Here is a 114,451-nt window from a genome sequence, read left to right on the forward strand (position 1 = left end):
GGTGCAAGCCGGGCCCATTGGCCGTTCGTCAGATCACCACGTCCCACAGGACGTGATCATCCACGATCAAGATCCACTTTCACAACAGACCCTAGTTCTTCTGCAGGGCGCGGCTCACGCCCGCGATGACGGCCGTCGTCAGCACCCAGCCGAAGGCGATCAGCAGATAGGACAGCCACTGGAGGGTGCCGCTCGTCCAGTACCAGTTGGTGCGCTGGCCCAGACCGCCGATCGGGATCAACAGGTCGAGTGTGTAGACGAGGGGCTGGAACCGGGGCCCCTCCCCAGCCTGCACACGTGTGGGGCTGTGAGTGCCGAACGTCACGGTGCCCAGCAGGGTCAGCACGAGCAGCCAGACGCCCGCCAGCCAGGGGCGGTAGCCGTAGCCGACGGTCACGTCCAGCAACTGCCCCCAGGCGCGGGCCGCCGGCCGCAGCGTGCGGCGCCGTTGCCGCTGCTTGGCGAGCAGCACCCGGCGGGCGTCGTCGTCGTGGCCGGCCGTGCGGTACCAGCTCGCCAACTGCTCGTACGGCTGAGGGCTGTAGCCGGGGCTGCGCCGTATCCACCGCATGCGGTGCGCCACGGAGTCCGGCCGCCCCACCGCCTCCCTCCGCTCGCCCGCCACGGCCACCTTGATGGAGCCGTAGACGAAGCCGTCCAGCTCCACCGTCGGAGGCCAGCTGTGCTCGTTGTCATGGAGATACGACACCTGCGCGCCCCGCAGGTCCACCGCCTGGGACGGCGGGCGGGCGAGGGTGAGGTCGAAGTCGACGGCCTGCATGAGCATGCACAGCAGGGCCGGGCCAACGCCGTCGGCCGGCCCGTTCAGGACGGCTCCCTCGAAGGTCACGATGTCCGAGACCCGGGTACCGCGCAGCCGCACGGTGCCGTTCGCGGTGAACCCCCGGGAGAATTCGAGCGTCGAGGCCACGGCGTTGTCCAGGGCGAGGGCCACCCCGCGGGGGCCGGGGCGCTCCAGCCGCGCGCCCCGCATGAACAGCCCGCCCGGCAACTGCGCGCCCAGCAGCCGCACTTCACCGTGCGCGACGAAGCCGCCCCCGCAGAAGACACCTCCGTCCGTGACCAGGCCACCGGCCGACAGGGCCCACCCCTCGGGTGCGAGCAGTCGGGCCTTGTTGAGGTTCACTCCGCCGGTCACATGGGCGTGGGTGAGGGACAGGGCGCTGATCTCGCGGTGGAGGCCGGAGACGGGGCCGGTCTCCACCGTCGACCCCAGCAGGTCGAGACGTCCCTCGACACGCGCCGACCCCGCTTCGAGGCCGGGCACCCGGCTGCCGGTGATCGCGACGGTCCGGGTCTCGGCCCCGAAGAGGCTGACGTCCTGCTCGAACCAGCAGTCCTCGATCCAGAGGGGGTGCTCGATCCGCGCTCCGGCCAGGTTGATCCGGCCGGTTATCCGCGCGCCCGCGAGCGCCAGAGCGCCCACCGCGCCGGGCTGCACGGAGTGCGCACCGAGCAGCAGAGCGACGATCACTTCGGCCCGGACGGTCCGCCCGGGCCCCCACTGCCCACCGCCGGCCACACGGTCGTCCTCGGCCACACCGGACCGCAGATCCACGCGGCGCCCTTCGGGGAACGCGTCCCACAACTCACGTTCCGGTGGAGTCAGTTCGTCGTATGACAGCACACGGACAGAGTAGTGATCTTTCCACCCCGCGGGTCTGCTCCTTCGTGCTCCCGGCCGGGGCCGCCGAGGACTGCCGCTTGCTCGCCGTACCGGGTGAGATGGGCGCGGCGGGCGACGCCGGGAGGGCCGGCTGTCCGAGCAACTGCGGTCCGCGGGGGTGCCCGCACTCGTCGGTGCCCCGGCCGCCGGTCGCTCGGCATCCTTCTCGCCCTGCGCGCCGCCCCGCCGTGGCGGCCCACGGTCGAGTGGCTGAGCCGCACCGCGTTCGCCCTCGCCCCGGAGGCGGTGGTGAGCGTCGGCTCCGAGGTCACGCAACCCTCCGACGCCGCCCGCCCGTTCTGCGAGGCCGGCCGCGCGGCGGAGGCGGCCCTGCCCGGGCTGCCGCTGCCCGAAGGCTGTTGCTTCCACGAACTGTCCGACATCGGGCGGCACGGCACGGGACCCGCTGGTGACCTGGCACCACTGCCTCGACGCGGCCGGCAACAAGACCACGGCGGCCCGCCGCGGCGACCTCTCCCGGGACACCGTCTACCAGCGCACCGAACCGCATGTGGCGCTCGCCGCCTTTGGACGTCATGCGGGCACGATGCCTGCCCCTTCGGCGACCTTGCCGTCGGTGGACGCGCCGGAGGCGATGCCGTACGTCGGCTCCGGCACCGACGTCGGCTCCAGGAGTATCGAGCGGCGGCCGTCCACGCCGACCGGCACGTCGCCGTCGATGGTGACGCGGCGCAGGGTGCGCGCGTGGTCGCCGGAGTCGTCGACGCCGTAGTGCTGGGTGGCCCGGTTGTCCCAGACGGCGACGTCGCCGGAGCGCCACTGCCAGCGGACGGTGTTCTCCGGGCGCTCGACGTGCGACTGGAGGACGCCGATGATCGCCCGGGAGTCGGGGCCGCGCAGGCCGACCAGGCGCTGGACGAAGCTGCCCAGGAGCAGGGCGCGCTCACCGGTCTCCGGGTGCACGCGCACCACCGGGTGGTCGGTGCGGAACTTCGTGGAGGTGAACACCTTGCGGTGCTGCTCCAGTTCGACGGCGCGGGCCTCGGGGCGCGCCTCCGCGTAGTCGTAGTCGTTGGTGTGCTCGGCACGCAGGTTGTCCGCCAACAGCTTGAGGGGGTCCGGGAGTTCGGCGTAGGCGGCGGCCGTGTTGCCCCACAGGGTGTTGCCGCCGTACGGCGGGACGACCTCGGCGCGCAGGATCGAGAAGGCAGGGTAGGCGGGCACGAACGTCACGTCGGAGTGCCACTGGTTGGCGCGGCCGCCGTGGTCGTTGTCGACGCCGAAGGCGTACTTGCCGTCGACGGAAGGGACGGTGGGGTGGGCGACGGGCTCGCCGAGGAGCCAGCCGAACGCCTCGTGGCTGTCGGCGTCGAGGTGGTGCTGGTCGCGGAAGAAGACGACCTTGTGCTCCAGGATCGCGGCCCGGATCGTCGCCACGACGGCCTCGGGGAGATCACCGCCGAGGCGGACACCGGAGACGACGGCGCCGATCCGGCCGCCGACCTTCTCGACGGTGAGGGTCGCGGCGGGGGCGGAGGAGGTCATGGGAGGGCCCTTCGCGAGGTGACGGCGGTAGGTTGCCAAGACCTTGGGCGGCTCTCCGCCCGCGGGTCAACACTCCCCCGGCCCGTTTCACGACCCCGCAACACGCCCGCCATGTCGGCCGTGGCCCCGGCCCTCCCCCTGCGTACCGCGATCGCGCTCGCCGTGACGACGAGCGCGCTCGCGGACCGAACCCCGCTGACGGATCGTGGTCAGAGGTGGGTCACGTCGTGCCGCGAACCTTCAGGCTCGGTGTCAGGACGATGGGGGGTGGCACTTCGCCTGCGAGGAGTTGGTCGACCTGGTGGATGGCCAGTTCCCCCAGCCGTCGCTTGTCGAGGTGGAGGGTGGTCAGCGGCGGGTCGATCAGATCCACGACGCTCAGCCCGTCGTAGCCGAGCAGTGCGCAGTCGTCCGGTACTTGGACCCCGAGTCGACGGGCGGCCCGGAGTGCGCCGATCGCGACCAGGTCGTTGAACGCGACCACAGCGGTGAGGTCCGGGCGCGCGGCGTACAGCGTCTCGAACGCGGCGGCACCCCCGGCCGGGGACTGCTCTCCCATGACGATCCAGCCCTCGTCGACGGGCAGCGCATGTTCGCCGACGAGTTCGAGGAAGGTGTTGCGCCGGACCAGCGGGGCGCTCAGGCACTCGCAGTCGATCAGGCCGATCCGGCGGTGCCCCTGGTCGATGAGGTGCTGCATCCCGGCCCGGATTCCGGCCGCGGTGTCGATGTGGACCAAAGCGTGGTTCGACGAGTCCAGCTCGCGATCGACCAGTACCAGCGGCGTGGTGCCCACGTACGGTTCGAGCTGCGCGTCCGGATGGCTGATGTAGCCGACGAGAGCGTCGACCTGCCGGCCGAGTGAGCGGACCAGGGCCAGCTCCCGGGCCCGATCGTTCTCGCTGCTGGCCACGAGCACCTGCCAGTCGCGTTCGTCGGCGGCCGCGATCACTCCCGCCACGAACTCCGGGAAGAAGGGGTTGACCACGTCGGGGACGATGAGCCCGACGGATACGACGTCAGGGCGGACCAGCCCCCGGCCGAACCGGCTGGGCCGGTACCGCAGCTGCTTCGCGACGTCGAGCACGCGTTGCTGAGTTGCCGGGTCGATCTCCCCCTTGCCGTTGATCGCCCGGGAGACGGTCTGATGGGACACGCCTGCCGCCTGGGCGACGTCCCGGAGCGTGACGCGCTTGACGGTTCTCGCACCCCGTGCCCGCTGGTCTTCCGTTTCCCGCTGTCCGGCCACGCTGCCCACTCACTTCTGTTCCTGTGCCGCCCTGTGTCCAAGTCAATCAGGTTCACCCGCCTGCCGTGCCATCGCCGGTCCGGAGGCGGGCGTTGACGGAGTCCGCTCCCCTGGGCAAGAATCTCGTTAACGGTCACGTTAACGGTAACGGACTGAGTGAAGGAGAGCGCAGTGGCTTCATTGAGGGGCCCTCTACCGCACGAGCCCCACCCGATGTTCCGTGGCGTGTTCCGCGGCTGGCAGGCACAGGCCGGCGTCTTTTCGGCACTGCCGGACGCACCTGTGGAACCGGATGATCCGCAGCCCTGGTGGCACCGGCTGACAATTCGGCGGCAGAAGCCGAGCAGCGATGGTTCTTCGCTCAGCCGGTCCACGGTGCGGCCCCGGGGCTGCCCTGCTCCGAGCGGGGATGCTCGGAGCTGACCAGGATTCCCAGGATCGGTGCTGCAAGTCCAAGGCCGGCAATCGGCAGACCCGGCCCGGCGGCATCGCCGCCGACGGCGTCCACGTGGTCAAAGGCCGGCAGGAGTTCGACGTCGTCCGGTCGGCGCCTTCGGCGATACGCCCCCAGCCGCCGTCGACCTGGCACCTCTCCCCGCGGGCGCCTCACCGGTGGCCCGTACGTACCGCGCCCGCGCTCGCCGTGACCACCAGCGCGATCGCGACGCACTGCGGCATCGACAGCCCCTGGGAACGTCTGCTGCAGCACGTCCAGGCCGCGGCCGATGCCGCGGGAGAGATCGACTGGGACATCGCGGTGGACTCCACCGTCGTGCGCGCCCATCAGCACGCGGCCGGTGCCCGCGCCGAACCACCGCCGGCGCCCGCTCCAAAGGGGGCCGAAGTAGTGGAACATCGGTGCGAAACATCGTGGCGGAGTCTGCTCGCCCGGCTGATGGAGGTGGTGCAGGAGGTGAGGGCCTGGGCCGCTCGCGCGGCGGGTTCACCTGCACACTCCACCTGAGCGCGGATGGCCGCTGCCGCCCGCTGTCCCTGGTCGTCACCGGCGGACAACGAGCGGACTGCACCCAGTTCAAGGCCGTGCTCGAAAAGATCCCGCGTTCCGCGCATCGGGCCGGGCCGAGCCGGCAACGCACGAAACCCGACAGTCCCGCGGCCGACAAGGGATACAGCAACAGTCCGTGCCGCACCTACCTGCGGCGCCGGGGCATCCGGCACATCACCCCGGAGAAGGCCGACAGTCAGGCCGCCCGCGTGCGCAGAGGCTCACGCGGCGGACAGCCACCCGGCTTCGACGAAGAGCGGTACAAGAAGCGGAACACGGTGGAGCGGGCGATCAACAGGCTCAAGCAGTCCCGGGCCGTGGCTGCCCACTATGACAAGCGCGGCTACGTCTTCCTCGGCACTGCCACTGCGGCGGCCCTGGTCATGTGGCTCCGTACATGATCGGCCGAACCTAGTCACGGGGTTCTGCGAGAAGGTCGTCCACCACATGACATCGAATTGTGGGGAGGTGCTCAGCGATCGCCTCACTCATCATGGCTTCCCCTTCGGAGTCCACGTCCGGGCACCCCTCGCGAGTGGCGGCATCCGGCCACCGTGCGTACGCCACCCAGGTGCCGTCATCGGCCTGATGCAGACGTGATCCGTAGCTGCCGCAGTGCTTGTGCATCGCTTGTGTCACGCGGTGCCAACCAGCTGCGAACTGCTGCTCCTTGCCTTCGTGCAAACGCCACCGGTAGATCACCGCGAACATGACACGACCTCCCCCTTTGACCTCCGCGCCTCCGGAATCCGGTGGGCGTGCCCTGCCTACCCACCACACTCCAGATCGGAACTGTACATGTCAGCCTGTTGGGTGGGGGCGGTCTCTGACGATCGCAACAAGGCCACCGCCGCAACCGGCGGATCCGGCTCTGGACATGATCGGCCGGACAAGTCCCAGCTAGGCGTTGCGGGGTACCGACACGCCCCGAGCGGCCGGTCAGCGGGCCGGTTCGCGGACCGTGCCGCCGGTGGAGTAATTGCCGTTCGCCCTGGTCGGCCGTGCGACGCTGGTGTGGGGACAGGCTCAGGAGGCTGCCATGACGGGAGACAGGGAAGGGAGACAGCCGAAGCCGCCGGACCTTCGCGACCTGCAGTTGCGCCTGCGTTCCGAGGTGGGCCGGATCGACGAGCAGTTGCGCGCTTTGCTGTCCACCATGGACCGGCTGCAGGGCCTGCTGGACGCGGTGATGGCCATCAGCCGCGAGGTGGAACTCCCCGCGGTGCTGCACCGCATCGTGACCACCGCCATGGACCTGGTCGGCGCCCGCTACGGGGCACTGGGCGTTCTGAACGAGTCCGGGGAGGGCCTGGAGCAGTTCATCTCGGCCGGTCTGTCCGAGCAGGAACGCAACGCTCTGGCCGAGACCGGTCTGCCCCGGGGCCTGGGCGTCCTCGGCCACCTGATCCGCTACCCCGAGCCCCTGCGGGTCGACGACATCCCGGCCCATCCGTCCTCCGCCGGGTTCCCGCCCGCCCACCCGCGCCTGCACACCCTGCTCGGCGTCGCCGTCAGCGTGCGCGGCGAGATCTACGGCGACCTCTACCTGTCCGAGCGGCACGACGGGCAGCCCTTCGACGTGCACGACGAGAACGTCGTCGTCGCCCTGGCCGGCGCCGCCGGCATCGCGATCGAGAACGTACGCCTCTTCGAACGGATCCGGGTCGGAGCCGAGCAGTTCCAGCGGCTGCTGTTGCCCACCCTGCCCGACCTGCGGCCGTTCACCGCCGCCGCCATCTACCGGCCCGCCGCCGAGCCCAGCCAGCTCGGCGGGGACTGGTACGACGCCATCCCCCTGCCCGACAACGTGGTGGCCGTCGTCATCGGCGACGTGGTCGGCCACGATCTGCAGGCCGCGGCCGCCATGGCCTCCACCCGCAACATGCTGCGTGCGCTGCTGTTCGACCAGCGCAATTCGCCCGGTGCGATCCTCGCCCAGCTCGACCGGACGCTGGAGGCCCTCACGAACAACCCGGTCACGACCACGACCCTGGCCCGTATCGAACCGGAGGGCCCGGGCCGGCGGCTGCGCTGGAGCACCGCGGGCCATGTCCCGCCCCTGCTGATCACCCCGGAGGGCCGCGTGGAGTTCCTGCTCGTCGAACCCGGGCTGCCGCTCGGCGTCGACACCGCACAGCCCCGGCCCGACCACTCCCGCCTCCTACCGCCGGCCGCCACCGTGGTCTTCTTCACCGACGGGCTGGTCGAACATCCCGAGCATCCCATCGACGAGAGCCTGAACAAGCTCGCCGAGCTCGCCTCCGCCCAGGTCGCCCTGCCCCTGCCGGAGTTCGTGCAGGCACTGGCCGATCACCATCCCAGCGACGGTCACGACGACATGGCCATCCTCGCCCTGCGCGCCCCGGACGCCTGACACGGCCGCGCAGCCGCGTGACCCGCACCGTGGAGGATCCGCGAGATCGGGCGGATGATGAGGTGCGGGCCGATGTCGACACGGAGGTCGTCCGATGGCTGTCGTGCGGCATGAACGGCTCCGACGCAGCGGCTCGGCCGCTCTGGAGATCTGTGTCATCGCCGTGCTGTATTTCGGTTCGGCCAAGGTAGGTCTGCTCCAGCAGCTGGTGCGCGGCCAGGTCACCCCGCTGTGGCCGCCCAGCGGTATCGCGGTGGCGAGCCTGCTCCTGCGCGGCCCGCGGGTCTGGCCCGGGATCGCCCTCGGCGCGTTCCTGGTCAACGTGTCGCTGGGGCCGTCTCTCCCGGCCGTGCTCGCCATCGTGGCGGGCAACACCCTCGCGCCCGTCTGCTCCTACGTGCTGCTGCGCCGCGTGGGCTTCCGCAACGCTCTGGACCGGTTGCGGGACGCACTGGCCCTGATCTTTCTCGGGGCGTTCACCGGCATGCTGGTCAGCTCGACGACCGGCACCACGACCCTGGTCCTCGCGGGAGTGCTGGGCACGGGTGACTTCTGGCCGACGTGGTCGGTCTGGTGGACCGGTGACGCGATGGGCGTCATGTTGGTGACGCCGGTACTGCTCGTCCTGCGCTCGGTACAGAGGCCGAAGGACGCGCCGCCGTCCCGCTGGGCGGAGGGGCTGCTGCTGGTGGTCGCCACGGTCGGCGTCGGTTTCCTGGAGATCAGCCGTGCGTCGCTGCTGTTCCTCGGCATCCCGCTGTTGATCTGGGCGGCCTTCCGCTTCCAGTTGGCGGGGGTCGCGCCCTGCGCGCTGGCCGTGTCGACCTTCGCGATCATCGCCGCCGCCAGGGAATCGGGGCCGTTCCACGGTCACGACCTGCTCACCAACATGATCACCCTGCAGGCGTTCAACGGCTCCGCCACACTGACCGCGCTGCTGCTGGGTGCGGTCGTCAGCGAGCGGAACCAGACCCAGCAGGAGATCGCCCGGGCCTGCGGGCAGCTCGCCGACATGGTGACCAGGATGGCCACCGGAGACCTCCGCCCCACCCTTCCCCACCGGCAGAACGAGAGGGATGAGCAGGGCGGGCAGGCCCCGAGACGGGTGTGATCCGCCGGTCAGTGCAGATCGGCGCGAGCGGGACCACCTTCCAGGGCAGTGTCTTCCACGGCACTGCCAGCGACGGCGATGTCGTCGACGGCACTGTCGTCGAGGAACCCGCCCGACTGGTGCTGCCAGAGCTTGGCGTAGGCACCTTGCGCCGCGAGCAGTTCCTGGTGCGTGCCCTGCTCGACGATCCGTCCGCGGTCGAGGACCACGAGCCGGTCCATGCCGGCGACCGTGCTCAGCCGGTGCGCCACCACGAGCGCCGTCCGCCCCTCCATGAGCCGCCACAGCGCCTCCTGCACAAGGACCTCGCTCTCGGAGTCCAGGGCGCTGGTCGCCTCGTCGAGCAGCAGGATCGGCGCGTCCCGCAGGATCGCCCGGGCCAGGGCGACCCGCTGGCGCTGTCCGCCGGACAGCTTGACGCCGCGCTCGCCCACCATGGTGTCGAAGCCGTCCGGCAGCGCGTCGGCGAACTCGGTGACATGTGCCGCCTCGGCCGCCCGGCGGATCTCGGCGTCGGTGGCGTCCGGCCGGGCGAAGGCGATGTTCTCCTTCAGCGTGCGGTGGAACATCGCCGGGTCCTGCGGCACATAAGCGATCAGGCCCCGCAGGTCGGCCTGGCGCATCCTGCTGATGTCCTGTCCTCCGATCAGGATCCGACCGGCGTCGATGTCCGTCATCCGCAGCAGCAGCCGGGTCAGTGTGGTCTTGCCCCCACCGGACCGGCCGACGAGACCGATCTTCGTGCCGTTCGACACGGCCAGGTCCAGGCCCTGGAAGAGCGGGTCCCCACCACCGTGGGCGAAGGTCACCCGCTCGAAGCGCACGTCGGCGGGCGCCGGCAGCAGCGGCTCAGGCGTTGCCGGGTCGAGCACGGTCGGCGGAACCAGCAGCAGCTCGGTGAACTGTGCCGCCTCCGTCATCGAGCTCTCCAGGCGCCGGTAGATCTGGTTGAACTCGAACATGATCTTCGTGGCGTTGCTGTAGTACGTGAAGGCGACGACGACCGCCTCCACCCCGTGCTCGCCTCCGCCGAGCGCGACCGCGAGCAGCAGGCCCAGCACATTGGTCAGTACGGACATCGGCGCGACCAGCGTGTCGATGCGCAGGTTGCCGTAGTCCCACGACCTCAGCGTGAGCCGCCGCGAGTGGGCGACGCGGGTACGGTGCTCGGCGGCCTCACGGCGCTCCGCGGCGAACGCCCGGACCGTGTCCATGTTCATCAGACTGTCGGCGACATGCCCCGACACCCGGGCGATGGCCTCCTCCCGCTGGTCGACGAGGCGCTGGCGGCGCCGGATGAGCGGCGCCACACACAGTGCGGTCACCGTGATCATCACCAACAGCCCGACGACGAGCAGCGGTTCGTAGCGCCACAGCACCACCGATCCGAACACCAGCGGTACGAGGCTGCCCATGATGTTGAACGTCAGTGTGTCGGCGAACTCCTCGAAGCGGGAGGCGAAGCTCAGCACCCGCTTGGTGAGCGCCCCGGCGAAGTTGTCGTGGAAGAAGGCGGCGTCCTTGGCGAACAGTTCGTCCATGCCGAGCACGTACAGGTGCTCGATACCGAGGGCGTCGAGGCGGTTCAGACAGTGCAGACCGATCCGCCACAGCGTCTCCGCCAGCAGCAGGACACCGGCGAAGGCGAGGACGTACGGCAGTGTCGAACCGATCCCGATACCGGTGTCCCCGGCGATACGGCCGACGAGCTTCGCGACGACCAGCGGCGCGATGTAGTTGATGCCGATGTTGCCGAGTGCCGGGAGCAGCATGCCGGGCAGGGCCCACTGCCGCAGCCGGGCCAACTCCCGTCCGTAGTAACGAAGTGCGAGGAGCACGGAGCCCCTGCGCGGGGGCACCTTGCTTGCTTGAGGTAATCCCATTCCGATCCCGTGTGTTGTGCGGCGGGATGGGAGTGTCCCGCGACGGCACCCACGGCGTCCAAGCGTTTTTTGGGCTGATGAGGCCTTCGCCCCATGTGTCACTCGGGACCGGTGCGGCTGCTACCCGGCGGCCTCCATGCCCACCTGGTAGCAGCGTCACCGACGGGCGTCATCCTCCAACTCGGGGTTCGATGGCGCCCGTTGGCGTCATCCGGAGCCATGCGTTCGGCCAGCCGGACATCGTTCGACACCTCTGACGTTGTGCCACACCCCGACTGACACTCTCGCCACACGTCGTCCCACAGCCCTGACGACCATGTGCCCTTGGCTGAGGCACCCGTTGTCGGGGCGTTCCTCCATGCCCTCTTGCCCCGCCGTCACCCCACACGACGGCTCACCCCCCACACAGGAGGCCCCCACATGAGTCCGCGACACGCCCACGAGCGAACTGACCGATCACCCCTCTCCCGGCGCGGCAAACTGGCCGCCGCCGCCCTGCTGACGGGACCCGGCACAGCCCAGGCGGCTCCGCAGCAGCCGGCACCGGTCGCCGCGACCGCCCCGCCCTTGTCCTCCGGCCACGCCCCGATCGTCTCGACGACCTGAACGGCACGGAGTTTGGCGGCCGGAGTGACCACGGCCGAGGAGGGTGCCAGGGCGTGGTGCGCGGCAGGGCGACGGCCTGCGTCGCGGAAGGGCACGCCGGGACCGATCCGGAGGCGGCGGCCGCCCCGGATCGGGCTGCGCCCGACTGCGACGGGCCGGTGCAAGGTCACCGCAGCCGGATACGGCCGGTCGAACCACCTCCAGGAAGGGTCTTCGCGGGCGGCAGCCTGCGAAGACCCTTCACACTGCGGCCGCCCGGAAAACCCGGCGGCCGCAGGCTGACCGGCCGGAGCAGTGAACGGGTCACCCGTGGAACAGGCCGTCAGGTATGGAACTGGTTCGCCGGGACCGGCAGCCCGTAGTGCTCGCGCAGGGTCGTGCCCTCGTACTCCTCCCGGAACAGGCCCTTGCCGCGCAGGATCGGCAGCACGTGTTCGGCGAAGGCCGCGAGGCCCGACGGCAGGGCGGGGGCCATGATGTTGAACCCGTCCGCCGCGCCGCCCTCGAACCAGGAGATGATCGTGTCCGCGATCTGCTCGGGCGTGCCGACGAACTCGAAGTGGCCGCGTCCGCCGCCGAGCCGGGAGATGATCTGCCGGACCGTCAGCTGCTCACGCACCGCGAGGTCGATGATCAGGTCGGATCGACTCTGCGAGCCTTCCAGCGTCGGCCTGGCGAGGATGAAGTCCGGCAGCGGATCGTCGAGTCGGAAGACCGACGGCTCGGTCTCGAACACGGCGGCCAGCTGGCGCAGCCCGTACTCCGGGACCCGCAGCTCGTCGAACTGCCGGGCCAGCGCCCGGGCTTCCGCCTCGGTCGACCCGATGTACGGGACAATGCCCGGCAGCACGATCACACCGTCCGGGTCGCGTCCCGCGGCCCTGGTCCGGGCCTTGATGTCGGCGTAGAAGGCGGCCGCTCGCTCGTAGGTCGTGTGGGCGGTGAAGATGGCCTCGGCGTGGCGGGCCGCGAAGTCCTTGCCGTCCTCGGAGGAGCCGGCCTGGACGAGCAACGGGTAACCCTGCGGCGGCCGTTCGACGTTGAGCGGGCCGGCCACCTTGAAGTACCTGCCCTGGTGGCCGAGCCGGTGGAGTCGGTCGGGGTCGGCGTAGCGTCCCGTGCTTCGGTCCGCGACGACGGCCTCGGACTCCCAGCTGTCCCACAGTGCCTTGGCGACCTTCAGGAACTCGTCGGCGCGGGCATAGCGTTCGGCGTGGTCGGGGCGGTCGTCGAGGCCGAAGTTGGCGGCTTCGTCGGCCCCTGCCGAGGTGACGATGTTCCAGCCGGCGCGGCCACCGCTGACGTGGTCGACGGAGGCGAGCCGGCGGGCGAGGTTGTACGGCTCGTTGTACGTCGACGACACGGTGGCGATGAGGCCGATCCTGCTGGTCGCCTGGGAGAGCGCGGTCAGCAGGGTCAGTGGTTCGAGCTGGCCCGGCGGCCGGAACTCGCCGGTGCCGATGAGGGCGGGGCCGTCGGCGAGAAAGAGCGAGTCGAACTTGGCGCTCTCGGCCAACTGGGCGAGCCTGATCCAGTGCTGGAGGTCGAAGTCGGCCCGCGGGTTGCTCTCCGGCAGCCGCCACGCCGCCTCGTGGTGACCCGCCTCCATGAGGAAGGCGTTGAGGTGGAGCCTGCGTCTCTCGCTCACGACTCGACCTTCAGCTTCGAGCTGTCGTAGCCCGCCGGGAGAAGATTGTCGGTGATCGACGAGACGTCGACCTTCTTGGTGATCTGGCCCGCCTCCAGGAAGGCGTCGGCGAGCTTCTGCTCCGCCGCGATGTCCGACTTCTCCACCGGGGTCACCCGGGTCTCGAAGGCCTTCAGGGACGTCTTGGCGTCGGCCAGGGGGATGCCCTCCTCCTTGGAGATGGCCTCCGCGTACTTGTCCTCGTGCTTGATGGCCCAGGCGAACTCCTGGGCCAGCCGCTTGAGTACGTCCGTGAGGGCGGCCCGCTTGGTCTTGTCGTTCAGCGACTTCTCACTGGCGACGTAGTAGCTGCTCGTCTGGTCGATGGGCGGGAGGCCCTTGGCCAGGATCCGCGCGCCGTTCTTGACCGCGATCGCCGACTGGGGGTTCCAGATGGACCAGGCGTCCACCTTGCCGGTGTTGAAGGCGGTGGCGCCGGCCGCCGGGTCGAGGAAGACCAGCTTCACGTCCTTGGGGGTGAGGCCGACGCTCTTCAGCGCGTTCAGGGCCAGGCCGTGGGCCGAACTGCCCTGCGGGACGGCGAGCTTCTTGCCCTTCAGATCCTTGAGCGTCTTCAGCTTCGAGCCCTTGGGCACGATGATGTTCTCGCTGGACTGGGTGGGCGTGAGCGACCGGTTGACGGCGACGACCTTGAAGCCGTACTCCTTCGCGGCCCCGGTGATCGGCGGTACGTCGCCGACGCTGCCCAGGTCGATGTCGCCCGACGCGGCCGCCTGCACGAGCGGCGGACCGTAGGTGAACCGGGCGAACCTCACCTTGTACGGGGCGTTGTCGAAGACACCGGTCAGCTTCGCCAGGGCCTCGCTGCCGTCACCGCCGTTATCGCCGACGGTGAAGGTGTACTTGCTCCACTCGGGGTGCTTGGCGTCGCTCGCGTCGCCGGCGTTCTTCAGCGGCGCGGTGGTGTCGGACGACGATCCGCAGGCGGTGAGAGTGCCCGCCAGGGCGAGCGCTCCGACGGCGCCGATGACTCTGCTGGTTCTCGTACGCATAGGACGTATGGAATGTATGGGACGCATGGTATGTCGTGTGCTTTCTGTGCTGGGTGAGGGTGTGGGGGAGGTCAGAACCGGCCTGCGAGGCCGAGGTCTTCCAGGAGCCGGGCGCGGAGTTCCTCGCGGGCGACGCTCGCTTCGCGGTCCGCGGCGGAGAGCCGGACCTCGTGCGAGGTGCCGATACGGCCGTTGCTCATGACGACGATGCGGTCCGCCAGGGCGATCGCCTCGTCGACGTCGTGGGTGACGAGCAGCATGGCGGCGTGATGTCTGGTGCGCAGGGCCCGTACGAGGTCGTGCATGCGCAGCCGGGTGATGGCGTCGAGGGCCGCGAACGGCTCGTCGAGCAGCACGAGTTCGGGCTCCGAGACCAGGGCCCGCGCAAGGGACACCCGCTGGGCCTCGCCGCCGGAGAGCTCCTTGGGCCATGCCTTCTCCCGGCCCGCGAGTCCGACCTCGGCGAGCACGTCGCGGGCGCGTTGTTCCGCGCCGGGTCCGTGCAGGCCGAGCGTGACGTTGCGCAGGACGCGTTGCCACGGCAGCAGCCGGTCGGCCTGGAAGACGATCGCCCGCCGTGCCGGAACCTCCACGCGGCCTCCGTCGGGCCGGTCGAGTCCGGCGAGCAGGCGCAGCAGGGTGCTCTTGCCGCAGCCCGAGGGGCCGAGGAGGATCACCAACTCCTCGTCGCCGACGGCGAGATCGAGGTGGTCGAGCACCACCCGGTCACCGAAGCGACGGACCACCTGCTCGACGACGACCCCGGTCTGCCGACGGGGCTCGGTCGCGGCTGTGCTGCTCATGACGCCTCATAACCGGGTCGCCACCGCAGCAGCACCCGCTCTAGAGCCCGGACGAACTGATCGGCGAGCAGACCGAGGAGCGAGTAGATCACCAGCCCCACGAAGACCTGGTTGGTCTGGAGATACGTCTGCCCCTGGGTGATGAGGAAGCCGAGTCCCTTGTCCGCGTTGACGGTTTCGGCGGCGACGAGGCCCAGGACGCTGTACGCGAGGGAGAACCGCAGACCGACCAGGAACCCCGGCAGCGCACCCGGCACCAGCACGCGCGTCACCAGGCGCAGGCGGCCCGCGCCCGCCGTGCGCGCCATCTCGATCAGCCTCTGGTCGACGCCGCGGATCGCGGCGAACAGGTTGAGATACATCGGGACACCGGCCCCGAAGGAGATCAGCAGCACCTTCGTGAGCTCGTCGATGCCGAACCACACGATCATCAGCGGAAGCACCGCGAGGAGGGGGATCGTGTTGAGGACCTGCACGACGCCGTTGAACAGGAACTCACCGCTGCGCAGCAGCCCGCCGAGCACGCCGGTGACGACGCCGACCGTCAGACCGATCGCGAGACCGATGCCGGCCCGCTGCAGCGAGATGGCCAAGTCCGGCCCGAGAACGCCCTGTTGCCACAGGTCGGCGGCGGACTTCACGATCGAGGTCGGCGCCGGGGCGTATGTCTTCGCGAGCACTCCGGCGCGGGCGAGGGCCTCCCAGGCGATGAGGATCACGACCGGGGTCGTGTAGATGCCCAGTGGCCAGCGCAGCCGCTCGCGGAGTGCGGTGAGCGGTGTCCGGCGGCGGGCGTCGCGCGGCAGGAACACCTCGCGTTGCCGCGCGCTGGTCGGCTCGGCGTCCGGGACCGGCTTGGCGAGAGCCGCGGCCGGGATGCGGACCTCGGTCATGGCGCTACCGCCGGCACGTCTTCGGTGACCGCAGCGATGCGGCCGGTGAGCTTACGGATGGACACAGGCATGAGGAGGTCCCTCTCGGAGGAAACGGGCGCACCGCTGGGTGCTGAGGGGTGAAGAGCGGGAGTGGACGAGCGACTGGAGGCGGCCGAACGGGCACTTGGCAGCCGGTGCGGTGACGGCGCGGGGACAGCCGGCGACTACAGCAGGAGCGCGCCCGGGCAGATCAAGCCGACGGGGCGTGAGGTGAGGGTGGAGAAGCCGTCGCTCAGGACGCGGATACGAGGATCCCCCAGGACGGCATCACCGGCTGATGCCGGGGACCACTTACCGGGTCAGCGACAACAAAACGCGCTGGAGACGTGCGCCAGATCGATGTGGCGCCGCCGGGTCAGGTCCACGCGCGGGTTCATGGAACGGGAGTTGAGCAGAGCTCCACCAGGTTGGTCAATGACTTCTCGGACAGGTCTTGCATGGCGGACACATCGCCGCATGACTGACATGAAGCTGTCACACACGGAGCGGAATGCGGGTTCGCCGGGCATCCGTTCTGACTGACATGACTGTGGGAGTAGCACTCGACGCATCCGACGCTCAGAACCAGGTCGACACCACCGTGCGGCTGGCCCAGGAGGCCGCGGCCGCCGGGCTGCGGTCGGCCTGGTTCGGTCAGACCTTCGGCGCGGACTCACCGCAACTCGCTGCGATCGTCGGACGCGAGGTGCCGGGACTGCAGGTGGGCACCTCCGCGATCCCCGTCTTCGGCCGCCACCCGCTGCTGGTCTCCAGCCAGGCCCAGACCGCCCAGGCCGCGACGCACGGCCGCTACCACCTCGGTCTGGCCCTGGGCACGAAACTGCTGACGGAGTCCGGCTTCGGCCTGCCCTTCGAACGCCCCATCGCCCGGCTGCGTGAATTCCTCACCGCGCTACGGCAGTTGACCGAGACCGGCACGGCCGACTTCCACGGCGAACTGCTCACCGCCACCACCCCGATCCCGGCGCGCGTCCCGGGCGCCGAGAGCGGCGTGCCCCTGCTGGTCGCCGCGATGGGGCCGCAGGCGCTGCGGGTCAGCGGTGAGCTGGCGGACGGGATCCTGCCCTATCTGGCGGGACCGCGCGCCCTGGCAAAGCACATCGTTCCCGCCCTGACCGCGGCGGCCGAGGCCGCCGGCCGTCCCGCGCCCCGGATCGTGGCCCTGGTTCCCGGCGTGGTCACGGACGACGTGGACGCGGTGCGGGCGAAGGCCACCGAGAACCTCGCGTTCTACGAGCAGATCCCGTCCTACGCACGGGTCATCGAACTCTCCGGCGGCCGACGTGCCGCCGACCTGGCCGTGATCGGCGACGAGAAGACGGTCGAGGCCGAGGTACGGCGTTATCGCGACGCCGGCGCCACCGAGGTGGTGTTCTCGGGCACCGAGATCGCCGGAGAGGCGGACCGCCGGCGCACCTGGACCCTCCTCGGCGCACTGGCCGACTGAACAAGCCCCCCGACCCGCCCGAACCCCCAGCCCCTGCACCCCCGCGAGGCGCAACCTCGCGGGACGAAGGAGAACATATGACCACCGAGGCCACCTCAACGGACCTCCAGGCCTTCACCGAGAACTGGCTGGACTGGTACCGAGCCCACGAGACCCGGCTCGCCGACCCGCACGGGTTCCTGGCGATCACCGGCCAGCACTGGCTCGACGACCGGCCGCAGCGCTTCCCCGACGCACCCGGCGCCTGGCACACCGGCCCCGACGGGGTCGTCGTGGTCCTCGACGACGACGAGGAGCTGGTCGTCGACGGAACGCAGGTGCGCGGTGAACACCGCTTCGGCGTGCTGCCCGAGCGCGGCGGCGTCAACGCGGTCTGGGGAGACGCCGTGATCGAGGTCGCCAGGCGCGGCGGCAACGACATCGTGCGCCCCCGGCATCCGGACGCACCGCTGCGCACCGCCTTCACCGGAACACCCGCCTACGCGCCCGACCCGCGCTGGGCCGTCACCGGCCGGTACGTCCCCTTCGACGAGCCGCGGCCGACCACCGTGGGCGCCGCGGTCGAGGGCCTCGAACATGTCTACGACGCTCCGGGCAGGGTCGAGTTCGAACTGGACGGCCGTCAGCTGTCCCTGACCGCGTTCCCGGGACACGGTGAGGGCCGGCTGATGGTGCTGTTCACCGACGCGACCTCCGGAGTCACCACCTATGCCGCCAACCGGTCCCTGACCGTCGGCCCACCCTCTGCCGACGGCACGGTCGTCCTGGACTTCAACCGTGCCGCCAACCTGCCCTGCGCCTACACGGACCTGGCCACCTGCCCGCTGCCCCCGGCCGAGAACCGGCTGCCGGTGGCCATCGAGGCGGGCCAGAAGATCCCCCTCGAACGCGGCGGTTCCTGAGCACCACGGGCGGCGGCCGACCGGAGCGACGGCGGCCGGCCGATGCCCGCTCCGACTGGGACAGCCGTCGCCCGTGGTCGGCACGGGCGACGGCCGCCGGGCGCGAGAAGTCGCATCTCCCCTGGTACGACATCCCGCGCGGGGTCGTCCTAGCGGCCTGGGACGTGCGGGAGCTCGCCCCAGCTCGAAGCCGCCGCGAGGACGAGGGCCGGGTCTGCGGATCGTGCTCCGGACCAGCGGCCCTCGGCACCGCCGGGCGGGTAACCGAATTTCCGGTCCGGAATCCTGCAGTGGCGAGGCGAGCGCCACCCCCCTGACCGACCCATCGGCTCTACGACCGTGATCCGACATGCACATGCCCTGCCGGTGCCACCCGTGGCCGGTCGTCCCCACCCGAGCGCCCGGACCCGCTGGACCGTAGCGTGAGAGAGGGGCGGCGGGAGGTGGTTGCGTTGCCGGAGATGGATTACGCGGCGTTGTTCGCCGCCACGCCGAGCCCCTACCTGGTGCTGGGCCCGGACCTGGTCATCGCGGAGGTCAATCAGGCGTACCTGGACGCGACCGGCCGTATGCGTGAGGAACTGCTCGGCAAGCACGTCTTCGAGGCGTTCCCCGACAACCCCGCAGACCCCGAGGCGGACGGCGTCCGCAACCTCAACGCGTCCCTGCAGCGAGTGCTCGCCCTGCGGAAGCCGGACACCATGGCGCTGCAGAAGTACGACATCCCGGTCATGCGAGAGCCCGGAGCCTTCGAGGAGCGCTGGTGGTCCCCGATCAACACGCCGATCCTCGCCCCGGACGGAGGCGTGCGGTGGATCATCCACCGGGTGGAGGACGTCACCGCCTTCGTCGAGGCCCGCGTGGCCGGCAACCAGCCGCCCGTACAGCAGCTGACCAAGCGCGACGCGCTGGAGGCGGAGCTGTACGCACGGGCCCGTGAGCTGCAGCGGCTGAACGAGGAACTGCGCATGGCGCACACCCGCGAACGCCAGGTGGCCCTCACCCTGCAGGAAGCCATGCTCCAGGTGCCCGACCTGGCCCGGCATTCGGACGTCGCGGTGCGCTATCTGCCCGCGACCGGGTCACTGAACGTGTGCGGCGACTGGTACGACATGGTCAACCTGTCCGACGGCCGGTTCGCGGTGGCGGTCGGCGACGTGGTCGGCCACGGCCTGGAGGCAGCCGCCGTGATGGGCATGCTGCGCAGTGCCCTCAGCGCCGCGATCCGGGCACTGGAGTCGCCCGCCCGGGCACTGGAGGTGCTGGGCCTGTACGCACGGTCCGTCGACGGCGCGCTGAACACCACCGCCGTGAAGGCACTCGTCGACCCCCGCAGCGAGTTGATCATCTACAGCAACGCGGGACACCCGCCGCCCGTCCTGATGCACCCGGACGGCACCTGCGACCTGCTGGACAAGGCCACCGACCCGCCGCTGGGAGCCCGGCCCCAGCACGTGCCCCGCCCGCAGGCCGGTCAGGCCTACAGCCCCGGAGCCAGACTCGTGCTGTACACCGACGGGCTGATCGAACGACGCGGCGACGACATCGAGAAAGGGATCGCACGGCTGGTCGACGTCCTGCGCCTGCACCGCACCCTCGGCCCGGAACGCCTGGCCGACACCCTCCTGGCCCAGCTCGGCGTGGCAGGCGGGGCCCACGACGACATCGCCCTCGTCATCGTCCGGCTGTGATCTTCCGGCGCCTCGTGACCTCGAAGCCGCGCCCCACACAGAAGAAGGGCCCTCACAGGCTCTCGCCTGCGAAGACCCTTCACACCGTCGGGACGACAGGATTTGAACCTGCGACCCCTTGACCCCCAGTCAAGTGCGCTACCAAGCTGCGCCACGTCCCGGTTGTGCCTCCCGCGGTGAACCGCGGGATCACGCAGGTCAACCTTACCGTACGTACACCGGTGTTCTCGCCGGGGCCGGTGGCCGGCCCGGCGGTCCGGGTCGGCCACCTGCGTCAGCCGCGGGTGCCGGACACGGCCGCTTCCGGCTCGGCGGGTGCCTGGCCGACGGCGCGGGCGGGACCGGTGAGGCGGGCCGTGCGGGCCGCCGGGACCAGCAGGGCCGCCAGTGCCGCGGCCAGGCACAGCACCGCCAGCAGGGCGAAGCCGTGGGTGTAGCCGGAGGCGTACGGCAGGCCCGAGGGCTGGAGGTGGCCGGTGACCAGGACGCTGGTGACGGCGGCGCCGATGGAGCCGCCGATGGTGCGGATATTGGCGTTCATGCCGGTCGCGGCGCCGGTCTGGGAGGCCGGGACGCTGCCGACGATCAGGTTGGCCATGGAGGCGAAGGCCAGTCCGATACCGAGGCCGAACACGCCCGAGACCAGGCCGACTTGCCACTGCGCGGAGTGCCAGAGAGCGAGGATGCCCAGGGCGAGGGCGCCGAGTGCGGCACCAGCGGTCAGCAGCGCCTTAGCGCCGACCACGGGTTCCAGACGGCCGCTCAGGATCCCCGCGAAGAACATCGCCACCAGCATCGGCAGCATCAGGAGCCCGGAGGCCGTGACGCTCGCGCCGAAGCCGTACCCCGCGGAGGAGGGCGTCTGGACGAAGGCCGGCAGGAAGGACCACAGCGCGTACATGCCCGCGCCGAACAGCAGGGCCGCGGTGTTGGTGGTCCACACGGCCGGCAGCCGCATGACGCGCAGGTCGATCAGCGGGGTGCGGGAGCGGGCCTCGGACAGCAGCCACAGGGTGAACAGGGCGACGGCCGCGGCGAACAGGCCGATCACCTTCGCCGAGCCCCAGCCCCACTTGCTCGCCTGGCTCAGCGGCAGCAGCAGGGCCACCAGCCAGGCCGAGAGCAGGCCGGCGCCCAGCCAACTGACCTTGCCCTCGGCCCGGTTGGGCGACTCGGGCACGTAGCGCAGGGCGATCAGCACGTTGACCGCGACGACGGCGACCGGGATCCAGAACAGCCAGCGGTGGTCGAGCGCGGACACGATGGGCCCGGCCGCGACGATGCCGACGCCACCGCCCGCGGCGATCACCGCGGACAGGTTGCTGATGCTGCCGCTGACCCGGGACGGGGCGAACTCGTCGCGGATGATGCCGAAGGAGAGCGGGAAGAGCGCGCCGCCGACGCCCTGGACGACCCGGGCGACGATCAGGACGCCGATGTTCGGGGCGAGCGCGGCGAGCAGACAGCCGAGCAGCACGACGAACAGGACGGCGACCAGGGTGCGCTTCTTGCCGATCAGGTCGCCGACGCGGCCGAGGATCGGGGTGAAGACCGAGGCGGACAGCAGATAGGCCGTCATCACCCAGGTCGCGGTGGACTGGGAGGTGTGCAGCGCGTGCTGGACGGTCGGCAGGGCCGGCGCGATCAGCGACTGCAGCATGGCGAACACACCGGCGCCGGTCGCGAGGACCGCGAAGGTGAGACGGGTGGACTTGCGGGGCATGAAGGGCCTCTCCGAACGAGCGGGGTGCGGCCGAGGTTCTCGGGCCACGGTCGTGCGGACCCGGAGCGCCGGTGGGCGGATCCGGGCACGCCGACGGCCGCGGTGAGCGGTCGCGGAAAGGTGGTGGACGTACCCTCCACTGGTAAAGTGGAGGAGTACCTCCACTCTAGCGGAGGCACACCTCCGGTTCAAGTACCGGAGGATTCCCTCCGTATCGAACCAGCTCTGGAGGCCCCCGTGACGTTCCCCGTCGGCGAGATCGTGGCGTCCCGGCGACCGCACCGTAAGGACGCCGCACGCAATTACGACGCCCTGTTGGACGCGGCCCGCGAGGCGTTCGCAGAGCACGGCGCCGATGCCTCCCTGGAGGACATCGCGCGTCGCGCGGGCGTCGGCATCGGCACGCTCTACCGCAATTTCCCGACCCGCCGCGACCTGTTCGAAAGCGTCTACGCGAGCGACGTCAACGAGCTGTGCCGGGTCGCGCAGGAGGTCGCCGGGCTGGAGCCCTGGGAGGCACTGACGGCCTGGCTGCGCCGGTTCACGGGATACATGGTGACCAAGCGTGCCGTCCGTGAGGCCCTCAACGACGAGTCCGAGATCTTCCAGGCCTGCCGGGAGTCGATGTACGCGGCGGGCGGGCCGCTGTTCGAGCGGGCCCAGGAGGCGGGCGAGGCACGCAGGGACATGGACTTCGTCGACCTGCTGCGGATGGTGGCCGGCATCACGGCCACGGCCTTCGACGACGACGTCCAGCGCGATCGCGTCCTGGCGATCGCCCTGGACGGGGTGCGTGCCGCCGTCCGCTGATGCCACGTCCGGTCGTCGGAGCAGCGGCGCGTCACACCCGCCCCCCTGGCAGAACCGCATGGATGGCAGCCACCTGCCACCAACGTCCGCGGCCGTCGCTCGCTGGACCGCGCGCGGTATCGACGTCGGTCATCTGCTGCTCACCCGCGGCGAGGCGGGCATGCCGAACCCTCCCGAGGAGACGCCACGCCTGCGCGTCGCCGAGCAGCAGGCCGCCTGCGCCGTCGCCGGCGTCAAGCACCTGACCGTTCTCGAACATCCGGACGGCGTGCTCGTCCACGGACTCGATCTGCGCCGGGACATCCGCCGGGAGATCCGCCGGTTCAGGCCCGACGTCGTATTCGGCGGAGGTTACGAGATCGAGACGCCCTACGGCTTCGACCAGGCCGACCACCGCGCGGCCGGGCTCGCGACGCTCGACGCGGTGCGCGACGCGGGCAACCGGTGGGTCTTCCCGGAGCAGGTTGACGACGAGGGCCTCGAAGCGCACTCCGTGCGCCGGCTCATCGCCCCCACGCTCCCGGGCTCCGGCGCGACCCACGGCGTCGAGATCACGGGTGAGCCGCTGCGCCGCGGCGTCGCCTCCCTTGAGGCACACGCCGCGTACCTGGCCGCGCTCCCGGACCACCCCGCCCCCAGGACTTCATTCCGAAGTCCACCGCGATGAGCGGCAAGGCCATGGGCGTCGAGCACGCCGTCCTGTTCCGCGCCCACGACCTGCAGGCGCCACCGGAGTTATGAGCCGGCGTCAGTCCTGCGGGATCTCACGCTCGGCCGGGGACGCGACCCGGGCGTGAGCGGTGAACCGACGGCCGCCGACCTGCACCCCGAAGCTCGGGTCCGCCCGAAGGTTCCTGAACCACGCCCGGATCGTCGTCGGCACCACCTTCGGAGGCGACCACGACGAAGCCCTCACCTGGGGTGCCGTAGATCAGGCACGTGCGGCGCGGAATACCGGCGCGGTCAAGGTCATCGGCGACGGCCATGACGGACGGTCCTTTCCGGAACGGAAGTCTCGTGCCCCTGGGAGGAACCGGCGCCATGCTCTCGACACGCCCCGAGGCCGGATCGGTGACGGCAGCGCGTCGGTGTCAGCGGGCGGAGCCTCTGCGCAGGACCTTGTCGACGGCGACCGTGACGACGACGAGGGTCCCGGTGGCGACGTCCTGGTACAGGCTGTCGATGCCCGCCTGGGTGAGGCCGGAGCGGAGCACGGTGACGATGAGTGTTCCGATGAGCGTGCCGACGACGCTTCCACGGCCACCGAAGAGGCTGGTCCCGCCGATGACGACGGCCGTGATGCTCTCCAGATTGGCCGTCTGGTAGGAGTTCGGGTCGGCATTGGGGATACGGCCCAGGGACTGCCAGGCGGCGATGCCGTAGAGGAGACCGGCGGTGACGTAGACCGACAGGACCGTGCGCTGCACGTTGATGCCGGTCAGCCGGGCGGACTCGGGGGCGTTGCCGACGGCGTAGAGGTGCCGGCCCCAGGCGGTCTTGGCGAGCCCGTACCAGAAGAACGCATACAGACCCACGAGCAGGAACGTCCCCCAGGTCACGAGGACGCTGCCGACGTGGACGCCGTTGCCCCAGAAGACGAGCAGATCGTCGGTGACCGGGTAGCTGCGGGAGTCGGAGTAGAGCCTGCCCACGGCGTAGATGACGGTCAGCGCACCCAGCGTCACGATGAAGGGCGGCAGGCCCAGCCGGGCCACGAGCAGGCCGTTGACCAGCCCGAGCAAGGTCGCCGTGATCAGGCCGAGCAGCAGTGCCGCCGCGGAGCCGTGCCCCTGGAAGGCGAGCTTGGCCATGACCAGCGTGCCGAGCACCGCGATCGCCCCGTTCGCCAGGTCGATGCCCGCGGTGAGGATGATCAGGGTCTGGCCCAGCGCCAGCGTGCCGATCACGATGGACTGTTGCAGCACCAGGGCGAGGTTCTCGGGCGTCAGGAACGTGTCGGTGGTGAGCGAGAACACCAGTACGGCGACGGCCAGGGCCGCGAGGGGGCCGACGGTCGGTGTGCGCAGGGCGTACCGCAGCGCGTCCCACAGCGCGGTGCCCGGCTCGCCGTCGGCGGCGGCACTGGTCGTCACGGGAGATCTCATGATCCGTTACTGATCCCTTCGCCCGGTCGGCGCCCGGAGGTCACCCCCAGCAGTGCCGGAGTCCCCAGCCGGTGTCGCGGGACGCCAGCCCCTGCACCGGCTTGTCGGTGATGAGTTGCGTGCCCGTGTCCGTGAAGCCGGACGGTTTCTTCCCGTGCCTGGCGAAGTCGGTGACCGCGGCCACGCCCAGGTCGGCCATCCTGACCGGGAACTGCATGACGGTGGCCGCGTACTTGCCGGCCCTGACGTCGCGTACGCCCTCGCATCCGCCGTCGATGGAGCCGACGGTCACCCGTCGGTCGAGACCGCGTGCCGCGAGGGCCGTGTAGGCGCCGTCGGCCACCGGTTCGTTGATGGTGTACACCGAGTTCACGTCGCTCGTGCGCTGCAGCAGGTTCTCCATCGCGGCCTGCCCTCGGTTGCGGTCGCCGTTGGTGATCGCCCGTCCGCGGATCACCGGTGAGTCCTCCTTGATCCCGAAGCCGCTGAGGAAGCCGTCGTGGCGCTGTTGGCTGACCGTGGAGCCTTCCGTGCCGTCGAGCATGAACAGCTTCGGAGCCCGGCGGCCGAGCACAGCCCTGACATAGGCGCCCTGGAGGCGCCCGGCCTTGAAGTTGTCGGTCGCGTACGTGGCCGCCGCCGCGTCCTCCGGGTCCGTCGCGGTGTCCAGCGCGATCACCAGGATGCCCTGCCGACGGGCCTCGGCGATGGCGCCCAGGATCCCGGTCGTGTTCGACGGGGTGATCAAGATTCCCCGCACATGGCGGGCGATGAGGCTCTCCACCGCGTCGACCTGGCCCTCGTTGTCGCCGTCGAACTTGCCGGACAGGGCGATGAGCTCGGCGCCGTTCTTCTTCGCCGCGTCCTGGGCGGCCTCACGCAGGGCCACGAAGAAGGGATTGGTCTCGGTCTTGGTCACCAGACCGATCGTGACCTTCTGCGTCCCGTGGTCACCCGTGGAGGCCTGATTTCCGCCGCAGGCCGCGGCGGAGAGCAGCAGTGTTCCCACCAGGAGGAGCGTCGGCCCCGGTCGGGAACGCGGTGGCCGACCGCGCCTGCGGACGGTGTAGTGGTGTGCCATCGGTGACACCCTCCTCCGGCCGGGTCCACCGTCGTGGCAGCCCCAGCGATCTACACCACGAGTCCAGTTTGTTCATACATATCGCACTGTGTCGCTTCAGTCTCCTCTGCATTGCGTACGTCCGAACGGGGACGAAAGATGGTGATCGGAACAGGGAGCCCGCGCCACCCTGTCGAGGGGTGGTCCGCGCGGAGAAGGTGAGGTTCGGGTGACTGAGCCACCGCTGCTCACGCTGCGCGGGATCTCCAAGCGCTTCGGGGCCGTCCAAGCCCTCAAAGACGTCGACCTGGAAGTCCACAAGGGCCAGGTCGTCGCGCTTCTGGGTGACAACGGTGCCGGCAAGTCCACCCTGATCAAGGTCATCTCGGGGGTGGATCCGCCCGACAAGGGCGTCATCGAGTGGGAGGGACGGCCCGTCCAGATCAGGACTCCCCGGATCGCCCAGCGCCTCGGCATCGCGACGGTGTACCAGGACCTGGCACTGTGCGACGACCTCGATGTCGCCGCGAACCTCTTCCTGGGGCGGGAGCGGCGCTGCTCCGGTGCACGGGGCCGCCTGTTCCGGTCGATGGACGACGCCGGGATGCGCAGGGAGGCACGCGGACAGCTCGACACGCTGGGCATCCGCGTCCCGGACCTGCGCGCTCCGGTCGCCTCACTGTCCGCGGGCCAGCGGCAGACCGTCGCGATCTCCCGTGCGCTCCTCGGCCGGCCCAAGGCCGTCCTCCTGGACGAGCCCACCGCGGCACTCGGCATCTCACAGGCCGGCCACGTCCTCGACCTCGTCGAGGAGCTCCGCGAGCAGGGCATCGGAGTGATCCTCATCAGTCACAACCTCGGAGACGTCAAGGCGGTGGCGGACGAGGCGGCGGTGCTGCGGCTCGGCTGCAACAACGGCTTCTTCCATGTGCCGACGTCCCCGCAGGACCGGATCTTCTCCGCCATTGTCGGCGCCACGAGCAACTCTTGACGCTCTCTCAGCGCGTCGCTCGCTTCTGGTGCGAGGTGTGGGGGCACGTCGTTCCGCCACCCGAGGTTTTCGCCACTTGGGACGATTTCGAACGCTCGCTGCCGCCTGAGCGTCAGGGTGCGTCGTTGCCTGCATGGATCCCATCGGTGTCGGCCCGCGGTTGTACTTCCAGCGCGTTCCCGAGGACAAGGTCGTCAAGAACCCGGTGCACCTCTGCGTGCGAGCCGGTACCGGGCTCGACCTCTGCCGGGTGGTGGCTGCTAGTCGGTCCCGCTCTGCAGGACGCGACGGGCCGCTTCGGCCTCTGCTGCGGGCGGTGACAGTTCGTCGAGGGTGTCGAGCTCGTCATCCGCTTCGAGTTCCTGTTCCCAGGCCGCCGCAAGCCGTTCTTGCTCCTGGCGCGACCTGGCTCCGACGGCCTTGCGCTGCTCCGGGTCCAGGGCTGCCAGGAATCGTCCGACCGCGTCCGTGTCCATACGGTTCTCCTTGCCGCAAGAAGAGGTGCCACCCTGCCCCAGCATGACTGAACGCTCCGCCGTCGGCCGCCCGACACCGGTGGCCGGCACCCCGTCGAGCCTCTTCACGTCATGATGATGCCGGGCACCCGCCCAGGTCGTCCCACCCGTCCTTCTGCTCGGCGAATTCCTGTCCCCACCGGAGCAGCGACTCATCCGGCACCACCAGATCGTGACCGAGTTTCGGTCCCTGGCATGTCTCGAATGCGCCGTCACCGGTCGTATGGCGGCCCAGCGGCCCCCAGCGCACTTCGTGCAGGCTCGCCGAGTCGACCGGGTCGTCGCCCTTGGGGGGTGCGGTGTATGTGACAGGCATGTCCACGCAGCCGTCGTGGTCGAAGTCTCCGAACGCCGCGCGAAATCCCTGCTCGGGCGATGCGTGGGCCTTCAGGCGCCCTCTCGCCGTGGTGGCGATCGACCACACGGGTTCCGGGCCTGCCTGTTGCCGGGTCCCACGAACGTGACGACCCTGCGCCCGTCACGGTCCTCGCTGTCGTGCACCTCGGTCGCCACACCATCGCCGTCCACGTCCGCGTACAGCGTCCGCCCGTCCGGCGAGGCACAGATCGGCTGTTGCCTGCCCGGGTGGCGCACATGGGGGTCCGCGCTCGTGTCCCGGCCCGTGCGCCACGCGTACCAGCCCACCCTCACCGCTGCGATCACGGCGATCGAACCGGTCCCCAGCCATCTGCGACGCCGCGCTGCCCCGGCGCCGGGCGCGCCTGCGAACGCGTTCTTGCGCTCGGACATGTCGTCACCGCGCATGTGAAGACCCTGGCCGAAGGGTTTCCGCTGCGGCTCAGCCGTGAGGATCACGATCTGCAGTGCCATCATCAGGCGTCCGCAACCCGTACGACCGCCAGCGTGATGTTGTCGGGCCCGCCCGCCGCGATGGCGGCCTTCCACAGCTCGAAGGCCGCCCGGCCGTCGTCGTGGTCTCTCAGCAGTTCCTCGATGACGTCGGTCGTCAGCGGGTCGGTCAGGCCGTCCGTGCAGACGAGGTAGCGGTCGCCGGGTGAAAGGGAGGCCGCCGTCACATGGGGGCTGATGGTCCGGTAGCCGGGGCTGCCGCCCAGGCACTGGGTGACCAGGGACGTGGTGCGCTGGCCGGGGGCGAGCGGTGGACTGTCGTCGACGCTCACCTGGCGCAGGCCGGCCGGGGAGGCGGCGAGGACCCGACTGTCGCCCACGTTGAAGATCAGCAGCGAACCGGGGCGTACGACGATGCCGGCCACCGTCGTTCCCATGGCGGTGAGCTCGGTGCCCTCTGCTGCGGCCTGGTACACGGCACGGTTGCAGGCGTTCAGGACGGCGCCGACGGCCTCCTTGTCGTCCAGGGCAGGGCCGATGGAGGCGATGCGGCGGGCGACCAGGGCGCTGGCCACGTCGCCGCCGGGATGCCCGCCGAGCCCGTCGGCGACGGCGACGACCAGGGGCGTCCCGAGCGGGAAGACCAGGGTCTGCGGGCTCTCGGTCACGGTGGCGCACAGAGTCCACGGTCCGACCACGAGGCTGTCCTCGTTCCGCTCGCGCAGCAGCCCGGGATGGCTCAGCGCACTCACCGCGACGTACTGCATGGAGCGCCACCGCTTTCCGCATCGGACGCGTCAGGACCCACTGGGCCCCGCCACTGGAGGGCTCACTTCCGCTGCAAGTCTAGGAGCGGTTTGTCGTTTCTGCTGGTCAGCAGCCCTCTCCAGGCGTCAGCCGCTCATGCCCCCAGGTAGCGCAGCACCGCAAGCACCCGCCGGTTCGCGTCCTCCGAGGCGGCCAGACCCAGCTTGCCGAAGACGGCGGCCACATGTTTCTCCACCGTGCCGGCCGACACGACCAGGGTCTGCGCGATCGCAGCGTTGGACCTGCCCTGAGCCATCAGCGCCAGCACCTCGCGCTCGCGTGCCGTCAGTGTTTCGAGGTCCTCGCTCCGGCGGCCGGCGCCGGCGAGCTGGGTGACGACCTCGGGGTCGAGGGCCGTCCCGCCGGCCGCCACCCGGGTCAGGGCGTCGGTGAACTCCGCCACGTTCGCGACCCGGTCCTTGAGCAGGTAGCCGATGCCGGCCGACCCCTCCGCCAGCAGCCTCCTCGCGTACTTCGTCTCGATGTACTGGGAGAACAGCAGCACCCCGGTCCCGGGATACTCCCGCCGGACGTCGATGGCGGCGCGCAGGCCCTCGTCGGTGTGGGTGGGCGGCATACGGATGTCGACGACACCGACGTCCGGCCGGTGCTCGGCGACGGCCGCCCGCAGCCCGTCGGCGTCACCCACGGCCGCGCACACCTGGTGGCCGCGCTCGGTGAGCATCTGGGCCAGCAACTCCCGCAGTACGGCGGCGTCCTCGGCGATCACGACACGCATACCGGAATGCTCCCTCACCTCTCGCCGTCGCTCACGCGTGCAACGGCAACGCCACCGTCACCGCCGTCGGCCCGCCCTCCGGGCTGCTGATGTGCAAGGTGCCGTCGACCGTACGTACGCGCTGCAGCAGACCCGTGAGACCACTGCTCGCGGCGGGCGCCGCGCCTCCGCACCCGTCGTCGGTCACACACAGCCGCAGCAGGCCCGACTCCTGGGTGACGCGCAGGACCGCACGTCGGGCGCCGCTGTGCTTGATGACGTTGGTGAGCAGTTCGGCGGCGCAGAAGTACGCGATGGTCTCGATCGCCGGAGTGGGCCGCTCCGGGATGTCGACCGCCAGCTCCACGGGTACGGTGCTGCGCGCCGCCAGCGTGGTGAGTGCGTCGGGCAGGCCGTCGTCCAGTACGGGCGGATGGATGCCGCGGGCCAGGTCGCGCAGCTCGCTGAGGGCTTCGGTGGCGTTGGTGTGGGCGGTCTCGATCAGTCGGCGCAGCCGCCCGGGGTCGGCGACCGGCTCGCCTTCCGCACCCAGCCCCTCCCTCGCCATGTCGAGGCACATGGCCAGCGCGACGAGCCGTACCTGCGCGCCGTCGTGCAGGTCCCGCTCCAGCCGGCGCAGCAGTGCCGCGGAGTCGTCGACGGCGAGGGCGCGGGTCTCCTCCAAGTTCCTCACACGCTGGGCGAGTTCGCCTGGCCCCAGCAGGGCACGCACCAGCCAGCGGTCCACGGCGACGATGCCGCGGGTGACCCATGGCGCCGCGAGCAGCGTGGCCGCACCGATCGCCGCGGCCACGAAGGTCCCCGCGAAGGTGGTGCTGTGCGGGGCACCGCCGCCGGCCGGGACGGGCGTGATGGTCGGCATGCCTTCCCCGCCGGGGTGCGGACGCTGCCCGAAGGCGGCCCAGCGCAGCGGAGCGGACAGATCGAGCAGGCCGGTGAGCCACCACCCCACGGCATACAACTGCAGGGCGGCGACGGGCAGTTTGACCAACACATACGCCACCGAGCGCCATCCGGCGGCGTCCCGCAACCGCGCGTCGAGCCGCGCGAACGCCTTGCCCGTGGGCCGCAGCGCCGGCGGCGACGACACCCGCTCCCCCACCAGCCCGGCCGCCAGCCGACGATGCACACCGGCGAAGCCCCGGGCAAGCCAGGCCGAAGCGACGACGAGCAGCAGCCCGAGCACGGCACCGACGAGGGAGACGGTGAACCCGGCACCGATGACAAGCCCGATGAGCACGAGCACGAAGCCGACGAGGGCGATCGGAAACGCGACCAGACAGTAGGCGGCCTCGGCTCGGGCACGACGAGAGATCGGTGCCCGCAGCACAGCCCATAGGAGCACCGCCCCCGTATGTGTGTCGCGCATGGTCCAAGTGTCCCCGTCCTCAAGCGTTGTTCACCGCGGTTCCGACAGCCCCCTGCAGGAGCGTGGGGCTGTATCGACATGCGGCTCCGCCGCGTGGGCCCAACCAGCTACAGCGGTGCCGCAGACGCCCCACATCTACGCGTCACGACCTACGAGCGGTCACTCACGGCGAAAGACATCCGGAAACCGGCTTGCTCACGGCCAGTGAATTCGCGGCGATCACGGTCGGGAAGAGCTTCGCGACCGTGAGCTCACCTGGGGTTTCCTCCAGCCGGAGCGACTTTCAGCGCATCGCGTCGGCCGCGTCCATGATCACGTCCGCGACCTGTGCGGGCTGTTCGACCGGTACGGCGTGCCCGGCATCGGGCACCGTGACCATCCGGACCTGCGGGCAGGCCTCCAGGCCGCGACGCTCGACGTCCGTCAGGCCGATCTCGTCGTGGTCGCCGCGCACCACCCAGGCCGGGACTGCGGCCTCGCACAGCCGTGGGACCAGTGCCGGATACCGGTCGAGGTATTCGTAGTAGCGCCGTACGATGCGGCGGCAGGTGGCCGGGTCGTTGGCGGCCATGTCCGCGGCCAGCGCTTCGGCGCGGTGCGCGGGCAGTTCGCGTTTCATGGCCTTGGGCAGCATCTTCAGCATGCCGGTCCAGGCCGCGATGCCGAGGCCGGGCACCCGCCCGAGGGCGTTCATCACGGCCAGGAACCTCGCCTCGTCGCGGCGCGAGAAGGTCGGCGACAGCAGCACCAGCGGCCCGTGGAACAGGCCCGCCGCCGCCATCTCGATCACCACGTTCGCGCCGAGGCTGTGCCCGACGGCCATGTCGCAGCCCGATTCGGCGGCGAAGTCCGCCATCAGCCGGGCGTAGTGCTCCATGCTCACGTCCTCGGGAGCCGTGGTTCCGCCGAATCCGGGCATGGTGACGGCGACGAGTCCCAGATCCGCCAGCGCCGGTTCGGCCATCACATCGGCGTAGAACTCGGTCGAGCACAGACCACCCGGAATCATCAGCACCCGGTGCGGGGCCTGCTCCGGCCCCGCACGGCGGACATCCCACCGCTCGCTCATACTCCGAGCGTGACGCCGGACGTCGGCCCCCGCATCCGCTGCGGCGGCCGGACCGACGCCCGCCGGGATCCGGCCGAGGCCGAAGACCCCGACGCTGCCGGAGATCGCGCAGATGCCGGAGGCCGGCGAGAACAGCGCCACACGGGCCACCATCAGCTTCTTGCGGCCGATCCGGTCCGCGACCGTGCCCGCGGTCAGGGCGCCGACGGGGCGGCAGGCCTGTCAGGCGACCGGCGGCGTCCCGTGCGTGTGGAACGACTCGATGGTCTTCAGGCCCCAGGCCTGCCCCTTCTTCCGCTCCTTCTCGGTCCAGGTGATCAGCGGCCAGTCCGGCGCGAGCACCAGGCGGGTGAGCGGGTTGCACAGCTCGATGCGGTTGCCGCCGGGCTCGTAGACGTACAGGAAGAACGTCTGCTGGATGGCGTGCTTGTGCGGGCCCGTCTCGATGAACACACCGGTGTCGATGGCGAGATCGGCGGCGCGCAGGATGTCCTCGCGGGTGTCGGTCGCGAAGGCGATGTGGTGCAGCCGCCCGGTGGATCCGGTCCAGTCCTCGGTGTAGACGACGTCGTACGACTTGTTCGTGTACGTCAGCCAACGCGCCGCGATCCGGCCGGAGTCGAGCCGGATCTGCTCGGTCGGCCGCGCACCCAGCACGTGTTCCTGGAACTCGGCGCTCGCGAGCACGTCGGCGGCGAGGAAGTTGATGTGGTCCAGTCGCCGCACGCCGACGCCCCGGTTGGGCTTGGCCTGCGGCTGGTTCTTCAGGGCGGGCCTGAGATCGTCGGGCGCCTGGTAGTGCTCGCTCTCCCAGTACAGGGCGTGTTCGTGGCCGTCCGGGTCGGTCGTCGAGTACAGCCTGCCGAGGCCGGGCTCGTCCTCCACCCACTTGCCGCTGCCGCCCGCCTCCTCGATCGCCTCGACACGGCGGTGCAGGGCCTCCTCGCTGGAGGTGCGCAGGGCGAGTCGCCCGAGGCCGGGCTGTTCGCGGGCGGTGAGGACCAGGCTGTGGTGCTCGTAGTCGTCGAAGGTCCGCAGATAGACCGTGTCGCCGTCCTGACCGTTGACCGTGAGGCCCAGGTAGTCGGTGAAGAAGCCGACGCTGGCGTCCAGGTCCGGGGTGAAGAGCTGGGCGTGGCCGATGTGGGCGATGGCGCCGAGCGGCGGGGTCATCGGTGACCTCCTCGGGGGTGCGGGGGGATGGGTGCCGTCCCGGCGGACCGCGGGAAGACGGTGCCGTCGAAGATCTTGCGGGCCGTGCGCACCACGGCGGTGCGACGGGCGGCGGGCAGGCCGTCGGGACCGGTGGCGAGGCTGCTTTCGATGTCCAGGAATCCGGTGGGGTGTTCGATACGGATACGGTCGCTGCCGGCGTCGAGCCGTGCGAGTTCCGCGCCCACCCCGCCCTCGATCCGCAGGCCGGCTGCCACGCCGGCCGCGCCGAGCACACCGATCGACGTGTGGCAGCGCACCGGGATGAAGGTGCGGGTGGAGATCGCGCCACCCTCCCGGGGCGGGGCGAGCAGGGTGAGCTTGGGCACGGTGGTGTCCGAGACATCGCCGAGGCCCATCAGCCGGCCTGCCTCCAGGCGGATCTCGCGCAGCCGCTCGGTGAGCGCGAGGTCCTGCTCCAGGTCCTCGGGCGACTCGTAGCCGGTGGCCTTGAGGGACGAGGCCGCGATGAGCACCGTCGGCATGCCGTTGTCCACGCAGGTCACGGGGGTGCCGTCGATGTCGTCCCGGACCTTGCCGGTGGGCAGCAACCTCCCTGCCCCTGCCGGGAATTCCATGACCACGGGCGCGGCCGTCCCCGGCACGCCCGAGATCTCGGCGTGCCCCGTGTAGTCGACGCGGCCGCGGGGGGTCGGGAAGGTGGCCGTGGCGAAGTCGCCGGTGTTGACCATGCGGATGCGGACGGAGGTCTCCTTCTCCCCCGCCACCACCAGGCCGCGCTCGACGGCGAACGGGCCGACACCGGCGAGGATGTTCCCGCAGTTCTGACGGTCGGTCACTTCAGGCCGGTCGACGGCGACTTGGAGGAAGAGGTAGTCGACGTCGGCGCGTGGATCGGCCGAGACGGACACCACGGCCACCTTGCTGGTGAGCGGGTGAGCGCCGCCGAGCCCGTCGATCTGCCGCTTGTCGGGGCTGCCCATGATGCGCAGCAACAGTGCGTCGCGCAGGGCCGGTTCGGCCGGGAGGTCGTGGGCAAGGAAGTAGGCGCCCTTGGAGGTGCCGCCCCGCATCAGCAGACAGCGGACCTCCTCGGGTCCGCCGGTCACGGCAGCTCCCCCGTGTACTCCTCGTACGTCCGGTACTCGACGCCGAGCCGCTTGAGGGTGTCCCTCAACCCATAGCGGTCCAGTCCGAGTTGGCCGTCGAGGAAGGCGGCGCGGGTGGCGGCCTCCTTGGTCTCGCGGGCCTGTGCCTTCTCCGCGGTCTCGCGGGCGCGTTCCCGGGGTACGACCACGACGCCGTCGTCGTCGGCGAGGATCACGTCGCCGGGGTGGATCACCTGGCCGTCGATGGCGATCGGCACGTTGACCGAACCGCCGGTGGCCTTCACCGTGCCCTGCGAGGAGACGGCCCGGGACCAGGCGGCGAAGCCCATGTCCCGTAGTTCCTGGGTGTCACGGATGCCCGTGCTGAGGACAACGCCGCGCACGCCGCGCTGCTTCAGAGCGGTCGCGAACAGCTCGCCGAACAGACCGTCGGTGCAGGGCGAGGTGGTGGTGACGACCAGGATGTCGCCCTCGCCGCACTGCTCGACGGCGGCGTGGATCATGAGGTTGTCGCCGGGCCAGCCGATCACGGTGACGGCGGTACCCACCACTCGTACGCCCTGCTGGATCGGGCGGATGTCCGGGCCCAGCAGGCCGGTTCGGCCCATCGCCTCGCTGACGGTGGCCACGCCGAAGCCTGCCAGCGCCTCGACGTCCTTCGCAGCCGCCTTCGGCGGGTCGGTGACGATCACGCCGGTCATGCCAGCTCCTTCGCAATCTGCGGGAACGGCCGCATGTACGCCTCGGCCATGGTGTTGTGCGCAAGACCGAGGTTCGGGCCGGCGTTCCGCTTGAGCTGGACGCCGCGGCGGACGGCGAGGTCGGTGTAGTACGCCCACAGGTGCTGCTGGGCGCCCAGGCACTCCATGGCCTTGCGCTTGGTGTCCCACACCTCGGTGATGTCGAGGAGGACCTCGGGCCTGAAGCCGCTCATCTCGGGCTGGTGCGGTTCGAAGTAGAAGACGGGCGGGGCACCGATGATGTCGCCCTCGCCCGGGTATCCGATCGCCTGGGCGAGGATGCGGGCCTGAAGCGCCATGCGGTTGGCGGCCGGGTGGTCGCCGTTGTACGGGTCCTCGACAGGGTGGGTGAGCACCACATCCGGCTGGGTCTCGCGGTAGACGGCGACGAGTTGGTCGGTCAGCCCGGCGGTGGGGATGAGCGGGTAGTCGCCGGCGTCGAAGAAGCGGACCTCGGCGCCGAGGGTGGCGGCGGCACGCTCCGCCTCGTCCCTGCGTATCGCCTTGATCTCGTCGAGCTTCCTGCCCTCGCGCCAAGCCTTGGCGGACTCACCGCGCTCACCGAAGGTCAGACAGGCGATGGTGACCTTCTCCCCGCGGGCGGCGGCCAGGGCGATGGCGCCGCCCGCCCGCCACACGAAGTCCCCGGCATGCGCCGTGACGACGAGGGTGGAGCGTGGGGAGGCGGGCGGGTTGGCCTGGGTCATGCTGGCATCTCCCTTTTCCTGGGCGGCTCACCTCCGTGGTGCTCCAGCCGCACCCCTTCGGCTCGCTCGCCTCGGTGACAGGTGGGCGCCCGCCCGTCAGCGGCTCTCGGCCGCGCGGCTGTCAGTCGCGCAAGGCCTCGATCACGCTGGTGAGGTGGGCACGGACGGCCGTCTCGGCCGCCTGCGGGTCCCTGGACCTGATCGCCTCGATCATCTCCAGGTGCTCCTTCAGGGAGTGCTGGGGACGCCCCGGCCGGAGCGCCAACTGGAAGCGGTGGCGCACCAGTTGGGCGTTGAGCCGGTCCAGCAGATCCACGGCCGTCTGCTGGCCGGAGAACTCACGCACCTTGGCGTGCAGCTCCTGGTTGAGCTCGGAGTAGGTCACCGGCTCACCGTCGGCCACGGCCTTGGTCATCGCCGTACCCAGCTCCGTCAGCTCGGCGAGCTGCTCGTCACTGGCGGCGACGGCAGCCTTCGCCGCGCACAGCCCTTCCAGGACCATCCGGCACTCGGTGATGGCGACCGCTTCCTCCACGGTCACCACCCGCACCCGCGAGCCGCGGTTGCGGATCCGCTCGACGAGGCCCTGGGCCTCCAGATCGATGAGTGCCGCGCGGATGCTGGCCCGTGTCACACCGAACTGCTCGGCGAGCTCGTTCTCCACCAGCCGCTGCGCCGGTGCCATCTCGCCATGCAGGATCGCCTGCCGCAGCTGCGCGAGCGCATGCTGCTTGGCCTGCTCCCCGGTGCTCGGACGGGCTTCTTTCGGCATCGCTGCCCTCCCTGACTGAGTGCCTGTCGAACGTAGATCTAGCCAGACAACATTGTCAACAATTTTGTCAGAGAAGATCGGGCGCCAGGAAGCCACGGCAGCGGGTCCTCGGTGTGGGCGACGAAGTGGTCCACCAACCGGTGGAAGAGGGCGGCAAGTTGCTCGCCTTCCTGGTCGCCACCTTCATTCCGCGCAGGCTTGGGCCACGGCCTTCCGGCAGACGGCCGTCGTCCCGCTCCGGCGGGGCGGCGGCCCTTCCCCGTCAGGCGGCGGGGAACTGCGGTGCCGCGCCCTCGTAGGCCGCCCGCAGCACGGCGAGCGCCCCGTCGGCCGTGACCTCGCGGGGGTTGGCATAGGCCTGGCCCGCGGTCTGCGCCGCCGCGACCGCCAAGTCGGCTTCTTTCAGGCCGAGTTCGGCAAGGGAGCGGGGTGCACCGAGGCGTCCGGCCAGTTCCCGCAGGGCGTGCGGGGCGTCGTCCGTGTCGAGGGCGCGGGCGACGGCGGCTGCCGCATCCGGGGCCGCGGGCTCGTTGTACGCGAGGGCGTACGGCAGGACCACCGTGTGGGTCTCGGCGTGGGGCAGGCCGAAGGTGCCGCCGAGGACGTGGCACAGCTTGTGGTGCAGGCCCATGGTGGTGGCACCGAGGCAGGAGCCGCACAGCCAGGCGCCGTACAGGGCGCTGCTGCGGGCCTCCAGGGAGTCCGGGTCGGCGGCCACCTCGGGCAGGGCGCCCGCCAAGGCCCGTACGCCCTCCTGGGCCATCAGTGCGATCAGGGGTGAGGTGTCGGGGGCGTACAGCGCCTCGACGGCGTGGGCGATCGCGTTGATACCGCTGGTGACGGAGAGCGGTACGGGCAGGGAGAGGGTGAGTTCGGGGTCGTAGACGACGCTGCGCGGCAGGACGACGGGGTCGCGGCCGGTGCGTTTGGCGCCGTGTTCGGTCAGGCCCCAGACCGGGGTCATCTCCGATCCGGAGTAGGTGGAGGGCACGGCGATCAGCGGCAGCCCGGTGCGCAGGGCGATCGCCTTGCCGAGGCCGATCGAGGAGCCGCCGCCGACGGCCACGCAGCCGTCCGCGCCCGCCGCCCGAGCCGCCTCGACGCCCCGGTCGGCGACCTCGACGGGCACATGCATCCGGGCTCCGTCGTGCAGGCCCGCGCAGGCGGGGCCCAGCGAGTCGGCGACCGCGCGTGCCGTGTCGGCGCCGTGGCTGCCGCACACCACCAGCAGCCGGCGCAGGCCGAGCGCCGCGGCCTCGCCTGCGGTCGCGCTGGTGGCGGCGCCGGGCCGGAAGACGACCCGCATGGGCCGGGATTCGTAGGAAAAGTCGAGCTGGTGCTTCACACCTGCTCCAGTACGAGGTCGAAGCGGGCGTGGCGGAAGGGGTTCGGGACGCCGAACTCCCGAGCCAGGGAAGGTTCGTCCGTTCGGGTGAACTCCTGGACCAGGCTCGGCTTGACGGCGAACACCGCGTCCGAGTCGAGGTAGTCGCTGCCCGCGACGAAGATGTGTGTGGTCACCGGTACATGATCCTCGGCCGAGGCGATGAAGTGGATGTGCGCGGGCCGGTAGGGGTGGCGGGCGGTCGCGCGCAGGAGGTCGCCGACCGGGCCGTCCGTGGGGATCGGGTAGGGGCTCGGCACACAGGTGCGGAACCAGAAGCGGCCCTCCGCGTCCGCGGTGAACAGCCCGCGGCCGTTGCCCGGCGGCTGTACGTCCGGGCGCTGGACGTCGTAGAAGCCGTTCCCGTCGGCCTGCCAGACGTCGACGACCGCGCCCGGCAGCGGAGTGCCGTCCCGGGACAGTACCCGGCCGCTGACCACGCACGGTTCGCCGCCGCCCACCAGGTCGATGTCCGCGCCGAGTTCGCGGGCGGGGGACTCGGTCATGTGGAAGGGGCCGAGGACCGTGGACTCGGTGGCTCCGGCGGCGCGGTCTGCGTTGATCGTCTCGACGAGCATCGACAGGCCGAGCACGTCCGACAGGAGGATGAACTCCTGCCGGGTGTCCGTGCAGGTCTGCCCGGTCGCCGTGAGGAAGCCGATCGCCCGCTCCCACTCCTGCTGCGTCAGCCGGGTCTCGCGGGCGAAGGCGTGGAGGTGGCGGATCAGGCCGGTCAGCAGTTCGCGCAGGCGGGGGTCGGTGGTGGCGTGCAGACTTCGTACCGCTTCGTCCGTGACCGATGTGCCGGTGGCGGCTGTGGCGTCGGTGGTCATGTCGGCTCCCTTCACCGGTGCGCGGGTCAGCTGAACCAGACGACGAGCCGTACGTGCTCGTCGCCGTACCTGGCCGCCAGGTCCCGCATGGCCCTCCATACCTGCGCCCAGCATCCCTCGTCCGGCGGGGCGAGCATGCGCGCCGTGAGGATCACGGGGCGGTGCGCCACGTCGGCCAGGCGCACCTCGACGCCGGGAGGCCACTCCGGCGGCGCCAGCAGCAGGTTTCCGCCGAACGTGTCGGCGGCCGCCGCGCGCAGCCCCGGAGTCACCCGCACGAGTTCGTCACCGTCCGGCAGGGACCGCACCGCCCAGTTCCAGGCCGGGCCGTGGGCGAGCGGGGCGTCCCAGTCGACCGCCTCGACCTCGGCCCAGGTGGCGTAGGTGTGGTCGTGTTGGTATTCCCCGACGCCCGACTCCCGTACCGCGTCGGAGATCCCGTCCGGCAGCCCGCGGCCGGCGAAGAGCGGACGTTCCACGTCCCCCGCCCCGCGCACGCCGAAGAGACACTCCCAGGCGACGTAGTCCCGGGGCGGCTGGAAGTCCAGCAGATCGGCCGTGAACCGCCAGTGCCCATCGGGCGAGCGGCTTTCGATGACACCGTCGATGTCCGTACCCACGAGGGATGACCATACGGCAGGACGGGCTCCAATTGGCCCCCGGGAGCCGTTACTTGATGACGGCGTTCGCGACGGCCACGACGACACCGAGCAGTGCGTCGACCGGACCGATGCCCACGGCGACGGCCGGGGCGCGGCCCGACCGTCGTGCCGTGACCAGGCCCGGCCCGAACAGCAGCAGGCCCTGGGGCGTAGCCGTGGGCGAGGGCGGAGGCACACGCGGTCACCACCAGCCAGACGGCGTCGTAGCGGCGGCTGACGATCGCTCCGCGGGATGGGCCGTCGATCGTCTGCAGCACCGTCGTGGCTGGTCGCGCCCGCGCGGCGGAGCCGCATACGATCACAGCCCCGCGCCCCTTCAGGGCGGGGCCCGGCCGCCGGTCGCCACGAGACGAAGTGTCCTCCCACCTGGGGCGATGCCGCACACAATGTCCATGCACGGGCTCGGGGCGGTCTCGCTAGGGTCGGTTCATGACCCACAGCTTCGTTGTGCACATTCCCGACGCCGAGCTCGAGCCCGAGCCTCTCGACCCGGAGCAGATCGTCTCCGGGACGCCGGAGGTGACCGGGAAGGTGGTGTGGGAGTCGGCGGACGGCCGCCAGGTGCGCGGGGTCTGGCAGATCACGCCTGGTGTCGTCACCGACACCGAGGCGGACGAACTGTTCGTCGTGATCAGCGGGTCGGCGACCATCGAGGTCGAGGGCGGGCCGACGCTGACCGTGGGGCCCGGCGACATGGCCGTCCTGCGCGAGGGCGACCGCACGACGTGGACGGTGCACGAGACGCTGCGGAAGGCCTACGCGATCAATCTGTGACCGGGGGCGCCGTGGTGCCGCGGATCTCCAACGTCGGTGCGGTCAGGTGCAGTCGACCCGCTCCCCCGGCGTGTTCGAAGCGGTCCAGGAGACAGCGGGCGGCACGGCGGCCGACCTCGTGGCTGCCGTTGTCGACCGTGGTCAGCCAGACGTGGCGCAGCCGGGCGATGCTCGTGTTGTCGTAGCCGACCACGGACACGTCCTGTGGGACGCGCAGGCCCAGTTCCTCGGCCGCCGAGAGGGCGCCGACGGAGGTGATGTCGTTGACGGCGAAGAGCGCGGTGGGCCGCTGCGGGCGGCTGAGCAGCCGGACGGTGCTGCGGTAGCCGCCCTCCTCGGTCATGTCGCCGGCCTCCACCAGGGCCTGGTCCGCGAGACCGTGTGCCCGCATCGTGGCCTCGAAGCTGCGGCGGCGCAGTTCGCCGACGGCGCCGTAGCCCGCGATGTGCGCGATGCGGCGGTGGCCGAGGCCGATGAGGTGTTCGGTGACCAGCCGGGCGCCCCGCTCGTCGTCGCCCGCCACCACGTCCACGCCCGCCGGGGCCGGTTCGCGGGCGCCCGCGACGACGACCGGGATCCGCTCGGCGGCCGTGCCGAGCGCGGCCGGGTCGGGCAGGGTGCCCACGACGACCAGGCCGTCCACCCGCAGGTCGAGGAGCGGGTCGGCGGGATCCTGGCCGGTGCGGCGGTTGAGGCGGGCGTCCGCGAGGAGCATGCGCAGGCCGTTGTCGTGCAGCAGTGAGTTGAGGCCGTCGAGCAGGTCGACGAACCAGGGGTTGCGCAGATCGTTGAGGAGCACGCCCACCGTGCGGGTGCGCTGTTCGCTGAGGCTGCGCGCGGCGGCGTTGGGCCGGTAGCCGAGTTCTTGCACCGCCCGCAGCACGGCCTCCCGCTTCTCGGGCCGCACCTGCTCGGAGCCGCGCAGCACCAGCGAGACCAGCGACTTGGACACCCCGGCCTGCTCGGCCACGTCGCGGATCGTCGGCGGTTTCATGGTGTGGACCGTTCCATGGGCCGACGCGGCTTGTCAAAGGGGCCGAGGAGGGTTGACAGCCGTTGAGCGTGGGCTTCAGGGTGGCCTGGACAGATTGTGGACCGGTCCAAAGAGGGGCTGTCATGGTGGATTCGCTCGGTGTCGCCGTCGTCGGGTTCGGCTGGATGGGCCGGGTGCACACCCAGGCGTACGCCCGCGTCCTGCACCACTACCCGCAGCTGGGGCTGCGCCCGCAGCTGATCACCGTCGCCGAGGAGGTGCCGGGCCGGGCCGAGGAGGCGGCCGCGCAGTTCGGGTTCGCCTCGACGACCCGGGACTGGCGTGATGTCGTCAAGGATCCGCGGATCCAGGCGGTCAGCATCACCGCCCCGAACTTCCTGCACCGCGAGATCGGCGTCGCGATGGCGGAGGCCGGCAAGCACATCTGGATCGAGAAGCCGGTCGGCCTGAGCGCGGCGGACGCCCGAGCGGTCGCCGATGCGGTGGCCACCGCAGGGGTCCAGGGCGCCGTCGGCTTCAACTACCGCAACGCGCCCGCCGTCGAGGCCGCCCGCGAGCTGATCGCCTCCGGCGGCATCGGCACCGTCACCCATGTCCGCGTCCGCCTGTTCAGCGACTACGCCGCCCACCCCGAGGGCGCTCTGACCTGGCGTTACGAGAAGGAACGCGGCGGCAGCGGCGTCCTGGGCGACCTCGCCTCGCACGGCGCCGACCTGGCCCGCCACCTGCTGGGCGACATCGAGGCGCTGACCGCCGACACGGCCGTGTTCATCCCCGAGCGGGCCCGGCCGACCGGGGCCACCGCCGGCCACACCCGCGCCACCGGCGGCGAGCTCGGCCCCGTCGAGAACGAGGACTACGTCAACTGCTTGCTGCGCTTCGCCTCCGGCGCCCGCGGGGTGCTGGAGGCCTGCCGGGTGTCGGTCGGCGAGCAGAACAACTACGGCTTCGAGGTGCACGGCACGAAGGGCGCGGTCTTCTGGGACTTCCGCCGCATGAACGAGCTCGGGGTCAGCCGCGGTACGACCTACCAGGACCAGCCCGTCAGCACGGTGTACGTCGGCCCGGGCGACGGCGAGTTCGGGGCGTTCCAGCCGGGCGCGGCGAACGCCATGGGCATGGACGACCTGAAGGTGATCGAGGCCCACCGCTTCCTGCGCTCCATCGCGGAGGGCAAGCCGTACGGGGCGACGCTCCCGGACGCCGTGCACAGTGCCGCCGTGCTGGAGGCGATGGTGCGGTCCGTCGAGAGCGGCTCGTGGGTCAGTCCCCGGGCATAGCGGAGGTCAGCGCCTCCACACCCTTGGCCAGGGCGTCGACGACCGACCGCGGGGGTGTGTCCGGCACTCCCGGGGCCCATCGCCTGCGCTCGGTCCTGGCCGCGAGCGGGAGCTCCACCTGGACGCCGCCCCGGCGGGTCAGATTCACCGGGTTCCTGGCGTGCAGGCCGCGCAGCTTCACAGGGATCTCGTCGAGGTCGGTGACCGGGTCGAACTCCGGCCGCAGCGCTTCGAGTTCGCCGGCGATGAGACGGGCGGCCTGCCGGTTGCCGCCGCCGAGGAAGATGGCCCGGGGTGTCGCGGTCCTGTTGTGGCCGTGCAGGGAGATCGTGAGCGCCACCCGGGACAGGAAGTCCCGCAGCAGCGTGCAGTGTCCGACCGCCATGCGCGGGGAGGGGATGTGCACCGGATCGGGCACGCCCGGCTGGGTGAAGACCAGGCAGGTGGCGCCGCACCGCTCGGCCACCGCCTGCGCCATCTCGGCCGTACCGCCCTCGTTGCTGCCGTGCAGCGCCAGCAGTCCCAGCTCGCCGCCCGTGGTGAGCGTGGCGAGCAGTCGGACGCCCTCGATCTCCACGTACTCGCTGCTCGTCGTCACCCGGCTCCTCGGTTCGTCGCCTGCGGGGGCATGTTGTACGGCGTCACGACCTGGATCGCCGACGGCAGCGTAGGCCCCGCCGGCGGCAGGGCGCCGTGGGCACGCATCACGATGTGGCAGGCCTCGCGCATGTCCTGGCGCAGGTCGTGGTGGAGGACTGCGGACAGGCGGTGCTCGCGCAGCAGACGGGTGTTGTCGTGGTCGAGGTCGTGCGCGACGAACACCGCGCACTCGCGACCCAGGTCCTCGAAGGCGCGCAGGGTGGCGTTGTTGCCACCGCCGATGGAGTAGACGGCGCGGATGTCCGGGTCGCGTTCGAGGGCGGCGCGGACCAGGTCGTACTGGGTGGCGTCCAGGCCGTGTCCCTCGGCGATCTCGACCAGGGTGCGGTCCGGGTGACGGCTGCGCATGGCGCTGCGGAAGCCCATCTCGCGCTCCTCCTCGTTGCGGAAGAAGCCGCTGCTCAGGCTGGTGAGCACATTGCCGGGGCGCTCACCCAGCCACTGGCCCATGAGGTACGCGGCGGTCGCGCCGGCGGCCCGGTTGTCGATGCCGACATAGGCGAGGCGGGCGGTGGCGGGCAGGTCGGTGACCAGGGTGACGACGGGGATGCCGGCCTCGGCGAGACGGCCGACTGCGGCCGTGACCTCGGGGACGTCCGGGGCCTTGAGGATCACTCCCTGCGAGCCGCGGCGGGCGATCCGGTCCAGCGTCCTCGTCAGCTCCGCCACCGGGCCTGTCTCGCGGAAGTGGAAGCGCGAGCGGACGACGGCCGGGTGCAGGGAGGGCAGCTCCGCCTCCAGGGCGGCGCGTACGGCGGTGGAGAACCGCTCCGGCGTCTGCATCACTATGTCGATCATGAAGGTGCGGCCGACCAGCCGGACCTGGGTGCGCTGCCGGTCCAGGTCGGCAATGGCCTGCTGGACCTCCCGTGCGGTGCTTTCGCGGACGCCGCCCCTGCCGTTGAGGACCCGGTCGACGGTGGCCTCGCTCAGGCCCGCCTGACGTGCGATCTCCCGGATGGGGAAGGGATGGCCCACCGCGGGCTCCTCTCGCCGGCTTGAGGGGTTTTTGATGGCCGCCTGCTGGTTGTTCGACGGGTTTGTACTGACAAGAATGACAGGGCTGAGTCGCCCCTGTCACCGAGAGGACACCGATGTCCTTCACCGCCGTACACCACCGTGCCTGGCTCTCCGAGCAGGACTGCGACCTCGACTCGTTCCGCGCGCTCGTCGAGCGGACGGCCGACCCCGCCGACTACCCGCACGCCTCCGCGGTGGAGCGCAACGTCCTGCTGTACGACGCCGAAAGCGTCCGTGCCGCGAAGGACCGCCGGGGCCTCATGGAGGAGCTCGTCAGGGCGCTCACCGATGGACCCGGAGTGGTGGTCTTCCGGGGCGCCTTCCCCGACCACGCGGTGGTCGACCGGGCCACCGAGGTGTTCGACGCGCTGATCCGCGAGCAGGACGCGGCGGGCACGACGGCCGGCGACCACTTCGCCAAGCCCGGCGCGAACGAGCGGGTGTGGAACGCACTGGAGAAGGCGGCCCTCTACGACCCGGCGGCGTTCGTCGACTACTACGCCAACCCGGTCCTCGCACTGGTCTGCGAGGCCTGGCTCGGCCCCGGCTACCAGGTCACCTCCCAGGTCAACGTGGTCAACCCGGGCGGTCTCGCGCAGACCGCGCACCGCGACTACCACCTCGGCTTCCTCTCCGACGAGAGAGCCGCGGCCTATCCGGCGCACGTCCACCGCCTCTCCCCCGTGCTCACCCTGCAGGGCGCGGTCGCGCACTGCGACATGCCGGTGGAGTCGGGGCCGACGCTGTACCTGCCGTTCTCGCAGGCGTACGAGCCGGGCTATCTGGCATGGCGGCGGCCCGAGTTCCAGGCGTACTTCAAGGAGCACCACGTCCAGCTCCCGCTCGCCAAGGGCGACGCCGCCTTCTTCAACCCGGCGCTGTTCCATGCCGCCGGGACCAACCGCACCACGGACGTGCGGCGCATGGCCAATCTGCTCCAGGTGTCCTCCGCCTTCGGCCGGGCGATGGAGACCGTGGACCGGGAGGCGGTGGCGAACGCGGTCTATCCCGTGCTGCTGCGCCGCAAGGCGGACGGTGCGGACGAGGCCTGGCTGGAGAACGTGATCGCCGCGAGCGCCGAGGGCTACCCCTTCCCCACCAACCTCGACAGCGATCCGCCGGTCGACGGACTGGCCCCGCCCTCGCAGGCGGACCTCGTGCGCCGGGCGCTGCGCGAAGGCCGACTCCCTCGGGTGCTGCGGGACGAGCTGCGGGCGAGCACCGAACGCCGCGCCAGCTGACGCACGCCGAAAGGACAACGAAGATCCATGGGACTTCTCGACGACAAGGTCGTCCTCGTCAACGGCGGAAGCCAAGGAGTCGGGGCCGCCGTCGCCCGCGCCGCCGTGCGTGAGGGGGCGGCCGTGGCCGTCACCGGCCGGCGGGCGGAAACCGGCGAGACACTGGTGACCGAACTGACGGCCGCGGGCGGCAAGGCAAGGTTCGTGCGCGCCGACCTGTCCGACGCCGAGCAGGCGAAGGCGGCGGTGGGCGAGGTGGTCGCCGAGTACGGGCGGATCGACTGTCTGGTCAACTCCGCGGGCCTGACCTCCAGGGGCACGCTCCTTGACACCACGCCCGAGCTGTTCGACCAGCACATCGCGATCAACCTCAAGGCACCGTTCTTCGCGATGCAGGCCGCCGTCGCCGACATGGTCTCCCGCAAGGCCCCCGGCACGATCGTCAACATCATCACGTCCTCGGCGCACGGCGGGCAGCCGTTCCTGGCGCCGTACGTGGCCGCGAAGGCGGGCCTCGTCGGCCTGACCCGCAACGCCGCGCACGCGCACCGCTTCGACCGGGTGCGCATCAACGGCCTCAACATCGGCTGGACGGCGACCGAGGGCGAGGACGTCACCCAGAAGACGTTCCACGGGGCCGACGACAGCTGGCGAGAGGATGCCGCCGCCAGGCTGCCGATGGGCAAGCTGGGCCAGCCGGACGAGATCGCGGACTTCGTGGTCTTCCTGCTGTCGGAGCGGTCGGGCGTGGTGACCGGGTCGGTGATCGACTGGGACCAGAACGTGTTGGGCGGCCTGGACTGACATCAGCCGAACTCAGCCCGTCCGGCGTTTGAGGACGAGCCCGAAGGGCGATCGGGGTCCGGGGCGGAGCCCCGGCAGCGGACAGCAACCACACACCAAGAAACAGGAAAGCAGCGGAGCTCATGCGTATCGGAATCCTCGGCCTCGGCCGCATCGGCGCCTTCCACGCCGAAACCCTCTCCGGGCTCGACGTGGTCGAGTCGCTCGTCCTGACCGACCCGTTCGCGGACGCCGCCAAGTCCGCGGCGGAGCGGTTCGGCGGCGAGGTCGTGGACTCGCCTCAGGCCCTGCTGGCGGCCGGTGTGGACGGCATCGTGGTCGCGGCCGCCACGGACGCCCACCCCGGGCTGATCCTGGCCGGGGTCGAGGCCGGCATCCCGGTCTTCTGCGAGAAGCCCGTCGCCAAGACGATGGCCGAGGGCGTCCAGGTCCTCAGGGCCGTCGAGGGCAGCGACGTGCCGATCCAGATCGGCTACAACCGCCGCTTCGACACCGGTTTCGTGAACGCTCGCGCGGCCGTGCAGAGCGGTGAGCTGGGCAAGCTGCACACCGTACGGTCGACCACGCTGGACCCGGCGCCCCCGCCGGCCGCGTACATCGCCGCCTCGGGCGGTATCTTCCGCGACTGCTCGGTGCACGACTTCGACATCATCCGCTGGGTGACCGGCCGTGAGGTCGTCGAGGTGTACGCCGTCGGCGGCAACCGGGGCGCCGAGTACATCAAGGACGCGGGCGACGCCGACACCACCGGCGCGATCCTCACCCTGGACGACGGCACCATCGCGGTGGTCTCCAACTCCCGCCACAACGCCCGGGGTTACGACGTCCGCATGGAGATCCACGGCTTTACGGACTCCATCGCGGTGGGTCTGGAGGACAAGCTGCCGCTGCGCTCCGTCGAACCCGGCGTGACCTTCCCGGCCGGCACCCCGCACGACTTCTTCATGGACCGCTTCACCGCGGCCTACCGTGCCGAACTCACCGCGTTCACCGAGGTCGTGGCCGGCAGCCGGCCCTCGCCCTGCACGATCGCGGACGCCCTGGAGGCCGGCTGGATCGCCGACGCGTGCACGCTGTCGCTGCACGAGCACCGCCCGGTGACCATCGCCGAGGTCCGCACCGCCTGAGCGGGGCTCAAGTCTCTCGTGCTCCGGGCGCCGGCCCGGCCTCCTGCGCCCGGAGCACGAGTGTGCGAATCGCCACGTTGTCCTCGTCGGTCACGACCACGGGATCTCCCGTACAACCATGAGATCCACGCACGTCGGACCGAACGAGGAGCAACGACCATGAGCACCGGCGAGATGTCCCGGCCCCACGCCGACCCCCGTCGATCCGCCCCGTCCGGCGGGCAGTTACGCAGTGAGCGGCGCCTGGTCGTCATCGGCGCCGGACCGAGCGGCCTCACGGCCGCCCGTGAACTGGAGCGTGCCGGGCACCGGGTGACCGTCCTGGAGGAGCAGGAGACGGTGGCGGGGAAGTGTCAGAGCGTGCACGTGGACGGCCGGCCCCACGACCTGGGCGGCCACATCTGCACCAACCAGTACGAGCGGACGGCCGAGTTGCTGACGGAACTGGACGTGGAGACGGAGCGCACCACCCGCTACCGCGTCCTCGACGTCGAGGAGCGCACCGCGACCCGCCAGACCATGTCCTTCCTTCTCGACGGAGCCTTCGAACGCTACCGGGCGCTGCGCGAGCGCGAGTTCCCGCGCATCGCGGAACCCGGGCTCGCCCACTCGGCGCGGGCCCTGGCCGCCCCGGTCACCGACTGGCTCGCCGAGCACGGCCTGGAGTCCATGGCCGAGTCGTTCGGCACCGGATACACCGCGGCCGGGTACGGCTATCTCGACGACCGGCTGCCCGCGCTGTACTTCGTCAAGTACGCCGAGATGACCGGCCTGCTGTCCCGCAGGCCCGAACTGCTGGGCCACGGCGGCGCGTTCACCGTCACGGGCGGGTTCGCCACGCTGTGGCAGCGGGTCGCCGAGGAGCTGAAGGACGTACGGTGCGCGGTGCGGGTGGTGTCGGTCGAGCGGCACGAGGGCGGGGTGCGGGTGCACACGGACTCGGGCCCCGTGGAGGCCGACGACCTGGTGCTCGCCGTCCCCCTCGACCGCATCCTGCCGGCCCTGGACGCCACCGCCGAGGAGCTCGACCTCGCCGGGCGGATCCGCAGCAACGCCTACCACACCACCCTCGCCACCGCCTCCGGCCTGCCCGAGAGCGCCTTCTACTTCCTGGACCGCCACACCGCGAGCCGCGAGGCGGCCGGCCACTGCGTCTCGTACCACCACCGCTACCCGGGCAGCGACGTACGGACCTTCTACTCCTACGGCCGCCCCGAGGACGTCAGCGCGCTGCTGCGGGACGACGTGGCGAAGCTCGGCGGGCGGCTGGAGACGGTACATCTGCACCGCCAGTGGGACTTCATGCCGCACTTCGGCAGCGACGACCTCGCAGACGGCGCCCTGGACCGGCTCGACGCGCTGCAGGGCCGCGACCACACCTACTACGTCGGCGGCCTGCCCGCCTTCGAACTCATCGAGTGCGCCATCGCCCACGCCCAGGACCTGGCCCGCCGCCATTTCCCGCCCGCCGACGGCACACTGCCCCTGCACGAACGGACAGAGAAGGAAACGACCTCATGAGCGAACCGGTCCTCGAACCCCTGCGCATCGGCGTCCTGGGCGCCGCCCGCATCACCGAACGATCCCTGATCGACCCGGCCCGCACCACCGGCCACCGCGTGGTCGCGGTGGCCGCCCGCGACCGCTCCCGCGCCGAGGCCTTCGCCGCCGAGCACGGTGTGGAGCGGGTCGCGGACTCCTACGCCGCCCTGCTCGCCGACCCCGAGGTCGACGTCGTCTACAACCCCCTCGCCAACGGCCTGCACGGCCCGTGGAACCTGGCCGCCCTCGCGGCCGGCAAGCACGTCCTGAGCGAGAAGCCGTCGGCGAGCAACGCCGAGGAGGCCGCCGAGGTACGGGAGGCGGCGGCCAAGGCCGGCACGGTCTTCATGGAGGCCTTCCACTACCTCTTCCACCCGGTCACCCGCCGCCTGCACGAGCTGCTGGAGAGCGGTGAACTGGGCGAGCTGCAGCGGGTGGAGACCATGGTCGCCATCCCGGCCCCGGAGGACGCAGACCCGCGCTGGTCCCTGCCGCTGGCCGGCGGCGCCGTGATGGACCTGGGCTGCTACAGCCTGCACGCCGTGCGGATGCTGGCGCCCTGGGCGGGCGGCGCACCCCGGCTCGTCTCCGCGCGCGGCGGGGAGCGTTCGGGCGCGCCGGGGGTCGACGAATGGCTGGACGCCGACCTGGCCTTCCCGAACGGCGCCACCGCCTCGGCACGCTGCCACATGGCGTACGACAAGCTGGAGATGAGCTGCCGGATCATCGGCAGCCGCGGCGAGGCACTGGCCCCGAACTTCGTCCTCCCCCAGATGGACGACCGGATCATCGTCCGCACCGCGGACGGCGAGCGCACGGAGCGACTCGGCACCCGCTCCTCGTACACCTACCAACTGGAGGCGTTCGCGGCGCGGGTACGGCAGGGCACTCCGCTGCCACTGGACCCGGACGACGCGCTGGCGACGATGACGCTGATCGACGAGAACTATCGGGCGGCGGGGTTCGAGCCGCGGCCCCGGACGCGGGTGTAGGGCGAAGCCACGGTACGGCCATGGCTCTGGGATGATCGCCGCCATGGCCGCACGCATCGCACCCGCCCAAGTCACCGACATCCAGCAGGTCCTGGCCGATCACCCCCGTTACTGGGGCGACCGGGATCTGCGGGACCTGCATCTCCTGGCCCTGGTGCAGGAGTTCGGCGAGACCTGTCTGGTCGCTCGTTCCGACGACGGCATTCTCGGCTATCTGATCGGCTTCGTCACGCCCGGCGGCACCGGATATGTGCACCTGATCGCGACGCGGGACGACGCTCGGGGCAGCGGTCTGGGGCGGGAGCTGTGGGGCGCCTTCACCGAGGCCGCGCGGCGGCAGGGGGCGGTGCGACTGAAGGCCATCACGAGCCTCGGCAACAAGGGGTCCATCGCCTTCCACCGCAGTCTCGGGTTCGAGGTACGGGTGGAGGAGGACTACAACGGGCCCGGCGAGGACCGGGTCGTGTTCAGCCGGGCTGTCGGGTGACCTCGTACAGCGCCGGCCGCTCCACCAGTTCCACCGGCACCCGGGTGCCTTCCTCCAGCGCCTTCACGCCCGCCTCGCACACCGCCGCGACGGCGTAGCCGTCCCACACGCTCGGGCCGACGACCTCGCCGCGGCGGGTGGCGTCGACCCAGGCCTGGACCTCGCGGTCGTAGGCGTCGGCGAAGCGTTCGATGTAGTCCTGGGCGATGGTGCCGCCCCAGCGGCCTGCCATGTTGGTGACCAGGGCGTGGCCGTCGCCGATGCGGGCGGTGCCGCGTTCGCAGACCACCTCGGCCTGGACCTGGTAGCCGAAGCCGCAGTTGACGAAGATCTCGACGTCGACGATCGCGCCGCCGTCGGTCTCGAAGACGACGAACTGCGGGTCCTGTATCCCGTCCGGTGCGTTCGCGGACGGGGTGGGGCGCAGCACCGTGACGGTGGTGATCTCCTGGCCGAGCAGCCAGCGCGTCACGTCCATCTCGTGCACGACGGAGTCGTTGATGAGCATCTCGCTGCGCCAGCCGGGCGGGGAGGCGAGGTTGCGATGCCGGTTGTGCAGCATCAGCGGGCGTCCCAACTGGCCTGTGTTCAGGAGGGACTTGAGCTTCATGTATTCGGCGTCGTAGCGCCGCATGAAGCCGACCTGGACCCGGCGGCGGCCCAGCTTCAGCTCCGCTTCCAGCACGCGCAGTGCGGAGGCCGCGTCCGGGGTGAGCGGCTTCTCGCACAGCACGGGCAGATCGTGCTCGAACGCCGTGAGCAGGGCCGCCTCGTGGGCGGGCCCCGGGGAGGCGATCAGCACGGCGTCGACATCGGCTGCCGCCATGGCCGCGGCCGGGTCGGAGTAGGCGGTGCAGCCGTCGATGCGGGCCGCGACGTCCTTGGCGCGTTCCGCATCGACGTCCACGACGGCAGTCACCCTGGCCCCGCTGATGACCTCCTGGACACGGCGGACATGGTCGGCGCCCATCTTGCCGGTGCCGACGACCGCGACCTGCAGTGTTCCTTGCCGAGCCATGGTCGTTCGTCCCCCTTCGGAGGTCAGGCGCCGCAGGACCTCAGGAACTTGCGGGTGCGCACCGCGATCGGCAGCGGCTTGTCCGGCTCGCACGGGTACATGTCCTGCTCGACGATGGCGAACAGCTCCACGCCGAGCTTCTGTGCGGCCTCCATCACCGGCCCCAGCTCCGGGACTCCGGCGGGCGGTTCGCACATCACGCCCTGCGCCACGGCAGGCCCGAACGGGGTGCCCTTGGCCTGTACGTCGGCGAGGATCTGCGGGTCGACCTGCTTGAGGTGCAGATAGCCGATGCGTTCGCCGTAGGTCTCGATCAGCTTGACGCTGTCGCCGCCGCAGTAGGCGTAGTGCCCGGTGTCCAGGCACAGGTTGACCAGTTCGGAGTCGGTCGAGTCGAGGAAGCGCTCGACGTGGTCCTCGGTGTCGATGTGGGTGTCGGCGTGCGGGTGCACGACGATGTCGAGGCCGTACGCCTCCTTCACCTCGTGCCCGAGCCGCTCCATGCCCTTGGTGAGATACGCCCACTGCTCGCCGGTCAGCTCCTGCGGCTCCAGGATCTCGGCGGTCTTGTCGTCCCGCCAGAACGACGGGATGACGACGAGATGCTTGGCGCCCATCGCCTGGGTGAGCGCCGCGACCTGGCTGACGTGCTCCCAGGTGGACTCCCAGACGGAGGGGCCGCGGTGCAGGCCGGTGAAGACCGTGCCCGCCGAGACCTTCAGGTCACGCCGGTTGATCTCGTCGGTGAGGCGGGCCGGGTCGGTCGGCAGATAGCCGTACGGGCCCAGCTCGATCCATGAGTACCCGGCCTCGGCGACCTCGTCGAGGAAGCGTTCCCAGGGCACCTGCCGGGGGTCGTCCGGGAACCAGACGCCCCAGGAGTCGGGGGCCGATCCGACCCGGATGCGGTCCAGAGCGCCTGCCATGTCAGGAGGTTCCTTCCGGGCTTGCCGCCACGGGTGCGGTGAGGTCTTCCTTCTCCGGGAGTTCTTCGACGTCGACGCCGCTGACCTGGGACAGTTCGTGCTTGAGCGCGGCGAGTTCGGCGCCACCGGCCATGTGGTTGGTCAGCTCTTCCAGGGTGATCTGGCTGCGTTCGGCGGACAGCTCCATGGTGCCCAGGCGCAGCACGCTGAAGTGGTCGCCGACCATGTAGGCGTGGTGCGGGTTGTGGGTGATGAAGATGACGCCCAGGCCGCGCTCACGGGCCGCGGCGATGTACTTCAGCACCACACCGGACTGCTTGACGCCCAGCGCGGCGGTGGGCTCGTCCAGGATCAGCACGCGGGCGCCGAAGTAGACCGCGCGGGCGATCGCCACGCACTGGCGCTGGCCGCCGGAGAGGGTGCCGATGGGCTGTTCCAGGTTGTCGAGGACGATGCCCATCTCGCGCAGCTCGTGATCGGCGGTCTTCTTCATCTTCTCGATGTCGAGGCGCCGGATCGGCCAGGGGCCCTTGGTCATCTCGGAGCCGAGGAAGAAGTTGCGCCATACCGGCATCAGCGGGACGGTCGCCAGGTCCTGGTAGACGGTGGCGATCCCCCTGTCGAGCGCGTCGCGGGGGGTGGTGAAGCGCACCGGCTGCCCGTCGACGAGGAACTCGCCCTCGGTGTGCTGGTGCAGCCCGGAGATGATTTTGATCAACGTGGACTTGCCGGCGCCGTTGTCGCCCAGCACACAGGTCACCTGCCCGGGGTGGACCTTCAGGCTCACCCCGTGCAGGGCGCGGACGTTGCCGTAGGCCTTGCCCGCGTTGCGCAGTTCGACGATCGCCCCGTCCTTCGCCGCGGGGGCGGTGTCGGCGATGATCTCGCCGTGCGTACCGGCCTTGTTCTTGTCTGTCATCGGTTTCACCTTCGGGTCATGGTGCGCTGGACCCACAGATTGATCAGGACGGCGCCCAGCAGCATGACGCCGAGGAAGGCCTTGAACCAGTCGGGGTTCCAGCCGGCGTAGACGATGCCCTGCTGCACCATGCCGAACATGAACGCGCCGAAGACCGGGCCGATCGCCGTGCCGTAACCGCCGGTCAGCAGGCATCCGCCGATCACCGCACCGGAGATGTAGATCAGCTCGATGCCCACGCCCTCACCGGACTGGACCGTGTTGAAGGAGAACAGCTGGTGCATGCCCACGAACCAGGCACCGAAGCCGACCAGCATGAACAGACTGATCTTCGTGAAGGCCACCGGCACACCGACCGCGCGGGCGGAGTCCTTGTTGCCGCCCACCGCGAAGGTCCAGTTGCCGTAGCGGGTGCGCAGCAGCACCCAGGTGGCGATCCCGGCGAACAGCAGCCACCAGAACACGGTGATCTTCACCTGCACGCCGCCGATGTCGAAGGACGACGCGAAGACCTTCTTGGCCTGGTCGAAGCCGTCCATGTTGCTGATGTCGTCGGTGGCCACGTTCCCGGTGACCAGCTTGGTCACCGCGAGGTTGACGCCCTGCAGGATCAGGAAGGTGCCCAGGGTGACCAGGAAGCTGGGCAGCCCGGTCTTGACCACCATCCAGCCGTTGAAGAACCCGATCGCCAGCGACACCACCAGGGCGGCGATCACACCGACCCACACGTTCATGGTGAGCTGATAGCTGATCATCGCCGCGGTCAGCGCCGAGGTGATCACCCCGACACCGGCCGACAGGTCGAACTCCCCGCCGATCATCAGCAGCGCCACCGGGATCGTCACGATGCCCAGCGTGGAGGACTGGTAGAGGATGTTCGCCATCGAACTGGCGTCGCGCACCGGCGGCGCCGAGATCAGGAAGAACACGTACACCGCGACGGCACCGAGGAAGACACCCACCTCGGGGCGGGCCAACAGCCGCACGACCAGAGGCCGTTCAGCGGTACGCCCGTCGGTCTCCTTGGGGCCGGGGACCGGCGGTGAGGTCACCGCCGGCTCGGCATGCTGGGTCATGCTCATCACCGGGTTCCGTTGGCGGCATACTTGGAGACCGCCTCGACATTGGACTTGTCGACGAAGGCCGGGCCGGTCAGCACCGGCTGCTCACCGCCGCCCATGTAGTTGCCGTTGTTCTTGTACAGCCACAGCGAGTCGATCGCCAGGTAGCCCTGGAGCCAGGGCTGCTGGTCCACCGCGAACTGGATCGTGCCCTTGCTGATGGCGGTCGTCAGGTCCTTGTTGAGGTCGAAGGTGGCGACCTTCGCCTTGCTGCCGGCGTCCGAGACCGACTGCACCGCGGTCAGCGCGTACGGAGCGCCGAGGGCGGTGACGTAGTCGATGGAGGAGTCCTGCTTGAGCTTCGCGGTGATCGTCGACTTCACGGACGGCATGTCGGTGCCGTTGACGTAAAGAACGTCGGTCTTGCCGGAGAAGGTCTTCTTCACGCCGTCGCAGCGCTGGGTCAGGCCGACGTTGCCCTGCTCCTGGATGACGCAGACGGTGTGCTTGGCGCCGAGGTCGTTGAGCTTCTTGCCGAACGCCTCGCCGGACACGGACTCGTCCTGGCCGAAGAACTCCAACAGGCCGAGCTTCTTCCAGTCACTGAGACCGGAGTTGAGGCCCACCACGGGTATGTTGGCCGACTTCGCCTTGCCGACGACGTTCTTGAGGGCGTCCGGCTTGGCCAGGGTGATGGCGATGCCGTCGACCTTCTGGTCGATCGCGTTCTGCACCAGGTTGGACTGGTTGCCCGCGTTCGGGTCGTGCGAGTAGATGAGCTTGATGTTGTCCTTGGCCGCGGCGGCCTCGGCGCCCTTGCGGACGATGTCCCAGAAGGTGTCACCGGGCGACTGGTGCGTGACCAGCGCGACCGTCATGCGAGGCGTGGTGGCCTTGCCGGCCGATGCGTTGGCGCCACCCTCCTCGGACTTCTTGCCCCCGGAGCTGCTGGAGCAGCCGGCGAGGGTCAGGGCAGCCGCCGCGGCCACCGCGACAACGGGGGCGATTCTGCGGGAGCGGGGGTGAGAAGAGCGGTCCATCTTTCCTGGCACCTCACTGTGCGTTGCGGGGGAAAGGGAGAGGGGGATCACGAAGATCCAGGGCCCGGGATCTTGGCATGCCCGGGTCGTCTGCCGCAAACGCGGCGGTCGGCCTGGGACGGGATCAAACCCCTGGCCGCGCCCGCTGTCAATACTTTGTTAAGACATCATTTCACGAGCTAGTCCGAATGTAAGTACAAACTATTGACAGTGTCGCCCTTCGAGGCCTACACCTGGGAGGCGGCAGGCCCTCTGGGACCCGCATCCCCAGACCAGCTCGAGGAGCGTCGCACATGGCCGAGTCAGACCAGTCCTTCGACTTGATCACTATGGGCCGTATCGGAGTCGATCTCTACCCGCTGCAGCCGGGGGTTCCCCTGGCCCGGGTCGAGACCTTCGGCAAGTTCCTCGGCGGTTCGGCCGCCAACGTGGCGGTCGCCGCCGCCCGGCTCGGCCGCAACACCGCAGTGATCACCCGCACCGGGGACGACCCCTTCGGCTCCTATCTGCACGAGGCGCTGAAGGAGTTCGGCGTCGACGACCGCTGGGTTACGCCCGTCGCCGCGTACCCGACACCGGTGACCTTCTGCGAGATCTTCCCTCCGGATGACTTCCCTCTGTACTTCTACCGGCAGCCTAAGGCTCCTGACCTGGAGATACATTCCGAGGAGCTGGACTACTTCGCCATCCGGGCGAGCCGGGTCTTCTGGATCACCGGTACCGGCCTGAGCGAGGAGCCCAGCCGCTCCGCCACCCTCGCCGCCCTCAAAGCACGCGACAAGACGGGTACGACGGTCTTCGACCTCGACTGGCGCTCGATGTTCTGGGGTGACCCCGAGGAGGCTCGCCCGTACTACGCGGAGGCGCTGCGGCACGCCACGGTCGCTGTCGGCAACCTCGACGAGTGCGAGGTGGCCACCGGCGTCCGCGAGCCGCGGGCCTGCGCCGAGGCGCTGCTGGAGGCCGGTGTGGAGCTGGCGGTCGTCAAGCAGGGCCCCAAGGGCGTCCTCGCGGTGCACCGCGACGGCACCAGCGCCGAGGTGCCGCCGGTGCCGGTCGAGGTGGCCAACGGTCTCGGCGCCGGCGACGCCTTCGGCGGCTCGCTCGTGCACGGCCTGCTGGCCGGCTGGGAGTTGGCCGAAATCATGCGGTACGCCAACGCGGCCGGCGCCCTCGTCGCCTCCCGTCTCGCCTGTTCCTCCGCGATGCCCACCGAGGCAGAGGTCGAGGACCTCCTCGCGCGGGCCACTGTCTGAACCCCCGCGCGGACCACCCTGAAACGGAGCTTTCCCTTGTCCCTCAGCATCCCGGACCTCGTCTCGGTCAGGGCCCGCCATCCCGAGGCGATCGCCGAGGCGGCCGCCCGGCGCACGCGCCGCCCGCTCATCGGCGACAGCGGCCGCCTGATGATCGTGGCAGCCGACCACCCGGCCCGCGGCGCCCTCGGCGTCGGCGACCGGCGGCTCGCCATGGCAAGCCGCGCCGATCTGCTGGAGCGCCTGTGCGTCGCGCTGTCGCGGCCGGGCGTCGACGGGGTGCTGGCCACCGCCGACATCCTGGAGGACCTCCTCCTGCTCGGGGTGCTGGAGAACAAGGTCGTCATGGGTTCGATGAACCGCGGGGGCCTGGCGGGCGCCGTCTTCGAGATGGACGACCGCTTCACCGGCCACCGCGCCGAGGACATCGCCCGGCTCCGCTTCGACGCGGGCAAGCTGCTGCTGCGTATCGATTACGACGACCCGGGCTCGCTCACCACGCTGGAGTCCACCGCCCGCGCGATCGACGACATGGCTGCACACCGGCTGCCCCTGTTCGTCGAGCCGTTCCTCTCCCGCCGGATCGACGGCAGGGTCAGCAACGACCTGTCCGCCGAGGCCGTCACGAAGTCCATCGCGATCGCCGCGGGCCTCGGCGGCACCTCCGCCTACACCTGGCTGAAGCTGCCCGTCACCGACGACCCGGACGACATGGGCGAGGTTTTGGAGACCTCCACGCTGCCTGCCGTACTGCTCGGCGGCGAGGTCGGCGACGACCAGGACGGCGCGTACGAGAAGTGGCGCAAGGCCCTCAGACTGCCGACCGTGCAGGGCATGGTCGTCGGGCGGTCGCTGCTCTACCCGGCGGAGGGCAGTGTGGAGACGGCGGTCGACACCGCCGTAGGCCTGCTGTGACGTGGCTCGTGATACGGAGGAGTGCCCCATGACCTACCACCTGCCCGCCGGAAAGGCCCTCGGCGGCCCCTACGTCGTGGACGTCACCCCGGAGAAGGCCGGCTGGGGCTACTCCAGCCTGCGCGTGCTGGAGCTCCCGCCGGGCGGCGCGCACACCTTCGACACCGGCGACAGTGAGTGGATCGTGCTGCCTCTCAGCGGCGGCTGCACGGTCGCGGCGGCCGACGACTTCGGCCACGACACCTTCGAACTCACCGGCCGCGACAGCGTGTTCAGCGCCGTCAGCGACTTCGCGTATGTGCCGAGGGACGCCCGTACGACGGTCACGTCCGCCGGTGGCGGACGGTTCGCGCTCACCGGGGCGCGCTGCACCCGGCGGCTGCCCGCCCGCTACGGCCCGGCCTCGTCGGTGCCGGTGGAGCTGCGGGGTACCGGGAACTCCTCCCGCCAGGTCAACAACTTCGGTGCCGCGGCCCGCGCCGGAGGTGCTGATGGACAGGGTTTCGAGTGCGACAAGCTGATCGCGGTCGAGGTGATCACGCCGGGCGGCAACTGGTCGTCGTTCCCGCCGCACAAGCACGACGAGCACCGGCCGGGCGAGGAATCGGTCCTTGAAGAGATCTACTACTTCGAGTTCGCCGCCCACGAAGGCATCCCCGGCCTCGGCTACCAGCGGGTCTCCCCCTCCGGGCAGGGCCGCAACACCGACGTCCTGGCCGAGGTGCGCGGCGGTGACGTCGTGCTGATCCCCGACGGCTGGCACGGACCCTCCATGGCGGTGCCCGGCCACCACATGTACTACCTCAACGTCATGGCGGGCCCCGAGCCCGAGCGTGCCTGGCTGATCTGCGACCACCCCGATCACGCCTGGGTCCGCTCCACCTGGCCCGAGCAGCCCGTCGACCCCCGCCTCCCCCTCTACACGGCCCCGGAGAAGTCCTGATGAGCACCCCCACCCGCCGCCTGACCGTCGCCCAGGCCCTGGTGCAGTTCCTGTCCGTCCAGTACACCGAGCGCGACGGCGTGCGCCGGCGGCTGATCGCGGGCACCTGGGGAATCTTCGGCCATGGCAACGTTGCCGGGATCGGCCAAGCCCTCCTGGAGGCGGGCGAGGGCACGATGCCGTACCACCAGGGCCGCAACGAGCAGGCCATGGTGCACGCCGCCGTCGGCTACGCCCGCCAGCTCGACCGCCTCTCCGCGCAGGCCGTGACGACGTCCATCGGCCCCGGCGCCACCAACCTGGTCACCGGCGCCGCGCTCGCCACCATCAACCGTCTGCCGGTCCTGCTCCTGCCCGGCGACTACTTCGCCACCCGGGTCGCCGACCCGCTGCTGCAGCAGTTGGAGCACCCGACCGAGGCCGATGTGTCGGTCAACGACACCCTGCGCCCGGTGTCGCGCTACTTCGACCGCATCACCCGCCCCGAGGCCCTGATCCCCTCCGCCCTGGGCGCGATGCGGGTCCTCGCCGACCCCGCCGAGACCGGGGCTGTCACCCTGGCCCTCCCGCAGGACGTGCAGGCCGAGGCGTACGACTGGCCGGAGGAGTTCTTCGCCGAGCGCGTGTGGCACGTACGGCGGCCCGCGCCCGATCCGTACGAGATCGCGGAGGCGGTGGCGGCGATCCGCGCGGCCGAGCGTCCGCTGATCGTCGCGGGCGGCGGCATCCACCACAGCCAGGCCGAGGAGGCGCTGAAGGCGCTGGTGGACGCCACCGGTATCCCGGTCGCCTCGACCCAGGCAGGCAAGGGTTCGCTGCGGTACGACCACCCCGCCGACCTCGGCGGCATCGGCCACACCGGCACGGCGGTCTGCGACGACATCGCGCGCACGGCGGACCTGATCATCGGTGTCGGCACCCGCTACACGGACTTCACCACCGCCTCCAACACGCTCTTCCAGCGGCCGGAGGTCCGGTTCGTCAACCTCAACATCGCCGCGTTCGACGCTCACAAGCTGGCGGCGCGGACGGTGGTCTGCGACGCGCGTGCGGGGCTCACAGCGTTGACGGAGGCGCTGTCCGATCACCGTGTGAGCTCGGTTTACGAGGCCGAGTACCGCACCGGCAAGGAACGCTGGGAGCAGGTTGTTGACACCGCTTTCACCGCCGCCGACGAGAACGCCGTACCCACCCAGACCCAGGTGCTCGGCGCCCTGGACGCGGTGGTCGGCGACGAGGACGTGGTGATCAACGCGGCGGGCTCGCTCCCCGGCGACCTGCACAAGCTCTGGCGGGCCCGCAGCCCCCGTCAGTACCACCTGGAGTACGGCTACTCCTGCATGGGCTACGAGATCCCGGCCGGCATCGGCGTCCAGCAGGCCGCCCCCGGCACCCCGGTCTGGTCCCTGGTCGGCGACGGCACCTACCTGATGATGCCGACCGAGATCGTCACCGCCGTCCAGGAGGGCCTGCCCGTCAACCTCGTCCTCATCCAGAACCACGGCTACGCCTCCATCGGCGGCCTCTCCGAGTCGGTCGGCGGCGAGCGCTTCGGCACCGCCTACCGCTACCGGGCCGCCGACGGCACCTTCTCCGGAGCCCCGCTCCCCGTCGACCTGGCCGCCAACGCCGGCAGCCTCGGCATGGACGTCCTGCGCGCCAAGACCGTGCGCGAACTGCGCGAGGCGCTCGCCGCGGCCCGCGCCTCCGACCGCCCGACCTGTGTCTACGTCGAGACCGACACCGCCGGCCCGACCGCTCCCCCGGCCGAGGCTTGGTGGGACGTGCCGGTCGCCGAGACCGCCTCCCGCGAGGCCGCCGTACAGGCCCGCGAGGAGTACGACCGCCAGGTCGCCGGACAGCGCCGCCACCTCTGAACTCCCGTAACTCGAAAGGCCCTTGCACCATGAAGACCATCACCCACTGGATCGACGGCAAGCCCGTCGAGTCCGTCTCCGGCCGCCACGGCGCCGTGTACAACCCGGCGACCGGCGCGCAGGAGAAGCAGGTCGGTTTCGCCACCGTCGACGAGGTGGACGCCGCCGTCGCCTCCGCGAAGGCCGCCTTCGAGACCTGGGGTTCCTCCTCGCTGGCCAAGCGCACCGCGATCCTGTTCAAGTACCGCGAGCTGCTGGACGCCCACCGCGACGAGATCGCCGAGCTGATCACCGCCGAGCACGGCAAGGTGCACTCCGACGCACTCGGCGAGGTCGCGCGCGGCATGGAGATCGTCGAGCTGGCCTGCGGGATCAGCGTGCAGCTGAAGGGCGAGCTGTCCACGCAGGTCTCCACCCGGGTGGACGTGGCCTCGATCCGGCAGCCGCTGGGCGTGGTCGCGGGCATCACGCCGTTCAACTTCCCGGCCATGGTGCCGATGTGGATGTTCCCGCTGGCCATCGCGTGCGGCAACACCTTCGTGCTCAAGCCGAGCGAGAAGGACCCCTCGGCGTCGTACCGGCTCGCCGAGCTGGCCGCCGAGGCGGGCCTGCCCGACGGCGTGCTGAACATCGTGCAGGGCGACAAGGTGGCCGTGGACCGTCTGCTGGAGCACCCGGACGTCGAGGCGGTGTCGTTCGTCGGCTCGACGCCGATCGCCAAGTACATCCAACTCAAGGCGGTCGAGCACGGCAAGCGCGTGCAGGCCCTCGGCGGCGCCAAGAACCACATGCTGGTGCTGCCGGACGCCGACCTGGACTTCGCCGCCGACCAGGCGATCAACGCGGCGTACGGCTCGGCGGGCGAGCGCTGCATGGCCGTGTCCGTCGTGGTCGCGGTCGGCGACACGGGCGACGAGCTGGTCGCCAAGATCGCCGAGCGCGCGAAGAGCCTCAAGATCGGCCCCGGCAACGACCCGACGTCCGAGATGGGCCCGCTGATCACCCGCGAGCACCGCGACAAGGTGGCGTCGTACGTGACGAGCGCCGCCGAGCAGGGCGCGGAGGTCGTGGTCGACGGCACGGGCTACACGGTCGAGGGCCACGAGGACGGCTTCTTCCTCGGCGTATCGCTGCTGGACAAGGTGCCGCTGACGGCGGACGCATACCGGGACGAGATCTTCGGCCCGGTGCTGGCCGTGGTCCGTGCCGAGTCGTACGACGAGGCCATCAAGCTGATCAACGACTCCCGCTGGGGCAACGGCACCGCGATCTTCACCCGGGACGGCGGCGCCGCCCGCCGCTTCCAGCTGGAGGTCAAGGCGGGCATGGTCGGGGTCAACGTGCCGATCCCGGTGCCCGTCGGCTACCACTCCTTCGGCGGCTGGAAGGACTCCCTCTTCGGCGATCTGCACATCTACGGCAACGACGGCATCGCCTTCTACACGCAGGGCAAGGTGATCACCACGCGCTGGCCGGACCCGGCCGACGCGGGCATCAACCTCGGTTTCCCCAGCCACTCCTGACGCCACGTCAGCTTTCAGAGGGAGGTACGCCCATGGCGAAGACCGGCGGCACCGCACGTGCCGCGACGGCCGCTGTCGACTCGCTGGACTTCGCCCTGGACCGGGGCAGTCCGGTGCCGCTGTACTACCAGCTGGCCCAGCAGCTGGAAGCGGCGATCGAGCACGGAGCCCTCGCCCCGGGCAACCTCCTGGGCAACGAGATCGACCTCTCGACGCGCCTGGGTCTGTCCAGACCCACCGTCCGCCAGGCCATCCAGTCCCTGGTCGACAAGGGGCTGCTGGTGCGCCGCAGAGGGGTCGGCACCCAGGTCGTCCACAGCCAGGTCAAGCGTCCCCTGGAGCTCTCCAGCCTCTACGACGACCTGGAGTCGGCCGGGCAGGGCCCCACCACGCAGGTGGTGCGCAACGAGCGCGAGCCTGCGTCCCCGGACGTGGCGGCCGCGCTCGGCATCGCGGAGGGCAGCGAGGTGATCGTCCTGGAGAGGCTGCGCCTCACCCACGGCCAGCCGGTCGCCCTCCTGTGCAACTACCTTCCCGCGACGCTGCTGGAGCTCGACTCCGCCCGCCTTGAGTCGACCGGCCTGTACCGGATGATGCGCACCGCCGGCATCACCCTGCACAGCGCCCACCAGACCATCGGCGCCCGTTCCGCCACGGCGGAGGAGGCCACCCGCCTCGACGAGGAGGAGGGAGCGGCTCTGCTGACCATGCAGCGCACGGCGTACGACGACACCGGGCGACCGGTGGAGTACGGGACGCACATCTACCGGGCCTCGCGGTATGCGTTCGACTTTCAGTTGCTGGTCAGGCCCTGACAGCGCCAGGGGATCGCGCGTCTTGGGGGTGCCGGCCTTCCGTCGGCTGCATGTGCCGGGCGTACCAGTCGACGGTGCGCCGTACACCTTCGTCGAGCGGCACCGCCGGCGCATATCCCGTGAGGGAGCGCAGACGGGTGAGGTCGGGGCAGCGGCGGGCGACCGAGTGGGCGGGGGCGGGCCGGTACTCAAGTGTCGGATGGTGGTCGGTGATGTTCAGGATGAGCTTGATCAGGTCGCCGATGTTGGTCTCCTCCGTGTCGTTGCCGATGTGGACGATCTGGCCTTCGGCGGCCTCCTCGGTCATCAGCCGGTGCACCGCGTCGACGGCGTCGTCGACATGGCAGAACGCCCGGGACTGATCGGCGCCGAACATCGTGAACGGGTCCTCGCGGCGCAGCGCGCGCAGGGCCACCTCCGGGATCACGTGAGCTGCGCCCATCCGAGGGCCGTAGACATTGTGGAATCGTCCGATGACGTAAGGCAGGCCCTTGGCCCGGGCCGTGTGGATGACCGCGGCCTCGCCGAGCATCTTGCTGGTCCCGTAGGCGAAGCGCGGTGCGGAGATGTCCCGCACCATCAGGGGGACGGTCTCCGGGGTGGGTACCGGCACGATGCCGGCGCCGACCCCGTCGGCGTACACCTCGCTCGTGGAGGCGAAGAAGAGCCGCTCGCCCGGCCGCATCCAGTCCAGCGTGTTGAGCAGGGCCAGGGTGTTGATCCGGATGGCCCTGGCAGGATCCTTGTCGACATTACGGACGCCGACGACCGCGGCCAGCATGTAGATCTGGTCCCAGCCGTGCGGGATGTCCCGGTAGCAGGAGGGGGCGGTGAGGTCGGCGTGCAGCACCTCGGCGTCGACGGACGCCAGTTCGGGGTCGTCGCGCCCACGCGAGAAGTCGTCCACGATCGTCACCGCGTGCCCCTCGGCCAGCAGTCTCCGCGTCAGGTGCAGCCCGATGAAACCCGCACCGCCCAGTATCAGCGTCCTCATGTCGTCACCGCCGGGGCCGGAGGGACCGTGGCCGCGGGCCGGTAGCCGAGGCCGGCATAGCGCACACCTCTGGCGGTGATCTCGGCGGCGTCGAGGATTCGCCACGAGTCGAAGACCAGCTTTACGCGGGAACCGTCCAGTGCGGGGCCCACATCGAGGGTGCGGTAGTCGGGGTGGTCGGTGATGACGAGCACCGCGTCCGCGTCCTGGAACCCGGTGTGGAGGTCGACGGGCTCGCCGCCGTATGCGCGGATCACGTCGGCACCCACCAGGGGGTCGTGGCCGAGGATCCGCAGCCCGGCGGCCGCGAAGACGGGCATCATCACCGCGATCGGAGTGCCCCGCATGTCGTCGGTGGGGGGCCATCCCTTGTACGCCCAGCCCAGCACGGCCAGGGTCGTTCCGCCCGTCTCACGCATCATCTCGACGACTTCGCGCGCGACATGGACCGGGAGATCCTCGTTCAGCCTTCTGGCCGCACCGACCAACTGCGGTACGTACCCGACGCGTTCGGCGGCGGAGGACATGATGTAGGGATCCTTCGACAGACAGCCGCCGCCCACGTACCCGGGCTTGTGGATGTCCGGTCGCGGATAGTCCAGGTTCGCCGCCCTGATCACTTCGAGCGGGTCGAGGCCGAACCGTTCGGTGAGTTCGGCCACCTCGTTGCCGAACGCGAAGATCACGTCGGTGTGGCAGTTGTTCGTGAGCTTGACCAACTCGGCGGCTTCGAGGCTGGAGACAGGGACGACCTGGGTGGCGAGGCCGCCGAACAGGTCGAGACCGAGGCGCAGGCTGTCCTCGTCGAGCCCGCCCACGACCTGCGGCAGTTCGAGCAGTTCCCGCAGGGCCCGCCCTTGGACGGTCCGTTCCGGTGCCATCACCAGCCGGGCCCGGCCCCAGGCGTTGATCAGTTGCGGGAGAACCACCGCACGGCTCGTGCCGACCGGCACGGTGCTGCGTACGACCACGAGGGTGTCGGGCGTGCAGCGCTCGGCCACCTGCTCGGCGGCCGCGGCCAGGTTCTTGAGGAACGGCCGGCGTGTGACCTCGTCGACGGGGGTGGACACGCTGATGATGGCCGCGTCGACGGGCTCGTCGGGCAGCTCGGAGGCAATGAAGATGTTCTTCCCGACAAGTTCGGCGAAAGTGTCGTCGACGCCCGGTTCGTAGACATGCGCCCGGCCCTGCCCCAGGGTTTCGACCACCGAGGGCTGGACGTCGACTCCGTGGATCTCATAGCCCTTGCGGGCCATTGCCGCGGCCAGGGTCAGGCCTACATAGCCCATGCCGATGATGCCGACCCGGTGGAATTCCCGAGCTTTTGTTTCCTTCATGAGCGGACCTTCCCTTCTTTCATGGACACGGCGGAAGGACCGCATCCAGGTCGCGCACCGTCACATAGCCGACGAAGTGTTCCTTCCGGTAGTTGCGGCAGGCGGTGGCGATGTTCTCGGGGCGCTTTGCATAGTCGACTGCGAACACAATTTTTCCGGCCCTCCGCAGCGCGCGGGTGGCTTGCAGTTTCGGCGCGCAGAAGTCTTCGGTGCACGGCACGTCGGTGGCCTGGAAGAACAGTCCTTCCACGCCGATACCGTCGATGGCACTGCGGTAACCCGGGTAGTGCTGCAGTTCCGGGGCGTTCAGCGGGAAGACCCAGAATCCGGGTTTGGCTGCTTTGCCGTACCTGCTGATGCGCCTGATCAGGTCGACCATTTTCACGGCCAGGTCCTCGCGGCTCTCGCCGGGCACCCAGGCCGGGTTGATCTCGTCATAGGCCACCACGGTGTCGAGGAACACGCCGTCGAACCCGGCAGCGATCGCCCGGTCCACACGCGGCTTGATCGCCTCCTGCCACCATCGCTGGTCCCAGTACTTCACAAAGTACTCGCCGGGCCAGTCCGACCATTCGCGGATCATGAGATCGGGGTTTCTCTTCGTGAAGCTGGGAAAATCCGGCCGGAACCATTCGAGGGAGCCGATCTCGAAGTAGGCGAGAACTCTTTTCCCGGACTGCTTCAGTCGGCTGATCTCGTCGGCCGTGAAATATGACCCCCCTGCGTCTCGGGCCAGGTCGATGACGGCCAGTTGGTACGGCCCGCGGGCCAGCTCGTCGAGGTCCCCGTTCTTGTATCCCTGAAGCTGCACGACCCCCTTGGTGATGTCGTCAGGGTTGTTGGGAGGGGGTGTACCGGCGCGTGTGCGGGGCAGTTGATTCGTACCGTGAGCCGTGAAGCAGCCCGCGCACATGACGATGCAGCATGTGAGGAGAATTGCTCTCAGGATCCGCTGCGATTTCACGGGGACTCAGCCTTCCCAGCTTGCCCTGACCGATGATTCGAGGTCGCGGATGGGCTTCCAGCCGAGCGCGTCGCGGATCCTGGTCACGTCGGCGGCGACCCACTGGACCTGGCGCGAACGTGCCGGCGCCCCCGCGGACTCGTGCACATGCCCGGTGAACCCCGCTGTCCTGGCGAGCAGCGCGACCGCGTCCCGTGCCCGGACAGCGGTGCCGCTGCCGACGTTGAACACGGGCTGGGGCAGATGATCGGCCAGCGCCGCCGCACCGATCGCCGCTGCGACGTCCCGCACATCGACGAAGTCCCGATACGCGTCCAGGGGTCCGAGCGTGATGTCGTCCGCGCCGTTCCTGAACGCCGACCGAATGCCCTGCGCCGCCCGGCCGAGCAGGTTCTCGGGCGGCAGTCCGGGGCCGAGCGGGTTGAACACCCGCAGCGACACGGCGTCGAGGGCCCCCTCGCCCGCGGCGAGTTCGATCAGCCGGGTGCTCGCCAACCGTGTCACCCCGTACGCGCTCACAGGTCGGCAAGGATCGTCCTCGGCCACCGGCCTGCCGGGGGTGACTTCGCCGTATTCGGCCGCCGAACCGAGCACCACCAGCCTCGCGTCCGGGACGGCCGTCTTCATCGCCTCCAGCAGACGAGCGGTGACCAGGGCGTTCGCCTCCATCAAGGCGACCGTGTCGCCGGACAGCCGACCTGCGCAGTTGATGACGGCATCGGGGCCGACCCGCTGCAGCAGCCCGGCGAGTTCGTCGGCGGACCCTGCGACCAGGTCGTGCCGGACCCAGCCGGAGTCGTCCGGCAACTGCCGCCGGCTCGCCCTGATGAGTGCGCCGACGCGCGCGTCATGGGCGAGGAACTCCGCTGCCGAGCGGCCGAGGAAACCTGACGCACCGAACAGCAGCACCGTCGCGGTCATGCGACCACTTCCTCGGCGGCCGGGATGGCCGGCAGCAGGGTGGAGCGCATTTCCTGGAAGCTGCGGTTGGCCGCCTCGTAGTCGTCCGGGCAGCCGATGTCCATCCAGAAGCCGTCGAAGTCGTAGACCCTCGGCTTCTCGTCACAGGCCAGCAGGTCGAGCACCAGTTGGTCGAAGCCGAGAGGCGTGTTCTTCGGATAGCGGGCGAGCGTCCTGCCGGAAATGGCATACACACCCATGCTGACTCCGTAGGACAGCGTCGGCTTCTCGCTGAACCGGACGAGGCGGTCGCCTATCGTCTCCAGCGTGCCGAAGTCGATCTTGACCTTGCGCTGATAGCTGGCGATGGTCAGGGGCGCCCCCGACCTCTCGTGGTCCCGCAGGAGTGAGGCGTAATCGAGGTCGGTGAGAATGTCGCCGTTCATCACCAGAAAGTGCTCGGGCAACCGGTCGAGGAAATTGAACAGCGGCCCGATGGTGGACAGCGGCTGGTCCTCTTCCGCGTAGTCGGCCGTTATGCCCCAGCGCGCTCCGTCGCCGACGAATGCGCGGATCAGTGAACTGAGGTGCCCCACCGCGAGCGTCACCCGTCGAAAACCCTGGGCCCTGAGCTGCTGCAGGATGATGTCGATGATGGCGTATTCTCCACCGATCGGCATCAGCGGCTTCGGGAGTGTGGTCGTGTAGGGCCTGAGGCGCACCCCACGGCCCCCTGCGAGGATCGCGACATGCATGACATGACCTCCTTGGAAATGAAGTCGGCTTCGGGTCACCTGTAGTGATGGACATCTCCGATGTTCAGCCGCAGAGCCAGCAGCAGCAGTGCGAGCAGAACGGCACAGCTCGCCACGAAGATCGGCACCTCCCCATAGGGCGCGAAATAATGGGACAGCGAAATCGACGCGGCGATGTTCAGCACCAGCACCGTGCCCGTGATTTCCAGAATCGAGCGGAAGTGGCCGTGATTGGTCGCGATGAAACCCACGAAATAGGCTGCGCCGAGCATCAGATACGCACCGAGGAGCAGCACGCCTCGCGGGGTGAGATGACCGCTCATGGAAAGGGAGACGAGCAAAAGGGTTCCGAGGGATGCCACGACCAGAACGCACAGCGCCATTTCGCGCAGCAGCAGGTGCCACACACGGCGCTGGAAGTCAGTGGTCGTGCGAGCCCGGTGCGCCAGCTCGACGGCCTCGATGTTGAACCTGTGCGTGCGCCATTCCACGGTTCCCATGCCCAGCACCAGCGGACCCATCGCGAGGGCGAGGTCCAGCGGCGCCGTCACGAAGGGGACGGTGTTGTACAGCAGGAACGTCGCGGACAGCATCGCGTAGCCGATGGAGGGCAGGACGGAGAACAGCGCGGGCGCAAAGGGGGCGGGTTGTGCCCGGTCGCGCGGTTGCCTCTCCGGGCCGGTGGCCCACCATGCCACTCCCGCCGTCAGCACGCACGAGCCGATGCCGGTGATCAGCACGGGTGCCGCACGGCCGGCGTCGTACCCGTGGGCGAGATAGCTCCCGCCCGCGACGAACAGGGGCAGCGCGATCACTGCGAGGCGCCACTCCATGCGGTAGAAGACCAGCACGCCGGAGGTGAGCTGGAAACTCATCTGCAGTACGACGAAGGCGACCAGTCCTGCCTGCCCCTCGCCGGTGGCCGCGAGCACCGTGGCGTCCGCCATCGCCATCCCCAGTCCGATGACACCCAGCCAGCGCCACAGCCGCGCGGCCGACTGCGGGTATCCCCGCCCGAGCAACTGGTAGGCGGCGACACTCGTGCCCATGCCCCAGATCCAGCCGAGGGAGGTGGCCATCAGCATGCCGCGCACCAGCGCAGGCTCACCGATGGCGACGAGGAGCGCCGGATACACCGCGCCGGGAGCCGCGTAGAGCAGGCCGTGCGTCAGCAGCACGAGCCGTCGCGGCTGATGCGCGGACGGTTCGCCGAGGGACGTGCGAGCGGGGGCGGGCAGGCGCCGGAACAGCTCGCCTGCCAGCGCGAAGACGTCGTCGCAGCCGTACTTGTCGTGGGCGTCCTGGTCGGTCAGGCCCTGGCGTTCGAGCAGGGTGGCCGTGTGGAGTTCGTCGACCACGACCGGCGGCATCGGATCCAGCGTCGCCGTCAGCTGCCCGACCGGGTCGGCTGCACCCGACCCACCGGGGTTCACATGTCCATTGACCCGCCTCATGGGATCGCCACCCTCTCCGGGTCCGCAACACGACGGATTTCGGGCCGGGGCTCTGGCACCAGGTCGTCGTACATCCGGCGGTAGCCGTCGTTCCACTGCGCCAGCGTGAACTTCTCCAGCACCCGTTCCCGTGCCGCGGTGCCGAGACGGCGCCGCAGTGCGGGGTCGCGGAGCAGCCGCACGCAGGCCGCTGCCACGGCGGCCTGGTCACCGGGCGGCACGAGGATCCCCGCATCGCCGACCGCCTCCGCAACACCGCCGACGCTGGTGCAGACCTGCGGGCGTCCGGTGGACATCGACTCCACGACCGTGTACGGGAATCCCTCCGACACACTGGTCAGCACGGTCAGATGGCCGGCCTGGTAGGCATCCACCTGGCGGGGCACCCTGCCCTCGAACACGGCGGCGTCCGACAGTCCCAGCTCCTGGACCAGCGCCACACAGCTCGCGTGGTAGTTCTTGTTCTCCCTCGGGACCGGGCCGAAGATACGCAGTCGGGCTTCGGGGACCTCGCGCCGTACAAGGGCGAACGCCCTGATCAGCGTGTGCAGGTCCTTCAACGGGTCGATCCGCCCCACGAACACGATGGTCGGTACGTCCGGCTCCCCCTCGGCCACCGGATAGTCGGCCGGGTCGATGCCGTTGTACATGGTCCGGATGCGGGCCGGGTCGGCTCCGCCGTACAACTGCCAGCGCCGGTTGTACTGGGAGTGGGGGGCCAGGACGTCGACGGCGCGGTAGGCCGCCACCGTCATCGCGCGGCAGAAGCGGAGCATGAGAGCCTGGCCGGCGTTCGGATGCGGGTCGCGGAGTATCTCCATGCACCGCTCCCGCAGATAGACGCCGTGCTCGGACATCACGATCGGTGTGCCGTACGCCCATTTGCTGGTCAGGCCGACGAGGACACTGGAGCCGCACATCGCGGTGTGGCACACGTCCGCGGGGATCGGGGGCCGGGAGAGCGGACGCAGCGCGTGTTCCATGAGGTCGGCCGCGGTGAACGCGTCGTACAGGGAGAGCGGCCCGCCGTGGCCGACCTCGTCGGCCGGAGCGTCGCCGTTGGCCTCCTGCCAGGCCCGCGCCATCCGGTCCAGCGCGTCGTTGGAGACGAACACCGTCCGGACATCGCCGACTTGGGCGTAGTCGTACAGGGTCCGCGCCATGAACAGAAACGATTCCGCGACCTGCCGGTCGTGGTCCGGGTCCTGCAGCGGGGGACGCATCAGGATCCGCAGGAAGTTCTCGTGGGCCGCGACGACCGAGTCCGGGGGCCGGCCGCGGGAGGGCTTCGGCGGGGCCCACATCGGCAGGTTGACGACCTCGGTGAGGTTGTCGGGAACGGGCCAGACGATGGGTTCGGTGCCGTCCACGGTGAGCGCCACGACGGTGAACGAATTCTGCGGCATGCCCCGGATGATCTGGTCGCACCACAGGCTCACCCCGCCGGGGTGGTAGGGGTAGGTGCCCTCGGCGACCAGCAGAACGCGCAGCGACCGGCCCGCGCGGTCGGGCACCAGGTCGGCGAATCGAGGGCTGCCGTCCCGCTCGGGGTGGCCCTCGCCTTGATTCACCCGTACCGGAATGGTCATCGCGGCCTCGCAGTGAGGGTGACGGTGTCGCCGCTGCTCAGACCGAGCCGGGAGACCGGGTCGGAGCCGTAGCGCTCGGCCTCATCCGGACCGTGCTGGTCGGAATCGGTCGCGGGCCTGGTCGCGACGCCGGTGATGAACAGCGAACCGTGGGCGGTCGGGGTGTAGGTGATGGCGTTCGTGACCCGGTTCCATACGGCGTCCTCATGGCTCTTGAGCTCGGCGAAATGACTGGTGCGCGCTTCCACGTAGTGCGCGAGAGTGAGCCAGTCGGGATTCTTCAGCGGAACGCTGAAGTACGTGCTGTACCTGGCCAGCAGGGCGTGCAGCCAGTCGAACACGAGACACCTGCCGGGCGCGTACTGATGGGCGTTGCTCTGGTGCAGGGTGTGCGCGTAGACGGAACCGGTCATCAAATGCACCAGCGCCAGATCGGCTTCGTGATCGATGGTCCTCCTGTAATAGGCGGCCGTGTCCTTCTTGTCGACCGGATGGTCGTAGTACCGCGCCACCTGCTCATGCGGATTGATCGCCTCGAAGGCAATGGCGACCGGCCAGTCCGGCACCACCATCAGGTCCCGCTGCAGAGGGTGGTGGATACCGCAGTTGAAGCAGTCGGCGCTGAGGCTGGGGAAGGACATGTTGCCGTGCAGGTACTTGACGCCGAGATCACTCGCCGCCCGGAGCAGGTCTTTGTTGGATGCCCTGAGACCGTGGTCGACCGGCTCGGCGAGTGTGTGGGCCTGGGGGGCGTACACGCCGAGCCCCGAGTACTCCGGGGTCTTGAGCACCGCCGCGGGAACCGGAAGGCCGATCAGGGCCGCCTGGGCGAGGTTGTCCTTGATCTCGTGGTAATTGCGGTCGTACGGGGTGGTGTTCATCTGGGGATGGGTCAACGTGTGGCTGATCCAACGGAATTGATCCATGAGGCAACGGGTGTAGCTCGTCAGGGTGTCCGGTGTCTTCCCCGGATGGCACATCGCCGGCGCCGCGGGGTTCAGCAGGCTGCCGTTGAAGGCGAGGTTGAGCTTGAAATCCCCGACGAGTGGATAGCGGCGCCTGAACGCGGCCTGCTCCCGGCTGAATGCCAGTGCTTCCGGGCCCGTCAGGCGGAACGACTTGCCCGGCACATGGGGCGGCCCGTGCTCCGTGGTGAGGAACCAGTCGTCGATGTCGACGTTGAGCCAGTGTCGCTGCTCGCCGAGGAAGACGCCTCTCGTGGCCCACCGCACCAGCCCGAAGCCGAGCAGGTCACCCATGAGGTCATCGCGTGTGACGGAGAATCCCACGCCGAGCTCCTCCCGGCCGTCCTTGTCGGTGCGGAGCGCGCCGACGACCGATGAGCCGAGGGTCAGGATCGGTTGTGTGTGACAGCCCGCCTTGAGTGCCGAGCGGTACACGTAGCTCAGCGTCAGCGGCATGCGTATGTCCGGCGCGAGGTAGTCGAAGATCTTCCGGCCGCTGGCCGTGAGCGCCACGTGGGCCGGCTCGGTGCCCACCGGCCCCTCGGATTCGGCACGCAGGCAGGGGAAGCCGGCTGCGGAGGTGCTCAGCGAGACCTGCCGCACCTTGTAGGTGCGCTCGTAGTCGAACAGGGCGCCCCACTCGGTGTTGCTGACGGTGCTCGCGCCCGAGTCACCGCTCAGCGTGTGGTCGGTCAGCAGGATGGCGTCGTACCTGCCGGTGCCGTCCGGGCGTACCAGCCTGGCCGCATCGAGCCGCTCGCTCTTCGTCAGCAGGACGTCGTAGGGCGTGCCGATGCGGTCCAGGATCTGTCGCCATGCCGGCAGGCCGAAGTCCCGGGCATCGGTTGCGATGATCAGCTGCCGCATCGCGACCCGGTCGCCCGGCTTGGCCGGGGTCTGCGCGGGCGCGTCGGCGCGCACCGGCACGAGTTGCTTGCGCGGCACCGGCGGCGCGGGCGGAGTCGCACCTGTGCCCGGGATCGCCGGGAGACCCGAGGCCGCCTGTCCGACGTGTGCCCGGGGCACCACCGCGAGCGTGATGACCAAAGGGATGACACCCACCGCGAGGGCCAAGAGGACCAGCGGACCGCGAGGCTTCCTGATAAGGGCGCTCAACTTCATCGGACATCCTCGAGCGACTTGTTCATGCGGTCACGGTGTGGCCTGCGCCGGAGCTCGTCTCCTAACCAGTAAACTTACGTCGTATACGTCCACTTTGCCCCTGTAGGCCCGAATGGTCAAGGCGAGAAGCAGGGAGAGGGGAGGACTTGAGATGGTTTTCTGGTATATTTACGATGTAAACGTACAACCTACAGTGAAAGGTACATGCCGTCAAGGCGAAGGCTCTGCACCAGGGCGCTCGCCGCTGGAGGAGGCCCCGAATGGCGAATGGCTCAGGGGTCGGCCCGGCCCGCCGTGCCGGCGACCACGGGCGCCTCGGCGGGCTCAGCCATGAGCGCGTACGGACCGCCGCGCTGGACCTGGTCGACCGCGAGGGCCTCCCGTCGCTGAGCATGCGCCGCCTCGGCACCGAGCTCGGTGTGGAGGCGATGTCGCTCTACCGGTACGCCCCGAGCAAGGAAGCCCTGCTGGACGGCCTGGTCGATGCCCTGTATCGCGAACTCGAGGAACGCCTGATCACCGAGGACTGCCCCGGCGCGACGGCCGGCACGCCCGCCTGGCGTGCCGAACTCCACCGGATCGCCCGCGCGACGTACGACATCTGCCTCGCCCACCCCCATGCCGTCCCCCTGCTCGCCACGCGCGTGCCGGCGGCCCCGCCGGCCTGGCAGCCGACCGCCGTCCTGCGGGACCACGAAAGGGTTCTCCGGCTGCTCCGCGACGCCGGGCTCGACGACGTCCGCAGCGCCATCGCCTTCCAGGCGATCACCGCCTGGCTCCTCGGCTATGTGTCCGTGGAGCTGCGGCCCACGGTGGACGACCCCGACGAGCCGGATCCGGCATTCCGCCTCGGACTGCACCGCTTGTCGGCCCAGGAGACGCCTACGCTCCGCGAGACCGCCACCGCACTGGCCGAACGGGTCGGACCCGACGGACTGGCCGCCGGGCTGGACGCCCTGCTCGACCGGTTCACGCGCGAGCACCCTTAAGTGCGCATGAGTGTCACCTGCGCGGCCTCCGTCTTGACGCGCGCCCACAAAAGAGCGACAGTCGTATATATACGGCGTAAACGTACTTCGTCGGTCGCAGTCGGGAGCCTGGTGCCATGACGCGGAGCGAGCCGGTCCCAGCGGTGCCGTCCCCCGGGGAGCGGACGCCGGTGGACCACCCGCCCCCCGGCCCCCCGTCGACGATCCTGGTGACCGGCGGAGCCGGTTTCATCGGCAGCCACGCCTGCGTCGAACTGCTCGACCACGGCTACGAGGTGATCGTGGTCGACGACTACTCCAACAGCACCCCGCATGTCCTCCCCCGCGTGGAACGCATCGCCGGCCGCTTCGTGGGCGCCGTCTACGAGCTGGACATCCGCGACCGGTGGGCCCTGTCCGCCGTCTTCGACCGACACCCCGTGGACGCCGTGATGCACTGCGCCGGCGTCAAGGCCACGGGGCCTTCGACCCGGATACCCGTCGAGTACTACGACACGAACGTCGGCGGCACGACGGCCCTGCTGCGCACCATGCACGACCACGGGGTCCACCAGCTCGTCTACTCGTCCAGCTGCTCGATCTACGGCGATGCCGGACCCGGGCCGCTCGACGAGCACACCCCCGCCCGGCCTGCCAATCCGTACGCGGCTTCCAAGTGGCTGTGCGAGCAGATCCTCGCCGACGTCTGCCGCCGGCACCCCGAGTACTCCGTGCTGTGCCTGCGCTACAGCAACCCGGCCGGCGCGCACCCCAGCGGACTGCTCGGCGAGGATCCCCCCGGCGACCCCGACAACCTGATGCCCTGTCTCGCACAGGTGGCCATCGGCCGCCAGGAACGCCTCCGCATCCACGGCGGGGACTACCCCACGGACGACGGCACCGCGGTCCGGGACTACCTCCATGTCGTGGACACGGCCGAGGCGCACCGCGTCGCGCTCGACCACTTCCGCGACGCGCCGGGCCTGCACGTGTACAACCTGGGTGTCGGCCGGGGCAGTTCGGTCCTGGCGGTCGTCGCCACGTTCTCCGAGGTGAGCGGCAGGACGATTCCGTACGACATCGTGCCCCGCCGTCCGGGCGACGTGGCCGAACTCGTCGCCGACGCGAGCGCCGTGGCACGTGACTGGGGCTGGCGGCCCACCCGGGGCCTCGTGGACATGTGCCGGGACGCGTGGCGGTTCCAGCAGCTCAACCCGGACGGTTACGCCGGCGTCGCGCGGCGCCCGAACCCGAAGCGCTGAGCGAGAACGCCGTCTCCACCAGGGCGATGTGGCTGAACGCCTGTGGGGCGTTGCCCAGTTGGCGGCCGGCGTCCGGATCCCACTGTTCCGAGAGCAGGCCGACCTCGTTGCGGACGGCGAGCACGCGCTCGAACATCTCCCGGGCCTGTGCCGCGTGGCCGGTCGCGGCGAGCGCGTCGGCGTACCAGAAGGAGCACGCCACGAACGTGCCTTCCGAGCCCGGCACGCCGTCCCCGGGAGCACCACGGCGGTTCGTCGCGTACCGCCGCACAAAGCCGCCGTGGCTCAGTTTCCGCATGGCCCGGACGGTTCCGCGCACCCGCTCGTCCCGGGCCGGCAGGAAGCCGAGCCGGGGCATCAGCAGGGCCGAGGCATCCAGGGCCGAGGAGCCGTAGGACTGCACGAAGGTCTGCTGCCGCGCGTCCCATCCCTCCAGGCACACCTGCCGGTGCACCTCGTCGCGCATGGCGCGCCACTCCCCCGAGGAGCCGTTGCGGCCGAGCAGTTCTCCCATGCGCAGGGCGCGGTCGGCCGCCACCCAGGCCATGACCTTGGAGTGGACGAACTGCCGACCGGGCCCACGCACCTGCCACAGCCCCTGGTCCGGCTCCCGCCAGTGGCGCTGCAGATAGCCCATCATCGCCTCCACCAGGCTCCACACATGGGCAGGCATGGGGATCCCGGCCCGCAGCGACAGGCAGAGGGCGTCCAGGACCTCGCCGTAGACGTCCAGCTGGAACTGGTTCATCGCGGAGTTGCCGAACCGGACGGGCCGCGACCCCTCGAAGCCGGGCAGCCACGGTGCCTCGGTCTCCGGCAGCAGGCGCTGTCCGCCGACGCCGTACACGGTCTGCAGGTCGGCGGGGTCCCCCGCGATGGCCCGGACCAGCCAGTCCAGCCAGGCCACCGCCTCGTCGCGGTAGCCGCTGCGCAGCAGACAGGACAGGGTCAGGGTGGAATCGCGCAGCCAGCAGTAGCGGTGGTCCCAGTTGCGCTCGCCGCCGATGCAGCCGGGCAGGGACGTCGTCGGCGCGGCGACGATGCCGCCGGTGGGTGCGTAGGTGAGCGCCTTCAGCGTGATCAGGGAGCGGACCACGGCGTCCCGCCACGGTCCGGTGTAGCGGCACTGGGCGCTCCAGCGCCGCCAGAAGTCGGCGGTCTCCTTCAGCAGCGTCTCGGCCGGGACGCTCAGGGGCGCGGGTGTCTCGGGCAGGTGCGACGGCGACCATACGAGCGTCAGTGCCAGGCGGCGTCCGGCCGCGACGGTGAAGTCGTGGACCATGGAGTCCTCGCGGTCGAGCGTTCGTACGGGACCGTCGGCGTCCAGCCAGACGGCGTCCGGGCCGGCGACCGCCACCGCGCACTGGTCGACGGCCCGGATCCAGGGCACCACCCGGCCCTGGTGGAAGCGCAGCCGCAGCTCGCTGCGCATGGAAACGGTGCCGGACAGGCCCTCCACCACCCTGACGATGCAGGGCAGTTGAGCGCGGGGCGGCATGAAGTCGGTGACCCGCACGGTTCCCGTCGGGGTCTGCCACCGGGTGTCCAGGACCAGGGTGTCCGGCCGGTAGACCCGCTGGGTGCAGTGCCCCTGAGCGACGGGGGCGACCCGCCAGAAGCCGTTGTCCTCCGTGCCCAGCAGCGCGGCCAGACAGGCCGGCGAGTCGAAGCGGGGCAGACACAGCCAGTCGACGGATCCGTCCCTGCCGACCATGGCAGCGGTCTCCAGGTCGCTGATGAGGGCGTAGTCCTCGACGGGAGCACTCATGATCGCCAGTCACTCGGTAGTCGGGCAGCCAGGAGCAGTGCGTCGAGCCGCATCCTCGGTCACCGCTGCGGATATTTCGTATATTTACGATGTATACGTACATCTTCGCGCCGTGCGGGCCCGGAGTCAACCCGAAGCGCCCGCACGGCGATCGGTCACCCGGACCCGTTGCCTGCCGCCAGTGCGGCACTGATCCGCCTGGCGGTGAATCCCGTGCCGCACACGAATCGCAGCAGCGGCCCGAAAGTGGGGGCGGCGGCCAGTCCCGCGAAGTACAGACCCGGCACCGATGCCTGGAAGTCGGCCGACAGCTGCGGCGCACCGGCCAGCTGGGGCGGCTCGGCGGCGCTCTTGCGCACCGCCCGGCGCAGCTCGGGGCTCAGCAGCTCCATCCTGTCGATGTCGACCAGGTATCCGGTGCCCGCGATGACGTGGTCGGCGTACAGGGTCTCCACGTCTGCGCCCGCATTGCGCACCTTCAGCCGCACGCCGCCGTTCTGACGCGCCGCCGAGTGGAGGCTGCGGCCCGACAGCACCGGGACGGCGCCCTGCACGCGCTCCCGCAGCCACCATGCACCGGAGGGTCCGAGGACCGTACGCAGGAGGTGGGCGCGGATCCGGGCCGGCAGGTGCCGGATGGCGCCGGGCCCGCGGCTGCAGACGACCAGCGGCCATCCGGTGCCCATCACCGCCTCGGGCCACAGCAGGCGGGCGTGCAGCGGGCGGTCCTTCGCCCAGTCGGCCTCGGGCGGAGGACCGAAGGACGGGCGGGTGCGGGCGACCACGGTGGGCTGCGCCCCGGCCTCGTGCAGCAGAGCAGAGGTCTCCAGGGCCGACTGGCCGCCGCCCACCACGACGACGCGCCGGCCGGCGAACACCGACAGGTCCGTGTGGTCCGCCGTGTGGGAGACGAGGCCGTCCTCCCGCAGCCCGGCCAACTCGCGCGGCACGTATGCGAAGGGGTTGACTCCGGTGGCGACGACGACGGCGGGCACGGCGAACTCCTCGCCGGAGGCGAGCGCGACCCGGAAGCGGCCGTCCGGGGGGCGGTCGATGCGGCGCACCGCGGTCCGTTCCAGCTCGGGGGCGCAGTTCTGCTGGAACCAGAGCCCGTAGCGGACGAATTCGGACAGCGGCACCGGCTCCCGCTCGCGGCCCGGGTGGCGTCCCTCCTCGGCGCGGAATTCACCGAGCCCGTGCCCCGCATCGGGGGCGGAGATCGACGAGGAGAACGGGGACGACTTGAGGTACATCTCGCGCGGCATGTGCGAGCGCCAGCCCTCCATCGGTTCGCCGAAGATCCGGTACGGCACCCGGCGGGCCCGGAGGTGAGCGGCGATGGCGAGCCCGTACGGGCCTGCCCCGACGACGGCGACTTTGGCGTCTGCTGAAGGCTTCATGGTGTGCGGGCCCTTCCCATCAGCGACTTCTTGACTATTGCCCGATATGGGGCGTATGTATATATACATCGTAAACATACGAGTTGGGGCAATCAAGACGGGCCAAGAGGTGAGGTAGCGAACCGTGGCCGTCGTAAGCGAAACGACCAGCACCCGACCGGCGAAGAGCGTGGGAAGCACGCGCAGGCGTCGCCGCCGGGGCTCCTCGGTGCCGGTCCTGCTCGCGGTCGACGCCGCAGCCGCGGCCGCCGCCGCGGGCGGCACGTATCTGTTCTTCCACCGCTGGTTCGTCTCGGCCGTGCTCGTCCCGCTGTGGCTCGTGCTTCTGGCGTCACAGCGGGCGTACGCGCCCGACGCCGACGCGGAGTGCGCCCGCCGGGTTCTGCATGCGGCCTGTCTGGCCTCCGCTGTGGCCGGCGTCGCCTGGTGGTTCGCACGGCGCGACGACCTGCTGCACGACGCGTTGTTCGTACTGCCGCTCACTGCCGGGGTGACGCTCGGGCTGCGCCGCCTCCGGCGGGCGAGGACGCGTACGGGCGAAGGCCGGGGCCGTGGTGCCTGCCGAGTACTTGTGCTCGGACCCGCCGAGTCCGCGGCCGAGTTGATCGCCGCTCTGCGCAGAGGGCCGGCCCCCCGGCCGCGGATCGTCGGCGTCTGCCGCACTGGCCCGGCAGCCGCCGGCGGCGACGCCGTGGACCCGCTCAGCACGGTCCGGCGGACCGGCTGTGACACGGTCATCGCGCTGCCCGGCCCCGGCCTGGGCGCCGAACGGCTGCGGCGGCTGTCCTGGGAGCTGCGGGCAGCGGGCGTCGACCTGATGCTGGCGCCGGTCCTCGCCGACGTCACGGCCCGCAGGCTGGTCGTGCGTCCGGTCGCCGGTGTCCCCCTGCTGCAGCTGCGCGCACCCGGGCTTTCCGCGCTGCGCCGCCTCCCCAAAGAGCTGGCCGACCGTCTGCTGGCCCTCCTCGGCATCCTGTTGCTGGCTCCGCTGATGGTGGCCGTCGCCGCCTGGGTACGACTCGACAGCCCGGGACCCGCGCTCTTCCGGGAGCGCAGAATCGGGCGCGACAGCCGGGAGTTCACGCTGTTGAAGTTCCGCACCATGCACCGCGGTGCGGACCGGCGCAAAGCCGAGCTCGCCCATCTCAACCACTACGGCAGCGACCGGTTCTTCAAGATCACCGACGATCCGCGCGTCACCAGGGCGGGGGCGTTCCTGCGCTCGTCCTCACTGGACGAACTGCCGCAGCTGTTCAACGTGGTGGCGGGCCATATGTCCCTCGTCGGTCCGCGGCCGCTGGTGAAGGACGAGGTCGCCGCGCTGAGCGAGGACGGCAGTCACCGCCTTCTGGTGAAGCCGGGAATGAGCGGCCTGTGGCAGGTCAGCGGCCGTTCCTGCCTGCCGACCGAGGAGCGGGACCGGCTCGATGTGAGCTATGTCGAGAACTGGTCGCCCGCCCTGGACCTGTCCATCCTGCTGCGGACCCCGTCCGCGGTCGTGCGCCGCACCGGCGCCTGCTGACAGGAGCCCCCATGAGCGACCAAGTACCGGCACTGCTCGTCAAGTTGGGGCGCTTCCCCCAGCTCCACGGGGGACTCGCGGTCGTGCGCACCCTGGGGCGCATGGGGGTCCCCACGTACGCCATGGTCGAGGACCGTTTCACCCCGGTCGCCCTCTCACGCCATCTCACCGGCCGCTTCGTCCGTCCGACGACCGGCGCGGAGGACCCGTCGGAGCTCGTCTCGACCCTCCTGCAGATCGGTCGGCGGATCGGGCGCCCCACGGTCGCCGTCGCGGAGGGCGACGAGGCCGCCGTGCTGCTGGCGGAGAACGCCGATCACCTGGCCGAATGGTTCGTGCTGCCTCCGGTGCCGCCCGCGCTGCCCCGCAGGCTGGCCAGCAAGGAGGGACTGCACCAGATCTGCCGGGAGCACGGGGTGCCCACCCCCCGGACTCGATCCCCGGTCGACCGGGCCGAGTTGGTCGCGGTGAGCCGTGAGTGGGGTTATCCGGTGGTCCTGAAGGACCGGGAGGCGTTCACCAAGCTGAACGGCTCCGCCATGGGCCACACCACCGTCGTGCACGACGAGGACGAGTTGCTCGCCCGCTGCGGGACGGCCGAGTCGCCCTCCGTCATCGTGCAGGAGTACATCCCCCTCGAGATCGCCGAGGAATGGTTCACCCACCTCTACTGCAGCGCGGGCGGCACACCCCGGCTCGTCTTCACCGGCCACAAGTTCCGCTCCTGGCCGCCTAAGACGGGCCTCACCACCAGAGCCTGGGCCCGCCCCAACACCGCCCTCGCGACGCTCGCCGGCGAGCTGTGCCGTGCGATCGGCTACTGCGGGATCGCCGATCTCGACTGGCGCTTCGACCGGCGCGACGGCCGCTACAAGCTGGTGGACTTCAACCCGCGGTTCGGACAGCAGTTCCGCCTCTTCAGCACCGCGCGGGGACTGGACGTGGTCCGCGCGCTGCATCTCGACCTGACCGGCCGGCCTGTCCCGGAGGGGCCGCAGATCCACGGCCGGGGCTTCATCGTCGGCAATCTGGATGCGGTGTCGGCCACGGTGACCGCCTGGCGCGACCGCCGGCTTCCGGCGGCACTGCCACGGCACAACCTCGAACGGGCCTGGCTGAGTCGGGACGACCCGGTGCCCGCGGTCGCCGAGGCGGTGCGCTTCAGCGGCACCGTGGCACGGCGGGTCACCAAACCGCTGCGGGTGCTGGCGCAGAAAGGCGCGGCGCCGTGAGGCGCACCATCCTGCACCTCGCGCAGTCGAACGAGGCCGGCGTCGCCCGAGTGGTCACGGACCTGGCCGCCGGGCAGTGCGCGCGGGGAGACCTGGTGGTCGTGGCCTGCCCGATCGCCGGCACACTGCCCCGGACCGCCGCGCGGTGCGGGGCCCGAGTGGTGCGGTGGGACGCCGTACGCTCCCCCGGCCCGGCACTCTGGCACGAAGTGGCCGGAGTGCAGCGCATCGTGGACATGGTGGGTCCGGACGTGGTGCACCTGCACAGCGCCAAGGCGGGTCTCGCGGGCCGCATGGCGATACGCGGGCGCCTTCCCACCGTCTACCAGCCGCATGCCTGGTCCTTCGACGCCGTGTCCGCCACCCTGCGCACGGCCACCGTGCGGTGGGAGAGGGCGGGGGCGCGCTGGGCTCACCAGGTGGTGTGCGTCAGCGAGGGCGAGCGCGCCCACGGGACGGCCGCCGGCATCCGGTGCCGGTACACCGTCGTACGCAATGGGGTGGACCTCGAGTGGCTCGGGCCACCGGAAGCCTCTGCTCGCGAGGCCGCGCGGCGCCGACTCGGGGTCGGCGCCAACGGGCCGCTGGCCGTGTGCGTGGCGCGGCTGTGCCGGCAGAAGGGGCAGGACGTGCTGCTCGACGCCTGGGCCGAGGTCGAGGAGCGGATACCGCAGGCGCGACTGGTTCTCGTCGGAGGCGGGCCGGACCGGACCGTCCTTGCGGCGCGGGCCTCGTCGACCGTCCACTTCGCCGGAGCCGTCGCCGACCCGCGCGACTGGTATCTCGCGGCTGATCTCGTGGTTCTGGCCTCCCGCTGGGAAGCGGGAATGGCGCTCGCCCCCATGGAGGCCATGGCCTGCGCCCGCCCCGTCGTCGTCACCGATGTGCCGGGCGCGCGGGAGTTCCTCCCGCCCCGTCATGTGCCGTACTCCGTCGTGCCGTTGGAGGAACCTGGTGCGCTCGCGGCCGCGGTGGCCCGCCTGCTGGCCGATCCCGCGACCAGCCGTGCACTCGGCGCTGAGGCGCAGGCACATGTCCGCCGCCACCACGATGTGCGGCAGGTCGTCGAGCGCATGTACACCGTGTACGACGATGCCCGCCGCGTCTGGGCCGCGGGCCCGCACGGGCCGGACCGTGCGAGGTCCGACGCCTGGCACACATGAAGATGATTCCGGCACACATGAAGATGATCAAGGCCGCTGGGCGCAGCCGAGCAGTGAGTGCAGGGCCGGGCGCAGCATGGGCACCGCCCCGGACATCCGGCGGACGGCGGGATAGCCCCGCCAGGTCTTCAGCCGGAAGCTCGCGTCGACCTCGGTGGCGTTGATGTCGACACGCGGGACGGCATAGCGCCCGGCGGCGTCGTGCACGCTGAACGCGATCTCGAAGCCGGCTGCGGCCACCGCGCCGCGGGCGGCGGCGTCGTGCGTCCCGTAGGGGTAGGCGAAGGCGCGGGCGCGTCTGCCGGTGACGGCGGCCAGCGCCTCCGCCGCATCCACCAGGTTGCGGGCCAGGGTCCCGGGGTCGGCGTTCGCCAGGTCGCTGTGGTCCCATCCGTGGCATTCGACGTCCAGCCCCGCATCGGCCAGCGCGCGCAGTCCGTCGGCGTCCAGCAGCGGCTCGTCCGGCATCTCGGCCATCCATGCGGAGGTGCCCCCGAGCACACCGCTGAGCACAAAGGCGGTGGCGGGGAACCCCAGGCTGCGCAGGACCGGCAGCCCCTCGTCCACCAGGCCCTGATAGCCGTCGTCGAACGTCACCAGCACGCTGCGCCCGGGGAAGTCACCGCGCAGATACCGGTCGAGCGTCAAGGGGGTCCACCCCCGGTGGAGGAGGCCTCGCAGTTGCCGGTGCAGAGTGTCCGGCGGGACGAACAGGCAGAAGGGGTCCCGGCGGGCGGGCCGGCTGCCGACGCCGTGGTACATCAGCACGAGCGCCCGCCTGGCCGTACCGGCGTGATTCATCGTGAACCCCCCGGATCCGGATCGTCGGCGGGGGCGCCGCCCGCTCTGACCCGAGCGGCCAGTCCGCGCCCCGCCCCGGCCGCCTTGGCGAGGTCGCGCACGGCTGCGGCGAAGGGGACGAGGGGCAGCGCCGTCCAGTGGCGCCGGCGGACGGCCCGGATGAGCGGCAGCGACACATAGGCCGCGAACGCGGTGGTCGCGACGGACCGGGCGCGCGGGCCCGCCGCCACCGAGGCGAGGGCGCCGGCGTAGGCCAGCGCCCGGGCCGTGTCCCGTCCCCACAGGCGCGGGTCCGCCGACCGTCCGTCGCCCTCGCCGTATCGGAAGTACATCGCCACTGTCTGACGCAGCGTCGGCCGCTGCTCCCAGCTCACCTCGGCGGAGGTGGCCAGGATCGCCCGGTGGCCGGCCCCGAACACGGCGCGGCCGAAGAGCACGTCCTCCGCGGTCCGCAGATGTTCGGGGAAACCCCCGGCGTCCTGCCAGGCGGCGCGGGAGAAGGCCATGGAACGCCCGGTGGGCATGGTCGCGTCGAGTCCCCGGCCGAAGAGCCGCAGGTACACGCGGGTCCAGGGGCCCGGATGGCGGGCCTCCTCGGGCACCGGATAGCTCACCGCCGACATGGCACGAGCCGCTGCTCCGTGACCGTCCGCCCGGTAGACGCCGGTGATCAGGTCCGCCGCGACGGGCTCAGCCGCCGCCGCGCGCAGCCGCTCCAGCCAGTCCGGGGCGGGGTAGCAGCCCGCGTCGGTGCAGGCGATCAGCTCATTGCGCGCTGCTTTCACACCGGCGTTGCGGCCGGCCGATATGCCCGCGCCGGGGAGCCGGTGCAGGCTGATCCGGGCGTCCTTCGCCGTCCACGCCTCGACCCGCTCGGCCGTGTCGTCGCTCGAGCCGCCGTCGACGACGACGATCTCGTCGCCGTCCTGGGCCAGTTGGGGAGCCAGCAGGCCGAGCAGCCGGTCGATCACGGCGGCCTCATTGAGCACGGTGGTCACCACGGAGACCGGAGCGGTCGCGGTCAGCCCCGCACCGGGCAGCCGGGCGGTCTCCGACAGGATCTGCGCCAGGCGTGCGGCGCACTCGGCCGGGCCCGGATGTGCAGCGGTCAGCCGCTGCCCCACCGTGCCCATGGTGAGGCGGGTGTCGGGGTCCGCCAATCGCCGCAGCGCGAGGCCCACTTGCGTGGGGTCGCCGGGCGGAACGGCGACCCCGGCGGGTGCCGCACCCGGCTGCGCGACCCGGTCGGCCACGGGTCCCGGTGTGGCGATCACCGGGACGGCGGAGCGCATCGCTTCCAGTGCGACTGCGCCGAACCCTTCCGGATGGGGCATGGCCGGGGTGGGCTTGGTCAGGACCGCGACCGCGTCGGCGCCGGGGATGCTCCGCCAGGCGTCCTCGATCCAGCCGGTGAAGTCGACGCGGTCGCCCACGCCGAGGTCGGCGGCCAACTGCGAGAGCCGGCGGCGCTCGTCCGGTTCGGCCGGATCATCGCCCCCGATGGCGACCAGACGCCAGCACTCGCCGCCCGGCTTCGCCAGGGCCTCGATCGCATCGTCCACGCCTTTGTTGGCGACCAGACGGCTGAGGGTGAGCAGCAGCGGGGTGTCGTGGCCATTGAGTCGTACGCCCTGTCGTACCAGATTCTCCCGGGCGGCCTCGCGCGGCAGCGCGGTGCCCTCCGGCGCGGGGAACGGTACGAGGACGGCTCGGGGGTGCCGTGAGGCGACGACCAGTCCGTCCGCCGTCGCCACGCAGTCGTCGATGAGCGCGGCCAGGAGCTTCATCAGACGGGGGTGGGTGTAGTCGTGCTTGGCCCACACGCAGCGCACTCCGGTGAGCCAGGTGGCCGGGCCGCACACGCACGCCGCCTTGATCCCGTTGGCGAGGACCACGTCCGGCGGGTTCGCCCGCAGGCGGCGCGCGAACCATGCCGCGGAGGCCCCGACCGCCGCTCCGGTCCGGCCCGTGCGGTGTGTGACGCAGGGGATGCCGCGGCGGCGGAACTCCTTGCCCAGCGGCCCCTCCCCGAGCATGACCGCGTCCACGTCCAGCCGGTCGGTGGCGTCGAGGAGCGCCAGCAGCCAGAGTTCGGCGCCGCCGAGGATTCCGGCGGTCGTGACCACCGTGACGCGCAGTGGACGGTTCATTTGGCCCTCCTCGATGAGGACGTCCTGCGGGGAAATCGCAGGATCGCGGCGCCGGTCTGCCGCGGACCACCGGACGGCAGACCAGCGCCGGCCAGGGGATTCACGGCAGCTGTCTACGTATATTTACGATGTATGCGTACAGACTAGGACGAAACCGACACGCGGTCAAGGCGCGAGGCTCACCCTGTGTCCGAGTAGCATCCGTGTTTACGTCGTATGCGGATGCCGTAGCCCGCGCAGGGGCTGCGGTCACAGCACGAGGAGACGCGGAATGGCGACCGACTCGGAACCGAGCCCCAGGCGGCGCGCCAGCGACCGCGGCCGCTACGGCAGGCTCAACCGTGAGCGGGTACTGGCCTCCGCCCTGGCACTCGTGGACCGCGAAGGCCTCTCGGCGTTGAGCATGCGCCGGCTGGGAGCGGAACTCGGCGTCGAGGCGATGGCGCTCTACCGGTACGCGTCGAGCAAGGACGCGCTCCTCGACGGCCTGGTCGAGGCGCTCTATCTCGAGCTGGAGGAACGCCTGACCGCCGAGACGGACGCCGCGGCCGAGGCGCCGTCGTGGCGAGCCGAACTCCACCGCATCGCCCGCGCCACCTACGACGTCTGCCTCGCCCACCCCCAGGCGGTCCCGCTGCTCACCACCCGCATGCTCGCCGTCCCGCTCGCGCGTCGCCCGCTCGCCGTGCTCAAGGACCATGAGAGGGTGCTCGCGCTGCTCAGGGAGGCCGGGCTCGACGACGCCGGTACGGCCGCTCTCTTCCGGGCCTTCACGGCCTGGCTGCTGGGCTATGTGTCCGTGGAGCTGCGGCCGATGGTGGACAACCCCGACGAGCAGGACCCCGCGTTCCGCCTCGGCCTGCACCGCATGCCGCCCCAGGAGCTGCCCGGACTCCGGGAGGCGGCCCCCGCCCTCACCGAGCCGGGCGGACCGGAGGGCCTGGCCGCGGGCCTGGACGCGCTGCTCGACCGGTTCGGGAAGAGCGCCGGGGCGTAGGCCCGCGCAGGCACCGCCCGCTCCGTATTCTTCGACGGTGGCTGAGACCGAGCTGATGCGGCTCCCCGACATGCCGTTGCACGATCCGTTCGTCGTCGCCGACAGGACACACCCCCGACGGATCACTCCTCATGCTGTGGTCGACGTACGAGAAGCGACGGCGGTGGATGATCGCCGAGAAGGCAGCAGCCGGGCCCGTCAACCCCCGCAGGCTGAGCGGATCTTGTAGAACGTGCTCAGATACTTCGCGTGGTACGACGCACTGACGATCCGCACGATCGCCTCGTCGGCCGAACGCAGCGACGACCCCGCCAGATTGGCACTGCCCGTGTAGACGCGCGGGGTGATGTCGCCGCCGTAGTCGCCGTCGATCAGGATCTCCTTGTTGTGCGGACGGACGTCGATCCCCGGGCCGTTGGGGATGCGGCATCTGCGGTGCTGGATGCCGGCGGCGGTCAGCTTGTTGGTGATCTTGGAGTCGGTCTCGGCGTAGATGATGTCGATCCAGCAGCCCCTGCCGCGCAGTTGGGCCAGCTTGTCGGCGACCTGGACGCGCGAACCGTAGAAGGCGTGCATCACGATGCGGATGTCGGTCTGGTGCCGTTTCCCGTCCGTACCGGTGTAGGCGCAGCTGACCTCGTTCAGCGCGTTGACGATGGTGTCGGTGGCCGGGTTGTTGTACGAGGCGTCGCCGCGCGGGAAGAAGAAGGCCCGGTAGGTAGAGCCGGTCGGGGTGGAGAAGTACACGTGGTTGTTGCCGCCTGCGAGGTAGCGCCCGGCGCGCTGCTTCTCGTGATACGACGCGTAACCGTCGTACACGGTGGGGTTCACGAAGGTCACGGCGTCGTTGAAGGACTCGACCTTGTACCAGTCGGAGAGGTTCGAGGAGGTCTGGAAGACGACCTTCGAGTAGCTGGTGCCGTCGTCGAAGGGCCCGATCCTGGAGAAGATGAAGTACTTGTTGTGGTTGTACGCCGGTGCGGGCGGGGCGACGCTCAGGCAGCCGCGCACGACGTCGTCCACGCCGTCGTCGTCCTCGAATTTGTCGTCGCAGACGACGATCCAGGAGCGCGCGGCGTCATTGTTTCCGAGGCCGGCCTTGAGGGCCCGGTACACCGGGTTGTCGTACGCGACGCCTGCGGCGCCCTCATAGGTCGACTCGTCGACGATGAGCTTGACGTTGACGCCGCGCTGGTCGGCAGCGAGCAACGCGTCGGCGACCTCCTGGTCCTGGAACTCGTACATCGAACCGCGGATCGTCGCACCGGCGGGCGTCGCGTCGATCAGCCGGACGAGCTGGGTGAAGATCGCCTTCTGCTGGTCCGGTGTGCCCAGCGGGTCGTTGAACACGGGTCCGTTGATGACCGGCTTGGTCAGTGCGGCGGCCGGTGCCGCACTGCCGACGAGGAGAGCAGCCACCAGATACAGCACGACGGCGACGAGCCGCAGCGCACGGAGCGGACGGATCGGGGGCGGGACCGCAGTCGAACGGGTCATCTTCGCCTTCCTCGAGGTGAGTGCACGAGCGTTTCAGGCGTGACCAGCTCAGTCGGATCACGGCGGCAGGACAATCACCTTGCGTCGTATGAGCCCGGCCGGCGGCGGGAGATCAGCCGTTCGGAGCAGTCGGTGTGCACCACGAGTGGTGCGCGACCGCCTCGGCGCCGTGCGCACAGCACGCGTGGCCGTCCGGCGGCGACACCGGACGGCCACACGTCTGAGAGGAGCCGTCAGCTCTTGCCGACGAGCCGCCAGATCTGGTTCTTCTTGCTGCTCAGTGCGCTCGCCGGGTCACAGGTCCACTGGTGGATCACCGCGCCGGGTGTGGTCGAGACGTTGCTGACGTCGACGCACTTGCCGCTGTGGGCGGCGACCAGCTGGTAGTCCTTGCCGTTGCCGAGCGCGGTGACGGGGTTAAGGGTGAACTGCTGGTTGGTGGCGCCGTTGCAGGTGTACTGGATGACGGCCGCCCCGTCGGCCGTGGAGGCCCCGGAGACGTCGAGGCACTTGCCGCTCAGCTCGTTGACCACCGTGTACGTGTTCGCCTTGCCGCTGACCGGCTTGAGGTCGAGCATCTGCTGGTAGCCGCCCTCGCAGAGGTACTGCTGGTACTGAGTGCCGTTGGCGGTGCTCAGGTTGGTGTCGTCCAGGCACTGGCCGCTGTTCTCGCTGACCGCGACCGTCGAGATGGCCGTGTTGGACGGCGGGAGCAGGGTGACCGTGTAGCCGTCCTTGGCGTTCGACCAGGGGACGCTCACCGAGGCCGCATTGTTGTTGACGTTCAGGGTCGTGTCGGAGATCGTCTCCGGGCCGGCCACCGCGGAGCCGTTGTTGTACGGGACGCGCTGGACGACCGCGCGGACCTTGCCGCTCTCCACCACCGACGTGGCGTTCAGGCCGGTGAGGTTGACGGTGACGTTGCCGGTGTTGCCGTTGCTGCCGAGCAGGACCTTGGCATTCTTGGCGGCGTTGTCCTTGGTGGCGAGTCCGTCGGTGCTGCTGCCCGGAATGAGGTTGACGATGTTGCCGGTCTGCGAGCCGTAGTAGCGGTACATGAACCACTCACCCAGCGGCAGGTAGCGGCCGGAGCTGTCCTTGGTGAGCAGGTTGGCCTCGTCGTCGTGCAGGTTCGTGCCGGAGGCCCAGTTGCCGCGCAGGCCGTCGGCGCCGGCACGCTCCAGACGGCCGATGAACCAGGCGCCGCCGCCCGGGGACTGCATGGGCAGGGTGGCGTACTCGTTGATCTGGTAGGGGCGGGTGTTGGTCAACCCGGCTGCGGAGAGTGTGGAGTTGGCGCGGCCGACGTCGGTGGCCGGGTCGCCGGGCTCGTCGTGCCAGCTGTAGATGTCCGGGGCGACGTTGTTGGCCTTCACGTAGTTCAGGTATGTGGTCCACCAGGTGTTGGACGAGTTCGGCTGACGCGCGATGCTGGGCCCGACGATCAGCTGGCCGGGGAACGCCGCCCGCACCCGGGCGTAGAACCGCGACCACATCTGCAGGTACTGCGCCTGCGACGGCTTCCAGAAGCCGGCGCCGTCGGGCTCGTTCCAGAGGTCCCACTCGACCGTCATGTTGTTGGCTTTGACGTCGTTGATCAGCTGGGTGACGAAATTGTCGAACTGCGTCCAGTCACCGTTGTCACCGGGGAAGGCCTGGTTGGTGGTGCCGTCGGCACCCCACAGGTCGTGCGGCAGCAGCACGAAGGTCCCGCCGAGGGCCGCGGTGCGCTTGTACTGGGCGAGGGTCGAGTTCCAGCGGGTCTGGTAGTCGGCGAGGCTGGTGGCATAGCCGCCGCTGTTGAGCTGGGCGCCGCCGGCCCGCATGAAGTGCCACTTGATGTCCTTGAAGAAGTGGTCCTGCGGGAGTGAGCCGTTCGGCGTCATGCCGTAGATCATTCCGGAGGCGTGGTACGTCGGTGCGCCACCGGCAGTGGCGAAGTCGACGGTGACGCTGGTGTCCGCGGCTTGGGAGGGGGCGGCCGGCACCAGGGTCGAGGCCAGAGCGGCCATGAGGACGGCGACGGAGGAGAACGCTCGGCGTCTGGTGCGGGTCGTGGATCTGGGAGGGGTTGTGGGTGACTTCATTGTGCGGCTCCTGGGGGGAGGAGAATGACCGGGGCCCGTACGGCCCCGGGGCTTCGCGGGAGGCGGCCGCTCAGCGGCTCTCTCGGTGTGCGTGTGCTTCGGCCAGCAGGAGGTAGCTGCTGGCGGTCCAGGTGTAGGCGCGGTCACGCAGGCCCGTTCCGGTGAGGGCGTCGAAGTTCTCGGCGAAGCCGTGGGTCTCGCACAGGGCGCGGAAACGGGCGCTGATGTCGTCCGCGAGCCGGTGGTGGCCGCCGCGGCGCAGGCCGTCCTCGACGAGGACGGTGGCGGGGGCCCAGATCGGGCCGCGCCAGTAGCCGTCGGCGAGGTAGTGCGGCGAGGTGGTCAGTTCGGTGGCCAGGCCGTACGGCGTGAGGTGGGCCTTGATGTGGTCGGCCAGCGCGCTGCTGACCTCGGCGGGCAGGTGCTCGCCCAGCACGACGGGCATCAGGTCGAGGAGGCCGGCGCTGCTCCAGGTGTCCCCGCTGACGGCTCCCCGGGCGACGAACCGTTCGCCGGTCCAGAGCTGGTCGAGCAGCGCCGTCTGAGTCTCCTCGGCCGCGGCCGTCCACCGGCGCGCCGCATCCGTATCGCCCAACTCCCCTGCCAAGTCGGCGAGTTCACGCAACTGAAGCACGAGGAAGGCGGCCAGGTCGGCGGTGACGACCACTCGCTCCGGGTCGAAGGTGGTGGCGTTGTCCCAGCCGCTGTCGTTGCCGTGCTGGTAGTAGGGCAGTTCGGCTCCGGGGGCTCGTCGTGCGATGAGCCAGAAGTTCGTCCAGCGCTCCAACCGGGCGTACACCTCAGCCAGTTGAGACCGGTCGGGAGGTGTCGGCACGCGGCGGCGCAGGTGGCCGAAGGCCCAGCCGTGGATGGGGGGCTTGACGAAGTTGTACAGGACCTCGGAATGGGTGACCGAGTCGGGCAGGGCGCCACTGCCGTCCTGGTGGTCGAAGGGCAGCGCGAACTGGTCCATGGCCAGTTCGGGACGACCGGGCGCCAGAGCAAGGGCGTTGAAGCAGTGGTCCCAGCTCCACACCTTGTCCATCCAGTGCTTGGACATCAGCACCGCGGGCCGGGTGACCAGGCCCGTGGGCCCTACGGTCGCCGACCAGACGACGTAGGCGGCAAGTTCGGCGGCCGGCGTGGCGGACGAGCGCCAGGGAGCCACCGCGTCGACGAACTCGGCGAACCCGCCCCGTGCGCTCGCCACGATCTCGTCGAAGGTCGCCGAGACCGCGAACGGCGACCGGGCGGTGTCGAGTTCCTCGACCGCGATCTCCCAACCGCCGCCGTCCCCCTCGGAGACGACGACACCGCGCTCGGCGCTGCCCAGGGCCTGGGCTCCGGCTGCCTCGGCGAGGGTGCCGGAGAGCACGGTGACGCGGTAGCGGCGGCCGGTCTCGTACGACGTGAAGACGTGCGCGCCCGCCGCCGGGTCGTGGAAGAAGTACGTACCGCTGAACGGGGTCAACGCCTGCGCGGCGGCAAAGACGCCGAAGCCCAGGCCGCTCCCCCGCAGCCGTACGGTGTCCGGCGACTCGTAGGCGAGGTCGACACGCCCGCTCTCACCGGTCCAGCTGAGCAGGCCCGGAGTCGCCTCGACGCGGGTCTCGGCGCGAACGCCGTTCTCCGGGTTCAGAGGGACCAGGCGCAGGACGCCGTGCATACCGTTCTGGTGCGAGACGAGGTGGAGATCCTCGGCGTAGGTCTTCTCCGCGATCACGGGCGAGATGTCGAACCAGGATCCATAAGTACTGAACGGAATGTCATGGACGGAAAAAGCCGGGCCGGTTCGGGCGGCTGTCATGATGACGTGACTCGTTTCTGAAGCAGGGGCGACAACGGGGGGTCCGAGCAGGTCCCGGGGGCACAGCGCCCCGAAAGGGGCGCGGGACTGTTTCTGATGTGCGGCTACCGCCGCGCGGGCGCGACCAGCCACGACGAAGCCGCAGACATCCGATGGCAATCCCGGCAGTGAGCGCGGCTCAGTCCTTGACGGCGCCGGCGGTGACGCCGGCGGCGACGTAGCGCTGGGCGAGGACGAGGATCACCGTGGCGGGCAGGGAGGCCACGACGGCGGTGGCCATGATGGCGTTCCACTGCTGGTTGTTGTTGCCGATGTAGTGGTAGATGCCGAGGGTGATCGGCTCGTGGGCGCCGCCGTTGGCGAGGGTGCTGGCGAAGATGAAGTCGGACCAGGACCAGAGGAAGGCGAACAGGGACACCGTGACGACGGCGTTGCGGCTCATCGGCAGCACGACGGACCAGAAGGTGCGCAGGGCCATCGCGCCGTCCATCTGGGCGGCCTGGAGGAGTTCGCCGGGGATGCCGGACATGAACGCCGTGAAGATCAGGACCGCGAACGGGACGGCCAGGGTCGAGTCGGCGACGATCAGGCCGGGAACGGACTGCAGCAGCCCGAGCTGGAGGTAGACGGCGTAGAAGCCCATCGCCATGATGATGCCGGGGATCATCTGCGCGGCCAGCAGCACGAAGCTGAGGATGCCGCCGCCGCGCGGGCGCAGCTTGGCCAGCGCGTAGCCGGCGGGGGCGGACAGCAGCACGGTCAGCAGGACGGTGCCCAGGCCGATCACGAGGCTGGTGCCGAGGTAGGGCAACTGCTCATCGAGGACGGTGCGGTAGCCGGCCAGGGTGCCGTGCAGCGGCAGCAGGTCCGGTGGGCTCTTGCGCATGTCCTGGTCGCGGGTCAGGGACACGTTGAGCATCCAGTACACCGGGAAGAGCATGATCGCGGTCAGCACGACGCCGATCGTGGTCTTCCCCCACGTACGCCTGCGGCTTCGGCTCATGACAGGGCCTGCTTTCTCTGCACCCGGACGTAGACCAGCCCGAAGACGAGCGCGGCGACGACGAGCAGGTTGCCGACGGCGGCACCCGGGCCGAAGGCCGGCAGGAGGTTGCCGAAGCCGAGCTGGTAGGACCAGGTGGCGAAGGTGGTGGAGGAGTCGGCCGGGCCGCCCTTGGTCATGATCCAGATGATGTCGAAGACCTTGAGGGTGTAGACCAGCCCCAGGAGCAGGGTGATCGCGGAGACTGGGCGCAGCAGCGGGAAGGTGATGCTCCAGAACCTGCGCCAGGCACCCGCCCCGTCCAGCGCGGCGGCCTCGTACAGGCCGGCCGGGATGGACTGCAGACCGCTGTAGAGCACGACCAGGTTGAACGGGACGCCGATCCAGATGTTCGCGATGATGACCGAGGTCAGTGACCAGGACGGAGAGGTCAGCCAGTTCACGGGGTCGATGCCGACGGCGTGCAGGGCGGCGTTGACGATGCCGGAGTCGGTGTTGAGCATCCATGACCAGGTGGACGCCGACACGATCAGCGGCAGCAGCCACGGTACGAGGAACAGGGCGCGCAGGGTCGCCGACAGCCGGAAGTGCTGGTTGAAGAAGACCGCGAGGGCGAGCCCGATGGCGTACTGGAAGACCAGGCAGACGGCGGTGAAGAGGGCGGTGTGCAGCAGGGCCGGGGCGAAGGTCGGGTTGTCGAAGACCGTGCGGTAGTTGGCGAGGCCGGTGAAAGGTGCGTCGCCCTGGACGAAGGAGCGGACGGTGTAGTCGCGCAGGCTCAGGTCGATGTTGCGGTAGAGCGGATAGGCGTAGAAGAGGGCCAGGTAGAGGGTCACCGGGGCGAGGAATCCCCAGGCGGCCCACTGCTGGGAGTTCGGGCGGCGCCGGGCCGAGGCGCGGGCCGGGTCCGAGGCGGCGGCGGCCGCCCCGTTCCGGTCGTCCGCGGGCCGGTGGTCCGGCGCACGGGTCGTCTGCTTCAGCTGCTTCATCGGGCTCATGTCACTTGGCCGCGGCCTGCGCCGAACTCAGTGCGTCCTTGGGCGACTTGGAGCCGCTGAGGGCGGACTGGACCGCCTTCCACATCTGCTCGGAGATCTTGGGGTACTTGGTGCCCAGGTCGTCACTGGTGCGGCCCTTGGCGGCCTTGACGGCGTCGACCCACGGCTTCAGGTCGGCGTTCGCGGCCACCTGCTTGGCCTGGACCTCGCTGGTGGGGGCCACGTAGGACAGGGTGGTGTCGGTGTTGTAGAGGTTGTCGCCGCTGGTCAGGCAGGTCACCAGCTTCTGGGAGGTGGCGTAGCGACCGGAGTCCTTCTGGGCCGGGACGGTCACGAACTCACCGCCGGTCGGGGCCGCCGCGCTGCCGCCCGTGGCTGCGGGGATGGGCAGGACGCCGTAGTCGAAACCGGCCTTCTTGGCATTGGCGAGCTGCCAGGTGCCGTTCTCGCTGAACGCGTAGTCGCCGCCGGCGAACTCCTGCCAGCTGGTGGTCTGGGTGTTGTTGAGCACGGAGTTCGGGGCGTAGCCCTGCTTCAGCCAGTCCTTCCACAGGGACAGCGCCGACACGGCCTGGGAGGAGTCGAGTTCGGTGAGCTTGGCACCCGAGCCCCAGAACCAGGGCAGGAACTGGAAGCTGCCCTCCTCGGTGCCGATCGCCGAGAAGGTGATGCCCTTCTTGCCGGCCTTCTTGACCTTCGCCAGCGCCGCCGTCAGCGACGTCCAGTCCTTGACCGAGGCGACGTCCACGCCGGCCGTCTTCAGCACCTTCTTGTTGTAGTAGAGGGCCAGGGTGTTGGCGCCGATGGGAGTGCCGTAGGTCTTGCCGCCCGACTGGCCGGCCGCGAGCAGGTTGGGATCGACCTTCGAGGTGTCGAGCTTGTTGTCGTCGGTCGTGGTGAGCACGCCCGCCTCGGCCAGGGTGGACACCACCGGGTTGTCGACGATGAGGACGTCCGGCGAGTTGCCCTGCTGCGCCGCCAGCAGTGTCTTGTTGCCCAGGTCGCTGGTGTCGAAGGCGGTCCGCTTGACCTTCACTCCGGCCTTGGTGCCGCACTGGTCCAGCAGCTTCGCCCAGTCCGAGGTCTTGTCGAACTGCGGGTACGGGTCCCAGATGGTGTACGTGCCGCCGCCGGCGCCCTTGGTGTCGGTGCTGTCCGAGCCGGAGGAGCAGGCGGTGGCGGAGACGGCCACGGCGAGCGCGGTCACGGCTGCGGCGGTCAGACGGCGCTGTCTGGAGGAGCTGTTCATGGCGAGGGTTCCTTTGGTCTGGGCATGCGGGTGCCGAGGGCACGGCTGGGTGAGGGCATGGGTGGTGACTGATGACTGCCTGTCCTGGCGGGGCGAGGACAAGCGGGCACGACGGACGGCGCGCTGTCGAGCGGTGCGAACGGCCGGTGAAGTGAGGTGAGTTGAGGAGTACTGGGCGGGTGGGGTCAGACCGCCGTACCGGGCCCGGTGCTGGCCCGCAGGGAGATCGGCGGGGCGAGGAGATGGTGGCGGGGCGGTGCGTCGGGATGGTCGAGCCGCTCCACCAGCAGGTCGACGGCGCGTCGGCCCATCTCCTCCGCCGGTACGTCGGCCGCGGTGAGCCGCGGGGTCACCGTCTCCGCCCAGCGGCTGGCGACGACCCCGGTGACGGAGAAGTCGCGCGGCACATGGCGGCCGGCCTGGGCGAGCCCCCGGTAGAGACCGCCGAGAGCGGCCTCGTTCAGGGTGACCAGGGCGGTGGTGGCGGGGTCGTCGTGCAGGATCTGCTCCAGGCAGGCCTGCCCGGCTGCCGCGTCGTCCCCGCAGCAGTACGTCCGCACGGTCAGACCGCGTTCGGCCGCGGCCTTGGTGAAGCCGTCCAGGCCGCGGTGCGCCGACTCGTACCCGGCCCGCAGCAGCTGCGCGGGACGGTTGACGAAGGCGACCCGGCGGTGGCCGAGGTCCGCCAGGTGGTGGACGCACGCCGCCGCCAGCGCGGTGTGGTCCAGGCCGACCCACCAGCCGCCTTCCGGGTGGGCGGTACGGCCGATGGCGACGGAGGGGAAGTCCAGCTCGGCCAGGTGGTCGACCCGGTCGTCCTCAAGTCTGATCTCCATCAGGATCGCGCCGTCGACCCGCCGCTCCCCCAGCAGCCGCTGGAACGAGCGGTCGCTGTCGACGCCGCTGGGTGAGAGCAGTACGTCGTAGTCGTAGGCCGCGGCGGCCTCCACCACGCTGCCGATGAAGTCGAGCTGCATGCCGGTGTAGTGGTTGCCGGCGGGCGGGAAGACGAGGCCGATGGTGTTGGTGCGGCCGTTGGCGAGGGCGCGCGCGCTGGCGTTCGGGCGGTAGCCGAGCTCGTCGATGACCTGCTGGATCTTCCGGCGGGTGTCGTCGGAGACCGGGCGCTTGCCGCTCAGTGCGTAGGAGACGGTGCTCCGCGAGACACCGGCGCGGCGGGCGATCTCTCCGATGTTCACGGGCGGCTCCTTGCTCGAAATCCTGCTCGAACCTGCTCGAACCGGTTCGACTTCTCGGTGGAGAGCGTACTCGCAAGCCGGGCATCGAACCGGTTCGCGTGAAGTGAAGGTAGGAACCTGACCGGACGCCTGTCAACACCCCTGACAACACTGCTGCGCCCGCCAGAAGGTCCGGATTTGTTGGGGCGGGAGGGATTGCTGGCCGGGATTCCCGGTGCTAGCTTCCCCGAACCGGTTCGATGACCGTCGGAGCCGCCGTTTCCGCCAGCTGCACGCGCCCTCTCGCATGTGCAGCATGGCAATCGAACCGGTTCGACGCATGCCGATACGCCGATACACAAGGATTGAGGACGCAATCCATGCCATCCGCTGACAGATCCGCCCGGCGCCGATCCCCGGCCGCCATGGTGCTGGCTCTCGGTGCGGGCCTGCTGGCCGCACCGGCCGTCCCCGCGCAGGCAGCCGATACGCCCCAGCCCGCCGCCCACTACACCTTCGACCAGGACGACCTCTCCTCCGGCCGGATCACCGACAGCTCCGGCAACGGGCTGACGGCGACCCTGGTCAACGGTTCCACCGCACAGTCCGTCGCCGGCTCGGACGGCGGCAGGGCGCTGTCCCTGCCCGGCGGGGCACCCACCTCGGACGGCGCGTACGTCCGCCTCCCCCGCGAAGTGCTCGCCGACGCAAGCGACTTGACCGTCTCGGCCCGCGTGAAGTGGAGCGGCGACAAATCGGCCTGGCAGCGGATCTTCGACCTGGGTACCGACACCACCAAGTACCTGTTTACGACGCCGTACAACGGCAGTGTGCTGCGTACCGCGGTGACGACCGGCGGCGGGGGCGCGGAGGCACAGGTCTCCGGATACGCGCCGCTGCCCTCCGACGGCTGGCGGACCGTCACCGTCACCCTCGACACCGCCGCCCACCGCGTCACCACCTACCTCGACGGCGTGGCGGTCTCCTCCGCCGCGACGAACGTCAAAGCCAAGGATCTGCTGGACGGTTCGGCCACCGCGGCCGGCTACATCGGCAAGTCCTTCCACCCTGACCCGCTGCTCAAGGGCGCGGTCGACGACTTCACGGTCTGGCACTCGGCGCTCACCGCCGAGCAGGTCGCCGGTACGGTCGGCACCCTTCCCACCCTCGATCACCTCTCGCAGACGTCCTTCGAGGTCCGTACGACGACCGGGACGGCCCCCTCCCTGCCCACCGCCGTCCGCTCCGCCTTCTCCGACGGCTACGACCGCGACACGCCGGTCACCTGGGACGCCGTACCGGCCGAGAAGTACGCACAGCCGGGCACCTTCGCGGTGGCCGGAACAGCCGCCGGACGCGCGGTGCAGGCGACCGTCACCGTGGTCCGCGAGGGCGCCCTGACCGTCGACCTCGGCTCGGACACCGGCAGGTTCCACGGCGGCGCCTCCGGCACCCTCTACGGCGTGTACGGACCGGACGTCCCCACCAACAACCTCATCGAGGGCATGGGCCTGCGCACGGTCTCCACCAAGGCGCAGGACGGCCCGCAGCACCCCGGCGCCGACGCACTGGACGTGGTCAGGCCGCTGGCCGACTCCACCGACGGCGACGTCTACATCTACATGACGGACATCCACCGAGGCTTCCCGTACGAGTGGCCCGGGGACACCCCCGCGGAGAAGCTCAAGCTCTATGAGCAGAAGATCGCCAAGCAGGTCGACCAGGTCCTGCAGCTGCCCAAGCAGTACCAGGACAACATCGTCTTCGTGCCGTTCAACGAGCCCGAGGGCAACATGTTCGGCACCGGCGAGTGGAGCTACGACAAGGTCAGCTGGCTGAGCGACCCCAAGGACTACTTCGCCGCCTGGGACTCCGCCTACAAGCTCATCAAAGGCAAGATGCCGGACGCCCGGATAGCCGGTCCCAACACCAGCATCCTGTACGACCAGGTGAAGGGCTTCCTCACGCACACCCTGGCCGCCGGCACCCTCCCGGACGTCATCACCTGGCACGAGCTGAGCCACCCGGAGGCGGTCCGCGAGAGCGTCGCCAAGTACCGGGCGTGGGAGAAGGACCTCTTCAAGGGAACCGCCCGCGAAGGAACCCAACTCCCCGTCAACATCAACGAGTACGCCTTCAACTACCACACCTCGGTCCCCGGCCAGATGATCCAGTGGGTGTCCGCGATCGAGGAGTCCAAGGTGGACGCCGACATCGCGTACTGGAACATCGACGGCAACCTCTCCGACTCGGCGGTGCAGTCGGGCCGCGGCAACGGCCAGTGGTGGCTGCTGCACTCGTACGCCTCGATGAGCGGGCACACCGTGAAGGTGACCCCGCCTTTCCCGGGCCAGAACTACACCATGCAGGGCGTGGCCACCCTCGACGAGAAGAAGAAGCAGGCGCGGCTGATCTTCGGCGGGTCGACCGGCAAGGGCCACATCACCTTCGCGGGCATCCCCAGGACGGTCTTCGGGGACCAGGTCCACGCCTGGGTGCGGGAGATCGACTGGAGCGGGCAGGTCGGCGACAACTCCGGCCCGAAGCTGCTGACCGAGACGAACCTGAAGGTCGGTGACGACGGGACGGCCGTCGTGGACTTCGGCGACGGCACGCTGCCGAAGCTGAAGGAGTCCTCGGCGTACGAGATCGTCCTCAGCCCGGCCGGCAAGGCGAAGGGCACGCGGTCCGCGCCCGTGCGCTGGCAGGGCTCGTACGAGGCGGAGGACGCAGCCCACACCGGGTCCGGTTACTCGAAGAACGGCCCGGAGGGTTCCACGAGCGACGTGTCGAAGTTCTACACCTCCGGCGGCTACGACGTCGGCGGCCTGCGGACCGGTTCGGATGTGACGCTCGGCTTCGCCGTGGACGTCCCCGAGGACGGCACATACGACCTGAGTGTCTTCGCCAACTCCCTCAACACCTTCGACAAGGTGAAGGAGCAGGGCCCCACCAACGTGTTCCTGCGGGTGGACGGCCAGGCGGACAGCGAGCAGGAGTTGTACCTGCCGCTCGGCTACAAGTGGGTCGTGTGGGACCACACCGACACCAAGGTGCATCTCACCAAGGGCAGGCACACCCTGACGCTCGCCGCGAAGAGCCTGGACGGCAGGCGCGCCACCAAGGGCGACGCCATCGTCGACCGCCTCACCCTGTCCCTGCCGTCCGCGTCGGCGGCCACCGAGGTCTACGAGGCCGAACTCGCCTGGCTGGGCGGCGGGGCGCGCCCCGTCTACGACCTGCCGAAGCAGGCCGGAAGCCCGGCCACGGGCTCGGGCGCGGCCCGGCTCGCGAAGGGCCAGACGGCCACGTTCTGGGTCTACTCCCCCGCCGACCGCGAGGCCACCCTCGACGTCAACGTGCTCGGCGGCGCGGACGCACGGCTGTCGGTCAACGGGCACGACGTCCTGCACCTGACCAAGGCCAGGCAGAAGGTCGCCGTCTCTCTCTCGGGCGGCATCAACAAGGTGACGCTGACCGGGAGTTCGACCGCGACCCTGGTCGACCGGCTGACGGTCACGCCCACGGACGGCACGCTCAAGGCCCGTACGTACGAGGCGCAGGACGCCAAGCTCGCGGGCTCGGCCACGCTGACCCCGCTGCCGCTGGCGACCGACGGTACGGCGATCACCGGCATCGGCGGCAATCCGGGGAACGGCAACACGGCGACGTTCACGGTAGCCGCGGACCAGGCCGGCCTGTACGCGCTGCGCATCCGATACTCGAACCCCGAACAGTCCGAGGCCACCCACTACAACCCGGACCCGCTGGCCCGCCACGCCGACATCACCGTCAACGGCGGCACGATGCAGCGCGTCGGCTTCCCGCACAGCTTCCACCAGGACAACTTCTGGGAACTGACCGTCCCGGTCCAGCTGCAGAAGGGACAGAACACGATCACCTTCCGCTCCGAGGAGCTGCCGAACTTCGACGGCACGACCTACGCCGCGGACACCTTCCCGGGAGTGCTGCTCCGCTCCCGCTACGCGCCGCTGATCGACCGGATCGTCGTGGCGCCGTATGCGCGGGAGGTGCGATGAGTTAGCCGCCGACGCCGCAGGCAGGCAGGGGTTTGGTTCCGCCACGGGGGGCGGAACCAGGCCCCTGCTGCTTCCGGTGCCGTGGCGGGTGACGTTGTGGGCGCCCGAAGCGGGTGCGGGAGGCGTCGCCGCGGGTGGACAGCCAGGGACTGGGTCCATCACCCCGTGCTCAGAGCGGTGGCCGACCGGTCCACGCCCGCATGGCGACGCGCGCTGAGGGAGGCGAAAATGAGATCGGGACAAGAGCCACCCGATCATCGGAGACGGCGTCGCCGCCAGTGCGGGGGTCGCCGACCTTCCCCAGTGCGCTCGCGCCGAGAGAGCAGTGGGGCGCTGCAGCCAGGTGACCGGCGGACTCGTTGAAAACTCCGGGCGCCGTGAGCGGGACATCAGGGCATTCCCGCAGGTGCAGCCAGGAACACAGGTGATCGCTCATGTGCCGATGGCTCGCTTACTCGGGAACACCCCTGCTTCTCGACACCATCCTCTACAGACCGGCCCACTCGCTGATCGATCAGAGCCTCCACTCCAAACTGGGTGTGGAGACGACGAACGGCGACGGTTTCGGCATCGGATGGTATTCGCAGGAGAGTATCGACACCCCTGCCCTGTTCAGGGACGTCGGCCCGGCCTGGAACAACCGCAATCTGAGGGAGATCGCGGATCATGTGCGCTCCCCGCTGTTCTTCGCCCACATACGGGCGACGACCGGCACGGCGGTTCAGCAGACGAACTGCCACCCGTTCCGGCACGGCCGCTGGATGTGGATGCACAACGGCGTCATCACGGGTTTCCACCTCATGCGCCGCGAGTTGACGTTGCTCGTCGACCCCGGGCTGTACCCCGACATCGAAGGAACGACCGACTCGGAGGTGATGTTCTACCTGGCGCTCACCTTCGGCCTGGACCAGGACCCCCCGGGCGCTGTGTCGCGGATGGTGGGAGTGGTGGAGCGCAGCGGCCGCGACCACGGTGTGGAGTTCCCAGTGCAGATGACGATCGGCGTGACCGACGGCGAACGCGTCTGGGCCTTCCGCTACTCGAGCCAGGGCGCGTCCCGGTCCTTGTTCTACAGCACTCGCGTGGACGCACTGCGCAAGCTGCACCCCGATGCGGCTTTCCTGGACGAAGTGTCCGACGAGACCCGCCTCATCGTTTCCGAACCTCTCGGCGACCTGCCTGGCGCCTGGAACGAGGTGCCGGAGAGCAGCTACGGCGTCGTGGAGGCCGGGGCCGACGAGTTGTATCCCTTCGTGCCGGAACCTGCGTGATGCGTCGACCGCTTCTCATCAGCCCCAGGGCCCCGGGGCACCACTCATGCCGTTCTTGTGGCGGACCGCTTCGCGCTCCTGCTGGTGCCGCTCCGACCGGGCTTGGCGGGCGCGGTCCTCCTCCTCGTGGCCGTCTCTGTGTCTGCGGCCGTCTGCGACGGCGCTGTCCGGGTCGATGCGGTCGGCCACTTGAACTCGATCTCCAGCTCGACCTCCCCGTTGCCGACCTCGACTTCCACCTCGCTGCGAAGGTCCTCGGGAATCCGCAGGCTCAGCGTCGCGGGGCCGAGTTCCAGTTCGGCATCCCCGCCTTCTCTCAGCGCAGCCGCAAGTGCAGTCAGCTGGTCAGCCGCCTCGATACGGGACAGCGAGCTCTTCTGCTCGAACTTGAGATCCTTCATGGATGCCTCCGGTCAGGACAAACAGGGCATAACGCCAATTCTGCGGCCTTACGCGGGATCGGACATCCTCACAGCCTGACGAAGAGCCGACACTCGTGTCACCGGCTGCCGAGCCGGGTCGATCCAGCGGATGATCTCGGTCATCACCGGGCCGGGCACGGCTGCAACGTAGAGCCACGGATCACGAGGCTGGTGGGGATGATGCGCGAGGGGCGGCCTTCGGCGATCCGCGCACGTGGTCCAGCAGCGGTCGCGCCGCCGCCTCGCCCATTTCCCGCATGTGCCGGCGGATCGTGGTCGGTGCCGGACAGGTGTACGAGGCCATCTCGATGCCGTCGAAGCCCACCACGGCCACACCCTGTGGAACCCAGAGACCGGCCTCGTGCAGGGCGGCGAGCACGCCGACCGCCGAGGGGTCCTTGTGCGCAAACACCGAGACCGCGGATGGCGCTCCGTCGACCGATCTCGATCCCGGCTTCCGCGCAGACATCGACGAAGCCGCCCAGCCGTTCCCGAGTACACCCGAACGTCTCGGGGCCGGTCAGCACCGGCGGACGACGGCGCCCGATCTCCAGCAGGTGCCGCGCGGCCTGCTCACCTCCCTCCCGGGCGGTGCCGCCCCGGGCGAAGGCGTCGATGCCGGTGCTGGAGGGGTCGGGGAACTGGTCGGCGAGGACGTGTCCGCCGGAGTGAAGTGACGCGCCCCAGGGCCGCGCGCCGAACGGCCGGGAACGGCTTACGGCATACGGCTCCTCGGCGAGGCGAGCGCCGAAACGGACGCCGCGCGCCGGCCACCATCATGGCTCGCGCAGTGCCGTGCTGCGCGGGCAGCGCGTGGCCTGCCTTGGCGCGGAGCAGGGCGGCGGCGGGGGTGGCCCCAAAAGCATCACGTCAGACACCTCGGCCCGGCCCCCGCGGCCTGAATCCTGTACCTGTAACCGGCCGACCCCGCAGGTGCGGCACGGCCGGACGCCTGGACGTCCCCTCGACCGACGGCGGGCGCTCCCCCTCCACTAAGTTGGGGTCATGAGCGACAGCACTCCTTTGGGAGACTTCCTCAGAGCACGGCGCGAAGCCCTCAAGCCGCAGGACGTGGGCCTGCCGGAGCACGGGCGCAGGCGGGTGCCGGGGCTGCGCCGCGAGGAGGTCGCCTTTCTCGCGGGCGTGAGCTCCGACTACTACATGCGCCTGGAACAGGGCCGGGAGACCAGCCCGTCGCCCCAGGTGATCGACGCGATCGCCGCCGCCCTCCACCTCGACGACGAGGCACACGACCACCTGCGCAGACTCACCCGGGCGCCCCAGGAGCGCCGCAGCGCCCTCGCCGGTCACGACAGAGCCGGCCCCCAGCTTCTGCGGCTGATCGACAGCTGGCCCGACACCCCCGCCTTCATCACGGGACCGGCCCTGGACATCCTGGCGCACAACACGCTCGCCGCGGCCCTGCACAGCGGATTCCAGCGGTTCGACAACCTGGCCCGCATGATCTTCCTGGACCCGGCCGGGCGTACCTTCTACCGGGACTGGGACAAGGCCGCGAACTCGTGCGTGGCCGAACTGCGCGCGGCCTACGGATACGACCCCGATTCCCCGCGGATCATCGAGGTCGTCGACACACTCTGCGCGAAGAACCCCGATTTCGCCGAACTGTGGGCACGGCACGAGGTGAGGGGCAAGACGCAGCAGGCGAAGAACCTCGCGCACCCCGAGGTCGGCGCTCTGGAGATCGAGTTCTCGGCCTTCACCGTCAACGGTGCCCCGTACCAGCAACTGGTCGTCTACCAGGCCGATCCGGCCGGTGCCACTGCGGCTGCCTTCGCCGAACTCCGGTCCCGCGCCGTTCGAGAGGAACCCGTACAGGTGGTGCGGGAGCAAACCGGCCGGGCTCTCAGCGACACGTGACCTGTCAGTCGCGCGACCGGGTGCCTCCCTGCCCGGCCCGCTGTTCGCCCTCGCGGTAGAGCACCAGGTGCTCGTGGAAGAGAACCCCGTCGCGGATGTCGCCGGTGGCGGTGAAGCCGGTGTCGTCGACGTAGTCGATGTGGTCGCCGGTGACGGTGTAGCGGCCGGTATAGGCGCTCCGACGGTTTCCGCGGGCCTCGTCGTAGCGGCCGTTCGGCAGCAGTTCCTGGCGGATGAACCCGTCCGCGGTCACCCACATCCCGACGTACGGGTGAGGGGCGCGAGGCATGTCAGTGCTGGTCATGGCCCCATGGTTGGCCCGGCAGCCGATGGCAGCCAGGCCGCGGTATCCCCAGGTACGGGCTTCCTGGGGGCGGCGCACCTGGGGATACGGCGGCCTGGTTGCCGTAGCGGGCGGGATCGAGGCTGGTTTCCGAAAAGTCCCGGCCGCCGTACGGAAAGAAGACCTCTCGTGAACGTCCACGACACCACCAGCGCCGCCGTCCTCGAACAGCTCCGGCGCCGCCCCGCAGCTGAACGGCGCATCCTGTTCGCCGGGGCGACCATCGTCACCATGGACCTCGGCCTCGGTGTCATCGAGCGCGGCGACCTCCTCATCGAGGGCGACACCATCACAGCCGTCGGCCGTGACCTCGCCGCGGGCGACGCCGTGGTCGTCGACGCCACCGGCACCGTCCTCAGTCCCGGCTTCGTCGACACCCACCGGCACGCCTGGGAGGCCCAGCTGCGCCGGATCATGCCGGACGTCGACGACCTCGGCGGCTATGTCATGGCCACACTGGCCGGGTACGCCACGGTCTACCGGCCCGAGGACATGTACATCGGTACGAGACTGGCCGCCCTCACCGCGATCGACAGCGGCATCACGACCATGCTCGACTTCTCCCACAACTCCCGCACCCGCGAGCACTCCGACGCCGCCATCGAAGCCCTCCGCGACACCGGCATCCGCGGCGTGCACGCCTCCATGGGCCCGCACTTCGGCGACTGGGACCGGCAGTGGCCCGGCGACCTGACCCGCATCAAGGGCCAGTACTTCAGCAGCGACGACCAGCTGCTGACCCTGCGCCTGGCGACGCTCGCCACCGACGAGATCGCCGGACCGGCGCTCGCCTACGGTCCCGAACTCGCCCGCGTAGCTGCGGACTTGTGCATCGGAGTGAGCGTGGACGCCGTCTTCGGCACGTCCTCCTCCGAAGCGGTGCTGCGCTGGGCCAAGGACGGCGTCCTCACTCCCGACGTCACCCTCATCCACGCCACCGGACTGACCCCCGAGGCCTGGAAGGCGATGGGAGAGACCGGCACGACCGTGGCGCTCGCCCCCACCTCCGACGCCCAGATCGGCCTGGAGACCGCGATCCCCGCCGTCGACGAGGCCCTGTCCGTCGGCATCCGCCCGGGACTGAGCATCGACGTCGAAGTCGCCCTGGCCAGCGACATGTTCACGCAGATGCGGGCCCTGCACGCCATCCAGCGGATGCGCGCCGTCAACGCCGCCCACGGCACCGACCGGCAGCCCCACCGCATCACCACCCACGACGTACTGGACTTCGCCACCCTCCAGGGCGCCCGCACCAACGGCCTGGCCGCCGTCACCGGCTCACTCGCCCCGGGCAAGAAGGCCGACCTGCTGGTCATCCAGGCGGAGGACCTCAACAACATGCCGCTCAACGACCCGATCGGCACCGTCGTACTGGGCTCCGACGCCCGCAACATCAGCGCCGTCCTCATCAACGGCGAGCCCCGCAAATGGGACGGCCACGTCCTCGACGTCGACCTGTCCGCCCTGCGCAGCGAGGTCCACACCTCACGCGAGCACGTGCTGAACACCCGGGGAACGCACCGGCATCAGTAACGGCCGTTCCGGGACACCTCTTGGCTGTCGCCGACGGCCGTGGTCACCACGGCCCATATGTCATGTCCCGTGTCGCGGGTGCCCTGGTTGTGGTTGTACTGGAACTGGAAGACGTAGGTTCCTGGGTCGAGGGTGATGCCCTGGTTGAGGGTCACGACGTAGTCCGCTCCGCCGTCCGACGCCCTTCCCGTGTGCACCGTGACCTTGTCTCCGAGCGACGTCCAGACGCCGGTGTTCGCCACACCACCGGTCTGGGCCACATGCAGGACGACCTTCAGGGCGCTGAGCTTCTTGGTGGTCGTGACGTTGACATTGCTCTCGCTCCAGTAGTTGTTCGGGGACGTCACGGAGGTCCGTACGGAGAGATAGCTGCTTTGCGCGGCCGTCGAGGACCTGGTCGTTGCCTTCTGGGGCGAGACCGCCGCGGCGTGCGGCGGCGCGGGAGCGTGAGTGTTCTGGGCGTCGGCTGCCGCCACGCCCACGGCGGGGGGCGCGGCCGCGGCCGCCTTCCCGGCCCCTGCCGCAACGCGGCCCTTCGCAGGCGTCGACGGAGTGCGGGTCGGGGAGCCCGGCTGGTCGAGGCCCTTGCCGGGGCCCACCAGAGGCTGCGGCTTCTCCTTCGCCGTCGCGGCGGTCGAATGCGACAGTCCTTCGGACACCCCTACGGCCGCGAGCAGGGCCCCGGCCGCGACGGCGACACCCAGAAGCCACTTCGAAACGGCGTGGCCGGCGACGGCGACAGCCCCCGTGGGAACCGGTGCCGTGTGCGCACCGCGCTGCTGCTCGGCGACGGACGCCTGCCACAGGGCTACCGACGATCCCTCGCCGGCAGCCTCCGCAGCGACCTTGGTGTCATCAACGGCCGCCTGTGCGGACGGGGTTGCCGGGGCCGCAGGCGGATCGGCCTGCGCCGGCGTGGGCTGAGCGGTGCTCTGGTCCTGGCCCTCGTCCTGCGTCCCGGCCCACGGCAGGGGCTGATCCCACACGGCGCCCGTCGGCGCAGCGGCCCGCCCGCCGCTCTCGCCGTCCGGTGCGGTGGGCGCCGGGGCGAGCGCGACCTGTGCCTGGGGCTGCGTGGCAGGACCGTCCGTCCCGCCGGGTTCCTTGGCGGTCTGGTCTCCGTGTGTCATCTCAGCTCTGTTCCCTTCCTCATTGCGTGTCGGTGCGGCGGCCGGTGTCGGCAGCGGGTTGATCACGGTCGATGCGTGCCAGGAACCTTTCCGCGCTGGCCTCGGGGGTCTCCGCTCCGTCCGACTGGTGCGTCGGGGTGCCGGATCCGCTCGCGGAGGCCGGTTCCAGGGGCGGCTCCGCAGGAGTGGGGGCTTCCGGTGGAGAGGCGTCCGGCGCGGCGTCGCCGTTCACCCGCGTCAGGAACGTCTCGACGAGGCGGTCCGTCGTGCGCTCCGCGCCCGACACCGGCCCGGCGGCTTCGACGGGTGCGGTGTTCGACTCCGGCTCGGTGACGAGAACTTCCGCCAGGGCGGGTGAGTCCGCGAGGGCGGTGGGGAGCATGAAGTACAGGCCACCGGGGACGTCGACGAGCAGCTTGCCGTGCGGGCCGGAGAGGACCACCTCCAGGTCGGCCCTGTAGTAGCGGAAGGGGCGGACACTGGCGACGTTCCGCTCCAGGATCTCCTCGGCCTCCGCGGCCCGCTCCCCGGACGTCTCCCCCTCGTACCGCAGGGGTGCCGAGTCCCGTAGCGAGTGGCCGTCGATGTCTCCGCCGAGGTCGGGGCCGGTCCCGGCGAACCATGCGCGTGTACGGCCGTGGAGGTGCTCCTGTGTCTCGCGGCCCTGGTTGAAGTGGCGCGAGAGGATCTCCACGTCGGACTGCGGGAGGGCGGTGACGCGGGTGATGCGCATGCCTGCGGTCACCTGCTCGGCGCCCACCTTCACCTGGTACCGGTGCCGCAGCAGGCGTTCCAGGCTGAGCCGCATCTGCACCTCGTTGGTGAGGTGGTCGTACAGCATGCCGGGGAGCGTGGTGCGGTCCGGCCGCCAGGTCTGCGGGGCCTCCGGTCGCGGGCGTGTGGCGGTGGGTGCAGCAGGCAGTACGGCCCAGCGGTTGATCTCGGTCGCGGCGGGCAGTGCCCAGGGGTGCCCGTGCTCGGACATCAGGTCCACCAGGGCGTCGTTCAGGGGCTGTTCCTCGGTCTGCCACACCGGCGGGGTGGTGTCCCGGGGGTGGTCGGGCGTCGTTTGTGGTGCCTGGCCCGGCCGGACGAGGTGCTCGGGGATGACGACGCGTACCCAGCCGTCGACGGTGCCGTCCTCAGGCCGTTGCGGGAACCGGGCGAGGTATGACTGGGGCCGGGAGGCCGCCGCCGGCCGGCGTCGGTGTCCCATCAGGGTCGAGACGGCGAGGGAGATCCCGTGGAGGAGCCGGACGGGGGCGGCGAGCACCTCGGGCAGCTGCCTGGTGAGGGCCATCTCGACCCTGAACCGCTGCCGCAGCCGGAACTCGACCGACGGGTTGCGGGTCTGGCCCCAGTAGACCTCCACGTTCTCTTCGTGCCGCTCGTGGGCCGTGCTCGCCTCACCGGACCAGCCGCCCGCGACCTGGAGGCCGCCCTGCGTCCCGCCGCCGATCCTGCCGTGCAGCTCGCCGTGCACCTCGGCCTCGGTCGAGCGGGAGGTGCTGGTCGTCTCCTCGGTGATCGCCTTGCCCCGCAGCATCATGGTCAGCTCGGGGCGGTCGTGCTGCGACACCGGCTCCAGGGTCTCGGCGGTGACCTTGGTCCACAGATAGCGGGTGGCGCCGAAAGCAGACGGGATCGGCAGCCACCGTGTCGCTCCGGTGGTGTTGAGCAGAGTGAACTGGTCGAGCAGGGCGGCGGGTGAGTAGGAGGCCTCGACGGAGCTCAGCAGCAGACTCGGCCGGTGGCCGAAGCCGTCGGGGTCGGGCCGCAGCAGGCCCTGCTCCGTCAGCCACTGCTTCATCGTCTCCAGCACGCCGTCCGCCTGCAGCACCTCCGGGTGGGTGCCTCCGGGCAGCAGCGCCAGGTCGAAGTGACCGGTCGGCGGCTGGGGTGCGACGGGCGTCACGCCGTCCGGGACCGGCAGGCCCAGGTCGAAGATCCGCCGCTCGGGGACCACGAACTCCAGGCCGTGTCCGACCTCCAGCACCCGCTCGACGCTGGTCGTGCCGGATGCGCTGCGGGTCAGCGCGTCCGTCAGGTGGGAGCCGCGCCAGCGGTGGAGGGTGATGCGGAACACCGCGTGAGCGCGGTAGGTGTGCTTGGGGCCGCCGTAGGTGCCGCGGGTGATGCCGACCGGGCCGACGGCCGTGCCGTGGCCGCTCTCCCAGCCCCACTGGAACCCGCCGCCGAACGTGGCGCGCAGCTCGCCGGTCAGCGGGTGGTGCTGCGCCGAGGGCCGCTCCTCGCCGGTCGTGAGCCGCTCCACGCCGGGCGCGGCCGACGCCTCGCCGTCCTCCTCGCCCTGGCCGAAGTGGAGGGACGGGCCCAGTCGGCCCGCGAGGCCGAGGGTGTGGGTGCGCTCGACGGTGCGTTCGTAGTGGGCGGTTCCGCTGGTGTTCTGCCACAGCTGGAAGGCGGCCCCGGTGTGTGCCTGCACATGACGCGGTTCGGCGGCGACGAGCTGCACTCGCAGGGCCTGGTGCCAGCCGTCGGGCCCGTCGGGCAGCTCCATCAGCCGCCCCTGGCCGGTGGTCAGGGACGGGAAGTGGGCCACCAGCTCGTTCGGCGCGAACGGCTTCTTGAGCTCCGCCGGCCAGTTCGCCGGGTTCGCCTGCCACTCGTCCGGGAGTCCGTTGGCCTGCTGGTACAGCGTCGCCGCCGTATGCGCCACTTCGGGCGCGACCAGGAGCGACCGGTACACGACGGCGGAGCCGTGGCTGGTGAAGTCCACCAACTGCTCGGCGGGCGGGAGGGATTCGAGGGGGCGCACCCGGCCCGCCTCGTCCAGCAGCCGCGCCGGGATCCTCTCCGACGGCACGTGCAGATGCGGCATGGCCACCCGGGCCACCACCTCGCCCGGCCTGTCGATCCACCACTTCTGCTCGGGGTGGCCGTCGGTGCGTACGGACAGCTCGTACACGGCGTCGTAGACGTGCTCGTCGGCCTTGCCGCCCATGTCGGCACGCTGGGTGGACTTCGCCGCGCCGGAGAACTGGTGCTCGGTGCCGCGCCCGATGCTGCCGGTCAGCCCCGCCTGTCCGAGTCGCAGCCGCAGGAGCCTGGTCAGTTCGGTATCGCCGCGGGCGCCCAGGAAGGCCCGCAGCTTCCAGCCGTTCTTGCGCTCTCCGCTGACCGTGGCGCCCTGCCCGGAGCGGATGTTGAGCGACATCGGTCGTGCCTCGTCGCCGGTGGCGCCGCCGACGCGCTCCCGCAGCCGGGCGGTCACCGACACGTGGTACGTCCGGCCGCCCAGCCGCACGGAGTGCTCGACGCCCGCCATCAGCTGCGCCAGGTCGGTCTCCAGGGACGGGCGCCCGAACGCGGTGAGCAGTTCCCGGTCCACGCCCGCCCAGTTCACCCGGGGGCGGCCCAGCTTGAGGAAGGGCAGGTGGCCGGTCAACTTCGGTCGGCGGCGGGTCAGTTGCTGGTGCGTCTGGCCGATGACGGTGCGGATCTGGTCGTGGACCAGTTCGGCGCCGGGCAGGCCGAGGAGGGTTCCGAAGCCCAGGCCGCGTCGTGTCGCCAAAGCCAGGGGTTCGCGTGCGTGCGGCTGCGGCAGGGGCGCGTCCAGGCGTTCCGGGCGCCGGTACGCCGACTCCGGCAGGCCGACACCCAGTTCGGCCGCCTCGGCGAGCAGCGCCCGCACATACGGCCGTGTCTCCACCGGACCGGCAGGCCCGGGCTGGGGCTGCCGCAGCAGCGGGGCGTCCGCACCGAGCACACGGCGCTCGAAGTCGGCGGCCTCATGGCCGGGGACGCCGAGTTCGGCCGGCACGATGCGAGTGAGCGGCTCGATCCGGTGCGTGGTGGAACGCACTTCGAGGGAGACGCTCAGCCAGGCGCGGTAGCGCGCGTGGTCGTCCGAGGTCTGGACGATGGTGTGGAGGGCCGTCGACACGGCCAGGCCCTGACTGGTGCCACGCTGGACCTCACCGGTGAACGAGAAGAACTCCGCCGGCCCCGCGACGAACCGCCCGCCCAGCGCGGCGCTGCTCTTCGCGCCCTCCTTGCGGTGCACGACCAGCGTGCCGGCGGAGTCCTCGCGCACGGGGACCTTGACGGTGTCGCCCAGGTACTCCAGTCCCTCGATCCTCGCCCGGATCGCCACATGGCCCTGGAACGACCGGCCGAGGCCGGTGGGGAGGGACACCCGGTCCGTCACCAGCTCGTTGCCCAGCAGAAACCGGCTGCGGTTGATGGCGGAGCGTTCGTTGAGCTGGACGAGGGTGCGTTCCATCAGTGCTCGTACGACGTCGGCGGGCAACCCTGCCGCGTGCAGCCGGCGCTCGAACTCGGCGGCCGGCGGTGTCAGATCGATGGCGTTGAGGATCGTACGGGCCCGGTGGCGCCCGGCGTCCTGCTGTACGGCGTCGCGCGCGGGGGCGGCGTGGGGCACGTGCTGAAGGGCGCCCGGGACCGTCAGAGACTTGGGCAGCCGCACGGTGAGACGGTCGGGGACGATCAGGTCGTGCCGGCGTTCCTCGCCGTCGACGAAGAGCCGCAGTTGCAGGCCCGCGCGGAACGGGGTGCTCTGCTGCATCCAGATCTTCCGGTCGAAGACCACCGTGCGGTTCGTCTGCGTCTGGCCGGTGCGATGCGCCTCGACGCTCAGCACCGGCGCCGGTGTCACCGACGAGGCGACTCTCGAACCGGTGGAGATCGCCGTCAGCAGGGAGCTCGCGCCGGACCAGCCGCCCTCCCGGGCGGACTTGTGGGTGGTGGCCAGGGAGCCCCAGTTGAGGGCGTACCCGTCGATCGGGGACGCCTCCTGCGGCAGCGGCTCGACGTTGCGCAGCACCGGCCGTACCCACACCACATGACCGCCCGCGGTGGCCAGTCGGCCGCGCTGGAGGGCCGCCTCCCAGAAGTCCAGCGCCCGCTCCCCTTCCGAGGCGGCGGAGTGCTCGCCGGCCGCCAGCGTCTCGGGCACGGCCCCGCTGCGCAGGATCGTGCGCAGGGCCTCGCGGATGCCGGTCCCCAGCTCGGCGCTGTCGCCGTCGCGGCGCACCGCGTACGCGATGTTGTTGGCCCACTGCCGCACCAGCGCCTCGTCCCAGCGGTCGACGGCACTCACGTTCAGCTCACCGTGCGCGTCCATGCCGAACTGACCCATGTACCAAGGGACTTCGGCGTGCGACGGCGGGGCGGCCGGCTGCTCGGGCTCCTGTACGGCGTGGGCGGCGGGCACCTCGGGCCGCTCGCGCAGTTGTACGGCGTCGCCGACAGCGCCTTCCGGCTGCTCGGGCTCCGGTGCCGTGGACGACGCGTCCTGCGCTGCGGGGATGGGCTCGGTCGGCGTGCCTTCGGCGCCGAAGAGGAACGTGTCTCCGGTGTGCTGGTTCGCGACGACGAACTGACGGCGGGGATCCGTGCTCGCCCCGTTCTCGTCGCCCGCCCAGTCGATGGTGAGGTGGCTGCCGACCCGGGCGCTGTCCGCCCAGGCGAATCCGTACTCCCCGTCCGGGGTGTGGGTGACCTGGACCGGCTGTCCCGACAGCTCCCGGGGGGCCTCGTGCAGGTAGATCTGGTGGGAGACCAGTTCGCCGCCGGGCCCGAACAGGGTCTCCAGGCCCGTGGCCCCGTGCCTGACCGGCCGCAGCCCGTCCGGGCGAGGGGGCAGCACCGTGAATCCCTGCGCAAAGAGCCCGGCCGCGTCCACGTCCGGTCCGGCCTCCTCCAGCGCCTGGCGCGCGGCCGACCACAGCGCCTCGTGCGCCGCTGCCCGCAGCTCGGCGAGCCCGTCCGGGTCCGTCGACGGATCCAGTCCCGAGCGCCGCAGGAAGGCCGTGGCGTCGTACGAGATCACCGGCACCATCACCTGAGCCGGCTCACTCCGCGGGCCGGACCACCGTGCCTTGGGGAGCGTCTCGTCGAAGATCCGGGCCAGGTTCTCGTCGTACTCCACGCCGACCGTGCCCACGTGGTTCTGCGGCCGCACCCGGGGCGCACGCCTCGCGAGCAGCCCCTCGTCCAGTCGGCGCAGCCAGGCCCGCCACGGTGCCTCACGGTCAGGGCGTGCCGGCACCAGGGTTCCGTCCGTGCCGAAGCGGAACACCTCGTCCGTCACCCGGTCGGTGAGGACGTAGCCGTCCGAGCTCGTTCGCACGCCGTGGGACGCCACGACCAACGCGTCGTCGGCGGCCAGCTCAGCGATCCAGCCGTGGGGCGCGCTCGGTGAGACGGGCACCCTGAGCCTGCGGATCAGCGCCCCCGCCAGGTGTTCGGGCAGACCCTCACCGCGAAGCGGCACCTCGACGTCCCGGGGGACGCCGTTCCCGTCGAAGCGCCACCCCAGGGCGTCCCCGGGAGCACTGACCCAGACCTCGGTCAGCTCCCCCGACGCGTCGCGCACCTCTCCCAGTTCGTAGTGGTCCGCCCCCGTCACCGACAGTTCAGGACCGTCCTCGCCGACGCCGAACCGCAGGAAGTCCTCCGTCCCCGCCAACCGCACGTCCAGCGCCTGCGGGAGCCGGTCCGCGCCGAACTGCCAGCGCACTTCTTGCGCCGCGTCGGACGCGGTGTACCCGCCGTCCGCCCGCGACGCCACCGTCCAGCCGGGCAGCGGACTGCCGCTCGCGTCCACCACCTCCGGGAGCGTCGGCAGACCCAGCAGCTCGTACCGGGCGACGGCCTCCGGGGACGGCACCAGCAGCCGGAACCCGGGAACCACGGGCAGTCCCTCGGGAACGGGCGGCAGTCCCGGCCGCCACCGCGCCCGCTGTCCGCCGCGGGACTCCGTCTGCCCGGACTCCTGCCGCACCTCTTCCGTGGCGTCGTCGGACGCCTGCGGCTCAGCGGTCTGGCCCTGCCGTGCCTCGGACGACGATGCCTCTGCCGACGGTGCCTCGACCTCGCCCATCGGGGCCTTCCCGCGGCCCGACATCCCGCTGCCGGACGACTCACCGACCTGCGGCAGCCTCTGACGGACCAGCACACCCCGGGTGTCGAAGCGCCACTCCGCCACCGCGCCCTCGTACCGGCCCGCCAGGGGCAGCGTGACGGTCAGGCCGTCCGGGAACCGAGCCAGCCGCCCGCCCTCGACCGGAACACCGTCGCGGTCCAGCAGCTCCAGCGGGCCCTGGATACCGGCCGGCTCCTGCAACCGCACCACATGGTCGACGCCCGGCAGCTCCAGTTCGCGGTGCTCGAACCGGACCCGGGAATCGAGGAACAGGTTGCCCTCGACGCCCCGGACGACGAATCCGCCGCCCTCGCGCGGCAGCACCGTCCGGTCCGACACCACCTCACCCGCGGCATCCACCAACTCCAGCCGCGAGAACGCCCCAACGGTGCCGGTCGCCGCGGTGTCCGTCCGCCGCAGCCGGTACCCGGCCAGCGACGCGACACCGTGCAGCGGCTCGTCCGCCACCCGCACCGCCGCTTCGGGGGCGGCGTCGACGGCGAGCGTGTGCGGCTGCTCATCACGTTCCTCGAACTCCTCGGGCACGGTCGGCAGCCCCGGCTGCCAAGTCCGCCGGTTGCGCTGAGGCTCCCGTACCTCCCCGGTGCCCGGGGCGACGTCGTCACCCGGCTCCGCCAGACCCAGTCGGTGCAGTCCCTCCCGGTCCACCACGACCAGGATGGGCTCGTCCGGCCCGGTGGTGATCGGTTCCCGCCACCGCGCGGGGAGCTTCTTGGCGCGGTAGGCGGGAGTGACCGTCCACCGGGGGGTCAGCCGTACCAGGTAGCGGGGCCCGGCATCGCCCTCCCCCTCGGGCTCCGGCTCCTTGCGGGTCGTCTCGCCCGTGACCGACTTCGGTCCCCCGTACGTCAGCCAGGTGCTGTACGCGTCGTCACCCAGCACGAAGGGCCGGTTCGCCGCGGTGTGGTCCCCGAGGTGGATCGTCGGTTCGCGGAGGTCGGCGTACCACGCGGGGCCCGCTTCTCCGGCGCTGGTCCAGCTCGGCTCGGCCTTCGAGGTGTCGGAGGCGGTGGTGGTCAGGGAGCCTTCGCGGAGCGTCCGGACCACCTCCCGCGCCACCACGTCGGCCCTGACGGTCACCTTCGCCAGTGCGTCCCCCGTGATCTCGACGACGTGACCCCGCGGCGACATCGCGTCCGCCAGCTTCGACCGCAGTGGCACGGCACCCGTGCGTGCCTGCAACTCGAAGCCCGCGCGGGGGCGCAGCACCGGCCGCCCGTCCCGGCCCCCGAAGGCCAGCTCGTCC

97 protein-coding genes, 1 tRNA gene and 2 pseudogenes (1 of these 100 cut by a window edge) are annotated in these 114,451 nt (G+C 70.5%); 37 read left to right on the forward strand and 63 right to left on the reverse strand.

Annotated features, from left to right (window positions below; all coding sequences use genetic code 11):
* Positions 1-91 precede the first annotated feature (91 nt).
* The 3 genes from ACWDAG_RS00005 to ACWDAG_RS00015 form a co-directional block, all read right to left on the reverse strand.
* On the reverse strand, positions 92-1,648 hold the full coding sequence (locus ACWDAG_RS00005; RefSeq protein WP_450693279.1) for an oxidoreductase: 1,557 nt from the start codon (positions 1,646-1,648) through the stop codon (positions 92-94).
* 573 nt (positions 1,649-2,221) lie between these two features.
* Positions 2,222-3,193, reverse strand: coding sequence for a TauD/TfdA dioxygenase family protein (locus ACWDAG_RS00010; RefSeq protein ID WP_450693280.1), 972 nt, complete (start codon positions 3,191-3,193; stop codon positions 2,222-2,224).
* A gap of 220 nt (positions 3,194-3,413) precedes the next feature.
* Positions 3,414-4,451, reverse strand: coding sequence for a LacI family DNA-binding transcriptional regulator (locus tag ACWDAG_RS00015; protein WP_450693281.1), 1,038 nt, complete (start codon positions 4,449-4,451; stop codon positions 3,414-3,416).
* 400 nt (positions 4,452-4,851) lie between these two features.
* Between ACWDAG_RS00015 and ACWDAG_RS00020 the strand changes: the two genes are divergently transcribed.
* Positions 4,852-5,406: a hypothetical protein gene (locus tag ACWDAG_RS00020; protein ID WP_450693951.1), complete on the forward strand. Its 555-nt coding sequence runs from the start codon at positions 4,852-4,854 to the stop codon at positions 5,404-5,406.
* On the forward strand, positions 5,313-5,849 hold the full coding sequence (locus ACWDAG_RS00025; RefSeq protein WP_450693919.1) for an IS5 family transposase: 537 nt from the start codon (positions 5,313-5,315) through the stop codon (positions 5,847-5,849). The genes ACWDAG_RS00020 and ACWDAG_RS00025 overlap by 94 nt, the downstream gene beginning before the upstream one ends.
* A 10-nt stretch (positions 5,850-5,859) precedes the next feature.
* On the opposite strand, the gene ACWDAG_RS00030 is transcribed toward ACWDAG_RS00025, so the two are convergent.
* Entirely contained in the window at positions 5,860-6,159 is a 300-nt protein-coding gene (locus ACWDAG_RS00030) for an antibiotic biosynthesis monooxygenase (RefSeq protein ID WP_450693282.1), read from the reverse strand.
* A gap of 328 nt (positions 6,160-6,487) precedes the next feature.
* On the opposite strand from ACWDAG_RS00030, the gene ACWDAG_RS00035 reads away from it, so the two are divergent.
* Together ACWDAG_RS00035 and ACWDAG_RS00040 are read left to right on the forward strand one after the other, a co-directional pair.
* On the forward strand, positions 6,488-7,822 hold the full coding sequence (locus ACWDAG_RS00035) for a PP2C family protein-serine/threonine phosphatase (protein WP_450693283.1): 1,335 nt from the start codon (positions 6,488-6,490) through the stop codon (positions 7,820-7,822).
* Positions 7,823-7,916: 94 nt separating this feature from the next.
* Positions 7,917-8,933 carry an MASE1 domain-containing protein gene (locus tag ACWDAG_RS00040; RefSeq protein WP_450693284.1) on the forward strand — a complete coding sequence of 339 codons (1,017 nt, stop codon included), beginning with the start codon at positions 7,917-7,919 and terminating at the stop codon, positions 8,931-8,933.
* 8 nt (positions 8,934-8,941) lie between these two features.
* Here ACWDAG_RS00040 and ACWDAG_RS00045 read toward each other — a convergent pair whose 3' ends face one another.
* On the reverse strand, positions 8,942-10,816 hold the full coding sequence (locus ACWDAG_RS00045) for an ABC transporter ATP-binding protein (protein ID WP_450693285.1): 1,875 nt from the start codon (positions 10,814-10,816) through the stop codon (positions 8,942-8,944).
* 420 nt (positions 10,817-11,236) lie between these two features.
* Between ACWDAG_RS00045 and ACWDAG_RS00050 the strand changes: the two genes are divergently transcribed.
* Positions 11,237-11,422: a hypothetical protein gene (locus ACWDAG_RS00050; RefSeq protein WP_450693286.1), complete on the forward strand. Its 186-nt coding sequence runs from the start codon at positions 11,237-11,239 to the stop codon at positions 11,420-11,422.
* Between the two features lie 322 nt (positions 11,423-11,744).
* Here the strand turns inward: ACWDAG_RS00050 and ACWDAG_RS00055 are convergent, their stop codons facing one another.
* The 4 genes from ACWDAG_RS00055 to ACWDAG_RS00070 form a co-directional block, all read right to left on the reverse strand.
* Positions 11,745-13,070: an LLM class flavin-dependent oxidoreductase gene (locus ACWDAG_RS00055; RefSeq protein WP_450693287.1), complete on the reverse strand. Its 1,326-nt coding sequence runs from the start codon at positions 13,068-13,070 to the stop codon at positions 11,745-11,747.
* The gene (locus ACWDAG_RS00060; protein WP_450693288.1) at positions 13,067-14,122 is read right to left on the reverse strand and encodes an aliphatic sulfonate ABC transporter substrate-binding protein; all 1,056 of its coding nucleotides are present in this window, start codon (positions 14,120-14,122) and stop codon (positions 13,067-13,069) included. The genes ACWDAG_RS00055 and ACWDAG_RS00060 overlap by 4 nt, the downstream gene beginning before the upstream one ends.
* A 71-nt stretch (positions 14,123-14,193) precedes the next feature.
* The gene (locus ACWDAG_RS00065) at positions 14,194-14,925 is read right to left on the reverse strand and encodes an ABC transporter ATP-binding protein (protein WP_450693289.1); all 732 of its coding nucleotides are present in this window, start codon (positions 14,923-14,925) and stop codon (positions 14,194-14,196) included.
* Positions 14,922-15,818, reverse strand: a complete 897-nt coding sequence (locus ACWDAG_RS00070) for an ABC transporter permease (RefSeq protein WP_450693290.1) — start codon at positions 15,816-15,818, stop codon at positions 14,922-14,924. Before ACWDAG_RS00070 ends, ACWDAG_RS00065 begins: the two co-directional genes overlap by 4 nt.
* A 565-nt stretch (positions 15,819-16,383) precedes the next feature.
* Here ACWDAG_RS00070 and ACWDAG_RS00075 point away from each other — a divergent pair.
* The 3 genes from ACWDAG_RS00075 (at position 16,384) to ACWDAG_RS00085 (ending at position 19,900) form a co-directional block, all read left to right on the forward strand.
* Positions 16,384-17,307: an LLM class F420-dependent oxidoreductase gene (locus ACWDAG_RS00075; RefSeq protein WP_450693291.1), complete on the forward strand. Its 924-nt coding sequence runs from the start codon at positions 16,384-16,386 to the stop codon at positions 17,305-17,307.
* A 77-nt stretch (positions 17,308-17,384) separates the two neighbouring features.
* Entirely contained in the window at positions 17,385-18,209 is an 825-nt protein-coding gene (locus tag ACWDAG_RS00080; RefSeq protein WP_450693292.1) for a DUF1684 domain-containing protein, read from the forward strand.
* Positions 18,210-18,670: 461 nt separating this feature from the next.
* On the forward strand, positions 18,671-19,900 hold the full coding sequence (locus ACWDAG_RS00085) for a PP2C family protein-serine/threonine phosphatase (protein ID WP_450693920.1): 1,230 nt from the start codon (positions 18,671-18,673) through the stop codon (positions 19,898-19,900).
* Positions 19,901-19,987: 87 nt separating this feature from the next.
* Here the strand turns inward: ACWDAG_RS00085 and ACWDAG_RS00090 are convergent.
* Both ACWDAG_RS00090 and ACWDAG_RS00095 read right to left on the reverse strand, forming a co-directional pair.
* Positions 19,988-20,061: transfer RNA gene (locus ACWDAG_RS00090), tRNA-Pro, on the reverse strand.
* Positions 20,062-20,174: 113 nt separating this feature from the next.
* Positions 20,175-21,623 (reverse strand): MFS transporter, encoded by a 1,449-nt coding sequence (locus tag ACWDAG_RS00095; protein WP_450693293.1) that lies wholly within the window; start codon positions 21,621-21,623, stop codon positions 20,175-20,177.
* 225 nt (positions 21,624-21,848) lie between these two features.
* On the opposite strand from ACWDAG_RS00095, the gene ACWDAG_RS00100 reads away from it, so the two are divergent.
* Positions 21,849-22,433: a TetR/AcrR family transcriptional regulator gene (locus ACWDAG_RS00100; protein ID WP_450693921.1), complete on the forward strand. Its 585-nt coding sequence runs from the start codon at positions 21,849-21,851 to the stop codon at positions 22,431-22,433.
* A gap of 58 nt (positions 22,434-22,491) precedes the next feature.
* A complete protein-coding gene (locus ACWDAG_RS00105; protein WP_450693294.1) occupies positions 22,492-23,100 on the forward strand; it encodes a PIG-L deacetylase family protein in 609 nt (202 codons plus the stop codon).
* Positions 23,101-23,181: 81 nt separating this feature from the next.
* Here the strand turns inward: ACWDAG_RS00105 and ACWDAG_RS00110 are convergent, their stop codons facing one another.
* From ACWDAG_RS00110 to ACWDAG_RS00125, 4 genes and pseudogenes are all read right to left on the reverse strand, one after another.
* Positions 23,182-23,349, reverse strand: a complete 168-nt coding sequence (locus ACWDAG_RS00110) for a nitroreductase/quinone reductase family protein (RefSeq protein WP_450693295.1) — start codon at positions 23,347-23,349, stop codon at positions 23,182-23,184.
* Positions 23,342-23,476 (reverse strand): annotated as a pseudogene (locus tag ACWDAG_RS00115) (hypothetical protein); the annotation flags it as partial. The gene ACWDAG_RS00110 and the pseudogene ACWDAG_RS00115, both read right to left, overlap by 8 nt.
* Before the next feature lie 48 nt (positions 23,477-23,524).
* Positions 23,525-24,526: an ABC transporter permease gene (locus ACWDAG_RS00120; protein ID WP_450693296.1), complete on the reverse strand. Its 1,002-nt coding sequence runs from the start codon at positions 24,524-24,526 to the stop codon at positions 23,525-23,527.
* A 52-nt stretch (positions 24,527-24,578) separates the two neighbouring features.
* Positions 24,579-25,550, reverse strand: coding sequence for a substrate-binding domain-containing protein (locus ACWDAG_RS00125; RefSeq protein ID WP_450693922.1), 972 nt, complete (start codon positions 25,548-25,550; stop codon positions 24,579-24,581).
* Positions 25,551-25,827: 277 nt separating this feature from the next.
* Here ACWDAG_RS00125 and ACWDAG_RS00130 point away from each other — a divergent pair, with 277 nt between their 5' ends.
* A complete protein-coding gene (locus tag ACWDAG_RS00130; RefSeq protein WP_450693297.1) occupies positions 25,828-26,589 on the forward strand; it encodes an ATP-binding cassette domain-containing protein in 762 nt (253 codons plus the stop codon).
* A pseudogene (locus tag ACWDAG_RS00135) lies at positions 26,586-26,827 on the forward strand (VOC family protein); the annotation flags it as partial. The gene ACWDAG_RS00130 and the pseudogene ACWDAG_RS00135, both read left to right, overlap by 4 nt.
* Before the next feature lie 22 nt (positions 26,828-26,849).
* Here the strand turns inward: ACWDAG_RS00135 and ACWDAG_RS00140 are convergent.
* The 16 genes from ACWDAG_RS00140 to ACWDAG_RS00215 all read right to left on the reverse strand — a co-directional run bounded on the left by ACWDAG_RS00140 (position 26,850) and on the right by ACWDAG_RS00215 (position 39,453).
* Entirely contained in the window at positions 26,850-27,065 is a 216-nt protein-coding gene (locus ACWDAG_RS00140) for a hypothetical protein (RefSeq protein WP_450693298.1), read from the reverse strand.
* Positions 27,066-27,174: 109 nt separating this feature from the next.
* Positions 27,175-27,528, reverse strand: a complete 354-nt coding sequence (locus ACWDAG_RS00145; RefSeq protein WP_450693299.1) for a hypothetical protein — start codon at positions 27,526-27,528, stop codon at positions 27,175-27,177.
* Entirely contained in the window at positions 27,492-27,869 is a 378-nt protein-coding gene (locus ACWDAG_RS00150; RefSeq protein ID WP_450693300.1) for a hypothetical protein, read from the reverse strand. The genes ACWDAG_RS00145 and ACWDAG_RS00150 overlap by 37 nt, the downstream gene beginning before the upstream one ends.
* Before the next feature lie 68 nt (positions 27,870-27,937).
* Positions 27,938-28,681 (reverse strand): PP2C family protein-serine/threonine phosphatase, encoded by a 744-nt coding sequence (locus ACWDAG_RS00155; RefSeq protein WP_450693301.1) that lies wholly within the window; start codon positions 28,679-28,681, stop codon positions 27,938-27,940.
* A 134-nt stretch (positions 28,682-28,815) separates the two neighbouring features.
* Complete coding sequence (locus tag ACWDAG_RS00160; RefSeq protein WP_450693302.1) at positions 28,816-29,460, reverse strand: LuxR C-terminal-related transcriptional regulator; 645 nt, start codon at positions 29,458-29,460, stop codon at positions 28,816-28,818.
* Positions 29,461-29,491: 31 nt separating this feature from the next.
* Entirely contained in the window at positions 29,492-30,829 is a 1,338-nt protein-coding gene (locus tag ACWDAG_RS00165) for a sensor histidine kinase (protein WP_450693303.1), read from the reverse strand.
* Positions 30,830-31,112: 283 nt separating this feature from the next.
* Complete coding sequence (locus ACWDAG_RS00170; RefSeq protein ID WP_450693304.1) at positions 31,113-32,051, reverse strand: alpha/beta fold hydrolase; 939 nt, start codon at positions 32,049-32,051, stop codon at positions 31,113-31,115.
* Positions 32,052-32,120: 69 nt separating this feature from the next.
* On the reverse strand, positions 32,121-33,071 hold the full coding sequence (locus ACWDAG_RS00175) for a catechol 2,3-dioxygenase (RefSeq protein ID WP_450693305.1): 951 nt from the start codon (positions 33,069-33,071) through the stop codon (positions 32,121-32,123).
* Complete coding sequence (locus ACWDAG_RS00180) at positions 33,068-34,180, reverse strand: 4-oxalomesaconate tautomerase (RefSeq protein WP_450693306.1); 1,113 nt, start codon at positions 34,178-34,180, stop codon at positions 33,068-33,070. Before ACWDAG_RS00180 ends, ACWDAG_RS00175 begins: the two co-directional genes overlap by 4 nt.
* Positions 34,177-34,881: a 4-carboxy-4-hydroxy-2-oxoadipate aldolase/oxaloacetate decarboxylase gene (locus tag ACWDAG_RS00185; RefSeq protein ID WP_450693307.1), complete on the reverse strand. Its 705-nt coding sequence runs from the start codon at positions 34,879-34,881 to the stop codon at positions 34,177-34,179. The genes ACWDAG_RS00180 and ACWDAG_RS00185 overlap by 4 nt, the downstream gene beginning before the upstream one ends.
* A complete protein-coding gene (locus ACWDAG_RS00190; protein WP_450693308.1) occupies positions 34,878-35,627 on the reverse strand; it encodes a PIG-L deacetylase family protein in 750 nt (249 codons plus the stop codon). Before ACWDAG_RS00190 ends, ACWDAG_RS00185 begins: the two co-directional genes overlap by 4 nt.
* A 121-nt stretch (positions 35,628-35,748) precedes the next feature.
* Entirely contained in the window at positions 35,749-36,399 is a 651-nt protein-coding gene (locus tag ACWDAG_RS00195; RefSeq protein WP_450693309.1) for a GntR family transcriptional regulator, read from the reverse strand.
* A 262-nt stretch (positions 36,400-36,661) separates the two neighbouring features.
* Complete coding sequence (locus tag ACWDAG_RS00200) at positions 36,662-37,744, reverse strand: maleylacetate reductase (RefSeq protein WP_450693310.1); 1,083 nt, start codon at positions 37,742-37,744, stop codon at positions 36,662-36,664.
* Positions 37,741-38,616: an intradiol ring-cleavage dioxygenase gene (locus tag ACWDAG_RS00205; RefSeq protein WP_450693311.1), complete on the reverse strand. Its 876-nt coding sequence runs from the start codon at positions 38,614-38,616 to the stop codon at positions 37,741-37,743. Before ACWDAG_RS00205 ends, ACWDAG_RS00200 begins: the two co-directional genes overlap by 4 nt.
* A 26-nt stretch (positions 38,617-38,642) precedes the next feature.
* Positions 38,643-39,236, reverse strand: a complete 594-nt coding sequence (locus ACWDAG_RS00210) for a hypothetical protein (protein WP_450693312.1) — start codon at positions 39,234-39,236, stop codon at positions 38,643-38,645.
* Positions 39,237-39,285: 49 nt separating this feature from the next.
* On the reverse strand, positions 39,286-39,453 hold the full coding sequence (locus ACWDAG_RS00215; RefSeq protein ID WP_450693313.1) for a hypothetical protein: 168 nt from the start codon (positions 39,451-39,453) through the stop codon (positions 39,286-39,288).
* 254 nt (positions 39,454-39,707) lie between these two features.
* Here ACWDAG_RS00215 and ACWDAG_RS00220 point away from each other — a divergent pair, with 254 nt between their 5' ends.
* Positions 39,708-40,052: a cupin domain-containing protein gene (locus ACWDAG_RS00220; protein ID WP_450693314.1), complete on the forward strand. Its 345-nt coding sequence runs from the start codon at positions 39,708-39,710 to the stop codon at positions 40,050-40,052.
* On the opposite strand, the gene ACWDAG_RS00225 is transcribed toward ACWDAG_RS00220, so the two are convergent.
* On the reverse strand, positions 40,042-41,046 hold the full coding sequence (locus ACWDAG_RS00225) for a LacI family DNA-binding transcriptional regulator (RefSeq protein WP_450693315.1): 1,005 nt from the start codon (positions 41,044-41,046) through the stop codon (positions 40,042-40,044). The two genes, ACWDAG_RS00220 and ACWDAG_RS00225, sit on opposite strands and share 11 nt — an antisense overlap.
* A gap of 122 nt (positions 41,047-41,168) precedes the next feature.
* Here ACWDAG_RS00225 and ACWDAG_RS00230 point away from each other — a divergent pair, with 122 nt between their 5' ends.
* Entirely contained in the window at positions 41,169-42,326 is a 1,158-nt protein-coding gene (locus ACWDAG_RS00230) for a Gfo/Idh/MocA family protein (RefSeq protein WP_450693316.1), read from the forward strand.
* On the opposite strand, the gene ACWDAG_RS00235 is transcribed toward ACWDAG_RS00230, so the two are convergent.
* Positions 42,310-42,924 carry a poly-gamma-glutamate hydrolase family protein gene (locus ACWDAG_RS00235; RefSeq protein ID WP_450693317.1) on the reverse strand — a complete coding sequence of 205 codons (615 nt, stop codon included), beginning with the start codon at positions 42,922-42,924 and terminating at the stop codon, positions 42,310-42,312. The two genes, ACWDAG_RS00230 and ACWDAG_RS00235, sit on opposite strands and share 17 nt — an antisense overlap.
* Entirely contained in the window at positions 42,921-43,964 is a 1,044-nt protein-coding gene (locus tag ACWDAG_RS00240) for a LacI family DNA-binding transcriptional regulator (RefSeq protein WP_450693318.1), read from the reverse strand. The genes ACWDAG_RS00235 and ACWDAG_RS00240 overlap by 4 nt, the downstream gene beginning before the upstream one ends.
* A 116-nt stretch (positions 43,965-44,080) precedes the next feature.
* On the opposite strand from ACWDAG_RS00240, the gene ACWDAG_RS00245 reads away from it, so the two are divergent.
* From ACWDAG_RS00245 to ACWDAG_RS00270, 6 genes are all read left to right on the forward strand, one after another.
* Positions 44,081-45,247: a phytanoyl-CoA dioxygenase family protein gene (locus ACWDAG_RS00245; protein ID WP_450693319.1), complete on the forward strand. Its 1,167-nt coding sequence runs from the start codon at positions 44,081-44,083 to the stop codon at positions 45,245-45,247.
* 27 nt (positions 45,248-45,274) lie between these two features.
* A complete protein-coding gene (locus tag ACWDAG_RS00250; protein ID WP_450693320.1) occupies positions 45,275-46,051 on the forward strand; it encodes an SDR family oxidoreductase in 777 nt (258 codons plus the stop codon).
* A 122-nt stretch (positions 46,052-46,173) separates the two neighbouring features.
* On the forward strand, positions 46,174-47,178 hold the full coding sequence (locus ACWDAG_RS00255; RefSeq protein WP_450693321.1) for a Gfo/Idh/MocA family protein: 1,005 nt from the start codon (positions 46,174-46,176) through the stop codon (positions 47,176-47,178).
* Between the two features lie 159 nt (positions 47,179-47,337).
* Positions 47,338-48,699, forward strand: a complete 1,362-nt coding sequence (locus ACWDAG_RS00260) for a protoporphyrinogen/coproporphyrinogen oxidase (protein ID WP_450693322.1) — start codon at positions 47,338-47,340, stop codon at positions 48,697-48,699.
* Positions 48,696-49,712 (forward strand): Gfo/Idh/MocA family protein, encoded by a 1,017-nt coding sequence (locus ACWDAG_RS00265; protein WP_450693323.1) that lies wholly within the window; start codon positions 48,696-48,698, stop codon positions 49,710-49,712. Before ACWDAG_RS00260 ends, ACWDAG_RS00265 begins: the two co-directional genes overlap by 4 nt.
* 43 nt (positions 49,713-49,755) lie before the next feature.
* Entirely contained in the window at positions 49,756-50,199 is a 444-nt protein-coding gene (locus tag ACWDAG_RS00270) for an N-acetyltransferase family protein (protein WP_450693324.1), read from the forward strand.
* Here ACWDAG_RS00270 and ACWDAG_RS00275 read toward each other — a convergent pair.
* Genes ACWDAG_RS00275 through ACWDAG_RS00295 form a run of 5 tightly spaced genes read right to left on the reverse strand, consistent with a single transcriptional unit; the run spans position 50,180 to position 55,163 of the window.
* A complete protein-coding gene (locus tag ACWDAG_RS00275; RefSeq protein ID WP_450693325.1) occupies positions 50,180-51,217 on the reverse strand; it encodes a Gfo/Idh/MocA family protein in 1,038 nt (345 codons plus the stop codon). The genes ACWDAG_RS00270 and ACWDAG_RS00275 overlap by 20 nt on opposite strands.
* Positions 51,218-51,240: 23 nt before the next feature.
* A complete protein-coding gene (locus ACWDAG_RS00280) occupies positions 51,241-52,143 on the reverse strand; it encodes a sugar phosphate isomerase/epimerase family protein (RefSeq protein WP_450693326.1) in 903 nt (300 codons plus the stop codon).
* 1 nt (position 52,144) lies between these two features.
* Complete coding sequence (locus tag ACWDAG_RS00285; protein WP_450693327.1) at positions 52,145-53,062, reverse strand: ATP-binding cassette domain-containing protein; 918 nt, start codon at positions 53,060-53,062, stop codon at positions 52,145-52,147.
* 5 nt (positions 53,063-53,067) lie between these two features.
* Complete coding sequence (locus ACWDAG_RS00290) at positions 53,068-54,144, reverse strand: ABC transporter permease (protein WP_450693328.1); 1,077 nt, start codon at positions 54,142-54,144, stop codon at positions 53,068-53,070.
* A complete protein-coding gene (locus ACWDAG_RS00295; RefSeq protein WP_450693329.1) occupies positions 54,144-55,163 on the reverse strand; it encodes a sugar ABC transporter substrate-binding protein in 1,020 nt (339 codons plus the stop codon). Before ACWDAG_RS00295 ends, ACWDAG_RS00290 begins: the two co-directional genes overlap by 1 nt.
* A gap of 293 nt (positions 55,164-55,456) precedes the next feature.
* Here ACWDAG_RS00295 and iolC point away from each other — a divergent pair, with 293 nt between their 5' ends.
* The 6 genes from iolC to ACWDAG_RS00325 are packed head-to-tail and all read left to right on the forward strand — an operon-like array spanning position 55,457 to position 62,492.
* On the forward strand, positions 55,457-56,419 hold the full coding sequence (iolC, locus tag ACWDAG_RS00300; RefSeq protein ID WP_450693330.1) for a 5-dehydro-2-deoxygluconokinase: 963 nt from the start codon (positions 55,457-55,459) through the stop codon (positions 56,417-56,419).
* Between the two features lie 36 nt (positions 56,420-56,455).
* On the forward strand, positions 56,456-57,334 hold the full coding sequence (locus ACWDAG_RS00305) for a Cgl0159 family (beta/alpha)8-fold protein (protein WP_450693331.1): 879 nt from the start codon (positions 56,456-56,458) through the stop codon (positions 57,332-57,334).
* Positions 57,335-57,362: 28 nt separating this feature from the next.
* Positions 57,363-58,277, forward strand: a complete 915-nt coding sequence (gene iolB / locus ACWDAG_RS00310) for a 5-deoxy-glucuronate isomerase (protein ID WP_450693332.1) — start codon at positions 57,363-57,365, stop codon at positions 58,275-58,277.
* On the forward strand, positions 58,277-60,154 hold the full coding sequence (gene iolD, locus ACWDAG_RS00315; protein ID WP_450693333.1) for a 3D-(3,5/4)-trihydroxycyclohexane-1,2-dione acylhydrolase (decyclizing): 1,878 nt from the start codon (positions 58,277-58,279) through the stop codon (positions 60,152-60,154). Before iolB ends, iolD begins: the two co-directional genes overlap by 1 nt.
* A 29-nt stretch (positions 60,155-60,183) precedes the next feature.
* Positions 60,184-61,677, forward strand: coding sequence for a CoA-acylating methylmalonate-semialdehyde dehydrogenase (locus tag ACWDAG_RS00320; protein ID WP_450693334.1), 1,494 nt, complete (start codon positions 60,184-60,186; stop codon positions 61,675-61,677).
* A 32-nt stretch (positions 61,678-61,709) separates the two neighbouring features.
* Positions 61,710-62,492: a GntR family transcriptional regulator gene (locus ACWDAG_RS00325; protein WP_450693335.1), complete on the forward strand. Its 783-nt coding sequence runs from the start codon at positions 61,710-61,712 to the stop codon at positions 62,490-62,492.
* Here the strand turns inward: ACWDAG_RS00325 and ACWDAG_RS00330 are convergent.
* From ACWDAG_RS00330 to ACWDAG_RS00365, 8 genes are all read right to left on the reverse strand, one after another.
* A complete protein-coding gene (locus ACWDAG_RS00330; protein WP_450693336.1) occupies positions 62,482-63,486 on the reverse strand; it encodes an NAD-dependent epimerase/dehydratase family protein in 1,005 nt (334 codons plus the stop codon). The two genes, ACWDAG_RS00325 and ACWDAG_RS00330, sit on opposite strands and share 11 nt — an antisense overlap.
* Entirely contained in the window at positions 63,483-64,823 is a 1,341-nt protein-coding gene (locus ACWDAG_RS00335) for a nucleotide sugar dehydrogenase (protein ID WP_450693337.1), read from the reverse strand. Before ACWDAG_RS00335 ends, ACWDAG_RS00330 begins: the two co-directional genes overlap by 4 nt.
* Positions 64,824-64,842: 19 nt before the next feature.
* Entirely contained in the window at positions 64,843-65,634 is a 792-nt protein-coding gene (locus ACWDAG_RS00340) for an endo alpha-1,4 polygalactosaminidase (RefSeq protein WP_450693338.1), read from the reverse strand.
* Positions 65,635-65,793: 159 nt separating this feature from the next.
* Entirely contained in the window at positions 65,794-66,708 is a 915-nt protein-coding gene (locus ACWDAG_RS00345) for an NAD-dependent epimerase/dehydratase family protein (RefSeq protein WP_450693339.1), read from the reverse strand.
* Positions 66,705-67,442, reverse strand: coding sequence for a nucleotidyltransferase family protein (locus ACWDAG_RS00350; protein WP_450693340.1), 738 nt, complete (start codon positions 67,440-67,442; stop codon positions 66,705-66,707). Before ACWDAG_RS00350 ends, ACWDAG_RS00345 begins: the two co-directional genes overlap by 4 nt.
* A gap of 35 nt (positions 67,443-67,477) precedes the next feature.
* On the reverse strand, positions 67,478-68,896 hold the full coding sequence (locus ACWDAG_RS00355; protein ID WP_450693341.1) for a hypothetical protein: 1,419 nt from the start codon (positions 68,894-68,896) through the stop codon (positions 67,478-67,480).
* On the reverse strand, positions 68,893-70,485 hold the full coding sequence (gene pelF / locus ACWDAG_RS00360; RefSeq protein ID WP_450693342.1) for a GT4 family glycosyltransferase PelF: 1,593 nt from the start codon (positions 70,483-70,485) through the stop codon (positions 68,893-68,895). Before pelF ends, ACWDAG_RS00355 begins: the two co-directional genes overlap by 4 nt.
* Positions 70,482-72,476 (reverse strand): Agd3-related carbohydrate deacetylase, encoded by a 1,995-nt coding sequence (locus ACWDAG_RS00365; protein WP_450693343.1) that lies wholly within the window; start codon positions 72,474-72,476, stop codon positions 70,482-70,484. The genes pelF and ACWDAG_RS00365 overlap by 4 nt, the downstream gene beginning before the upstream one ends.
* A gap of 356 nt (positions 72,477-72,832) precedes the next feature.
* On the opposite strand from ACWDAG_RS00365, the gene ACWDAG_RS00370 reads away from it, so the two are divergent.
* Together ACWDAG_RS00370 and galE are read left to right on the forward strand one after the other, a co-directional pair.
* Complete coding sequence (locus ACWDAG_RS00370; RefSeq protein WP_450693344.1) at positions 72,833-73,561, forward strand: TetR/AcrR family transcriptional regulator; 729 nt, start codon at positions 72,833-72,835, stop codon at positions 73,559-73,561.
* Positions 73,562-73,764: 203 nt separating this feature from the next.
* Entirely contained in the window at positions 73,765-74,802 is a 1,038-nt protein-coding gene (gene galE, locus ACWDAG_RS00375; RefSeq protein ID WP_450693923.1) for a UDP-glucose 4-epimerase GalE, read from the forward strand.
* Here the strand turns inward: galE and ACWDAG_RS00380 are convergent.
* The gene (locus ACWDAG_RS00380; protein ID WP_450693345.1) at positions 74,750-76,570 is read right to left on the reverse strand and encodes a glycoside hydrolase family 15 protein; all 1,821 of its coding nucleotides are present in this window, start codon (positions 76,568-76,570) and stop codon (positions 74,750-74,752) included. The two genes, galE and ACWDAG_RS00380, sit on opposite strands and share 53 nt — an antisense overlap.
* Before the next feature lie 155 nt (positions 76,571-76,725).
* Entirely contained in the window at positions 76,726-77,970 is a 1,245-nt protein-coding gene (locus ACWDAG_RS00385) for an FAD-dependent oxidoreductase (protein ID WP_450693346.1), read from the reverse strand.
* 124 nt (positions 77,971-78,094) lie between these two features.
* Between ACWDAG_RS00385 and ACWDAG_RS00390 the strand changes: the two genes are divergently transcribed.
* The 3 genes from ACWDAG_RS00390 to ACWDAG_RS00400 are packed head-to-tail and all read left to right on the forward strand — an operon-like array spanning position 78,095 to position 81,887.
* The gene (locus tag ACWDAG_RS00390; RefSeq protein ID WP_450693347.1) at positions 78,095-79,492 is read left to right on the forward strand and encodes an exopolysaccharide biosynthesis polyprenyl glycosylphosphotransferase; all 1,398 of its coding nucleotides are present in this window, start codon (positions 78,095-78,097) and stop codon (positions 79,490-79,492) included.
* Between the two features lie 11 nt (positions 79,493-79,503).
* Entirely contained in the window at positions 79,504-80,724 is a 1,221-nt protein-coding gene (locus tag ACWDAG_RS00395; protein WP_450693348.1) for a carboxylate--amine ligase, read from the forward strand.
* Entirely contained in the window at positions 80,721-81,887 is a 1,167-nt protein-coding gene (locus ACWDAG_RS00400; protein WP_450693349.1) for a glycosyltransferase family 4 protein, read from the forward strand. The genes ACWDAG_RS00395 and ACWDAG_RS00400 overlap by 4 nt, the downstream gene beginning before the upstream one ends.
* Positions 81,888-81,914: 27 nt before the next feature.
* Here the strand turns inward: ACWDAG_RS00400 and ACWDAG_RS00405 are convergent, their stop codons facing one another.
* Together ACWDAG_RS00405 and ACWDAG_RS00410 are read right to left on the reverse strand one after the other, a co-directional pair.
* Positions 81,915-82,688: a polysaccharide deacetylase family protein gene (locus tag ACWDAG_RS00405; protein ID WP_450693350.1), complete on the reverse strand. Its 774-nt coding sequence runs from the start codon at positions 82,686-82,688 to the stop codon at positions 81,915-81,917.
* Entirely contained in the window at positions 82,685-84,838 is a 2,154-nt protein-coding gene (locus ACWDAG_RS00410; RefSeq protein ID WP_450693351.1) for a glycosyltransferase, read from the reverse strand. Before ACWDAG_RS00410 ends, ACWDAG_RS00405 begins: the two co-directional genes overlap by 4 nt.
* Positions 84,839-85,109: 271 nt before the next feature.
* On the opposite strand from ACWDAG_RS00410, the gene ACWDAG_RS00415 reads away from it, so the two are divergent.
* On the forward strand, positions 85,110-85,835 hold the full coding sequence (locus ACWDAG_RS00415; protein WP_450693352.1) for a TetR/AcrR family transcriptional regulator: 726 nt from the start codon (positions 85,110-85,112) through the stop codon (positions 85,833-85,835).
* Positions 85,836-86,033: 198 nt separating this feature from the next.
* Here ACWDAG_RS00415 and ACWDAG_RS00420 read toward each other — a convergent pair whose 3' ends face one another.
* From ACWDAG_RS00420 to ACWDAG_RS00450, 7 genes are all read right to left on the reverse strand, one after another.
* Positions 86,034-87,332, reverse strand: a complete 1,299-nt coding sequence (locus tag ACWDAG_RS00420; RefSeq protein ID WP_450693353.1) for a phospholipase D-like domain-containing protein — start codon at positions 87,330-87,332, stop codon at positions 86,034-86,036.
* A gap of 233 nt (positions 87,333-87,565) precedes the next feature.
* The gene (locus ACWDAG_RS00425; protein WP_450693354.1) at positions 87,566-89,419 is read right to left on the reverse strand and encodes an RICIN domain-containing protein; all 1,854 of its coding nucleotides are present in this window, start codon (positions 89,417-89,419) and stop codon (positions 87,566-87,568) included.
* Positions 89,420-89,489: 70 nt separating this feature from the next.
* Positions 89,490-91,226, reverse strand: coding sequence for an amylo-alpha-1,6-glucosidase (locus ACWDAG_RS00430; RefSeq protein WP_450693355.1), 1,737 nt, complete (start codon positions 91,224-91,226; stop codon positions 89,490-89,492).
* Positions 91,227-91,404: 178 nt separating this feature from the next.
* Positions 91,405-92,229 (reverse strand): carbohydrate ABC transporter permease, encoded by an 825-nt coding sequence (locus ACWDAG_RS00435; RefSeq protein WP_450693356.1) that lies wholly within the window; start codon positions 92,227-92,229, stop codon positions 91,405-91,407.
* Positions 92,226-93,218, reverse strand: a complete 993-nt coding sequence (locus ACWDAG_RS00440) for a carbohydrate ABC transporter permease (RefSeq protein WP_450693357.1) — start codon at positions 93,216-93,218, stop codon at positions 92,226-92,228. Before ACWDAG_RS00440 ends, ACWDAG_RS00435 begins: the two co-directional genes overlap by 4 nt.
* Positions 93,219-93,228: 10 nt before the next feature.
* Complete coding sequence (locus ACWDAG_RS00445) at positions 93,229-94,476, reverse strand: sugar ABC transporter substrate-binding protein (protein WP_450693358.1); 1,248 nt, start codon at positions 94,474-94,476, stop codon at positions 93,229-93,231.
* 185 nt (positions 94,477-94,661) lie between these two features.
* The gene (locus tag ACWDAG_RS00450) at positions 94,662-95,675 is read right to left on the reverse strand and encodes a LacI family DNA-binding transcriptional regulator (RefSeq protein ID WP_450693359.1); all 1,014 of its coding nucleotides are present in this window, start codon (positions 95,673-95,675) and stop codon (positions 94,662-94,664) included.
* A 404-nt stretch (positions 95,676-96,079) separates the two neighbouring features.
* On the opposite strand from ACWDAG_RS00450, the gene ACWDAG_RS00455 reads away from it, so the two are divergent.
* Entirely contained in the window at positions 96,080-99,694 is a 3,615-nt protein-coding gene (locus tag ACWDAG_RS00455) for a LamG-like jellyroll fold domain-containing protein (RefSeq protein ID WP_450693924.1), read from the forward strand.
* A gap of 434 nt (positions 99,695-100,128) precedes the next feature.
* A complete protein-coding gene (locus tag ACWDAG_RS00460) occupies positions 100,129-100,965 on the forward strand; it encodes a class II glutamine amidotransferase (protein ID WP_450693360.1) in 837 nt (278 codons plus the stop codon).
* A gap of 44 nt (positions 100,966-101,009) precedes the next feature.
* Here ACWDAG_RS00460 and ACWDAG_RS00465 read toward each other — a convergent pair whose 3' ends face one another.
* Positions 101,010-101,366: an amphi-Trp domain-containing protein gene (locus ACWDAG_RS00465; protein WP_450693361.1), complete on the reverse strand. Its 357-nt coding sequence runs from the start codon at positions 101,364-101,366 to the stop codon at positions 101,010-101,012.
* Between the two features lie 181 nt (positions 101,367-101,547).
* Positions 101,548-101,799 (reverse strand): substrate-binding domain-containing protein, encoded by a 252-nt coding sequence (locus tag ACWDAG_RS00470; RefSeq protein ID WP_450693362.1) that lies wholly within the window; start codon positions 101,797-101,799, stop codon positions 101,548-101,550.
* Between ACWDAG_RS00470 and ACWDAG_RS00475 the strand changes: the two genes are divergently transcribed.
* Together ACWDAG_RS00475 and ACWDAG_RS00480 are read left to right on the forward strand one after the other, a co-directional pair.
* A complete protein-coding gene (locus ACWDAG_RS00475) occupies positions 101,786-102,064 on the forward strand; it encodes a hypothetical protein (RefSeq protein ID WP_450693363.1) in 279 nt (92 codons plus the stop codon). The genes ACWDAG_RS00470 and ACWDAG_RS00475 overlap by 14 nt on opposite strands.
* A 328-nt stretch (positions 102,065-102,392) precedes the next feature.
* Positions 102,393-103,268 (forward strand): helix-turn-helix transcriptional regulator, encoded by an 876-nt coding sequence (locus tag ACWDAG_RS00480; RefSeq protein WP_450693364.1) that lies wholly within the window; start codon positions 102,393-102,395, stop codon positions 103,266-103,268.
* Between the two features lie 4 nt (positions 103,269-103,272).
* On the opposite strand, the gene ACWDAG_RS00485 is transcribed toward ACWDAG_RS00480, so the two are convergent.
* Complete coding sequence (locus tag ACWDAG_RS00485; RefSeq protein WP_450693365.1) at positions 103,273-103,572, reverse strand: Atu4866 domain-containing protein; 300 nt, start codon at positions 103,570-103,572, stop codon at positions 103,273-103,275.
* A gap of 168 nt (positions 103,573-103,740) precedes the next feature.
* Here ACWDAG_RS00485 and ACWDAG_RS00490 point away from each other — a divergent pair, with 168 nt between their 5' ends.
* Complete coding sequence (locus ACWDAG_RS00490; protein WP_450693366.1) at positions 103,741-105,144, forward strand: amidohydrolase family protein; 1,404 nt, start codon at positions 103,741-103,743, stop codon at positions 105,142-105,144.
* Here ACWDAG_RS00490 and ACWDAG_RS00495 read toward each other — a convergent pair.
* Together ACWDAG_RS00495 and ACWDAG_RS00500 are read right to left on the reverse strand one after the other, a co-directional pair.
* Entirely contained in the window at positions 105,138-106,274 is a 1,137-nt protein-coding gene (locus ACWDAG_RS00495) for a hypothetical protein (protein ID WP_450693367.1), read from the reverse strand. The genes ACWDAG_RS00490 and ACWDAG_RS00495 overlap by 7 nt on opposite strands.
* Before the next feature lie 19 nt (positions 106,275-106,293).
* On the reverse strand, positions 106,294-114,451 hold the end of the coding sequence (locus tag ACWDAG_RS00500; protein ID WP_450693368.1) for a scabin-related ADP-ribosyltransferase. It continues 16,304 nt past the right edge of the window; the window shows 8,158 of its 24,462 coding nt (coding positions 16,305-24,462); the start codon falls outside the window, past its right edge; its stop codon occupies positions 106,294-106,296.

It is taken from the genome of Streptomyces sp. NPDC001157 (assembly GCF_053598255.1).

Excerpts from the sequence above, each read along its gene's own strand:
- ACWDAG_RS00010 (WP_450693280.1), bottom strand. The coding sequence starts at position 3,193 with ATGACCTCCTCCGCCCCCGCCGCGACCCTCACCGTCGAGAAGGTCGGC.
- ACWDAG_RS00020 (WP_450693951.1), top strand. The coding sequence starts at position 4,852 with ATGCTCGGAGCTGACCAGGATTCCCAGGATCGGTGCTGCAAGTCCAAG.
- ACWDAG_RS00030 (WP_450693282.1), bottom strand. The coding sequence starts at position 6,159 with ATGTTCGCGGTGATCTACCGGTGGCGTTTGCACGAAGGCAAGGAGCAG.
- ACWDAG_RS00035 (WP_450693283.1), top strand. The coding sequence starts at position 6,488 with ATGACGGGAGACAGGGAAGGGAGACAGCCGAAGCCGCCGGACCTTCGC.
- ACWDAG_RS00040 (WP_450693284.1), top strand. The coding sequence starts at position 7,917 with ATGGCTGTCGTGCGGCATGAACGGCTCCGACGCAGCGGCTCGGCCGCT.
- ACWDAG_RS00045 (WP_450693285.1), bottom strand. The coding sequence starts at position 10,816 with ATGGGATTACCTCAAGCAAGCAAGGTGCCCCCGCGCAGGGGCTCCGTG.
- ACWDAG_RS00050 (WP_450693286.1), top strand. The coding sequence starts at position 11,237 with ATGAGTCCGCGACACGCCCACGAGCGAACTGACCGATCACCCCTCTCC.
- ACWDAG_RS00060 (WP_450693288.1), bottom strand. The coding sequence starts at position 14,122 with ATGCGTACGAGAACCAGCAGAGTCATCGGCGCCGTCGGAGCGCTCGCC.
- ACWDAG_RS00065 (WP_450693289.1), bottom strand. The coding sequence starts at position 14,925 with ATGAGCAGCACAGCCGCGACCGAGCCCCGTCGGCAGACCGGGGTCGTC.
- ACWDAG_RS00070 (WP_450693290.1), bottom strand. The coding sequence starts at position 15,818 with ATGACCGAGGTCCGCATCCCGGCCGCGGCTCTCGCCAAGCCGGTCCCG.
- ACWDAG_RS00075 (WP_450693291.1), top strand. The coding sequence starts at position 16,384 with ATGACTGTGGGAGTAGCACTCGACGCATCCGACGCTCAGAACCAGGTC.
- ACWDAG_RS00080 (WP_450693292.1), top strand. The coding sequence starts at position 17,385 with ATGACCACCGAGGCCACCTCAACGGACCTCCAGGCCTTCACCGAGAAC.
- ACWDAG_RS00085 (WP_450693920.1), top strand. The coding sequence starts at position 18,671 with ATGGATTACGCGGCGTTGTTCGCCGCCACGCCGAGCCCCTACCTGGTG.
- ACWDAG_RS00095 (WP_450693293.1), bottom strand. The coding sequence starts at position 21,623 with ATGCCCCGCAAGTCCACCCGTCTCACCTTCGCGGTCCTCGCGACCGGC.
- ACWDAG_RS00105 (WP_450693294.1), top strand. The coding sequence starts at position 22,492 with ATGGATGGCAGCCACCTGCCACCAACGTCCGCGGCCGTCGCTCGCTGG.
- ACWDAG_RS00140 (WP_450693298.1), bottom strand. The coding sequence starts at position 27,065 with ATGGACACGGACGCGGTCGGACGATTCCTGGCAGCCCTGGACCCGGAG.
- ACWDAG_RS00150 (WP_450693300.1), bottom strand. The coding sequence starts at position 27,869 with ATGCGCGGTGACGACATGTCCGAGCGCAAGAACGCGTTCGCAGGCGCG.
- ACWDAG_RS00155 (WP_450693301.1), bottom strand. The coding sequence starts at position 28,681 with ATGCAGTACGTCGCGGTGAGTGCGCTGAGCCATCCCGGGCTGCTGCGC.
- ACWDAG_RS00160 (WP_450693302.1), bottom strand. The coding sequence starts at position 29,460 with ATGCGTGTCGTGATCGCCGAGGACGCCGCCGTACTGCGGGAGTTGCTG.
- ACWDAG_RS00165 (WP_450693303.1), bottom strand. The coding sequence starts at position 30,829 with ATGCGCGACACACATACGGGGGCGGTGCTCCTATGGGCTGTGCTGCGG.
- ACWDAG_RS00170 (WP_450693304.1), bottom strand. The coding sequence starts at position 32,051 with ATGGTGGCCCGTGTGGCGCTGTTCTCGCCGGCCTCCGGCATCTGCGCG.
- ACWDAG_RS00175 (WP_450693305.1), bottom strand. The coding sequence starts at position 33,071 with ATGACCCCGCCGCTCGGCGCCATCGCCCACATCGGCCACGCCCAGCTC.
- ACWDAG_RS00185 (WP_450693307.1), bottom strand. The coding sequence starts at position 34,881 with ATGACCGGCGTGATCGTCACCGACCCGCCGAAGGCGGCTGCGAAGGAC.
- ACWDAG_RS00190 (WP_450693308.1), bottom strand. The coding sequence starts at position 35,627 with ATGACCCAGGCCAACCCGCCCGCCTCCCCACGCTCCACCCTCGTCGTC.
- ACWDAG_RS00195 (WP_450693309.1), bottom strand. The coding sequence starts at position 36,399 with ATGCCGAAAGAAGCCCGTCCGAGCACCGGGGAGCAGGCCAAGCAGCAT.
- ACWDAG_RS00205 (WP_450693311.1), bottom strand. The coding sequence starts at position 38,616 with ATGACCACCGACGCCACAGCCGCCACCGGCACATCGGTCACGGACGAA.
- ACWDAG_RS00220 (WP_450693314.1), top strand. The coding sequence starts at position 39,708 with ATGACCCACAGCTTCGTTGTGCACATTCCCGACGCCGAGCTCGAGCCC.
- ACWDAG_RS00225 (WP_450693315.1), bottom strand. The coding sequence starts at position 41,046 with ATGAAACCGCCGACGATCCGCGACGTGGCCGAGCAGGCCGGGGTGTCC.
- ACWDAG_RS00230 (WP_450693316.1), top strand. The coding sequence starts at position 41,169 with ATGGTGGATTCGCTCGGTGTCGCCGTCGTCGGGTTCGGCTGGATGGGC.
- ACWDAG_RS00245 (WP_450693319.1), top strand. The coding sequence starts at position 44,081 with ATGTCCTTCACCGCCGTACACCACCGTGCCTGGCTCTCCGAGCAGGAC.
- ACWDAG_RS00250 (WP_450693320.1), top strand. The coding sequence starts at position 45,275 with ATGGGACTTCTCGACGACAAGGTCGTCCTCGTCAACGGCGGAAGCCAA.
- ACWDAG_RS00255 (WP_450693321.1), top strand. The coding sequence starts at position 46,174 with ATGCGTATCGGAATCCTCGGCCTCGGCCGCATCGGCGCCTTCCACGCC.
- ACWDAG_RS00260 (WP_450693322.1), top strand. The coding sequence starts at position 47,338 with ATGAGCACCGGCGAGATGTCCCGGCCCCACGCCGACCCCCGTCGATCC.
- ACWDAG_RS00265 (WP_450693323.1), top strand. The coding sequence starts at position 48,696 with ATGAGCGAACCGGTCCTCGAACCCCTGCGCATCGGCGTCCTGGGCGCC.
- ACWDAG_RS00270 (WP_450693324.1), top strand. The coding sequence starts at position 49,756 with ATGGCCGCACGCATCGCACCCGCCCAAGTCACCGACATCCAGCAGGTC.
- ACWDAG_RS00275 (WP_450693325.1), bottom strand. The coding sequence starts at position 51,217 with ATGGCTCGGCAAGGAACACTGCAGGTCGCGGTCGTCGGCACCGGCAAG.
- ACWDAG_RS00280 (WP_450693326.1), bottom strand. The coding sequence starts at position 52,143 with ATGGCAGGCGCTCTGGACCGCATCCGGGTCGGATCGGCCCCCGACTCC.
- ACWDAG_RS00285 (WP_450693327.1), bottom strand. The coding sequence starts at position 53,062 with ATGACAGACAAGAACAAGGCCGGTACGCACGGCGAGATCATCGCCGAC.
- ACWDAG_RS00290 (WP_450693328.1), bottom strand. The coding sequence starts at position 54,144 with ATGAGCATGACCCAGCATGCCGAGCCGGCGGTGACCTCACCGCCGGTC.
- ACWDAG_RS00295 (WP_450693329.1), bottom strand. The coding sequence starts at position 55,163 with ATGGACCGCTCTTCTCACCCCCGCTCCCGCAGAATCGCCCCCGTTGTC.
- iolC (WP_450693330.1), top strand. The coding sequence starts at position 55,457 with ATGGCCGAGTCAGACCAGTCCTTCGACTTGATCACTATGGGCCGTATC.
- iolB (WP_450693332.1), top strand. The coding sequence starts at position 57,363 with ATGACCTACCACCTGCCCGCCGGAAAGGCCCTCGGCGGCCCCTACGTC.
- iolD (WP_450693333.1), top strand. The coding sequence starts at position 58,277 with ATGAGCACCCCCACCCGCCGCCTGACCGTCGCCCAGGCCCTGGTGCAG.
- ACWDAG_RS00320 (WP_450693334.1), top strand. The coding sequence starts at position 60,184 with ATGAAGACCATCACCCACTGGATCGACGGCAAGCCCGTCGAGTCCGTC.
- ACWDAG_RS00325 (WP_450693335.1), top strand. The coding sequence starts at position 61,710 with ATGGCGAAGACCGGCGGCACCGCACGTGCCGCGACGGCCGCTGTCGAC.
- ACWDAG_RS00330 (WP_450693336.1), bottom strand. The coding sequence starts at position 63,486 with ATGAGGACGCTGATACTGGGCGGTGCGGGTTTCATCGGGCTGCACCTG.
- ACWDAG_RS00335 (WP_450693337.1), bottom strand. The coding sequence starts at position 64,823 with ATGAAGGAAACAAAAGCTCGGGAATTCCACCGGGTCGGCATCATCGGC.
- ACWDAG_RS00345 (WP_450693339.1), bottom strand. The coding sequence starts at position 66,708 with ATGACCGCGACGGTGCTGCTGTTCGGTGCGTCAGGTTTCCTCGGCCGC.
- ACWDAG_RS00350 (WP_450693340.1), bottom strand. The coding sequence starts at position 67,442 with ATGCATGTCGCGATCCTCGCAGGGGGCCGTGGGGTGCGCCTCAGGCCC.
- ACWDAG_RS00355 (WP_450693341.1), bottom strand. The coding sequence starts at position 68,896 with ATGAGGCGGGTCAATGGACATGTGAACCCCGGTGGGTCGGGTGCAGCC.
- pelF (WP_450693342.1), bottom strand. The coding sequence starts at position 70,485 with ATGACCATTCCGGTACGGGTGAATCAAGGCGAGGGCCACCCCGAGCGG.
- ACWDAG_RS00370 (WP_450693344.1), top strand. The coding sequence starts at position 72,833 with ATGGCGAATGGCTCAGGGGTCGGCCCGGCCCGCCGTGCCGGCGACCAC.
- ACWDAG_RS00380 (WP_450693345.1), bottom strand. The coding sequence starts at position 76,570 with ATGAGTGCTCCCGTCGAGGACTACGCCCTCATCAGCGACCTGGAGACC.
- ACWDAG_RS00385 (WP_450693346.1), bottom strand. The coding sequence starts at position 77,970 with ATGAAGCCTTCAGCAGACGCCAAAGTCGCCGTCGTCGGGGCAGGCCCG.
- ACWDAG_RS00395 (WP_450693348.1), top strand. The coding sequence starts at position 79,504 with ATGAGCGACCAAGTACCGGCACTGCTCGTCAAGTTGGGGCGCTTCCCC.
- ACWDAG_RS00405 (WP_450693350.1), bottom strand. The coding sequence starts at position 82,688 with ATGAATCACGCCGGTACGGCCAGGCGGGCGCTCGTGCTGATGTACCAC.
- ACWDAG_RS00410 (WP_450693351.1), bottom strand. The coding sequence starts at position 84,838 with ATGAACCGTCCACTGCGCGTCACGGTGGTCACGACCGCCGGAATCCTC.
- ACWDAG_RS00415 (WP_450693352.1), top strand. The coding sequence starts at position 85,110 with ATGGCGACCGACTCGGAACCGAGCCCCAGGCGGCGCGCCAGCGACCGC.
- ACWDAG_RS00420 (WP_450693353.1), bottom strand. The coding sequence starts at position 87,332 with ATGACCCGTTCGACTGCGGTCCCGCCCCCGATCCGTCCGCTCCGTGCG.
- ACWDAG_RS00425 (WP_450693354.1), bottom strand. The coding sequence starts at position 89,419 with ATGAAGTCACCCACAACCCCTCCCAGATCCACGACCCGCACCAGACGC.
- ACWDAG_RS00430 (WP_450693355.1), bottom strand. The coding sequence starts at position 91,226 with ATGACAGCCGCCCGAACCGGCCCGGCTTTTTCCGTCCATGACATTCCG.
- ACWDAG_RS00435 (WP_450693356.1), bottom strand. The coding sequence starts at position 92,229 with ATGAGCCGAAGCCGCAGGCGTACGTGGGGGAAGACCACGATCGGCGTC.
- ACWDAG_RS00440 (WP_450693357.1), bottom strand. The coding sequence starts at position 93,218 with ATGAAGCAGCTGAAGCAGACGACCCGTGCGCCGGACCACCGGCCCGCG.
- ACWDAG_RS00445 (WP_450693358.1), bottom strand. The coding sequence starts at position 94,476 with ATGAACAGCTCCTCCAGACAGCGCCGTCTGACCGCCGCAGCCGTGACC.
- ACWDAG_RS00455 (WP_450693924.1), top strand. The coding sequence starts at position 96,080 with ATGGTGCTGGCTCTCGGTGCGGGCCTGCTGGCCGCACCGGCCGTCCCC.
- ACWDAG_RS00460 (WP_450693360.1), top strand. The coding sequence starts at position 100,129 with ATGTGCCGATGGCTCGCTTACTCGGGAACACCCCTGCTTCTCGACACC.
- ACWDAG_RS00465 (WP_450693361.1), bottom strand. The coding sequence starts at position 101,366 with ATGAAGGATCTCAAGTTCGAGCAGAAGAGCTCGCTGTCCCGTATCGAG.
- ACWDAG_RS00480 (WP_450693364.1), top strand. The coding sequence starts at position 102,393 with ATGAGCGACAGCACTCCTTTGGGAGACTTCCTCAGAGCACGGCGCGAA.
- ACWDAG_RS00485 (WP_450693365.1), bottom strand. The coding sequence starts at position 103,572 with ATGACCAGCACTGACATGCCTCGCGCCCCTCACCCGTACGTCGGGATG.
- ACWDAG_RS00495 (WP_450693367.1), bottom strand. The coding sequence starts at position 106,274 with ATGACACACGGAGACCAGACCGCCAAGGAACCCGGCGGGACGGACGGT.